The organism is Bradyrhizobium japonicum USDA 6, from assembly GCF_000284375.1.
In the GTDB taxonomy this organism is placed as follows: domain Bacteria; phylum Pseudomonadota; class Alphaproteobacteria; order Rhizobiales; family Xanthobacteraceae; genus Bradyrhizobium; species Bradyrhizobium japonicum.
Map to the genome: position 1 here is coordinate 9,000,796 of NC_017249.1, position 113,293 is coordinate 9,114,088.

The 113,293-nt window shown below is 63.9% G+C and carries 102 protein-coding genes and 3 pseudogenes (2 of these 105 running past the window's edge); 60 read left to right on the forward strand and 45 right to left on the reverse strand.

Going from position 1 to position 113,293, the window contains the following annotated elements:
- Positions 1-1,185, forward strand: partial view of an MFS transporter gene (locus BJ6T_RS41400; protein ID WP_014498491.1) — the 3' portion only. The gene continues 441 nt to the left of window position 1, outside the view; only the last 1,185 of its 1,626 coding nucleotides appear in the window; its start codon lies beyond the left edge, outside the window; the stop codon is at positions 1,183-1,185.
- A gap of 63 nt (positions 1,186-1,248) precedes the next feature.
- Here BJ6T_RS41400 and BJ6T_RS41405 read toward each other — a convergent pair whose 3' ends face one another.
- The 3 genes from BJ6T_RS41405 to BJ6T_RS47860 form a co-directional block, all read right to left on the reverse strand.
- Positions 1,249-1,722 carry a secondary thiamine-phosphate synthase enzyme YjbQ gene (locus BJ6T_RS41405; RefSeq protein ID WP_014498492.1) on the reverse strand — a complete coding sequence of 158 codons (474 nt, stop codon included), beginning with the start codon at positions 1,720-1,722 and terminating at the stop codon, positions 1,249-1,251.
- 160 nt (positions 1,723-1,882) lie between these two features.
- Complete coding sequence (locus BJ6T_RS41410; RefSeq protein WP_028170201.1) at positions 1,883-2,401, reverse strand: hypothetical protein; 519 nt, start codon at positions 2,399-2,401, stop codon at positions 1,883-1,885.
- Between the two features lie 41 nt (positions 2,402-2,442).
- Positions 2,443-2,685: a hypothetical protein gene (locus BJ6T_RS47860; protein WP_014498494.1), complete on the reverse strand. Its 243-nt coding sequence runs from the start codon at positions 2,683-2,685 to the stop codon at positions 2,443-2,445.
- A 75-nt stretch (positions 2,686-2,760) separates the two neighbouring features.
- Here BJ6T_RS47860 and BJ6T_RS41415 point away from each other — a divergent pair, with 75 nt between their 5' ends.
- The 5 genes from BJ6T_RS41415 to BJ6T_RS41435 all read left to right on the forward strand — a co-directional run bounded on the left by BJ6T_RS41415 (position 2,761) and on the right by BJ6T_RS41435 (position 5,405).
- Positions 2,761-3,135, forward strand: a complete 375-nt coding sequence (locus BJ6T_RS41415; protein WP_014498495.1) for an AtpZ/AtpI family protein — start codon at positions 2,761-2,763, stop codon at positions 3,133-3,135.
- Positions 3,136-3,247: 112 nt separating this feature from the next.
- Positions 3,248-3,997, forward strand: coding sequence for a F0F1 ATP synthase subunit A (locus BJ6T_RS41420; protein WP_014498496.1), 750 nt, complete (start codon positions 3,248-3,250; stop codon positions 3,995-3,997).
- Positions 3,998-4,050: 53 nt separating this feature from the next.
- Positions 4,051-4,281: a F0F1 ATP synthase subunit C gene (locus BJ6T_RS41425; protein ID WP_007599451.1), complete on the forward strand. Its 231-nt coding sequence runs from the start codon at positions 4,051-4,053 to the stop codon at positions 4,279-4,281.
- A gap of 66 nt (positions 4,282-4,347) precedes the next feature.
- On the forward strand, positions 4,348-4,914 hold the full coding sequence (locus tag BJ6T_RS41430; RefSeq protein ID WP_014498497.1) for a F0F1 ATP synthase subunit B: 567 nt from the start codon (positions 4,348-4,350) through the stop codon (positions 4,912-4,914).
- A 5-nt stretch (positions 4,915-4,919) separates the two neighbouring features.
- Positions 4,920-5,405 (forward strand): F0F1 ATP synthase subunit B family protein, encoded by a 486-nt coding sequence (locus tag BJ6T_RS41435; protein ID WP_014498498.1) that lies wholly within the window; start codon positions 4,920-4,922, stop codon positions 5,403-5,405.
- 263 nt (positions 5,406-5,668) lie between these two features.
- Here the strand turns inward: BJ6T_RS41435 and BJ6T_RS41440 are convergent, their stop codons facing one another.
- The 5 genes from BJ6T_RS41440 to BJ6T_RS41460 form a co-directional block, all read right to left on the reverse strand.
- A complete protein-coding gene (locus BJ6T_RS41440; protein WP_028170202.1) occupies positions 5,669-6,319 on the reverse strand; it encodes a hypothetical protein in 651 nt (216 codons plus the stop codon).
- Positions 6,320-6,438: 119 nt separating this feature from the next.
- Positions 6,439-7,026, reverse strand: coding sequence for a GNAT family N-acetyltransferase (locus tag BJ6T_RS41445; protein WP_014498500.1), 588 nt, complete (start codon positions 7,024-7,026; stop codon positions 6,439-6,441).
- Positions 7,027-7,065: 39 nt separating this feature from the next.
- Positions 7,066-8,355, reverse strand: coding sequence for a M16 family metallopeptidase (locus BJ6T_RS41450; protein WP_014498501.1), 1,290 nt, complete (start codon positions 8,353-8,355; stop codon positions 7,066-7,068).
- Positions 8,352-9,770 carry a threonine synthase gene (gene thrC, locus BJ6T_RS41455; RefSeq protein ID WP_014498502.1) on the reverse strand — a complete coding sequence of 473 codons (1,419 nt, stop codon included), beginning with the start codon at positions 9,768-9,770 and terminating at the stop codon, positions 8,352-8,354. The genes BJ6T_RS41450 and thrC overlap by 4 nt, the downstream gene beginning before the upstream one ends.
- Before the next feature lie 551 nt (positions 9,771-10,321).
- Positions 10,322-10,966, reverse strand: a complete 645-nt coding sequence (locus tag BJ6T_RS41460; protein ID WP_014498503.1) for a response regulator transcription factor — start codon at positions 10,964-10,966, stop codon at positions 10,322-10,324.
- Between the two features lie 86 nt (positions 10,967-11,052).
- On the opposite strand from BJ6T_RS41460, the gene BJ6T_RS41465 reads away from it, so the two are divergent.
- Positions 11,053-12,390, forward strand: coding sequence for a histidine kinase (locus BJ6T_RS41465; RefSeq protein ID WP_014498504.1), 1,338 nt, complete (start codon positions 11,053-11,055; stop codon positions 12,388-12,390).
- Here the strand turns inward: BJ6T_RS41465 and BJ6T_RS41470 are convergent.
- The 9 genes from BJ6T_RS41470 to coxB all read right to left on the reverse strand — a co-directional run bounded on the left by BJ6T_RS41470 (position 12,387) and on the right by coxB (position 19,576).
- The gene (locus BJ6T_RS41470) at positions 12,387-12,752 is read right to left on the reverse strand and encodes a nuclear transport factor 2 family protein (RefSeq protein WP_014498505.1); all 366 of its coding nucleotides are present in this window, start codon (positions 12,750-12,752) and stop codon (positions 12,387-12,389) included. The genes BJ6T_RS41465 and BJ6T_RS41470 overlap by 4 nt on opposite strands.
- A gap of 116 nt (positions 12,753-12,868) precedes the next feature.
- Positions 12,869-13,621, reverse strand: a complete 753-nt coding sequence (locus tag BJ6T_RS41475) for an SURF1 family protein (protein WP_014498506.1) — start codon at positions 13,619-13,621, stop codon at positions 12,869-12,871.
- Positions 13,618-14,019: a DUF983 domain-containing protein gene (locus BJ6T_RS41480; protein ID WP_014498507.1), complete on the reverse strand. Its 402-nt coding sequence runs from the start codon at positions 14,017-14,019 to the stop codon at positions 13,618-13,620. Before BJ6T_RS41480 ends, BJ6T_RS41475 begins: the two co-directional genes overlap by 4 nt.
- 199 nt (positions 14,020-14,218) lie before the next feature.
- Positions 14,219-15,115, reverse strand: coding sequence for a cytochrome c oxidase subunit 3 (locus tag BJ6T_RS41485; protein ID WP_014498508.1), 897 nt, complete (start codon positions 15,113-15,115; stop codon positions 14,219-14,221).
- An 80-nt stretch (positions 15,116-15,195) separates the two neighbouring features.
- The gene (locus BJ6T_RS41490; RefSeq protein ID WP_028160008.1) at positions 15,196-15,846 is read right to left on the reverse strand and encodes a cytochrome c oxidase assembly protein; all 651 of its coding nucleotides are present in this window, start codon (positions 15,844-15,846) and stop codon (positions 15,196-15,198) included.
- A 5-nt stretch (positions 15,847-15,851) separates the two neighbouring features.
- Positions 15,852-16,028: a cytochrome c oxidase system small membrane protein gene (locus BJ6T_RS41495; RefSeq protein ID WP_014498510.1), complete on the reverse strand. Its 177-nt coding sequence runs from the start codon at positions 16,026-16,028 to the stop codon at positions 15,852-15,854.
- Positions 16,025-16,969, reverse strand: coding sequence for a heme o synthase (locus tag BJ6T_RS41500; protein WP_014498511.1), 945 nt, complete (start codon positions 16,967-16,969; stop codon positions 16,025-16,027). Before BJ6T_RS41500 ends, BJ6T_RS41495 begins: the two co-directional genes overlap by 4 nt.
- A gap of 60 nt (positions 16,970-17,029) precedes the next feature.
- A complete protein-coding gene (gene ctaD, locus BJ6T_RS41505) occupies positions 17,030-18,646 on the reverse strand; it encodes a cytochrome c oxidase subunit I (RefSeq protein ID WP_014498512.1) in 1,617 nt (538 codons plus the stop codon).
- 87 nt (positions 18,647-18,733) lie between these two features.
- Positions 18,734-19,576: a cytochrome c oxidase subunit II gene (gene coxB / locus BJ6T_RS41510; protein ID WP_028170204.1), complete on the reverse strand. Its 843-nt coding sequence runs from the start codon at positions 19,574-19,576 to the stop codon at positions 18,734-18,736.
- Positions 19,577-20,022: 446 nt separating this feature from the next.
- Between coxB and BJ6T_RS41515 the strand changes: the two genes are divergently transcribed.
- From BJ6T_RS41515 to BJ6T_RS41535, 5 genes are all read left to right on the forward strand, one after another.
- Positions 20,023-20,568, forward strand: coding sequence for an invasion associated locus B family protein (locus BJ6T_RS41515; RefSeq protein WP_028170205.1), 546 nt, complete (start codon positions 20,023-20,025; stop codon positions 20,566-20,568).
- 120 nt (positions 20,569-20,688) lie between these two features.
- Positions 20,689-22,116 carry a metalloprotease TldD gene (tldD, locus tag BJ6T_RS41520; RefSeq protein ID WP_014498515.1) on the forward strand — a complete coding sequence of 476 codons (1,428 nt, stop codon included), beginning with the start codon at positions 20,689-20,691 and terminating at the stop codon, positions 22,114-22,116.
- The gene (gene lepB, locus BJ6T_RS41525) at positions 22,113-22,889 is read left to right on the forward strand and encodes a signal peptidase I (protein WP_014498516.1); all 777 of its coding nucleotides are present in this window, start codon (positions 22,113-22,115) and stop codon (positions 22,887-22,889) included. The genes tldD and lepB overlap by 4 nt, the downstream gene beginning before the upstream one ends.
- Positions 22,890-22,912: 23 nt before the next feature.
- Positions 22,913-23,254: an MmcQ/YjbR family DNA-binding protein gene (locus BJ6T_RS41530; protein ID WP_014498517.1), complete on the forward strand. Its 342-nt coding sequence runs from the start codon at positions 22,913-22,915 to the stop codon at positions 23,252-23,254.
- Positions 23,255-23,266: 12 nt separating this feature from the next.
- On the forward strand, positions 23,267-23,833 hold the full coding sequence (locus BJ6T_RS41535; RefSeq protein WP_028170206.1) for a nucleotidyltransferase family protein: 567 nt from the start codon (positions 23,267-23,269) through the stop codon (positions 23,831-23,833).
- Here the strand turns inward: BJ6T_RS41535 and BJ6T_RS41540 are convergent, their stop codons facing one another.
- On the reverse strand, positions 23,834-24,697 hold the full coding sequence (locus tag BJ6T_RS41540; protein ID WP_014498519.1) for a LysR family transcriptional regulator: 864 nt from the start codon (positions 24,695-24,697) through the stop codon (positions 23,834-23,836).
- Between the two features lie 98 nt (positions 24,698-24,795).
- Here BJ6T_RS41540 and BJ6T_RS41545 point away from each other — a divergent pair, with 98 nt between their 5' ends.
- A complete protein-coding gene (locus BJ6T_RS41545; RefSeq protein ID WP_014498520.1) occupies positions 24,796-25,707 on the forward strand; it encodes a DMT family transporter in 912 nt (303 codons plus the stop codon).
- A gap of 13 nt (positions 25,708-25,720) precedes the next feature.
- Positions 25,721-26,494 carry an MBL fold metallo-hydrolase gene (locus BJ6T_RS41550; protein ID WP_014498521.1) on the forward strand — a complete coding sequence of 258 codons (774 nt, stop codon included), beginning with the start codon at positions 25,721-25,723 and terminating at the stop codon, positions 26,492-26,494.
- 220 nt (positions 26,495-26,714) lie between these two features.
- On the opposite strand, the gene BJ6T_RS41555 is transcribed toward BJ6T_RS41550, so the two are convergent.
- The 4 genes from BJ6T_RS41555 to BJ6T_RS41575 form a co-directional block, all read right to left on the reverse strand.
- Positions 26,715-27,485, reverse strand: a complete 771-nt coding sequence (locus BJ6T_RS41555; RefSeq protein WP_014498522.1) for a TIGR02186 family protein — start codon at positions 27,483-27,485, stop codon at positions 26,715-26,717.
- Positions 27,482-28,399, reverse strand: a complete 918-nt coding sequence (locus tag BJ6T_RS41560) for a sulfite exporter TauE/SafE family protein (RefSeq protein WP_014498523.1) — start codon at positions 28,397-28,399, stop codon at positions 27,482-27,484. Before BJ6T_RS41560 ends, BJ6T_RS41555 begins: the two co-directional genes overlap by 4 nt.
- 1,051 nt (positions 28,400-29,450) lie before the next feature.
- Positions 29,451-30,581 (reverse strand): L,D-transpeptidase family protein, encoded by a 1,131-nt coding sequence (locus BJ6T_RS41570; RefSeq protein ID WP_014498524.1) that lies wholly within the window; start codon positions 30,579-30,581, stop codon positions 29,451-29,453.
- 255 nt (positions 30,582-30,836) lie between these two features.
- Entirely contained in the window at positions 30,837-34,301 is a 3,465-nt protein-coding gene (locus BJ6T_RS41575; protein ID WP_028170208.1) for a tetratricopeptide repeat protein, read from the reverse strand.
- Between the two features lie 319 nt (positions 34,302-34,620).
- Here BJ6T_RS41575 and BJ6T_RS42785 point away from each other — a divergent pair, with 319 nt between their 5' ends.
- A complete protein-coding gene (locus BJ6T_RS42785) occupies positions 34,621-35,370 on the forward strand; it encodes an outer membrane protein (protein WP_049824962.1) in 750 nt (249 codons plus the stop codon).
- 12 nt (positions 35,371-35,382) lie between these two features.
- Here the strand turns inward: BJ6T_RS42785 and BJ6T_RS41585 are convergent, their stop codons facing one another.
- Positions 35,383-35,973 (reverse strand): PadR family transcriptional regulator, encoded by a 591-nt coding sequence (locus tag BJ6T_RS41585; RefSeq protein WP_014498527.1) that lies wholly within the window; start codon positions 35,971-35,973, stop codon positions 35,383-35,385.
- 195 nt (positions 35,974-36,168) lie between these two features.
- Here BJ6T_RS41585 and BJ6T_RS41590 point away from each other — a divergent pair.
- The 4 genes and pseudogenes from BJ6T_RS41590 (at position 36,169) to BJ6T_RS41605 (ending at position 41,896) form a co-directional block, all read left to right on the forward strand.
- Positions 36,169-36,555: pseudogene (locus BJ6T_RS41590) on the forward strand (nuclear transport factor 2 family protein).
- Between the two features lie 40 nt (positions 36,556-36,595).
- Positions 36,596-38,386: an acyl-CoA dehydrogenase C-terminal domain-containing protein gene (locus BJ6T_RS41595; protein ID WP_014498529.1), complete on the forward strand. Its 1,791-nt coding sequence runs from the start codon at positions 36,596-36,598 to the stop codon at positions 38,384-38,386.
- 69 nt (positions 38,387-38,455) lie between these two features.
- Entirely contained in the window at positions 38,456-39,664 is a 1,209-nt protein-coding gene (locus tag BJ6T_RS41600) for an acetyl-CoA C-acetyltransferase (RefSeq protein ID WP_014498530.1), read from the forward strand.
- 18 nt (positions 39,665-39,682) lie between these two features.
- Entirely contained in the window at positions 39,683-41,896 is a 2,214-nt protein-coding gene (locus BJ6T_RS41605) for an FAD-dependent oxidoreductase (RefSeq protein ID WP_014498531.1), read from the forward strand.
- A 450-nt stretch (positions 41,897-42,346) separates the two neighbouring features.
- Here BJ6T_RS41605 and BJ6T_RS41610 read toward each other — a convergent pair whose 3' ends face one another.
- From BJ6T_RS41610 to gstA, 3 genes are all read right to left on the reverse strand, one after another.
- Positions 42,347-42,655, reverse strand: a complete 309-nt coding sequence (locus BJ6T_RS41610; RefSeq protein ID WP_014498532.1) for a hypothetical protein — start codon at positions 42,653-42,655, stop codon at positions 42,347-42,349.
- A 207-nt stretch (positions 42,656-42,862) separates the two neighbouring features.
- Positions 42,863-43,207 (reverse strand): hypothetical protein, encoded by a 345-nt coding sequence (locus BJ6T_RS41615; RefSeq protein ID WP_141379206.1) that lies wholly within the window; start codon positions 43,205-43,207, stop codon positions 42,863-42,865.
- 120 nt (positions 43,208-43,327) lie between these two features.
- Positions 43,328-43,933 (reverse strand): glutathione transferase GstA, encoded by a 606-nt coding sequence (gstA, locus tag BJ6T_RS41620; RefSeq protein WP_014498534.1) that lies wholly within the window; start codon positions 43,931-43,933, stop codon positions 43,328-43,330.
- A gap of 127 nt (positions 43,934-44,060) precedes the next feature.
- Between gstA and BJ6T_RS41625 the strand changes: the two genes are divergently transcribed.
- The 3 genes from BJ6T_RS41625 (at position 44,061) to BJ6T_RS41635 (ending at position 46,706) form a co-directional block, all read left to right on the forward strand.
- Positions 44,061-44,555, forward strand: a complete 495-nt coding sequence (locus BJ6T_RS41625; protein ID WP_014498535.1) for a MarR family winged helix-turn-helix transcriptional regulator — start codon at positions 44,061-44,063, stop codon at positions 44,553-44,555.
- 101 nt (positions 44,556-44,656) lie between these two features.
- Positions 44,657-46,027, forward strand: coding sequence for a glutamate--cysteine ligase (locus BJ6T_RS41630; protein ID WP_014498536.1), 1,371 nt, complete (start codon positions 44,657-44,659; stop codon positions 46,025-46,027).
- Positions 46,028-46,139: 112 nt separating this feature from the next.
- Positions 46,140-46,706, forward strand: coding sequence for a PAN domain-containing protein (locus BJ6T_RS41635; protein ID WP_014498537.1), 567 nt, complete (start codon positions 46,140-46,142; stop codon positions 46,704-46,706).
- A 27-nt stretch (positions 46,707-46,733) separates the two neighbouring features.
- Here BJ6T_RS41635 and BJ6T_RS41640 read toward each other — a convergent pair whose 3' ends face one another.
- Entirely contained in the window at positions 46,734-46,967 is a 234-nt protein-coding gene (locus tag BJ6T_RS41640) for a hypothetical protein (protein ID WP_014498538.1), read from the reverse strand.
- A gap of 206 nt (positions 46,968-47,173) precedes the next feature.
- Here BJ6T_RS41640 and BJ6T_RS41645 point away from each other — a divergent pair, with 206 nt between their 5' ends.
- Both BJ6T_RS41645 and BJ6T_RS41650 read left to right on the forward strand, forming a co-directional pair.
- Complete coding sequence (locus BJ6T_RS41645; protein ID WP_014498539.1) at positions 47,174-49,690, forward strand: glycogen/starch/alpha-glucan phosphorylase; 2,517 nt, start codon at positions 47,174-47,176, stop codon at positions 49,688-49,690.
- Between the two features lie 94 nt (positions 49,691-49,784).
- A complete protein-coding gene (locus BJ6T_RS41650; RefSeq protein ID WP_014498540.1) occupies positions 49,785-50,600 on the forward strand; it encodes an acyl-CoA thioesterase in 816 nt (271 codons plus the stop codon).
- Positions 50,601-50,723: 123 nt separating this feature from the next.
- Here BJ6T_RS41650 and BJ6T_RS41655 read toward each other — a convergent pair whose 3' ends face one another.
- From BJ6T_RS41655 to BJ6T_RS41665, 3 genes and pseudogenes are all read right to left on the reverse strand, one after another.
- Positions 50,724-52,340: a phosphoenolpyruvate carboxykinase gene (locus tag BJ6T_RS41655; protein ID WP_014498541.1), complete on the reverse strand. Its 1,617-nt coding sequence runs from the start codon at positions 52,338-52,340 to the stop codon at positions 50,724-50,726.
- 283 nt (positions 52,341-52,623) lie between these two features.
- A complete protein-coding gene (locus BJ6T_RS41660) occupies positions 52,624-55,215 on the reverse strand; it encodes a CHAT domain-containing tetratricopeptide repeat protein (protein ID WP_028170209.1) in 2,592 nt (863 codons plus the stop codon).
- 77 nt (positions 55,216-55,292) lie between these two features.
- Positions 55,293-56,021, reverse strand: a pseudogene (locus tag BJ6T_RS41665) (HugZ family pyridoxamine 5'-phosphate oxidase); the annotation flags it as partial.
- Positions 56,022-56,267: 246 nt separating this feature from the next.
- Between BJ6T_RS41665 and BJ6T_RS41670 the strand changes: the two are divergent.
- From BJ6T_RS41670 to BJ6T_RS41690, 5 genes are all read left to right on the forward strand, one after another.
- A complete protein-coding gene (locus BJ6T_RS41670; protein WP_008542552.1) occupies positions 56,268-56,969 on the forward strand; it encodes a response regulator transcription factor in 702 nt (233 codons plus the stop codon).
- Between the two features lie 117 nt (positions 56,970-57,086).
- The gene (locus BJ6T_RS41675; RefSeq protein WP_014498544.1) at positions 57,087-58,889 is read left to right on the forward strand and encodes a sensor histidine kinase; all 1,803 of its coding nucleotides are present in this window, start codon (positions 57,087-57,089) and stop codon (positions 58,887-58,889) included.
- Positions 58,886-59,410, forward strand: coding sequence for an HPr kinase/phosphorylase (locus BJ6T_RS41680; protein WP_014498545.1), 525 nt, complete (start codon positions 58,886-58,888; stop codon positions 59,408-59,410). The genes BJ6T_RS41675 and BJ6T_RS41680 overlap by 4 nt, the downstream gene beginning before the upstream one ends.
- Before the next feature lie 133 nt (positions 59,411-59,543).
- A complete protein-coding gene (locus tag BJ6T_RS41685) occupies positions 59,544-59,945 on the forward strand; it encodes a PTS sugar transporter subunit IIA (protein WP_007597752.1) in 402 nt (133 codons plus the stop codon).
- The gene (locus BJ6T_RS41690) at positions 59,942-60,259 is read left to right on the forward strand and encodes an HPr family phosphocarrier protein (RefSeq protein WP_014498546.1); all 318 of its coding nucleotides are present in this window, start codon (positions 59,942-59,944) and stop codon (positions 60,257-60,259) included. Before BJ6T_RS41685 ends, BJ6T_RS41690 begins: the two co-directional genes overlap by 4 nt.
- Before the next feature lie 7 nt (positions 60,260-60,266).
- Here the strand turns inward: BJ6T_RS41690 and BJ6T_RS41695 are convergent, their stop codons facing one another.
- Positions 60,267-61,892 (reverse strand): glycosyltransferase family 39 protein, encoded by a 1,626-nt coding sequence (locus BJ6T_RS41695; RefSeq protein ID WP_028170211.1) that lies wholly within the window; start codon positions 61,890-61,892, stop codon positions 60,267-60,269.
- A gap of 126 nt (positions 61,893-62,018) precedes the next feature.
- On the opposite strand from BJ6T_RS41695, the gene lepA reads away from it, so the two are divergent.
- Both lepA and BJ6T_RS41705 read left to right on the forward strand, forming a co-directional pair.
- Positions 62,019-63,830, forward strand: a complete 1,812-nt coding sequence (gene lepA / locus BJ6T_RS41700; protein ID WP_028160588.1) for a translation elongation factor 4 — start codon at positions 62,019-62,021, stop codon at positions 63,828-63,830.
- A gap of 520 nt (positions 63,831-64,350) precedes the next feature.
- On the forward strand, positions 64,351-65,250 hold the full coding sequence (locus tag BJ6T_RS41705) for an alpha/beta fold hydrolase (protein WP_014498549.1): 900 nt from the start codon (positions 64,351-64,353) through the stop codon (positions 65,248-65,250).
- Positions 65,251-65,485: 235 nt separating this feature from the next.
- Here BJ6T_RS41705 and BJ6T_RS41710 read toward each other — a convergent pair whose 3' ends face one another.
- On the reverse strand, positions 65,486-67,276 hold the full coding sequence (locus BJ6T_RS41710; protein WP_014498550.1) for an adenylate/guanylate cyclase domain-containing protein: 1,791 nt from the start codon (positions 67,274-67,276) through the stop codon (positions 65,486-65,488).
- A gap of 1,296 nt (positions 67,277-68,572) precedes the next feature.
- Here BJ6T_RS41710 and BJ6T_RS41725 point away from each other — a divergent pair.
- The 8 genes from BJ6T_RS41725 to BJ6T_RS41750 all read left to right on the forward strand — a co-directional run bounded on the left by BJ6T_RS41725 (position 68,573) and on the right by BJ6T_RS41750 (position 76,390).
- Positions 68,573-69,532 carry an ABC transporter substrate-binding protein gene (locus BJ6T_RS41725; RefSeq protein WP_014498552.1) on the forward strand — a complete coding sequence of 320 codons (960 nt, stop codon included), beginning with the start codon at positions 68,573-68,575 and terminating at the stop codon, positions 69,530-69,532.
- A 278-nt stretch (positions 69,533-69,810) separates the two neighbouring features.
- Positions 69,811-71,139: a H(+)/Cl(-) exchange transporter ClcA gene (gene clcA, locus BJ6T_RS41730; RefSeq protein WP_080593936.1), complete on the forward strand. Its 1,329-nt coding sequence runs from the start codon at positions 69,811-69,813 to the stop codon at positions 71,137-71,139.
- Between the two features lie 292 nt (positions 71,140-71,431).
- Complete coding sequence (locus BJ6T_RS47865) at positions 71,432-71,593, forward strand: hypothetical protein (protein WP_014498554.1); 162 nt, start codon at positions 71,432-71,434, stop codon at positions 71,591-71,593.
- Positions 71,594-71,780: 187 nt separating this feature from the next.
- On the forward strand, positions 71,781-71,933 hold the full coding sequence (locus BJ6T_RS47870) for a hypothetical protein (protein WP_155256738.1): 153 nt from the start codon (positions 71,781-71,783) through the stop codon (positions 71,931-71,933).
- Between the two features lie 117 nt (positions 71,934-72,050).
- Entirely contained in the window at positions 72,051-73,367 is a 1,317-nt protein-coding gene (locus tag BJ6T_RS41735; protein WP_014498555.1) for an ABC transporter substrate-binding protein, read from the forward strand.
- Between the two features lie 65 nt (positions 73,368-73,432).
- Positions 73,433-74,368 (forward strand): carbohydrate ABC transporter permease, encoded by a 936-nt coding sequence (locus BJ6T_RS41740; protein ID WP_014498556.1) that lies wholly within the window; start codon positions 73,433-73,435, stop codon positions 74,366-74,368.
- Positions 74,369-74,371: 3 nt separating this feature from the next.
- Positions 74,372-75,223 carry a carbohydrate ABC transporter permease gene (locus BJ6T_RS41745; RefSeq protein ID WP_014498557.1) on the forward strand — a complete coding sequence of 284 codons (852 nt, stop codon included), beginning with the start codon at positions 74,372-74,374 and terminating at the stop codon, positions 75,221-75,223.
- Positions 75,224-75,298: 75 nt separating this feature from the next.
- Positions 75,299-76,390 (forward strand): ABC transporter ATP-binding protein, encoded by a 1,092-nt coding sequence (locus BJ6T_RS41750; protein ID WP_014498558.1) that lies wholly within the window; start codon positions 75,299-75,301, stop codon positions 76,388-76,390.
- 173 nt (positions 76,391-76,563) lie between these two features.
- Here the strand turns inward: BJ6T_RS41750 and BJ6T_RS41755 are convergent, their stop codons facing one another.
- The 3 genes from BJ6T_RS41755 to BJ6T_RS41765 form a co-directional block, all read right to left on the reverse strand.
- On the reverse strand, positions 76,564-78,360 hold the full coding sequence (locus BJ6T_RS41755) for a flavin-containing monooxygenase (RefSeq protein WP_014498559.1): 1,797 nt from the start codon (positions 78,358-78,360) through the stop codon (positions 76,564-76,566).
- 252 nt (positions 78,361-78,612) lie between these two features.
- Positions 78,613-79,149, reverse strand: coding sequence for a hypothetical protein (locus tag BJ6T_RS41760; RefSeq protein ID WP_014498560.1), 537 nt, complete (start codon positions 79,147-79,149; stop codon positions 78,613-78,615).
- Positions 79,150-79,285: 136 nt separating this feature from the next.
- Complete coding sequence (locus tag BJ6T_RS41765) at positions 79,286-80,236, reverse strand: helix-turn-helix domain-containing protein (protein WP_014498561.1); 951 nt, start codon at positions 80,234-80,236, stop codon at positions 79,286-79,288.
- Positions 80,237-80,485: 249 nt separating this feature from the next.
- Between BJ6T_RS41765 and BJ6T_RS41770 the strand changes: the two genes are divergently transcribed.
- From BJ6T_RS41770 to BJ6T_RS41780, 3 genes are all read left to right on the forward strand, one after another.
- Positions 80,486-82,162: a winged helix-turn-helix domain-containing tetratricopeptide repeat protein gene (locus BJ6T_RS41770; protein WP_014498562.1), complete on the forward strand. Its 1,677-nt coding sequence runs from the start codon at positions 80,486-80,488 to the stop codon at positions 82,160-82,162.
- Between the two features lie 309 nt (positions 82,163-82,471).
- Positions 82,472-83,869 (forward strand): NAD(P)-binding protein, encoded by a 1,398-nt coding sequence (locus tag BJ6T_RS41775; protein WP_014498563.1) that lies wholly within the window; start codon positions 82,472-82,474, stop codon positions 83,867-83,869.
- A gap of 684 nt (positions 83,870-84,553) precedes the next feature.
- Complete coding sequence (locus BJ6T_RS41780; RefSeq protein ID WP_014498564.1) at positions 84,554-85,927, forward strand: 4Fe-4S dicluster domain-containing protein; 1,374 nt, start codon at positions 84,554-84,556, stop codon at positions 85,925-85,927.
- Between the two features lie 199 nt (positions 85,928-86,126).
- On the opposite strand, the gene BJ6T_RS41785 is transcribed toward BJ6T_RS41780, so the two are convergent.
- On the reverse strand, positions 86,127-86,543 hold the full coding sequence (locus BJ6T_RS41785; RefSeq protein ID WP_028170215.1) for an SRPBCC family protein: 417 nt from the start codon (positions 86,541-86,543) through the stop codon (positions 86,127-86,129).
- A gap of 299 nt (positions 86,544-86,842) precedes the next feature.
- Between BJ6T_RS41785 and BJ6T_RS46770 the strand changes: the two genes are divergently transcribed.
- Positions 86,843-87,052, forward strand: coding sequence for a hypothetical protein (locus BJ6T_RS46770; protein WP_014498566.1), 210 nt, complete (start codon positions 86,843-86,845; stop codon positions 87,050-87,052).
- A 129-nt stretch (positions 87,053-87,181) separates the two neighbouring features.
- Entirely contained in the window at positions 87,182-87,427 is a 246-nt protein-coding gene (locus BJ6T_RS41790; RefSeq protein ID WP_014498567.1) for a hypothetical protein, read from the forward strand.
- A 59-nt stretch (positions 87,428-87,486) separates the two neighbouring features.
- Here BJ6T_RS41790 and BJ6T_RS41795 read toward each other — a convergent pair whose 3' ends face one another.
- From BJ6T_RS41795 to BJ6T_RS41805, 3 genes are read right to left on the reverse strand one after another with little or no spacing between them, the layout of a single operon-like run.
- On the reverse strand, positions 87,487-88,503 hold the full coding sequence (locus BJ6T_RS41795) for a methyltransferase (protein ID WP_014498568.1): 1,017 nt from the start codon (positions 88,501-88,503) through the stop codon (positions 87,487-87,489).
- Between the two features lie 24 nt (positions 88,504-88,527).
- Complete coding sequence (locus BJ6T_RS41800) at positions 88,528-89,502, reverse strand: Bug family tripartite tricarboxylate transporter substrate binding protein (protein ID WP_014498569.1); 975 nt, start codon at positions 89,500-89,502, stop codon at positions 88,528-88,530.
- A gap of 46 nt (positions 89,503-89,548) precedes the next feature.
- Complete coding sequence (locus BJ6T_RS41805; protein ID WP_014498570.1) at positions 89,549-90,466, reverse strand: DUF1127 domain-containing protein; 918 nt, start codon at positions 90,464-90,466, stop codon at positions 89,549-89,551.
- Between the two features lie 204 nt (positions 90,467-90,670).
- Here BJ6T_RS41805 and BJ6T_RS41810 point away from each other — a divergent pair, with 204 nt between their 5' ends.
- The 5 genes from BJ6T_RS41810 (at position 90,671) to BJ6T_RS41830 (ending at position 96,625) form a co-directional block, all read left to right on the forward strand.
- Positions 90,671-92,257, forward strand: a complete 1,587-nt coding sequence (locus BJ6T_RS41810; protein ID WP_014498571.1) for a winged helix-turn-helix domain-containing tetratricopeptide repeat protein — start codon at positions 90,671-90,673, stop codon at positions 92,255-92,257.
- A gap of 111 nt (positions 92,258-92,368) precedes the next feature.
- Entirely contained in the window at positions 92,369-93,451 is a 1,083-nt protein-coding gene (locus BJ6T_RS49830) for a winged helix-turn-helix domain-containing protein (protein WP_014498572.1), read from the forward strand.
- A 176-nt stretch (positions 93,452-93,627) separates the two neighbouring features.
- Positions 93,628-94,848, forward strand: a complete 1,221-nt coding sequence (locus BJ6T_RS41820) for an MFS transporter (RefSeq protein ID WP_014498573.1) — start codon at positions 93,628-93,630, stop codon at positions 94,846-94,848.
- Between the two features lie 37 nt (positions 94,849-94,885).
- Complete coding sequence (locus BJ6T_RS41825) at positions 94,886-95,350, forward strand: GNAT family N-acetyltransferase (RefSeq protein ID WP_014498574.1); 465 nt, start codon at positions 94,886-94,888, stop codon at positions 95,348-95,350.
- 123 nt (positions 95,351-95,473) lie between these two features.
- Positions 95,474-96,625 (forward strand): acyl-CoA dehydrogenase family protein, encoded by a 1,152-nt coding sequence (locus BJ6T_RS41830; RefSeq protein WP_014498575.1) that lies wholly within the window; start codon positions 95,474-95,476, stop codon positions 96,623-96,625.
- Positions 96,626-96,834: 209 nt separating this feature from the next.
- Here the strand turns inward: BJ6T_RS41830 and BJ6T_RS41835 are convergent, their stop codons facing one another.
- Positions 96,835-98,994: a putative bifunctional diguanylate cyclase/phosphodiesterase gene (locus BJ6T_RS41835; protein WP_014498576.1), complete on the reverse strand. Its 2,160-nt coding sequence runs from the start codon at positions 98,992-98,994 to the stop codon at positions 96,835-96,837.
- Positions 98,995-99,461: 467 nt separating this feature from the next.
- Between BJ6T_RS41835 and mepA the strand changes: the two genes are divergently transcribed.
- The 5 genes from mepA (at position 99,462) to modC (ending at position 103,567) form a co-directional block, all read left to right on the forward strand.
- Positions 99,462-100,406 (forward strand): penicillin-insensitive murein endopeptidase, encoded by a 945-nt coding sequence (gene mepA / locus BJ6T_RS41840; RefSeq protein ID WP_014498577.1) that lies wholly within the window; start codon positions 99,462-99,464, stop codon positions 100,404-100,406.
- 314 nt (positions 100,407-100,720) lie between these two features.
- Positions 100,721-101,224 carry a hypothetical protein gene (locus tag BJ6T_RS41845; RefSeq protein WP_014498578.1) on the forward strand — a complete coding sequence of 168 codons (504 nt, stop codon included), beginning with the start codon at positions 100,721-100,723 and terminating at the stop codon, positions 101,222-101,224.
- A 190-nt stretch (positions 101,225-101,414) separates the two neighbouring features.
- On the forward strand, positions 101,415-102,200 hold the full coding sequence (gene modA / locus BJ6T_RS41850; protein ID WP_014498579.1) for a molybdate ABC transporter substrate-binding protein: 786 nt from the start codon (positions 101,415-101,417) through the stop codon (positions 102,198-102,200).
- 6 nt (positions 102,201-102,206) lie between these two features.
- On the forward strand, positions 102,207-102,902 hold the full coding sequence (gene modB / locus BJ6T_RS41855) for a molybdate ABC transporter permease subunit (protein WP_014498580.1): 696 nt from the start codon (positions 102,207-102,209) through the stop codon (positions 102,900-102,902).
- Positions 102,903-102,904: 2 nt separating this feature from the next.
- Positions 102,905-103,567, forward strand: a complete 663-nt coding sequence (gene modC, locus BJ6T_RS41860) for a molybdenum ABC transporter ATP-binding protein (protein WP_014498581.1) — start codon at positions 102,905-102,907, stop codon at positions 103,565-103,567.
- A gap of 43 nt (positions 103,568-103,610) precedes the next feature.
- Here the strand turns inward: modC and BJ6T_RS41865 are convergent, their stop codons facing one another.
- Positions 103,611-105,404, reverse strand: coding sequence for a potassium/proton antiporter (locus BJ6T_RS41865; RefSeq protein ID WP_014498582.1), 1,794 nt, complete (start codon positions 105,402-105,404; stop codon positions 103,611-103,613).
- Positions 105,405-105,614: 210 nt separating this feature from the next.
- On the opposite strand from BJ6T_RS41865, the gene BJ6T_RS41870 reads away from it, so the two are divergent.
- Both BJ6T_RS41870 and map read left to right on the forward strand, forming a co-directional pair.
- Entirely contained in the window at positions 105,615-106,931 is a 1,317-nt protein-coding gene (locus BJ6T_RS41870; RefSeq protein ID WP_014498583.1) for a mechanosensitive ion channel family protein, read from the forward strand.
- A gap of 107 nt (positions 106,932-107,038) precedes the next feature.
- Positions 107,039-107,857 (forward strand): type I methionyl aminopeptidase, encoded by an 819-nt coding sequence (map, locus tag BJ6T_RS41875; RefSeq protein ID WP_014498584.1) that lies wholly within the window; start codon positions 107,039-107,041, stop codon positions 107,855-107,857.
- Between the two features lie 73 nt (positions 107,858-107,930).
- On the opposite strand, the pseudogene BJ6T_RS46780 reads toward map, so the two are convergent.
- The 3 genes and pseudogenes from BJ6T_RS46780 to BJ6T_RS41890 all read right to left on the reverse strand — a co-directional run bounded on the left by BJ6T_RS46780 (position 107,931) and on the right by BJ6T_RS41890 (position 109,966).
- Positions 107,931-108,652 (reverse strand): annotated as a pseudogene (locus BJ6T_RS46780) (3-oxoacyl-ACP reductase family protein).
- 47 nt (positions 108,653-108,699) lie between these two features.
- A complete protein-coding gene (locus BJ6T_RS41885) occupies positions 108,700-109,266 on the reverse strand; it encodes a TetR/AcrR family transcriptional regulator (protein WP_014498587.1) in 567 nt (188 codons plus the stop codon).
- A 103-nt stretch (positions 109,267-109,369) separates the two neighbouring features.
- Positions 109,370-109,966: a bifunctional transcriptional activator/DNA repair enzyme AdaA gene (locus BJ6T_RS41890; protein WP_014498588.1), complete on the reverse strand. Its 597-nt coding sequence runs from the start codon at positions 109,964-109,966 to the stop codon at positions 109,370-109,372.
- Positions 109,967-110,099: 133 nt separating this feature from the next.
- On the opposite strand from BJ6T_RS41890, the gene BJ6T_RS41895 reads away from it, so the two are divergent.
- Complete coding sequence (locus BJ6T_RS41895; RefSeq protein WP_014498589.1) at positions 110,100-111,038, forward strand: DMT family transporter; 939 nt, start codon at positions 110,100-110,102, stop codon at positions 111,036-111,038.
- A 49-nt stretch (positions 111,039-111,087) separates the two neighbouring features.
- On the opposite strand, the gene BJ6T_RS41900 is transcribed toward BJ6T_RS41895, so the two are convergent.
- Positions 111,088-111,528 carry an antibiotic biosynthesis monooxygenase family protein gene (locus tag BJ6T_RS41900; RefSeq protein ID WP_141379341.1) on the reverse strand — a complete coding sequence of 147 codons (441 nt, stop codon included), beginning with the start codon at positions 111,526-111,528 and terminating at the stop codon, positions 111,088-111,090.
- A 416-nt stretch (positions 111,529-111,944) separates the two neighbouring features.
- Between BJ6T_RS41900 and BJ6T_RS41905 the strand changes: the two genes are divergently transcribed.
- From BJ6T_RS41905 to BJ6T_RS41915, 3 genes are all read left to right on the forward strand, one after another.
- Positions 111,945-112,331: a VOC family protein gene (locus BJ6T_RS41905; protein ID WP_014498591.1), complete on the forward strand. Its 387-nt coding sequence runs from the start codon at positions 111,945-111,947 to the stop codon at positions 112,329-112,331.
- A 100-nt stretch (positions 112,332-112,431) separates the two neighbouring features.
- Positions 112,432-113,043, forward strand: coding sequence for a JAB domain-containing protein (locus BJ6T_RS41910; protein WP_014498592.1), 612 nt, complete (start codon positions 112,432-112,434; stop codon positions 113,041-113,043).
- Between the two features lie 157 nt (positions 113,044-113,200).
- Positions 113,201-113,293, forward strand: the beginning of a protein-coding gene (locus BJ6T_RS41915) for a tyrosine-type recombinase/integrase (RefSeq protein ID WP_011090895.1). The gene runs 1,149 nt beyond the window's last position; only the first 93 of its 1,242 coding nucleotides appear in the window; it begins with the start codon at positions 113,201-113,203; its stop codon lies beyond the right edge, outside the window.

Consider the following 113,293-nt stretch of genomic DNA (forward strand, 5'->3'; position numbering starts at 1 on the left):
TCCTTCATTCAGACGACGGCGACGCTCGGCCTGTTCCTGTCGCTGCTGGTGATCCTGTTCACCCGCACCGCGACCGGCGAAGCCGACTTCGCGGCCTGGGGCTGGCGCATTCCGTTCCTGGTCTCGGTGCTGCTGCTCGGCATCTCGGTCTGGATCCGTCTCCGCCTCAACGAATCCCCGATCTTCCAGAAGATGAAGGACGAGGGGAAGAGCTCGAAGGCGCCGCTGACGGAAGCCTTCGGCAACTGGCAGAACGGCAAGCTCGTGCTGCTCGCGCTGCTCGGCGGCGTGATGGGCCAGGGCGTGGTCTGGTACACCGGCCAGTTCTACGCGCTGTTCTTCCTGCAATCGATCCTGAAGGTCGACGGCTACACCGCCAACCTGCTGATCGCATGGTCGCTGCTGCTCGGCACCGGCTTCTTCATCGTGTTCGGCGTGCTCTCCGACAAGATCGGCCGCAAGCCGATCATCCTCGGCGGCTGTCTGATCGCGGCGCTGACCTTCTTCCCGATCTTCAAGATGATCACCACCAACGCCAACCCGGCGCTGGAAAAGGCGATCGAGTCGGTCAAGGTCGACGTGGTGGCGGATCCCGCGGGCTGCGGCGACCTGTTCAACCCGGTCGGCACCCGCGTCTTCAGTGCGCCCTGCGACACCGCACGCGCCTACCTGTCGGGCGCGTCCGTCAGGTACTCGACCGTGCCCGGCCCGGCCGGCTCCGGCGTGAAGGTGGTGGTCAACGGCAAGGACGTTGCCTACGCCAACGCCAAGGACGGCAATCCGGCGCTGCTCGCCGCCGTGCAGGCAGCCGGCTATCCGAAGCCGGGCGATGCGGGCATCGTGAAGATGTCGCATCCGTTCGACATCTTCCGTCCGCAGGTGGCCGCGACCGTCGGGCTGCTGTTCATCCTGGTGATCTTCGTCACCATGGTGTACGGCCCGATCGCCGCGATGCTGGTCGAACTGTTCCCGACCCGCATCCGCTACACCTCGATGTCGCTGCCCTACCACATCGGTAACGGCTGGTTCGGCGGCCTGCTGCCCGCGACCGCCTTCGCCATCGTGGCTTCCACAGGCGATATCTATGCGGGTCTCTGGTATCCGGTCATCTTCGCATCGATTACCGTCGTGATCGGCTTCTTCTTCCTGCCCGAGACCAAGGACGTCGACATCAAGGCGACCTGATCGACAGCACCGATCGACAATACGAACCGGCCGCGGTCTCCGCGGCCGGTTTTGTTTTGGGGCCTAATGATTGCTGCCGATGAATTGCAGCACCACTTCGCGCCGGTGCGGGCGGGCGCGATGCTCGATCAGGTAGATTGCCTGCCAGGTGCCGAGCGCGAGCTTGCCGTTCAGGACCGGGACCTGAAGCGAAGTCTGCGTCAGCATGGTCTTGACGTGCGCCGGCATGTCGTCCGGTCCCTCGGTGTCATGCGTCCAGCCGGCGTTCTCAGGCGCGAGCCGCGACAGTGCCGTGGAGAGATCGACGAGCACGGACGGATCGGCGTTCTCCTGGATCGTCAGCGAGGCCGAGGTGTGCCGGATGAACAGCGTCAGCGCGCCATCGCGCGCCTGAACCTCATTGATGAACTTCGCGGTTTCGCTGGTGAGATCGGTGAAGCCGCGGCCGGGCGTCTGCACGGTCAGCAGTGACGATGCGACGGTGGTGGCTTGCACCGACGATGGCGCCGAGCGCGTGACGGATTTGCCTGATGTCATAAGAGGTCTCGATTGATCGAACACTGCCGTCGGGTGGGCAAAGGCGCGTTGCGACGCGCCCACGTCTTCTTACGTCACGGTGGAAACATGGTGGGCACGGCGTAGGAACGCCTTTGCCCACCCTACGGCAGCTCAACGCATGGATAGCGCGAACGGGTCCTCAAATCTTCCCCGAGACATCCTTCTGCACGCGGTTGGCCATGTCGATCAGCCGGCGCCAGGCCTTTTCAAGGAACGACATCACCCGATCGACATCCTGGTCGCTCGGCAGCGGAATCTCAATCTTGCGGTCCCCCTCGGCGACCTTTGGCTCCTTCTTGAGCGGATCGGATTTCGGCAGCGCCTCGTCGATCTTGCCGGACACGGTCGGCCCCGCCGCGATCTGCCCCTTCAGCTTCTCGACCTCGGCCTGGAGCCGGCCGATCTCGGCGTCGAGCGCAGTGCGTTCGTCGGGCACCGCGTAACAGGCCCAGCCGGCGCCGTTCCTGCTGCAGGTCGATACCGTGCCGGTGCGCGTGTCGAGCCGCAGCACGCCTTCGGGGATGGGCGTCATGCTGTAGCGGCCGTTTTCGCTGTCGGGCGCGGACTGTGCGGCAACCAGGCCGCCGCCGATGGTCATCACCGCAGCGAATACCGCCGCCGCAAGCCAAGATGCTGTGGATGAATTTGATGGTCTCATCGCGCTCTCCGCCATGGCGCTTCTGCGGCTTCTCTTCAATTCTACACCCCGGCAAGGCAATCCGCCGCCCAAAACGCGCCACCGATATCAACGATCGCAGCAATCCCTTTGATCCCGCCGGCAGGACGAAATGGTGGTCGCATTCGCCGATCATGAAGAGAGCTGCTGCGGTGCGGCGTCACGCTGTGTGCAGTGTTGCCGCGCGCGCCAATATCATCAAGTAAATCAGATAGATAATAGAACGCGACGCAATCGTGACTTGGCTTGACTTGATTATGGGCCATCAGTATGGTCCGCGCGGCTTTTGAGGGTGGCGGGCGTAATTTCCATTCAGCCGCGGCGTTTCGGGTCTTCGTTGCATGACACAGGGCACGGGACACGGCGAGAATGGGGATCGCGATAAATCGTCCGAGGAAGCTGCGCTTTCCGAACGGCTCGGGAATCTTGATCAGCGGTTGTCCGAATTCCGGGACCGACGAACCAAGACCGAGCAACCCGCAGGTAACGGTGAAGACAGAGCGGCCAGAGCTTCGGCGATGGCGCTTGGTTTCCGGTTATCCTCCGAGTTGGTCGCCGGTGTCGCTGTCGGAGCGGGGATTGGCTGGGGTTTCGACCGCTTGCTGTCGACGTCGCCTTTCGGATTTATCGTGTTCCTGCTGCTGGGCTTCGTGGCCGGCGTGGTGAATGTGGTGAGAACGGCAGGCGCGGGTCAAAACAGGCGCGGTGGTTCTTAAGCGGTCCGCACCAACAGAGGAATGATCGTGCCGGCCATGCCGGTACGGGCCGGCCCGGCCGGCAGACCGAGACCCGCCGGCATTGCCCGGCAGACCAAGAGATGCCGCGCTGATGAAAATCGACCCGATCCACCAGTTCAACATCGAGCCTCTCTTCACGATCGGCCATATCGGCAGTCACACGATCGCCTTCACCAATTCATCGCTCTACATGCTGGTGGCGGTCGCGATCATCTCGATCCTGATGCTCGCCAGCGGCACGCAGCTGGTTCCCGGGCGCCTCCAGTCGGTCGCCGAAATCTCCTACGAGTTCGTGGCGTCGACCATCCGCTCGACCGCCGGCGCGGAAGGCATGAAGTTCTTCCCGCTGATCTTCTCGCTGTTCATGTTCATCTGCGTTTCGAACCTGGTCGGCATCATCCCCTACACCTTCACGATCTCGAGCCATCTGATCGTGACGGCGGCGCTCGCGCTCCTGGTCTTCTTCACCGTGCTGATCTACGGCGTCGCCAAGAACGGCCTGAAATTCTTCTCGATCTTCGTGCCCCATGGCGTCCCCGGCTACATCCTGCCGCTGGTGATGTTCATCGAGATCCTGTCGTTCTTCCTGCGGCCAGTCTCCCACAGCGTCCGTCTGTTCGCCAACATGCTGGCCGGCCACATCGCGCTGAAGGTGTTCGCGGGCTTCGTCGCCATGCTCGGCTTCTCGCTCGGCGCCCTCGGCTGGGTCGGCGGCGTGCTGCCGCTGGCGCTCACGGTCGCACTGTACGCCCTCGAGATCCTGGTCGCGTTCCTGCAAGCCTATGTGTTTGCGATCCTGACCTGCATCTACCTCAACGACGCCATTCATCCGGGACACTGAGCGGTCCGGGGAATTTCCACCCAAAACCCAATCTTTCTTCCAAGGAGTCTAAAATGGATCCGGCAGCAGCAAAACTTATCGGCGCGGGCATCGCGTGCATCGGCATGGGCGGCGCGGGCGTCGGCGTGGGCGTGATCTTCGGCAACTACCTCGCCGCCGCCGTTCGCAACCCCTCGGCCGCTCAGGGCCAGTTCGGCAACCTGATCTTCGGCTTCGCCGTGACCGAAGCGCTCGGCATTTTCTCGCTGCTGATCGCGCTGCTGCTGCTGTTCGTTCCGCTCTGAGGACGACGTTTTTCGCGCCGTTCCATTCCATTGGGACGGCGCGTGTGACTGCAACAGGAGAACTCCGTGGCTGAAAGTCATGGCGGCGCAAAAGGTCCGGCGGCGGGCGCTCACACCGAGGCTGACGGTGGTCACCACGGTGGCGGTTTTCCGCCGTTCGAGAGCAGCAACTACGCTTCACAGCTGGTGTCGCTCGCGATCTTCTTCGTCCTGCTTTACGTGATCGTGTCCAAGCTCGCTCTGCCGCGCGTCGGCGGTGCGATCGAGGCGCGTCAGAACAAGATCGAGGGTGACCTCGCCGAAGCGCAGAAGCTGAAGGACCAGTCCGACGCGGCGCTGAAGGCCTATGAAACCGAGCTCGCTTCGGCGCGCGCGCGGGCACAGGCGATCGGCAACGAATCCCGCGACAAGGCGAATGCGCAGGCGGAAGCCGAGCGCAAGGCGCTGGAAGAACAATTGGCGGCCAAGCTCGCCGGGGCGGAGAAGACCATCGCCTCGACCCGCGCCACCGCCATGAGCAACGTCCGCGGTATCGCGGCCGATGCGGCAGGCCAGATCGTGCAGCAGCTCGCCGGCGTCGCTCCTGACGCCGCGTCGGTCAATGCCGCGGTCGATGCGTCCTTGAAGGGTTAGTCGATATGTTCTTCGATCCTGAAACCTGGGTCGCCATCGCCTTCGTGATCCTGATGGTCGTGTTCGGCTATCTCGGCGTGTTCAAGTCGGCGATGACCGCTCTGGATCATCGCGCGGCCCGTATCAAGGCCGAGCTCGACGACGCGACACGCCTCAAGCAGGAAGCTGCCAAGGTGCTGGCCGACTACAAGGCGCGCAGTGCCACGGCCGAGCGCGAGGCTGCCGACATCATCGCCAACGCCAAGTCCGAAGCCGAGCGCATCGCGACCGAAGCCAAGGCGAAGATGGAAGACTTCGTCGCCCGCCGCACCAAGACCGCGGAGAGCAAGATCGCGCTCGCCGAGGCCCAGGCGCTGGCCGATGTCCGCGCCGCAGCCGCGGAAGCCGCCGTCCAGGCCGCCTCCACGATCCTGTCGCAGTCGGTCAAGGGCCAGATCGCCGACGACCTGCTCGCCAAGGGCATCAACGAGGTTCGGCAGAAGCTGAACTGAGGGTTTTGCCTTCACCAGTCAAAAAGCCGGCGCGTGAGCGCCGGCTTTTTTGTTTGACGGTGTCTGTAGCCAGAAATTGGATGTCATCACCCGCGAAAGCGGGTGATCCAGTATTCCAGAGACAGCAATCGCATACGGAGAAGCCGCGGCGTACTGGATGCCCCGCCTGCCGCCTTCGCTAAATCTTCGGCGGCCCTGCACTGTCAGTCCCGGCGAAGCCTTGGCGTAGCCGGGTCGCGGGGCATGACAGCGGAGCCCGAAGCCTACTTCTTCTTCCTTGCCTTCGGCTCGGGCGAGAGCGCCTGCGGGTCGAAGCCGACATAGAAGATGTAGGAATCGGCGACCTTGGCCGAAGGCATCGGATAGACCAGATCCTCGGCGACGAAGGTGAAGGGCACGCTGCCGCCCTCCGACATCTCGACCGTGGTCCGGTAGGCCTTCGAGGCGATCACCTTCTCACCGACGCCGCCCTGCACCACGGCGATGCGCAAGGGCACCTCGACGGTCGCGGGCGCACCGGCGGGACCTGCGATCACCCGCCCCTGGATGCCGATGCGGGCCGTGATGCCCTCGGCACTGCGGGCGCATTCGCGCGCCATCTTGGTGATCGTGGCCTGGAAGCGGATCTCATTGCCGACGGCCGGCTTGCCGGCGGCGCCGACCGCGTAGGTCGAGGCCCCGGCGCGCACCGTGACCTGCGGGCAATCGACCTCGTCCTCGGCCGGCTGGCCGGGCGCAGGCGGCGGCTTGGGCTGGGCCGCCTCGTCGGACTTGCCGCCGAACAGGCTCTTGAAGCGGTCGGTGAGCGACTGGGCCGCCACCGGCGAGACCGAGGCGAGCGCGACCGACAGCGCCAGCGCGATCCCCGTCCCCCGCCGCAACGCATTCCGCGATGACCGAAGCTCCCTCACCATCAACGCCGATACTCCATGACAATTCTCCGGCCGATCGCCGGCCCGGCCAGCGGTTTATATCGTCAAAATCGGCGAACCCAAGGCGACGCGACGAGACTTTGGTTACATGAATGGAGGGGTCAGCCGCGGAAATCCTCGTGCAGCAGGCCGAACAGCAGGTGGTCCTGCCAGACCCCGTTGATGCAGAGATAGCGGCGCGCCAGGCCCTCGCGGGAGAAGCCGCACTTCTCCAGCACCCGGATCGACGGCGCATTGGTGGGAATGCAGGCGGCCTCGACCCGGTGCAGATTGAGCTCGCCGAACAGCGTCGGCAGCAGCACCCGGAGCGCCGCCGTCATGTAGCCGCGATGGGCATGAGGCTTGCCGACCCAGTAGCCGATGGTGCCGGCCTGGACGATGCCGCGGCGGACATTGGCGAGCGTGATGCCGCCGACCATGGCGCCGTCGAGCTCACGGAAAATCAGGAAGGGATAGGAGCGGTCCGCGGCGATGTCCTCGGAATAGCGCCGCAGGCGGCGGCGGAAGCCGGACCGGGTCAGGTCGTCCGACGGCCAGATCGGCTCCCAGGGCGTGAGATAGTCGCGGCTGGACTCGCGCAAATGCGCCCACTGTATGAAGTCCGACATCTGCGGCGCGCGCAGCAACAGGCCGTTGCCGCGCGGCGCGAGGGCGGCGGGTCCACTGGACGGCAGGCGAAACAGGGCCATGGTGATGCTTCCCGGGGCAGATCAGCCCGTGCGCCGCTCCTAATGCAGCCGCGCCTTGGCACGTGCCCGGGTCAATCCTTCCGCAAAAGACACCGCCGTGTCCAGACCCCTGCCACTGCCTAATGCGACAACTGCAGGGCGGCTCCGCGAAAGCAGCGCACGCGCGGCATCCCGGGTCGATTCGACGCTGACGGCGTCGATCCGGGCCACCAGTTCCTCGACCGTCTGCGGCCGGCCGTAGGCCAGCACATGCCGGGCCAGCTGCTCGGCGCGGGACGAGCAGCTCTCCAGCGCCATCAAGAGGCCCGCCTTCATCTGCGCCTTGGCCCGCGCGATCTCGGCCTCGGTCAGCGTCTCCACCGAATCATTCATGATGTCGACCACGACCTCCATCATCTCCGGCGCGTCGGCCGGATCGGTGCCGGTGTAGAGGCCGAAGAAGCCCGTGTCGGTATAGGGCGCGTGGAACGAGTAGATGGAGTAGCAGAGGCCGCGCTTCTCGCGCACCTCCTGGAACAGCCGTGACGACATCCCGCCGCCGAGGACGTTGGTGAAGACCTGTAGCGAGAACAACGACAGATCGCTCTGCGGCACGCCTTCCAGCGCCAGCGTCAGATGCGCCTGCTCGAGTTCGCGATGCACCACCTTGGCGCCGCCCTTGCCGAACTGGGCGGCTTGCGGCTTCGGACCCGGCGTCCCTTCGAAACTCGCAAAGCGCTTCTCGACCTCGGCGACGACCTGCTTGTGATTGACCGCACCGGCTGCCGCCACCACCATGTCGGGGCCGCGATAATGCGTCGACAGATAACCGCGCAGCATGTCGCGGGTGAAGGCGCGCAAGGTCTTGGCGGTGCCGAGCAGCGAGCGGCCCATCGGCTGGTCGGGATAGCAGAGCTCGTTGAGATGCTCGAACACGACGTCGTCGGGCGTGTCCTGCGCGGCACCGATCTCCTGCACGATGACGTTCTTCTCGCGCTCGAGCTCGTCGGGCTCGAAAGCGGGATTGGCGAGGATGTCGGCGAGCACGTCGAGCGCGAGCGGCACGTCGGCCTTCAGCACCCGCGCATAATAGGACGTGGTCTCGGTCGAGGTGCCGGCATTGAGGTCGCCGCCGACCGCCTCGATCTCCTCGACGATCTCGCGCGAGGAGCGCTTGGTCGTACCCTTGAACGCCATGTGCTCAAGCAGATGCGAGATGCCGTGCTCGTTCGGCTTCTCGTCACGACCGCCGACACCGGCCCAGACGCCGAGCGCCGCGGTCTCGAGATGGGGCATCTCGTCGGTGACGACGGTCAGGCCGGAGGCAAGCTTGGACATCTCGACACTCATCCGGCAACTCCCTGTTTTGCGGCCCGGCTGACCGACAGCACGAACCGCTCGACCTCGGCCTGATCGTTCTTCATCACCTTCATGTGTTCGGATTTGGTCATGAGACCGTCGAGCCAGGCGGGCAATTGCGGCCGCTGGCCGCAGGCTGCCTCGACCGCATCGGGGAATTTGGCCGGATGGGCGGTGGAGAGCACGATGCTCGGCACCGTCGTGTCGGTGGTGTCGCGGTCGGCGACCGCGAGCGCGACCGCGGTATGGGGATCGACCAGCTCACCCGCCTCGCGCCAGGCGGCGCGGATCGCTGCCGCGGTTTCGGTCTCGTCGGCGCGGCCGGCGTCGAATTCTTCACGGATTGCGGCCAGCATCGCGTCAGGCAACACGAAGCGCCCCGACTGCTTCAGCGAGTCCATCAGACGGCGCACGCCGGCCGCATCGCGCCGGCCGGCCTCGAACAGCAGCCGCTCGAAATTCGAGGAGATCTGGATGTCCATCGATGGCGACGCGGTGGCATGCACCTCGCGCACCTCGTAGATCCCGGTCTTGAGCGTGCGCGCCAGGATGTCGTTGACGTTGGCGGCGATGCGCAGCGTGCGCACCGGCAGCCCCATGCGCTTGGCGACATAACCGGCAAAGATGTCGCCGAAATTTCCGGTCGGCACGACGAAATCCACCGTGCGCGCCGGCGCACCGGCGGCGACGGCGGAGGTGAAGTAGTAGACCACCTGGGCGACGATGCGCGCCCAGTTGATGGAGTTGACGCCGGAGAGCGAGGTCGCATCGCGGAAGCGATGGTTGTTGAACATCCCCTTCACGAGCGCCTGGCAGTCGTCGAAATTGCCCTCGATGGCGAGCGCATGGACGTTGGCCGCGCCTGTGGTCGTCATCATCCGCTGCTGCACTTCGGAGATGCGGCCGTGCGGGAACAGCACGATGAGATCGACATTCTCCAGGCCCGCGAACGCGTCGACCGCGGCGCCACCGGTGTCGCCGGAGGTCGCGACCACGATGGTGGTGCGCTGGCCGCGCTTGGCGAGCACGTGGTCCATCAGCCGCGAGATCAGCTGCATCGCCACGTCCTTGAAGGCGAGCGTCGGGCCGTGGAACAGCTCCAGCACGAATTGATGCGGCGTCATCTGGCGCAGCGGCACCACCGCCGGATGGCGGAAGGTTGCATAGGCTTCGTTCGCCATGCGGCCGAGCTCGGCATCCGAAATCTCGCCGCCGGCGAACGGACGGATCACGTCGACCGCGACCTCCCAATAGGGGCGGCCGAAGAAGCCAGCGATGGCCTCGGTCGAGAGCTGCGGCCAGGTCACCGGCACATACAGGCCGCCGTCACGGGCAAGCCCGGTCAGCATCACGTCGCAGAAGCCGAGTTCTGGGGCCTCGCCCCGGGTCGAGATATAGCGAGTCAAACTGCCCTCCAAAGGCCGGCCGGCCTTGAGCCAGATCCATAAGCCTTTGATTTCATGAAACTACTTGTTAACGGCCAGAGGCGTTGTGCCACCATAAAGTGTTTTGCGGCATCGGGAAACCGCTTCCCGTCCGTGCCCCGCTCAACGAAAAAGGGCTGCGGCGATGCCGCAGCCCTTCTCTTGGAAGGTCTGTCGTTGATTTGTGCAGACCGGTTTGCCTCCTGCGGGTTGCCGACCCGCCAAAACTGTCGGCCAAGTTTTCGGCGCCCGTCACGAAATCGTCAAGAGCCAAAACGGCGGGGGCAAGAAAATGTTCCTATTTTTCCCGGAACGGTTCGAGCTTCGCAAAGGCATCCCGGCGCGCGCTCGCGCGCCACTGCCGCTTTTTCCCGAAATTTTGGGTGTTTCAGGAACGAATATCAGTCCGGCCCATTGTGTCGGCGGATGGTGTCGGCGCGGTCCAAGCATTGCCCGGCTACGCGCCGAGACCCGATCCGCCCGGCCGGACCGGCTGCATCCTGGAGCAGCCGGTTCGGTGCCGGGCCCGGGCATCAGCTCATCCCGATTTCCACCGCGATCCTGATCAGGTCGGAATGGTTCTTGGCGCCGAGCTTCTGCTTCAGCAGGGACGTGGTGTTGGCCACCGTCTTGTAGGAGATGCCGAGCGCCTCGGCGACCTCGACGATCTTGTCGCCACGGCCGAGCAGGCGGAGAATCTCGAGCTCCCGCGGCGTCATCTGCGAGGCCGGATTGGCCTTGATCGCCGCACCGGAGAACGTGACCGCCTCCGCGAGCTGCGGCGAGATGAAATTGTCGCCGGCGACCACCTTGCGAACCGCCTTGAGCAGAATCCGGGGATCGTCGCCCTTGGAGACATACCCCTGCGCACCAAGCTCAACCGCCCGCACCACGAAGGCCGGATCGTCGTTCATGCTGAACATGATGATCTTGGCATCCGGGTCGTCCTTGCGGATCCGCCGCATCAGCTCGAAGCCGGAGACGTCGGGCAGGCTGATGTCGATGACGGTGACGTCGGGCCGCTTGCTGATATAGGCGCGATGCCCGGATTTGGCGTCGGTCGCCTCGTCGATACGGATCGAGTGGTCGGACGCGAAAAGGGTGCGGCATCCTGACAGCACCACGGGATGGTCGTCGACGATCAGAACTCGGGTCGCCGGTTTGGCGGTATCTTGCATCGCGCGCTCTCTCGTTTTTCGACTCATAGACCGGCGGGAACAAATGGAAAGAGCAAATCCCGTCAATGCGCGTTAGAATTGACCTAATGTGGCAGCGGCTCTCATTCAGAACACAATTGTTTCTCCCGCTCGGCTTGAGCTTCCTTGCCGCGCTGGTCATGGGCGGCGTGCTGCTCCAGACCTTCGCGACGGGGCAGCTTGCCGACGAGAATGAGCCGGGCCGGCGCTCGACCCGGACCGTCGCCGAGGCGCTCAACAACAGCCTGAGGGCCTCGAACGACCCGCGGAAGATACTCGATGCATTTGTCCATTCTTTGGACAGCTCCTCGGATATTCAATTCCGTTCAGTGGAAGCGGGTCCCACGCCCCCTCCAAAGGACAGCCTGCGTGATCTGCATGGCGTGCCGCATTGGTTCGTGGACCTGATCGCCATCCCGGAGATGGACGCGGCATCTCCCGTCATCATCGACGGCAGGCGCGTCGGCGACATCGTGTTCATGCCGGATCTGTCAGCCGATCTGTTCGAGAAATGGGTCGGCTTCCTGGCACTGACGAGCCTCATCGCCGTGCTGATGATCCTGACCGGGATCATTGCCTATCTCTTTGCGGGATCGGCGCTGCGTCCCCTGCAAGATCTCGGCGCGGGCCTCACGCGAATCCGGCGCGGCGACTATGCAACGCCTATCCCGGTCGCAGGACCGCAGGAGATCCGTCAGAGCTGCGAGGAAGCTAATGCGCTGGCGATGACGCTCGCGCAATTGAGTCAGGATAATCGCGACCTGCTGCACCGCCTGGTGTCGCTCCAGGACGACGAGCGGCGCGATCTCGCGCGCGAGCTGCACGACGAGCTCGGACCGCTGCTGTTCGGCATCCGCGCCGGCACGATCGCGCTGAGCGAGGCTTCGCCGGCGGGAAATCTCGGCAACCGGGCGCAGGAGGTGATGCGATCGGTCGAGGCGCTCCAGCAGACCAACCGCCGCATCCTCGACCGGCTGCGGCCACTCTACATCGAGGAATTGGGGCTCGAGACCAGCGTGCAGACGCTGCTCCAGAACTTTCGCAGACAGGCGCCGCATATCGGCCTGACGGCCGCGATCGATCCGGGTCTGAACGAGATCGACCGACCGCTGGCCCAGACCGTCTATCGCCTGATCCAGGAGGCGCTGACCAACGTGCTGCGCCACGCCGGGGCGAACAATGCCCATGTGCTGGCGACCATGGCCGGCGAGGTGCTCACGATTGAGATCTCCGACGACGGCGGCGGCTTTCCCGCCGACAACGTCTTCGGCCGCGGCCTGACGGGCATGCACGAGCGCGTGCGCGCGCTCAGCGGATCGCTGTCACTGCTGCGCGCGGACGAGCGCACCTATGTGCGCTGCCGCCTGCCGGTCGGAGCGGCGCGGGACGAGCCTGCGGCCGGCTAGCACGCACCATCGGCATGCGGGGACTGCTCCGCCGGCTCGCACAGGGTGCTGTAGATCTTGCCTTCGGGACTGAAGCGAAACGAGGCGTGGATACGCAGCGAGCCCGCGACGGAATATTCGAGATCGATGCCATGCGGCACCGGACTGATCTCCTCCAGGCCGAAGCCTGCCGACGAGAAGGTGCTGAGCCGCGGTCCCCAATAGGTTTCGAGCTCGCGCCGTCCGCGATAATGCCGCTCGCCGTTGCACATGCATTCGACCCGGGCGTCGTCCGCATAGAGATCGAGTAGCGTCGCGAGATCGCCCTTCCGGCAGGCGTCCACCCAGTCGACGACAATTCCCATCTGGTCGAAATCGCTCACACCAAAATCCTGTCTGCCGCGAAAATTTGCGTGCGGCTTAGGACCACCCTCGTGAATATGTCCTGAATAATAAACCCCGGGCGATACCGGGCTCCCTCCGGGAACCTACGGAAATTTCAGGCCGGGCGCCGTCCCCTCGCCCAGACGCCGAATGCGATCAGCACCGCGCCGGCGAGCGCGAACCAGGTGATGGCGTATTGCAGATGATCGTCCTTCAGATGCACGTCGAGCGGACCGGGACGCGGAATGCCGTTCTCGGGCACCGGCCGCTCCAGGTCGATGTAGAACGGCGCGACCGTGCCCCAGCCGAGCGCCCGGGACATGGCGAGATGATCGCGCGTGAACCACAGCCGTTTGTCACGCTCAGCGTCAGGCATCAGCACGCTGGCTGTTTCGGGGAAACGGACGTAGCCGGTCAACATCGCCGGCTTGTTGGTAATGAGCCCCGCGACCGCCCGATCCTGCAGGGCGCGGTCCTGTTGGGTGTTCGGCACGAAGCCCGCGTTGACCGCGACCATATCGCCGCCAGGCAGCCGTGCGGGAAGGAAAGCCCAGGTGCCGGGGCCAGAGATGTCGGAGCGGATGGCGGAGCCGGAACTGTAGACCATCGCATCCAGACGGGACTCGTAGGTCGCCGTAAATGTGACCCGGCGGAATTCGTCCCGCTCCGGCGTCAGCGTGCTCCATTGCGACGGCGGCGGCAACGCAACAGGTGCCGCCGCGAGACGCTCGGTCAATGCGGCGATCAACTGATGTTTCGCGACGCGGCGCTGCAATTGCCAGACGCCGAGCGCGACCAAGACGGCGGCCAGGAAAAGCGTGAACAGCGCGAAGCCGGCCACGCGGGGCTTGCGCGCGGACTCGTTCATTTCGCGCGGTCGACCAGCCGGCCCGGCGCCGCCTTGTGGTGGAATTGCAGCGCGATCAGCAGCGACTTCATCGCGCGCAACGGCAACAGCGTGGTCGCGAGGATCAGCGGCAGCCACAGCACCGCATGCAGCCAGTACGGCGGCTGGTATTTGACTTCGACGATCAGCGCGCACGCAACGACGATCCCGCCGGCCAGCATGATGATGAAGATCGCAGGACCGTCGCCGGTGTCGATGAAGGCGTAGTCGAGGCCGCAGCGGTCGCAGCTGGGCGCGAGCGTCAGGAAGCCCGCATAGAGCTTGCCCTGGCCGCAGCGCGGGCACTTGCAGGCAAGGCCGCGCAGCGCGCTTTGCAGGACGGTCGTCTCGGGCTCGGATGGGCCGGCGGTATCGTTCATGATGACGGACTCTAGAGCATTATCGGTTCTGATTGAATCAGAACTGAAGCTCCAGATTCTTGTTTTGACGCGTTTTCTTCACGCGAACCGGCGTCCATTTCGCTCAAAACGCTCTATCACGGTTTCCGCCAGAGCTTCCGGCGGCCCAAAAGCGAAAGGGCGGCCCTGCGGCCGCCCCTTCTGATCGGTCCAATGCGGCTCAGTGCGCGCCGTGGGCCATGGTCTCGGCGCCGTGTCCCCACACATAGATGCAGAGGAACAGGAACAGCCAGACCACGTCGACGAAGTGCCAGTACCAGGCGGCAAACTCGAAGCCGAGATGCTGTGTCGGCGTGAAGTGGCCGGCATAGGCGCGGAACAGGCAGACCAGCAGGAAGATGGTGCCGACCAGCACATGGAAACCGTGGAAGCCGGTCGCCATGAAGAAGGTCGCGCCATAGACGTTGCCGCCGAACGAGAACGCCGCGTGGCTGTACTCATAGGCCTGCACGCAGGTGAAGAGCGCGCCGAGCACGACGGTGAGGATCAGGCCGTATTTCAGGCCCTTGCGATCGTTCTCGAGCAACGCGTGGTGCGCCCAGGTCACGGTGGTGCCTGATGTCAGCAGGATCAGCGTGTTCAGGAGCGGCAGATGCCAGGGATCGAAGGTCTCGATGCCATGCGGCGGCCAGGTGCCGGGCACGGAGCAAGCGCCAGCCGCGGTGCCGAGACCGCAGCCGAACACGGCGTCGCGCGTGGCGTGGACGGCGTCGGCCGGGAACAGCGCCGCGTTGAAATAGGCCCAGAACCAGGCGACGAAGAACATCACCTCGGAGGCGATGAACAGGATCATGCCGTAGCGGTGATGCAGCTGCACGACGCGGGTGTGATCGCCCTTGTACTGGGCTTCCTTGATCACATCGGCCCACCAGCTCGCCATGGTGTAGATCACGCCGATGGTGCCGGCACCGAAGATGATCGGCGCGGCCGAGAACATGTGGTGCATCCAGGTGATCGCACCGACCGCCATGACGAAGGCCGAGATGGAGCCGACGACGGGCCACGGGGAGGGATCGACCAGGTGGTAGTCGTGATGCTTGGTGTGCGCCGTTGCCATTTGCGGTCTCTCTCCTCAATCCCGTGCCTGTCCGGCACTTATCCCCTTGTGTCCAACCCCCCGCGACGTGCGCCCGGCGGTCAGAGATTTCCCTTGCGTTTGTCGTCCTCGCCCGACGCCAGCGGCTTCACCACGGGATCGCGCACCGGATAGAACGTGTAGGACAACGTGATCGTGTTCAGCCCGTCGTTCTCGTGATCGTCGGCGATCGACGGATCGACGTAGAACACGACCGGCATCTCGCGCTTCTCGCCGGGCGCCATGGTCTGTTCGGTGAAGCAGAAGCAGTTGATCTTCTGGAAGTAGGAGCCGACCGTCAGGGGCGCGACGTTGTAGGCCGCCTGGCCTGCAGTGGTGCGCGCGGCCTGGTTGGTCACGGTGTAGAAGACGGTCACGACCTGGCCGATATTGACCTCGATCTCGCTCTGCTCCGGCTCGAACTTCCAGGGCAGGCCGGGCGCGACGTTTGAATCGAAGCGCACCGCGATCTTGCGCGCGATCGGACCGGTGGCGGGCGCGGACGTCGCGACCTGCGTCGTGCCGTTGAAGCCGGTGGCGCGGCAGAACCAGTTGTAGAACGGCACCGCCGCGTAGGAGGCACCGACCATCAGCGCCACCACGCCGCCGCAGATCGAGGCGACCAGCACGTCGCGGCCAAGACCCCTGGAAGGCCCACGGCCCTGCCTGGCTGTCCGGCTCTGATCCCGCGATATGGTGGGCTCTCGATCCATGTTTCCTACATCGGCCGGACGAGGACTGCCGGTCCCTTGACGATGGTGACGGCGAAGAACAGCACCACGAGCACGCCGAGCGCGAGAGCGATCGCGATCGAGCGCTGGCGGCGGCTCTTCTTCTGCGCCTCCGTGAGGACGATTCCATTCATCTCAGGTTTGTCGGCCATTCCAGCGATCATGCGCCCCCTACCATCGGAGCAAGTGCCCGGAACACGACCTCGGCCAGCAGGGTCGCAAACAGCGCGAACAGATAAAGGATGGAAAAGGCAAACAGCTTGCGGGTCGCGCGCAGCGATTGGCTGCGCTCGCGGCGCACATAGACGTTGATCGCGAGCACAAGCATGCCGGCGCCGAGGATCAGCGAGACGATGCCGTAGATGGCGTCGAAATAGCCGAGCGCCCACGGGGCGGCGGCGACCGCGATCAGCACGATGGTGTAGAGCAGGATCTGAAGCCGCGTCGCGTCAGGACCGGCGACGTTGGGCAGCATCGGAATGCCGGCACGCGCGTAGTCGTCGGAGCGGAACAGCGCCAGCGCCCAGAAGTGCGGCGGGGTCCAGAAGAAGATGATGGCGAACAGCAGCAGCGGCTCGACGTCGACGGTGCCCGTGACCGCGGCCCACGCCACCACCGGCGGCAGCGCGCCGGCGGCGCCGCCGATCACGATGTTCTGCGCGGTCCGGCGCTTCAGGATCATCGTGTAGATCACGACGTAGAAGAAGATGGTGAAGGCGAGCAGCGCGCCCGCGATCCAGTTGACGAGGATGCCGAGCGTCATCACCGAGAAGAAGGCGAGCGTCATGCCGAACGCCATCGCCTCGGGACGGGTGATGCGGCCGCGCGGAATCGGCCGGTTTGCCGTGCGCGACATCTTGGCGTCGATATCGCCTTCGAGCGCCATGTTAAGCGCTCCGGAAGCGCCGGCACCGACCGCGATGCAGAGCAGCGAGGTGATGGCCAGCACCGGATGGAAATGCCCGGGCGCCATCGCCAGTCCGACCAGCGCGGTGAAGATCACCAGCGACATCACCCGCGGCTTGAGCAGCGCAATGTAGTCGCCCACCTCCGCTTCGGAGATGCGGGGATCGATGTCGATGGCGTGGTGGTCGAGGACGGACACTAGTTTGACTCGCTTCGTTATAGAGCCGCGGCGCCCGTCACGGGCGCCGCGAGCGGTGGCTTACTGCACGCGGGGCAGCACTTCGAACTGATGGAAGGGCGGCGGCGAAGGCAGCGTCCATTCCAGCGTGGTCGCACCTGCACCCCACGGATTGTCGCCGGCCGGCACCTTCTTCATGAAGGCGTCGAGCACGCAGTAGAGGAAGATCAGCACCCCGAAGCCGGAGATGTAGGAACCGATCGAGGAAACCAGGTTCCAGCCCGCGAACGCGTCGGGATAATCGACGTAGCGGCGGGGCATGCCCGACAGGCCGAGGAAGTGCTGCGGGAAGAACACGAGGTTCACACCGATGAAGGTGACCCAGAAGTGCGCCTTCGCCAGCGTCTCGTTGTACATGTAGCCCGACATCTTCGGGAACCAGTAGTACCAGCCGGCGAAGATCGCGAACACCGCACCGAGCGACAGCACGTAGTGGAAGTGCGCGACGACATAATAGGTCTCCTGGAGCACGCGGTCGACGCCCGCGTTCGCCAGCACGACGCCGGTGACGCCACCGACCGTGAACAGGAAGATGAAGCCCACCGCCCAGATCATCGGGGCGCGGAATTCGATCGAGCCGCCCCACATCGTGGCGATCCACGAGAAGATCTTCACGCCGGTTGGAACGGCGATGACCATCGTCGCGGCGACGAAATAGGCCTGCGTCGCCGAGGACATGCCGACCGTGTACATGTGGTGCGCCCACACCACGAAGCCGATGCCGCCGATCGCGACCATGGCGTAGGCCATGCCGAGATAGCCGAACACGGGCTTGCGCGAGAAGGTGGAGATGATCTGGCTGACCATGCCGAAGCCGGGCAGGATCAGGATGTACACCTCGGGGTGACCGAAGAACCAGAACAGATGCTGGAACAGCACGGGGTCGCCGCCACCGTCAGGCGCGAAGAACGTCGTGTGGAAGTTGCGGTCGGTGAGCAGCATGGTGATCGCACCGGCGAGCACCGGCAGCGACAACAGCAGCAGGAACACCGTCACGAGGATCGACCACACGAACAGCGGCATCTTGTGCAGGGTCATGCCCGGCGCGCGCATGTTGAAGATCGTGGTGATGAAGTTGATGGCGCCGAGAATCGACGAGGCGCCTGCCAGATGGAGCGACAGGATCGCGAAGTCGACGGCCGGACCCGGGTGACCCGAGCTCGACAGCGGCACGTACATGGTCCAGCCGGCGCCGACGCCGTTGGCACCCGGCTCGCCCTCGACGAAGGTCGACATCAGCAGCAGCGCGAACGAGGCCGGCAGCAGCCAAAACGAGATGTTGTTCATGCGCGGGAACGCCATGTCCGGCGCGCCGATCATCAGCGGCACGAACCAGTTGCCGAAGCCGCCGATCATCGCGGGCATGACCATGAAGAAGATCATGATCAGGCCGTGCGAGGTCACGAACACATTGTAGGTGTGCGTCTCGTGGAAGATCTGCACGCCCGGATACATCAGCTCGGCACGGATCGCGATCGACATCGCGGCGCCGATGACGCCGGCGATTACCGCGAAGATCAGGTACATCGTGCCGATGTCCTTGTGATTGGTCGAATAGACGTAGCGACGCCATCCGGTCGGATGGGCGTGCTCGTGGTCATGCGCGTGATCGCCGTGTGCCGCTGCGCTCGTTGCCATTTTCAAATCCTGCCTTGCGTCCCGTTCGGACCTCTGAAGGTCCCGCCCTTTATGTCGCTTTCAGTCCCTCGAGCCTCGACCCGGCGCTTACTGCGTCGGGCCGGCCGCGGAGGCGAAAGTGCTGGTGCCGCCGCTCGCAAATTTCTTCTTCGCCGTCTCGACCCAGGAGGCGAATTCCTGGTCCTCCACCACGCGAATCGCGATCGGCATGAAGGCGTGGTCCTTGCCGCAGAGCTCCGAGCATTGGCCATAGAACATGCCGGTCTTGGTGGCCTTGAACCAGGTCTCGTTCAGCCGCCCCGGAATGGCGTCGATCTTGACGCCGAAAGCCGGCAGCGCGAAGGCGTGGATGACGTCTGCGCCGGTAACCTGGACACGAACCACCTTGTTCACCGGCACGACCATCTCATTGTCGACACCGAGCAGCCGGGGCTGCTTGTCCTGGGCCATCAGCGAGTCGAACTCGAACTTGCCGTTATCCGGATAGGCATAGGACCAATACCACTGCTTGCCGGTCGCCTTGATGGTGATATCCGCCTTCGGCACATCGAGCTCAAGGAACAGCAGGCGGAACGACGGCACCGAGATACCGACCAGGATCAGCACCGGAATGAGCGTCCACGCCACCTCGATCAGCGTGTTGTGGGTGGTCCGCGACGGCACCGGATTGGCCTTCGCGTTGAACTTCATGACCACGATCACCAGCAACGCCAGAACGAAAAGCGTGATCAGCGTGATCAGCACGAACAGGAAGTTGTGGAACCAGACGATGTTGTCCATCACCGGGGAGGCGGATTGCTGAAGCGTCCACTCCCACGGCGCCGGCTGCCCGAGCTCGGCGGCGAATGTCGCACCGCCCGTCGCCAGCGTCAGACCCGCCACGGCCAATCCCAGCAAGTGTCGGCCGACCCGGCCCATCGACATCCTCATGCCGTCGCGCTCCCCTTACGAAATCACCCCAAGTGCGTTCCCCTATTTTTGGGAAACGCTTATTCGATCCGCCCGTCTGACAAACCGCCGCGCAAGAATACCTCTAAGAGGAATCAGGGCCAGATCGTGAGAACGCCGAAATCAAGCCTCTCAAACCATAATTCTTGATCTATCGCAATGCAGTCTTGAGCCCCGTCTGTCAGCCATCACCCGCAAGATATTTCCTAGTAACATCAGAGAAAAATACCGTTTCCCGGGATGCCGCGGCTTGACAGCGGAATTGCCCGCGGTAGGCACTTGCAGACAGCCGCGCAGGAACCTGATTCGTGCGGGCGATGGCGGTGTGGGCGGCGCGGAATTTGCTTGCGAATCGCCTTCAAGACGCCGTCATTCCCGTATCAGTCCGCCAGGCGCGAGCGACCCAGGCGAACAGAGGGACCGACCCGATGGGGTTTTCGAGAGGCATGACAAGGCGGGCTAAAAGGCAGGCGAGCGGCCTCACGATGCTGGCTGCCCTCCTGGCCGCGGTCGTCGTCATGGCGCTGCCGGGCCTCGCCCATGCGCAGGGCGCGGTGCGCTCCGTCCATGGCGACTGGCAGATCCGCTGCGACACCCCGCCGGGCGCCCAGACCGAGCAATGCGCCCTGATCCAGAGCGTGGTGGCCGAAGACCGCTCCAATGCCGGCCTCACCGTGATCGTGCTCAAGACCGCCGACCAGAAGAGCCGGTTGATGCGGGTGGTGGCACCGCTCGGTGTGCTGCTGCCCTCCGGCCTCGGGCTGAAGCTCGACAACCAGGACGTCGGCCGCGCCGGCTTCGTCCGCTGCCTGCCCAATGGCTGCGTCGCCGAGGTCGTCATGGACGACAAGCTGCTCGGCCAGCTCCGCACCGCCAAGACCGCGACCTTCATCATCTTCGAGACCCCGGAAGAAGGCATCGGCTTCCCGCTCAGCCTGAACGGGCTCGGCGAGGGCTATGACAAGCTGCCGTAGAGCGGCAGGCGCGTCCGCGCGCCGCGAATCCTATCGTTTCGTAATGTGGCACCTGGCACCCTCGCGGAACCGCCGGGAAACCATTATCTTGCCCTAGATCTACCGATAATGGACGCACCCATGACCAATCCAGCCACCACCTCCCTGCTCGACCGCGCCAATCTCGACCGCGACCAGGTCCGCAACGAGGTCGCACGCGGGCTTGCCGGTGCCGACGACGGCGAATTGTTCCTGGAATACAGCCAGACCGAAGCGCTGATGTTCGACAATGGGCGGCTGAAGCAGGCGACCTATGACACCTCGCAGGGCTTTGGCCTGCGCGCCGTCAAGGACGACGCGGTCGGCTATGCTCATTCCTCCGACGTGTCGCTGCCGGCGCTGATTCGCGCCGCCGACGCGGTCGCTGCGGTGCGCGGCGGCTATTCGGGCAGCTTTGCGGCCCCGCCGGCGCATACCAACGTGCGGCTTTATAGTGACGACAATCCGCTGGATGCGCCGGGCTTCGAGACCAAGGTGAAGCTGCTCGCCGAGATCGACGCCTATCTGCGCGACAAGGATCCGCGGGTGCGGCAGGTCAGCGTCAGCCTGGGGGCGACCTGGCAGGTCGTCGAGATCCTGCGGCCCGACGGCGAAAGCTATCGCGACATCCGTCCGCTGGTGCGCGTCAATGTCTCCGTCGTCGCCGGTCAGGGCGACCGCCAGGAGAGCGGCAGCAAGGGTTATGGCGGCCGCGCCGGCTATGCCGAATTCATCGAGACAAAGTCCTGGCGCGATGCCGCCGACGGCGCGTTGCGCGAAGCCCTGGTCAATCTGGAATCGATCCCCGCCCCCGCCGGCGAGATGGACGTCGTGCTTGGGGCCGGCTGGCCCGGCGTGATGCTGCATGAGGCGGTCGGCCACGGCCTCGAAGGCGATTTCAACCGCAAGAAGACGTCGGCCTTTGCCGGCCTGATGGGCCAGCAGGTCGCGGCCAAGGGCGTCACCGTGGTCGACGACGGCACCATTGCCTCGCGCCGCGGCTCGCTGTCGATCGACGACGAGGGCACGCCGACCAACCGCACCGTGCTGATCGAGGACGGCATCCTCGTCGGCTACATGCAGGACCGCCAGAACGCGCGCCTGATGAACATGAAGCCGACCGGCAACGGCCGCCGCCAGGGCTACGCTCATGTGCCGATGCCGCGCATGACCAACACCTACATGCTCGCGGGCGACCGCGACCCGGCCGAGATCCTCGCGTCCGTGAAGAACGGCGTCTTCGCCGCGAATTTCGGCGGCGGCCAGGTCGACATCACCTCGGGCAAATACGTGTTCCAGTGCACCGAGGCCTACAAGATCGAGAACGGCAAGATCGGCGCGCCGCTGAAGGGCGCCATGCTGATCGGCAACGGACCGACCGATTTGCACCGCATCCGCATGATCGGCAACGATCTCGCGCTGGACACCGGCATCGGCACGTGCGGCAAGAACGGTCAGGGCGTGCCCGTCGGCGTCGGCCAGCCGTCGCTTCTGATGGAACGTATTACTGTAGGTGGAACGGGCGCATGAGCGTTGAGAAGGTAACTGTCCCCGCCAAGCGGAAGAGCGGCGGCTGGGCTGGTCAGCTGATGCAGCTCGCCGGCATCGTCGCCGCCGTGTTCATCGCCAAGGGCGCGCTCGCCGAGCCGTTCTACGTGCCGTCGGGTTCGATGGAGCCGACGCTCCTGATCGGCGATGCGCTGCTCGCCTCGAAATTCCCCTATGGCTACGGCACCTCGTCGCTGCCGATCCAGATCAACCTGCCCGAAAGCGGCCGCGTCTTCGCGGAAACGCCGAAGCAAGGCGACGTCGTCGTATTTCGCTGGCCCGGCGATCGGTCGCAGGCCTGGGTCAAGCGCGTCGTGGGCCTGCCCGGCGACCGCATCCAGATGCGGCAGGGCCAGCTCTTCATCAACGACCGTCCCGCCGAGCTGAAGCCTGATGGTGTCGGCGCCGCCGAGGACGACAATGGCGGCAGCGAGCCGGCCTACCGCTATATCGAGACCCTGCCGAACGGCGTGTCGCATCTGATCTTCAAGATGCGCGACAACGGCCCGCTCGACAACACGCCGGAAGTGACGGTGCCGCCCGGCCACCTCTTCGTGCTCGGCGACAACCGCGACAATTCCGCGGACAGCCGCGTGCCCTTGCGCTCCGGCGGCGTCGGCCTGCTGCCGATCGACAATCTGGTCGGACGCGCGGATGCCGTGCTCGGCTCCTGGGACCTCGGCATGCGCGGCCAGCCGGTGTGGACCTGGCTCTCCGGCTTCCGGCTCGCGCGGTTCTTCACCGCCGTGCACTGAGCCGGTCCCAAGGTCTTGATCAAATGACCTTCGACGACGTCAGAAAATTTGCGCTGACGTGGCCGGAGGTCGAGGACGGCACCTCCTACGGCACGCCCGCGCTGAAAGTGCGCAAGAAGATGCTGGTGCGTCTGAAGGAGGACGGCGACAGTCTCGTGATGCCTGACGTCCCCATCGACGAGCGCACCATGCTGGTCGAGAGCCCGCCAGGGATCTTCTATTTCACCGATCACTATGCCGACTATCCAATCGTGCTGATCCGCCTGTCCAGGGCGAAGCGCGCGATGGTCGAGCCGTTCCTGCGGCGGCGCTGGCGCGGCCTTGCCTCGAAAGCAGCGCGCGCCGCATTCGATGCCGGCGCGTGAGCGATGGCCGCGATGGATCGCGACCGCTTCCTCGCGCTGGCGCTGAAGAACCCGGTCAACGTTGCGATCATCGACGAGCTCGCCTCGCTCGCACTGCCCGATGCGTTGCTGGTGTCGGGATGTCTGGTGCAGACGGCGTGGAACGTGCTCACCGGCCGAGCGGTCGATCACGGCATCGCCGATTACGACGTGTTCTATTTCGACCCTGACACGTCATGGGAAGCGGAGGATGCGGTAATCCGCATGCTGCAAGCGCGGCTCGGACACCTCGGCGTGAAGATCGAGATCCGAAACCAGGCGCGCGTGCACCTGTGGTACCCCGGCAAGCACGGCCTGCCCTACCCGCCCCTGACCTGCTCGACAGACGGCATCGACCGCTTCCTCACGCAGAACACGCAAGTTGGGGTGAGACGCGCCAGCGGCGGATTTGAGGTCTACGCACCGCACGGCTTCGACGACATCGCGGGGCTGGTCGCGCGGCCCAACCCGGGGGCGAATTTCTCAGCAGCGAGTTACGCGGTGAAGGCCGCGCGATGGAAGGCGCTGTGGCCGGAGCTCACCGTGATTGCGGCGGAGTGATCACGCCGCCTTCGCCTGCACATTCTCGCAGAACTCCGCGAGCCGGTCCGCAAGCCGCAGCGTTGCCGGGCTGGCGCCGGGCGAGGCCATCAGCGCCACTTCGGTCCGGTTGATCGGCTCAAAACCGTCCTTCGCCGTCAGCACGCGGTGGTCGGACTGGATCGACATCTCCGACAGGATGCTGAGGCCCATGCCGGCGGCAACCGCCGCCTGGATGCCGGCGAGACTCGATGACGAGTAGGACATGTGCCAGGCGCGGCCCGCGCTCTCCAGCGCGTGGATGGCGCCGGCGCGGTAGAGGCAGCCAGTCGGGAATCCGATCAGCGGCACCGACGACACATTGACGTCGACCGGATGGCTCTTGCTGGTGACCCAGTGCACCCGCTCCGGCCACACCGCGATGGCACCCTTCGCGCCGGCCTCGCGCTTGAACAGCGCCAGGTCGAGCTCGCCGCGTTCGAGGTCGCGGGACAGGTTCTTGCTCTGGTCGGCGCGCACATCGAGCCGAAGGCCCGGATGCGAGCGCGAGAACGCACCCAGCAACTTTGCGAGACGATAGGCCGCAAAATCCTCGGGGATGCCGAGCCGGATCGCGCCTTCGCTGTCGGGCTCGCGCAGCACGTCGCGCGCCTCCTCGGCGAGCGTGAGCAGCCGGCGCGCATAGGACAGCAGCCGCTCGCCGGCCTCAGTGGGGCGCACGTCCTTGCCGTCGCGATGCAAGAGCACCTGACCGACGTCTTCCTCGAGCCGCTTGATCTGCTGGCTCACGGTCGACTGCGTGCGGTGGACGCGCTCGCCGGCGCGGGTGAAGCCGCCGGCCTCGACCACCGAGACGAAGCTGCGCAGGAGCTCCAGGTCGAGCATGACCGCCTCCATTCGAAAATCCACTGATCTGAAGTTAATCATTTAATTTCCAAATAGCAAGCCATCTCCCTAGATCGAGGGCTCAGGAGAATGCCCCCATGTCCCTCGCCACCTCGCTTCCCGCAGCCCCCAGCCGCTTCAACACGCTGCCGCTCGCCATCGGACTGTTTTGCCTGCTCTGGAGCTATGCCTTCGTCGCCGGCAAGATCGGCGTCACCCATTGCCCGCCGCTGATCCTGCTCGCCGCGCGCTTCTCGCTTGCCGGCATTTTGATCCTCGGCGCCACGCTGATCCGCGGTGATGGTTGGTCATTGTCCTGGCGCGATGCCGCGATCTTCGCCGTGCTCGGCATCGCCAACAACGCGCTCTATCTCGGGCTCGGCTATACCGGCCTGCAATCGGTCTCCGCCGGCCTCGGCGGCCTGATCGTATCGGCCAATCCGGTGTTCACGGCGGCGCTCGCCGCGTTGCTGCTTGGCGAAGGCATGACCTGGCGCAAGGCAGGCGGTCTCCTGCTCGGCATCATCGGCGTGACCCTGATCGTCTGGCATCGCCTGTCGGTCGGCACCGACTCCCTGCACGGCATCGTCTTCACCCTGGCCTCGCTCGCCTCCATCGTCGCCGGCACGATTCTGTTCAAGCTGCTCGCGCCGAGGGGAAGTCTGTGGATCGGCAACGGCGTGCAGAACCTCGCCGCCGGCATCGTGCTGACGCCGGTCGCGTTCACCTTTGCCGACGTCGGCGCAATCGATTTCACCCCGGGCCTGGTCGGCGCCTTCGCGTTCCTTGTGCTCGGCGGCTCGATCCTCGCCTACTGGCTCTGGTTTCATCTCCTGAAAGTGTGTGGCGCGACGGCTGCGAGTGCCTATCATTTCCTCATGCCTCCGCTCGGCATGCTGTTCGCCTACATCGTGCTCGGCGAGCATGTCGAGGCCCGCGACCTGCTCGGCATCATCCCGGTCGCGCTCGGCATTTACCTGGTGACGCGCCCCGCAAAGCCCGTCGCGTAAGAGGAGCTTTCTCATGCCCATTTCCATCACCCTGATCGGCGGCCCTACCGCGCTGATCGAGATCGACGGCTTTCGCCTGCTCACCGATCCAACCTTCGATGCGCCGGGCGCCTATCAGCTGCCGCATGTGACGCTGGAAAAGACGATCGGGCCGGCCGTGAGGGCCGACGCGATCGGCCCGATCGATGCCGTCCTGCTCAGCCACGACCAGCACTCCGACAATCTCGACAATTCCGGCCGCGCGTATCTCAAACACGCAAAGCGCGTGCTGACGACCGAGGCCGGCGCAAAACGACTGGGCGGCCATGTCGAGGGCCTCGCGCCCTGGGCGACCTCGCATCTGAAGGACCGTGACGGCAACACGCTGACGATCACCGCGACGCCCGCGCGCCACGGCCCGGCCGGCATCGAGCCGCTGTCGGGCGACGTGATCGGCTTCGTGGTGTCCTCGAGCCGGACGGATACGAGCGACGTCTACATCAGCGGCGACACCACCTGGTTCGACGGTGTCGCCGAGGTCGCGCGCCGTTTCAAATGCGGCGTGGTGCTGCCATTCGCGGGCGCGGCGCAAACGCGCGGGCCGTTCCATCTCACCATGGACACCAACGACACCATCGAGACGGCGCGCGCCTTTCCACATGCGATGATCGTGCCGGTGCACACCGAAGGCTGGGCGCATTTCCGCCAGAACAGCGAGGATCTGCGCAAGACCTTTGATGTGCTCGGCTTCGGGACCCGGTTGCGATTGCTGGTGCCGGGCGTGCCGACGGTGGTTGAGGCGCCGTGAGCCTCAGCTGTCATGCCCCGGCTTGCCGCCTTCGCTAAAGCTTCGGCGGCCGAGCACCCCTGTGGCCCCGGCGTAGCCTTGGCGGAGCCGGGACCGGGGCATCCAGTACGCCGCGGCGGCGAGAGCGAGCTATTCGACGAAGGCCTCTGGAATACTGGATCGCCCGGTCGAGTCGGGCGATGACGGGAGGAGAGAGAGGTGCTCCTCGCAATGACGGACGCTAATCCTTCCGAAACACGATCGACGCCATCCACCCCGTCATCAGGGCCATCGCGGCCGTAGCGAGACCGTAGATCAGCCCGTGCTGCCGCGCGCTCGTCGCGACGAACTGCTCGAAGCCCACCTTGACGATCTCGAACGCGGTCTCGGTCTTGGTGACCAACGCGCCGTTGGCGAACAGCTTGATTTCCACCTCATAGGTGCCGATCGGCACCTCCTCCGGCAGTGGAATGCCGGTGCGGAACAGCGTCGGTGTCAGGAACGTCACTGCGCTCGGGTCCTCGCGATAGAGACCTTTCTGGGTTCGCAGGCGGATGAAGGCCGAGCGGAACGCATCGTTCGGCACCACGTCGGCATAGTCGCCGCTGACCCGTTGGGTCAGCAGCACGTTGTTGAGCCCGATCTGCTGCCGCCGCGCGATCTCGGGCGAGGTGATGATATCGAACGGGCGGTTGGCGAACAGCGCGAGATAGCTCGGCACCGCCAGGAACTGCCGGTAGTCGGTGTTGATCCAGATTCCGAAGGTGCGCTCCTTGCGCCGCGTCACCATGTCGGCGCGCGGGCCCATCACGGTGACGACGAGGTCGTAGCTCTTGCGGTCCGCAGGCGTGGAGGCGTCCTTCTCGACCGAGCCGAACAGCACCAGTTCTTCGCCGGAATAGTTCGGCGTCACGGTGACGCGATGGTTGGAGACCGACACGATCAGTCGCTCGGCACGCGCGGCTGAGCCGAGCAGCAGGACGAGAATGACTGCGAGAGCTGCGCGCATCATCCGCTCACTCCCAATTCGCGGATGGTAAAGAGATCCTCGGGCCGGATCACCAGCTCGATGGCGAAGCGGACGCCGACCGAAAGGATCAGCAGGCCCAGCAACAGCCGCAGCTGTTCACCGCGGATCTTCTGGCCGGCGCGGGCGCCGAACTGCGCGCCGGTGACGCCGCCGACCATCAGGATCAGCGCCAGCACCGCGTCGACGAGGTGATTGGTCACCGCATGCAGCAAGGTCGCGATCAGCATCGTGACCAGCGTCAGAACCATTGAGGTCCCGATCACCGTCGAGGTCGGCACCCGCAGCAGGTAGATCATGATCGGCACCAGGATGAAGCCGCCGCCGATGCCCATGATGGCGCCGATGAAGCCGATCACGATGCCGACGATGACGACCGGAATGACCGAGAGGTAGATCTTCGAGCGCTTGAACCGCATTTTCAGCGGCAGGCCGTGGATCCAGCTGTGCGTGCGCCGTGGCGGCACCGCGCCGCGACGGGTCCGCATCAGGGCGCGCAGGCCCTCGGAGAACATCAGGCTGCCGACGGTGGTGAGCAGCACCACGTAGGACAGCGCGATCATCAGATCGAGCTGGCCGAGCGCGCGAAGCTGCGTGAAGGTCCACACCCCGAGCGCCGTGCCGGTGACGCCGCCGCATAGCAGCACGCTCGCCAGTGCCGGGTCGATCGCACGCCGCCGCCAATAAGAGAGCGCGCCGGAAAAGGAGGAAGCCGCGATGTGGCTCGCAACAGAAGCGACCGCGACCGCCGGCGTGATCCCGATGAAGATCAGGAGCGGCGTCATCAGGAAGCCGCCGCCGATCCCGAACATGCCGGAGACGAAGCCGACCGCCGCACCCATCGCCAACACCAGGAAGATGTTGACCGGCAGATCGGCGATCGGGAGATAGAGCTGCATCGAAGGACCACACTCCGGCGAAATGGATCGATTGCGCGGGAATGCTCGCCGGACGGTCGGAACGATTGCCGCGCCCCTCAATAGCGGAATTCGCGGGGGCGCGGATCAGAAATCTTGACGCGTGGTGAACGAGCGAAGCAGGATCAGACCGCTGTTTCACTGCGAGCCTGGGATTTCGCCACTTGCTCCGCTGTCATGCCCCGGCTTGACCGGGGCATCCAGTACGCCGCAGCCTCTCCCCATCAAACCGGCGTCTCTAGAATACTGGGTCGCCCGGTCCCGGCTCCGCCAAGGCTACGCCGAGGCCCACACGAGCGCTCGGCACGCCGAAGCTTCAGCCGAAGGCGGCAAGCCGGGCGACGACAAGAGCAAAGTACGTACTAGGGCGCGTACTCATAGAGGTCGGATTAGCAGCGCAAAGCGGAAGTCTGCCATCTTGAACGTGATCGGCGGCTTGTGACCCAGGCGAACTATTCCGGCCGCGATGCAGATGTTATGGGATGCGGGATGTCACCCCTTTTGTGCATGCTCGCCATTGCTCTCCTCGGCATTGCCGGATGGGGTTTCATGAACGTGATGGCGGAGCTCGCTAAGTCACATCCCTACGAGCCGTTGGACACCGTTTCTCGTAGGTTCGAGGTCGATGCTTTCATCTGGAGTCCTCGTGCTCCGCTGGCGCTGCGGAAGCAATATATCGCTACGCAAGCTTGCGTCGTCCCTGCGTTTCTCTGTTTGGCCGCGGTTGTGTGGATGAACGAGCCACGTCCCAATGTCCGCGCATTGGGAACTGTTGCCTTTTGCACCATTTCGTTTTTCGCAGCCACGCTTTTGGCTTGGAAGGCCCTTCGGCGAGGGGAATGAAGCTCTGGGAGACAGCTAGACCGCTTCTGGCCCATCAGCGAAGTGGCGACACCCCTCACTGAGGTCAGCTTGGTGGGGCGTAGCGGACGAGATTTGCTCACGCTTATTCAGACCTTGAGAAAGCATTGGCGAGGTCTGGCAGTGACCCGGTAGCTGACTCTGGATGCAAGCCTGAAGTAGACCAGGCGCTCTAGCACCCGTCGTCTCCTTCCACGACGGTCGACAGGAAGCTGGAACGAGTCAGATCACATGCAATCGGTTTCGAGAACGAGGTGCCAAACCATCTACTCGTCAACGAACCATCGTTGGTGACCCAGGGGATTGGCGGCAGTTGCGGCAGATAAGATGCATACGGCATCACTTTCGCAAGCGTCACTCTGACCAGATACTTTGCTAGAAAAGCCTCGTTCATTCCGCCGTCCAGTCCGCTATAGATCGGGGCTGCCGGCACGTTGTCATTGAGCAATCGCGTGAATTCGAGTTCGTCGGTACGTTGCTTCTCAAGCGCCCGCCGCGCAATTTTGGAATCCACGACAAACGCGGGGCATTTATCGGTGGGACTGAACACGAGAGGATACGGCGAATTTGGTGGAGCTTGCGCATCGAACACATAGCGTCGATTGCACACGTCCACCTTGGGTTCGAGATGCGTCGTCTCGAAGTGATCGTTGCCGACTTTGAGCATTTTCCAGAAGGAGAGGTTCGGGCTATTTCGATGCTGCGCCAGGTTTGCCGGCGTCAGGCGGAATGGATATGCCTGGACCTGAAAGGACGGTCGGCCGCCGAGGGAGTCCCGCGCTAGCGAATAGATCTCGCTTATCTGTTCGTCGGTCATGGCATAGCAACCGCTCGATGAGCAGTCGCCATGGATCATGAGCAAGCTGCCGTCGCGATTGTTTGCCTTGTCGAAGCTGTTGGGAAAGCCGACGTTGATCGCGAGATGGTAATCGGAGTTGGGATTCATCAGCTCGGGAGTAATCGTATAGAACCCCTCTGGAGCCTGACGGTCACCCTCCTTCCGTTTCGGCCCGAGATCCCCCGACCACCGACAGATCGGGTACACCTTGAGGATTTTGAAGAGGCCGGTGGCGTCCTGTTTCCAGACTTCGAGCTCCGCCTCTTGCTTGAAGACGCGCACAAGGATAGGCGAGTATTTTGGCATCTTCTTTTGTCGGAGCAGCGAGAGCAACTCGGGTGGTAGCTCCTTTGTAGCCTTGGCCGGCAAGCGGTTGCTGTTTTCGCCAAGGCAGGTGGCCGGCGACAACGCCGCGAAAAAAGCTGCAGTCAGCACAAGCGCACGGAGTGCCGTGGCGCCGATCATGACCTTTCCGCGGACGTGGAATCTGCTCATTTGGGTAGCGTGTAGTCAGTGGGTTCGTAAGGCAAGCCCAGATGGCCGCAGTCGCCGGAGAAGTTCGAGCTCATCGTTGGCCTTGGGGATGCCAAGACGCTCGGTCTCGTCGCTTCTGGCCCGTCTCGGAGCTAGGGTGGGGTGCGCCAACGCGCCGCTATCAGAGGCAGAGCGGACCTCACGCGAAGTGCAGCGCAGGTTTATGAGCACACGCCCTAAAACTGTTTAATGCGCGGCGGAGGCCGAGCGCTTGGTCGCGACCGGCTTCGGCGCGGGCTTTGCGTTTGCCTGCGGCGCGCTGTCCCAGCCGCCGTTCGGGGCGGGAACGTTGACGGCGTCGTCGGGCTGCGGCTCGGCGCTGAACGTCTGGATCGCGAGCTTGGCGGCGGCGAGCGACTGCGGATCGAGCCGCTTGGCGACGTCGTCGCGCTTGCCCGACGCATCCGCGTCACCCTGGGCGGCCGCGAGGGTGAACCATTTGTAGGATTCGGCGAGGTTCTGCTCCACGCCGATGCCGCGGGCATAGAGGATGCCGAGGTTGAACTGGCTGTCGGCGACGCCGCGATCGGCGGCCTTGCGGAACCACTGCGCCGCGCTCTTGTAATTGGCGCCGCGCCCGCCGCCGTCGGCGTCGAGCACCGCGAGATTGTGCATCGCCTTGGCGTTGCCGCGCTCGGCGGCCTGCGTGTAGTAGCGGCGGGCGATGTCGGCGTCCCTCTTCACCCCGAGGCCCTTCTCGTAGAGCGTGCCGAGGCGGAAGGTCGCGGGCACCACGCCGGCCTGCGCCGCGCGGTCGTACCATTTGGCGGCTTCATCGTAGTTCGCAGCGACGCCCTTGCCCTCGGCAAAGCGCACGCCGATCTCGTAGGCCGCGGTCGCATCGCCCTTCATCGCGGCGGTGCGCAGCACCGGACCGCCGATGCCGTCAGGGAGCTTCTCGCTCGGCGGCACCTGGATCATGCCAAGCTTCGCGCGGCTCGCGCCCGACAGCGCGCCGGTGACGTCGTTGCTCGCCGCAGGCGGCGGTGGCGTCGCGGGGACCGGCGGGATTTCGACCGAAGCCGAGCTGCCCGCCCCTGCCACGGGAGCCGGCGCGGGATTGTTCAGCGACTGCTTCCCGATCGGCGTCGGCGAGGTCATCGACGGCGTGACCTGCTCGGGCGTGGCGGGCTTGGTCTCGACCGGCGCCGGAGGAGCCTGCGGCGCGGGCGCGCTCGACGAATTCTCCATCGCCTGCGGTGACGGCGGCGCGCTGCCGCCATCGAGCAGGTTCATCGCCATCTTGAAGGTGCCGAGCACGATCACGACCACGCTGGCACCGACCAGCAGCGAGCGGATCTTCGAGGTGATGGTCGAGCCGCCTTCCTGGCTCTTGTCCTTGGTGCGGCCTGCGATGGCCGCCTTGGCGGCTGCCTTTGCACTTGCCTTGGCACCGCGAGCCGGCTTTTCCGGCTGCGCGGCGGCCGCCTGCGCGGCGCGGCGCGCGGCCGCTATGAAGCTCGACGACGACACCGGCTCTTTCGGCGCGGCGGGGATTTCGCTGATCGCGCTTTCGGACGCGGCAATGCGCTCCGAGGGCGTGGCGACGCGGCCGCCCGGCCGTGTGCCCGGTTCGAGCGGATGGTCCGGCGGCAATTCCGGTGCGAGCGCGGCGCGCGTGGGCACCGTGTGCGGCTCGAGGATCTCGCTGATCGCACGCGGCGGAACGGGCGGTGCCGTTGGCACCGGCGGCGGCGCGGCCGGTGCGGCGGCATGGAATTCGCGCGGCGCGGCGACGAAGGCGCCCTGTGGCGGCTGTTGCGCGGCGGCCGGGTTCTGCAGCTCCGGCTTCGGATCGTATTTCGGCTGCTGCGGCTCGCGCGCGACAGGCGCGGGCTCCATGGGCGCGGCCATCGGCATCGACATGGACGTCGAACTGGGCATCGGCTGCGGAGCGGGTGCCGGCGGCGCCGTGCGCACCGCGCGCAGATCACCCTCGATCATCGAGAGGCGATCGACGACATGGCCGAGCGCGCTGTGCACGGCCTCGAGCGAATCCTGGGTGCTGCGGTTGGTCTCGGCCTGGCTGAAGCGGATGTCGGAGAGCTCGCGCTTGACCAGATCGACCATGCCGGAATCGGCAGACGGTGCCGAATTGCGGCTCTCGGCGAGGGCGGAATAGGTCGCCTGCTGCCGCTCCAGATGCCGCAGGATGTCGTGCAGCCCGTCCTCGACGCGGCTCAAGTTGCCGTTGCGCGGATCGGAGGCGGCTTCGATCCGCTCCAGCAGATACGAGACCCGCTGTTCGAGATGCGCAAAGGTCGACGCGGAATCGTTGCCAACCTGCATGCGGTCGAAACGGTCCGACAGCGCGCGGATCGCGGCTTCGAGATGCTCGCTGCTCTCGGACGGCTGCGGCCGCTCGCGCGTTTCCAGCGCGGCGGTGAGCGCCGCGATGCGCTGCTCCAGCACGGCAAAGCTGTCGCTGGGGCCGGACGAGCGGGTGACCTGGTCGACCTTGGACGACAGCAGCTGCACGTCTTCGGAAAGACGCGCCAGGGCTTCGTTGGAGGCGACGTTGGAGACGATGCCGCGCAGCGCCGAGATCGCGCCTTCGAGCTGGCGCACCGTCGACGGATCGTCATTGGCGCGCAGGATCAGATCGAGCTTGGCGCCGAGATTGCGGATCGCCTCGTCATAGCCGGTGAGCTGCTCGGCCGGCGTCAGCGTGCGCAGTACCTGCTTGATCTCGGACAGCGCGTGCTCGATGCCCGACAGGACCTGGCCATCCGTCCCCGACGAACGGGTCTCGTCGATGCGACGGTGCAGCGAGCGGATCTCGTTCTCGATCGATTCGATCGCGCGGCGCGGCATCGCCTCGGTGATGGCGTGGCGGATCTCGGCAAGCTCGCCGCGGAAAGCGTTGATCGCCTGCTCGGTGTTGTCAGGGCGCTGGAGCGACTCGATCTGGCTCGTGATCTTGAGCAAATGGCGCTCGAGCGACGAGAAATCCGGCCCCGGCTGCGGGGGCGGCGGTGCATAGGCAGGCGCGGGCGGCGCCATCGGGGGCGCGAAAGGAGCTGCCGTCGGTGCAATCGACGGCGCGGCGCGCGGCGGCATCTGCCGCGGCGCAAAGCCGTCGAGCTCGCTCTGCCGTGCCGTGATCTCGGCGACGGCAACGTCGAACGACGCGGGGCTCAAGGGCGGTGAGTTGCGATAGACCTGGGCTGCGGCACGCTCGACCGCATCGGCCTGGCGCTGGCGCGTTTCGACGGGTGCCGGCCGCGGCGGCTGAGGCTGCTGCGGCTTCGAGATCTGCGACAGCCGCGCATCGAGCCGCGAGATCGCGTCGTTGAGCTGGCGCGCGACGCCCTGCTCGCGCGAGACGTCTGGCCGCGACGCGTCGGGCCGCGGCGCGGGCTTTGAAATCCGTTCGATCTGCTGGGTGATCGCGTCGAGCCGCTGATGGATGTCGGCGACGTCGCGGCTCTCCTGGCTCGGCATCTGTTGCGGGCGCTGATCCTGACGCTGCTCTTGACGCTGCTCTTGGCGTTGATCGTAAGGTCCGCGAAAGTTCGGCGGGGCCGTCTCGCCGAGCGTGGAGTTCAGCCAATCGTTGAGTGACATGCCGGCGCGACGCGCAGCAGCTTCGGCCCGCTCCCTGACGGATGGATCGATGCCGTCAACACTCCACGATACGCGCGAATTCATGACTCTGTCCGGTTCCGACTCCGGCGCCCCACCCGGCGCCTCCAGCCTCCCCACGCGTGCCGGTTGCAAAGACAATCGGATTTGGCGCGGGTCGTCTGCCTCGAAAACCGACTTTTTCCTGTTACGGTAAATAACGGGTTAAGGAACGCGTTGCCGGTGTCTTAAAGTTGGGCGTCGGGAACCCGATTGCCGCCGTTGGCCCCGCTCCGAAGCCGCGCCCCGACAAAGATTTCGCCACGCGCCCGATCCGCACGTCTCAAGGGATAGAGAGCGGCCCGATCCACGGGCGGGTTCTTGCCTGACTGGATTGTGGGCTGACATGAAAAGGTTGCTCGTGGCCGCGATGGCGGCCGGACTGGCATCGCATGCCGTTGCCGCCGATGCCCCGGCGGCAGCGCCTGCGGTGAAGGCAGCGGCGCCCGCGGGATACAATTGGACCAGCTGCTATGTCGGCATCCAGGGCGGCGGCAACTGGGGCAAGAGCGAGCATGTCCGGCGCGCCGGCGACGTCTCCGGGCCGACGATCACAGGGACTTTCAATCTCAGCGGCGCGGCCGTCGCGGGCGGTGTCTTCGGCTGCGATTTCCAGATCGAAAAGACCGTACTCGGCTTCGAGAACGACGCGTCATGGACCAACCAGCACGGCAAGGTGCAGGATCTGCCGCCCTTCAACGTCGGGGTGACGAGCGGCACGCGGGAAAAATGGATCGATATGTTCCGCGGCCGTGTCGGTTACGCGCTCGATCAGTTCCTGATCTATGGCACGGCCGGTATCGCCTTCGCCGGCACCGAGGTCACCGTGTCCAACCGGGTGGTGCAGGTCACCAGCTCCCAGACCCGCACCGGCCTGGCGGCCGGGCTCGGTGGCGAATGGGCGGCCTATGTCGATACCTGGGGCGCCGTGACCCTCAAGCTCGAATATGTGCACGTCGATTTTGGCAGCAAACGATATGTCGATCCGCCGATCAGCGGCGCCGTCACCCGCGACGTCAGGCTGACGGACGACATCGTCCGCACCGGCGTCAATGTCCGGTTCAACTGGGATAGGCTGGTCGTCACCAAGTACTAGGGCTGCGCAGGCTCAGCCCTTCCCCTCGCGCTTGCCGTCGTCCAGCGGCACGACGGTGCCCTTGCCGCTCATCGCCGATAGGGCCTGGAGCGCCTCCTCGCAGAAATCGGCCACCATCTGCTCGTGGCGGGCACCGAGCTGAAGCAGCAGCAGATTGCCGAGGTCGAGCACGCCCGACGCCGAGCCCTCCGGAAATCGCTTCTTGAGGATCCGCTCGTAATTCTCGTGCCGGTCGCGGTGGTGCTCCAGCCGGGCCATCAGATCGGTGCGCATGGGCTCGATGTCGATGCTGTCGAGCGCGTGCAGCCGCACCAGCAGGTCGTCCTTGATCGAGGGCGGTGTGCTCGGCCGCGCGGCCCAGTGCCGCAGCGCTGTTCGGCCCTCGGGAGTCAGCGTATAAATCAGTTTGTTTGGCTTTCCTGACTGCACGACCTCGCGGCCCTGGATGAAGCCGCGGTCGCGCAGCTTGGAGAGCTCGCGGTAGATCTGCTGGTGGTCGGCTTTCCAGAAGAAGCCGATCGAGGAATCGAATGTCTTGGCGAGCTCGTAGCCCGTCATCGGACGTTCCGTCAGGCATGCGAGGATTGCGTCGCCGAGCGCCATGGCACCAGCTCCCTTTCGAGGTCCCGACCAATTGACTTGACTTTATGCGCATCGGTGCATATGCGTCAATGTGCATATGAGACGGGCTTCAGACCCGCCCTTATCGGCCATTGCGCTACTGTGCATGGGGTTGTTTTCGCGTTTTTGCCAAGGCCTTTGACCAAGAAGGCCTTTGATCAAGGGAGGCACCTGAGAATGACCGGCCTCGATTCCTGGTACGCCTTTATGAAGTCCCACGACCGCGCCGCGCTCTAGGACCTGCTCCATCCCGATGCCGTGTTCGAAAGCCCCGTGGTGCATTCGCCGCAGCGCGGACGCGACATCACCTTCAAATATCTCGCCAGTGCCGAGAAGGTGCTCGGCGGTCCCGGCTTCACCTATGTCGGCGAGTGGAAAAGCGCCAACGGCGCCGTTCTCGAATTCAAGAATGTCATCGACGGCATCGAGATCAACGGTGTCGACATCATCACCTTCGATGCCGAGGGACGCATCACCCATTTCAAGGTGATGGTGCGTCCGCTCAAGGCGATCAACATGCTGCACCGCCTGATGGCGGAGCAGTTGGCCGCCGCTCAATCATAAGCCAACATCATCACTTCAGACCGCCTGCCGGGAGACCACCATGCCGATCTACAAAGCCCCCGTCGAAGACGTGAACTTCCTGCTCAACGACGTCTTCCAGATCGATCGCTACGACAACCTCGCCGGCTTCTCCGATGCGTCGAGCGACGTGCGCGAAGCCATTCTCGGCGAAGCCGCGAAGCTTGCGGAAGAAGTGCTGCAGCCGCTCAACCGCGTCGGCGATCTCGAAGGCTGCAAGCGCGCCGATGACGGCAGTGTCACCACGCCGAAGGGCTTCAAGGACGCTTTCAAGCAAGTGGCGGAGGGCGGCTGGCTTGGCCTGTCGGCACCAACCGAGTTCGGCGGCCAGGGCCTGCCGGTGACGCTGAGCCAGGCGGTCAACGAATTCCAGATCTCCGCCAACATGGCATTCTCGATGTATGGCGGCCTCACCATGGGCGCGACCGCGGCGCTGATCGTGCACGGCTCGCCCGAGCAGAAGCAGACCTACGTGCCGAAGATGGTGGCGGGCGAGTGGACCGGCACCATGAACCTGACCGAGCCGCATTGCGGCACCGATCTCGGCATGCTCCGCACCAAGGCGGTCCGCCAGCCCGACGGCAGCTTCAAGATCACGGGCACGAAGATCTTCATCTCGGCCGGTGAGCATGACCTCGCCCCCAACATCATCCACCTCGTGCTCGCCCGCATCGAGGGCGCACCGGCCGGCATCAAGGGCGTGTCGCTGTTCGTGGTGCCGAAATTCCTGGTCAATGCCGATGGTTCGGTCGGCGCACGCAACGGCGTGGTATGTGGCTCGATCGAGCACAAGATGGGCATTCACGGCAATTCCACCTGCGTGATGAACTACGACAGCGCCACCGGCTGGCTGATCGGCGAAGAGAACAAGGGCATGCAGGGCATGTTCGTGATGATGAACGAGGCCCGCCTCGGCGTCGCCGTTCAAGGTCTCGCGCAGTCCGAGGTCGCCTATCAGAACGCGGTCGCCTATGCCCGCGAGCGCATCCAGGGCCGCTCGCTGACAGGCGCCAAGGCGCCGGACAAGCAGGCCGACCCGATCATCGTGCATCCCGACGTGCGCCGCACGCTGCTCTCGATTCGCGCCTTCAACGAGGCCGCGCGCGCCTTCGTGATGTGGACCGCGCTGAAGAGCGACGTCGCCCATCGTTCCGAGGACCCGAAGGACCGGCAGGCCGCCGACGACCACATGGGCCTGATGACGCCAGTGCTGAAGGGCTTCCTCACCGATTACGGCTTTGCCAACGCGGTGCAGGCGCAGCAGATGTATGGCGGCCACGGCTATATCGCCGAGCAGGGCATGGAGCAGTTCGTGCGCGATGCCCGCATCGCCATGATCTATGAAGGCGCCAACGGCATCCAGGCGCTCGACCTCGTCGGCCGCAAGCTGCCGCGCGACGGCGGCCGCGCCATCATGGCCTTCTTCGGCGAGGTCATGGCCTTCGCCAAGGAGAACGGCGGCGACGAGGCGCTAAAACCCTTCATCGCGCCGCTCTCGGCCTCGCTCGGCCATCTCCAGCAGGCCACGACCTGGCTGATGCAGAACGCGATGGCGAAGCCGGACAATGCGGGTGCTGCCGCAACCGATTACCTGCATCTCTTCGGCTTCGTCGCGCTCGGCTACATGTGGGCGAAGATGGCCAAGGTGACGCAGGCGAAGATTGCCGCGAGCGGAGCGACGCCCTATCTCTCGACCAAGCTCGTCACCGGCCGCTTCTTCATGGAGCGCATGCTGCCGGAGACCGCCGCCAATCTCGCGCGCATCCAGGCCGGCTGCGCCACCATCATGGAACTGCCGGCGGAAGCTTTCTGAGGCTTCCCGCTTCGCCAATGATCCGACCGCGCCGCGGTCGTAACCAATAGCTGCAATCAGGAGGCTCCCATGGCAGATGCCTATATCTACGACCACGTCCGAACCCCGCGCGGCCGCGGCAAGGCAGACGGCGCGCTGCACGAGGTGACGGCGCTCGCGCTCGCCACCGTGCCGCTGAAGGCGCTGAAGGACCGCAACAACCTGCCCGAAGATTCCGTCGACGACGTCGTGCTTGGCGTGGTCGACCCCGTCGGCGAAGCCGGCTCCGACATCGCGCGCTTCGCCGCGCTCAAGGCCGGCCTCGGTGAAGCCGTCCCCGGCGTGCAGATCAGCCGCTTCTGTGCTTCCGGCCTCGACGCCGTGAATTTTGCCGCAGCCCAGGTGATGAGCGGCCAGCATGAGCTGGTGATCGGTGGCGGCGCCGAATCGATGAGCCGCGTCGGCATCGGCGCCTCCGGTGGCGCCTGGCCGATGGACCCCTCGATGGCGGTGCCGGCCTACTTCATGCCGCAGGGCGTCTCGGCCGATCTGATCGCCACGAAGTACGGCTTCTCGCGCGACGACGTCGACGCCTATGCGGTGCAGAGCCAGCAGCGCGCCGGCACGGCCTGGGATGAGGGCCGGTTCAACAAGTCCATCGTGCCCGTGAAGGACATCAACGGCCTCACCATCCTCGCCAAGGACGAGCACATGCGTCCCTCGACGACGATGCAGTCGCTGGCGCAGCTGCAGCCGTCGTTCACGATGATGGCGCAGATGGGCGGCTTCGACGGAGTCGCGGTGCAGTCGCACCCGGAAATCGAGCGCGTCAATTACGTGCACCACGCCGGCAACTCGTCGGGCATCGTCGACGGCGCCGGCGCCGTGCTGCTCGGCAGCAAGGAAGCAGGCAGCAAGTACGGCCTGAAGCCGCGCGCAAAGATCCGCGCCTTCGCGAACGTCGGCTCCGAGCCGGCGATGATGCTGACCGGTCCGGTCGACGTCACCGAGAAGCTGTTCGCGCGTTCGGGCATGAAGAAGTCGGACATCGACCTGTTCGAGCTCAACGAAGCCTTTGCCTCGGTGGTGCTGCGCTACATCCAGGCCTTCGACATCGACAACGCCAAGATCAACGTCAATGGCGGCGCGATCGCGCTCGGCCATCCGCTTGGCGCGACCGGCGCGATGATCCTCGGCACCGTGCTCGACGAGCTCGAGCGCACCAACAAGTCCACTGCCCTCGTCACGCTGTGCATCGGCGGCGGCATGGGCACCGCGACCATCATCGAGCGCGTCTAAGGATAGGGAGCAACCAACATGGCTTACAAGAACTTCAAGGTTGAGACCGATTCCGACGGCATCGCGCTCGTCACCTGGGACATCCCGGGCCGTTCGATGAACGTGCTAGACGAGACCTCGACCAGCGAGCTCGATGCGATCGTCAAGGAGACCACGGCCGACGCCGCCGTGAAGGGCGTCGTCATCACCTCCGCCAAGGAGGCGTTCTGCGCCGGCGCCGATTTGTCGATGCTCGAGGGCATGAACCAGGCCTACGCCAAGGTCTTGAAGGAGCAGGACGAGACCGCCGCGAACCAGATGCTGTTCGACCAGAGCCGGCGCTTCTCGCAGGTGCTGCGCTCGATCGAGACCTCCGGCAAGCCGTGGGCGGCCGCGATCAACGGCCTCGCACTCGGCGGCGGTTTCGAGATCACGCTGTGCTGCCACTATCGCGTGGCGGCGGAAAATCCCAAGACGCGCCTCGGCCTGCCCGAGGTCAAGGTCGGCCTGTTCCCCGGCGCCGGCGGCACGCAGCGCGTGCCGCGCCTGGTGCCGCCGCAGGACGCGATGACGATCCTGCTCAAGGGCGATCCGGTCACGGTCGAGAAGGCCAAGGCGCTGAACCTCATTCACGCGATCGTCCCTGCGGCAGATCTCGTCAAGGCAGCGAAGGACTGGATCAAGGGCGGCGGCAAGGCCGTCGCGCCCTGGGACGAGAAGGGCTTCAAGCTGCCGGGCGGTCCGGTGTTCTCCAAGGCCGGCATGATGATGTTCCCGGCCGGCAACGCGATCTATCGCCGCGAGACCTACGACAATTATCCGGCCGCGCGCGCGATCATGAGCTGCGTCTATGAAGGCCTGCAGCTGCCGATCGATGCGGCGCTGCGCGTCGAGTCGCGCTACTTCACCTCGGTGCTGCGTTCGAAGGAAGCAGCCGCGATGATCCGCAGCCTGTTCCTGTCGATGCAGGAGCTCAACAAGGGTGCGCGCCGTCCGAAGGACGTAGCCCCGACCAAGGTGAAGAAGATCGCCGTGATCGGCGCCGGCTTCATGGGTGCGAGCGTCGGCTACGTCTCGGCCCGTGCCGGCCTCGACGTCGTCCTGATCGACCGCGACCAAGAGAGCGCCGACAAGGGCAAGGCGCATGCGCAGAAGGTGATCGAGGAGCAGATCAAGAAGGGCCGCGCCAAGCCGGGTGATGCCGAAGCGCTGCTCGCGCGCATTACGCCGACTGCGGACTATGCGGCACTGAAGGACGTCGACCTCGTCATCGAGGCCGTGTTCGAGGATCGCAAGGTCAAGGCTGAGACGTTTGCCAAGGCGCAGGAATATCTGAAGCCGGACGTGATCTTCGCGTCGAACACCTCGACGCTGCCGATCACCTCGCTGGCCGAGGGTTTCAAGGAACAGGGCAAGTTCGTCGGTATCCACTTCTTCTCGCCGGTCGAGAAGATGATGCTGGTCGAGATCATCAAAGGCAAGAACACCGGCGACGTCGCGCTCGCGACCGCGCTCGACTACGTCCGGCAGATCGGCAAGACGCCGATCGTCGTCAACGACAGCCGCGGCTTCTTCGCCAATCGCTGCGTTGGCCGCTACGTCGCCGAAGGCAACGAGATGTTCCTGGAGGGCGTGCCGCCGGCGATGATCGAGAACTGCGCCAAGATGGCCGGCATGCCGGTCGGTCCGCTCTCGCTCTCAGACGAAGTCGCACTCGACCTCGGCCTCAAGATCATGAAGGCGACGGAAGCCGATCTCGGCCCGAACGCCATCAACCCCGATCAGAAGAAGCTGATGGTGGAGATGGTCGAGAACCAGGGCCGTCTCGGCCGCAAGAACAGCAAGGGCTTCTACGACTACCCCGAGAAGGGCAAGGGTCAGAAGAGCCTGTGGCCAGGGCTGTCAGCGCTGCAGCCGAAGCAGCTCGACCCTGACACGCTCGACATCGAGGAGCTGAAGCAGCGCTTCCTGGTGGTGCAGGCTGTGGAAGCCGCGCGCACGGTCGAGGACCACGTCATCACCGACCCGCGCGAGGCGGATGTCGGCTCGATCCTCGGCTTCGGCTTCGCGCCGTTCACCGGCGGCACGCTGTCCTACATCGACTTCATGGGCACGAAGAAATTCGTCGAGCTCTGCCACAAGCTGGAGGCGAAGTACGGCTCGCGTTTCACCCCGCCGAAGCTTCTCGAGGAGATGGCCGCGAAGGGAGAAACCTTCTACGGCCGCTTCGCGCCGAAGAAGGCCGCGGCCTGATCACCCAAGATCATTTGAGAACAAGGGGCCGGATCGTCGATCCGGCCTTTTTGTTTGGGGAGACGTCATCACGGGTGCGTCAGATTTGTTCCCGGCTTGTGGAACCAGTCACAGAATTCGCGTAGGAACCGTGTCAGAGTCCCCGCTGCCGCAGTGTCGCGCTATTGTCATAGGCACGTCAAAGCGGCGCCGTTCTTTTGCTCGGCCCTGGCACTAGTCTTGCTCAGGGTCAGGGCCACGAACCCGGTCGGGACACTTGCCGAGCCATCGGCAGGTTGAAGACGAAATAAGAAAGTATCCTTGATGAACTCTTTGGTGCTGCGGAAGACCGCGCTCGGTCGCGATCTCACCGCAAAATATGCTGTTGGACCCGCCACTCGCCGCCTCTCGCCGCAACGGAAGCCGGCGCGCCTGCGCCGCAAGGGGCCGATGCTTTGGGCCGCCTTGGCGTTACTTGTGCTGGCGGCGGATTTTATGCTGGCTTCCCTCGCCTGGCTCGCCGTCGACTTCGTCATGGGCTGAGACCCCTCGCGCGTGCAGCAGGTAGGCCGCCGCGAAGTAGGCGAGCTGGCAGACGGCAAGACAGATGGCAATGACGGTGACACCCGCCATCATGCCGAATTCGTAAGCGCGAAGAATGATCGCCGAGAAAACTGCGATCGCCGGCGCAATCAATATCAGCGCCCAGATCCTGAAAACATAACCGGTCGCTATTCCCACCAATGCACTTGCGACGATCAGGACCAAGGCAATCGTCAACTTCAACTCCGATGAAAGTACAAATAATCCTCTAACAATTCCGCCAAGCTCGCGCGCTTTACGGGTACTGACAAGACAGCACTACTTACATTCGGCGAACAGTAGTTCATAAGTCTAATGATAGGTACGATGATCCGGCGAGATGGGTTCGCGCCCACCCCGCTCGGGGCGGAATGAGAAGGGGCCGGATCGACGATCCGACCCGTTCTATTTGCGGTCTCCGAACGGCGAGAACGCCCGCCCCGAGACCGCATCGTCGGCAAGACTCGCTCGCCAGCTGCCTTCATCGCCGCGGCCAATGCGGACCTCGAAGCGCCAACCATTCTGGTTGGTGAAGGCGATGTCCGTTCCGCCCTGCTTCCTGGCGTAGCTGCACGGATATTCGGTCGGCCGATCGGGAAAGACGATTCTTCCTTCCTTGCTCTCGAACACGGCCGAGGTGACCTGCGGATGGATCATGAAGATGCAATTGCGCTGCGGCAGGTCCGGCGTCGACAAACCAAGCATCGCGAGCGGCGCGCCCGCGGCAGTCATAAGGACGATCATGTTCATGGCGGCGGCTGTCTCTTGGAGGTGCTCCGCGATTTCGACGTGGCCGCCGATCGAATGGTTCACAATGAAAAAGGCCGGATCGTCGATCCGGCCTTTCGCATGTTGCATCGTGCGATGCGCTTACTTCGCCTGCGCAAGGCCTTCCTTCTTCAGCGCCTCCTGCACCTGCGGCCGCGCTGCGACGCGAGCCTTGTAGGCGGTCAGGTTCGGCATGGCCGAGAGGTCGAACTTCATCCGGTCGCCCCAGGTCAGCATCGTGAAGAGATAGCCGTCGGCCACCGTGAACTGCTTTCCCATGAGGTAGTCGCGGCCGGCGAGCTGGCTGTCGATGTATGTCAGCTTGCCCATGACGCGGTCCTTGAAGAAGGCATCGTTCAGCGCCGGCGCGAAAAGGGGTCCGAAGCTCTTGTGCACCTCCGAGGTGAGGAAGTTCAGCCATTCGAGCAGCTTGCAGCGCTCAGAGCTGCCGTGAGCCGGCGCCAGCGCCTTGGCCGAAGCCTGGTCGGCGATCATCTGGACAATGACCGGGCCTTCGGTCACGATCTCGCCGCTGTCGAGGCCCAGCGCAGGGACCTGGCCCTTCGGGTTCAGCTTCAGATAATCCTCACCATTTTCGAGCTTCTTGGCCCGGATATCGACCTTGACCAGCTCATAGGGCAGGCCGGCTTCCAGGAGCGCGATGTGGGGGGACAGAGAGCAGGCGCCGGGCGAGTAATAGAGTTTCATGGAATTTCCTTCTCTTGACGCTTGGTTGGGCCGAAGGAACGCCTACATGCATCTGCATCCAATAGTCAAGATTGATGCAGGTGCATCGAGTGGGGTAAGAGACGGGACGACGAGCTTGAGCGGGACCATGAAACGCAAACCATCGACCGAGGCAACTTCGGCCTGGATCCGCCTGATGCGGGTGCAGAGCCGCGTGCTCGATTGCGTCGAGCAGGACTTGAAGAAGGCGGGCTTCCCGCCGCTGGCCTGGTACGACGCGCTGCTCGAATTGTCGCGGGCGCCCTCGGGTGAGCTGCGGCCGGTGGAACTCGAGCGGCAAATGCTGATCCCGCAATACTCCACCTCGCGCCTGATCGACCGCCTCGTCGACGAGGGGCTCGCCTCCCGGCGCGAATGCAAGATCGACAAGCGCGGCCAGTTCGTGGAGATCACGGAAGCCGGCCGCGAGTTGCAGAAGCGGATGTGGGGCGCCTATTCGGCCGCAATCGAAAAGTATGTCGGCTCGAAACTGTCCGATGCGGATGCCGTCAAGCTCAGCGGTCTGCTCGACCGTCTCGGCTGCTCGTGCGGCGAGATGAAACTGCCGCCCGTCCACGTCAACGAAACCACGCCGTCGCGATGATCGTGCGGCACACCAGCTCGTCCGTGCACCCCCTGGGTTCACGGACCACCCCGTCACCCGCGCGCCTTCGATCGAAGCGCCCTTTTTGATTAGAGTTTGATATGGCGCGAGACCAGATCGATATGACGCCGCTGCAGTCGCGCGACGAGCTCGTCGCGTGGTTCGAGGCCGGCTGCAAGGACCCGTCCGAATTCCGTATGGGCACCGAGCACGAGAAGACGCCGTTCACGCTCGAAGGCCACCGTCCGGTGCCTTACGAGGGCGCGCGGGGCATCGGCGCGCTGCTCGAAGGCATGAAGCTCCTGCTCGGCTGGGAGCCGATCATGGAGAAGGGCAACATCATCGGCCTCTACGACGTCACCGGCGGCGGCGCGATCTCGCTCGAGCCCGGCGGACAGTTCGAGCTCTCCGGCGCGCCGGTCGAGAACGTGCATCAGACCCAGAGCGAGCTGATGGCGCATCTGGCGCAGGTGCGCGAGATTGCGACCCCGCTCGGCATCGGCTTCCTCGGGCTCGGCATGACGCCGTCCTGGTCGCGCGCCGACATCCCGGTGATGCCCAAGGGCCGCTACAAGATCATGACCAATTACATGCCGAAGGTCGGCCAATACGGCCTCGACATGATGTACCGGACCTGCACGGTGCAGACCAATCTCGACTTCTCCTCCGAAGCCGACATGGTCAAGAAGCTGCGCGTCTCGCTCGCGCTGCAGCCGGTCGCGACCGCGCTGTTTGCCAATTCGCCGTTCACCGAGGGCAAGCCGAACGGCTTCCTGTCGTTCCGCTCCGAGATCTGGCGCGACACCGACAATGCGCGCTCGGGCATGATGCCGTGGGCATTCGAGGACGGCATGGGTTTCGAGCGCTATGTCGACTACGCGCTCGACGTGCCCATGTATTTCGTCAAGCGCGACGAGGATTACATCGACGTCTCGGGCTCCTCGTTCCGCGCCTTCTTCGACGGCCGCAACAACAATCTGCCCGGAGAACGTCCGACACTGTCGGACTGGGCCAATCATCTTTCGACGATCTTCCCGGAGGTGCGCCTCAAGCGCTATCTCGAGATGCGCGGCTCCGATGGTGGCCCGTGGGGCCGCCTGCCGGCGCTGTCGGCGTTCTGGGCCGGGCTGCTCTACGACGATGTGTCGCTCGATGCCGCATGGGACCTCGTGAAGCACTGGACCGCGCATGAGCGCCAGGCCCTGCGCGACGACGTGCCGCGGTTCGGCTTCAAGGCGCGGATCAAGGACCGCTATCTGTTCGAGGTCGCCAAGGAATGCCTCGTTCTGGCCCATGCAGGCCTGCGCCGCCGCGGCCGGATCGACCAGCTCGGCCGCGACGAAACCCGGCATCTGGAGCCGCTCGATCGCATCATCGATTCCGGCCGGACCCCGGCCGAGGAGATGTTGGAGAAGTTCAACGGCGCCTGGAACGGCTCCGTGGAACCGGCCTACGCGGAATACGCGTTCTAGGCCAGAGGCCGACGACCAGGACCTGAGCCGTTCATCGCCCATACAGGTTTGCGGCGATCAAATGACCGGCTGAAAAAACCTGAGCGCCGTCAATAACTCGAAAGCTGTTCCGATGGGGAAGGGCCGCCTGCGTGGGGCCGTCATGGCAAACGTCGTGGCCTGCGCCACGTTGCTTTTGCTCGTGTTTGCGAGCGTGCCTGCGCGCGCCCAGACCGCGTTCGACCGGCCCGGCGGTGACTATTTCAGCTCGCCGGTGACGTCAGGTGACCCCGAGGATTGTGCGCTGCTCTGCGAGCGCGACCGCCGCTGCCGCTCCTGGAGCTTCAGCTATCCCGACGTCGAAGGCGGCTCGGCGGTGTGCTGGCTCAAGAACACGGTGCCGCCGCGCGTCCCGGGCAGCTGCTGCATCTCCGGCGTGCGTGGCGCCGGCGTGATCGAGCCGCGGATCGAAGGCGTTGAAACGTCGATCGACCGCCCCGGCGGCGACTTGCGCAATTTCGAGATCAAGGACGGCGAAGGCGAAGAGGCCTGCAAGGCCGCCTGCATCGCCGACAACAAGTGCCGCGCCTTCACCTATTCCCGTCCCGGCTACACCGGACGTGAAGCGCGCTGCTTCCTGAAAAAGGAAATCAAGCCGCCGCGCCGCAAGGCGGGCTTCACGTCGGGCGTGGTCCGATAGCGCGCGGCGAATTCAGCGACCCGCTCCTCAATTCGCCGCCGACACCAGCCTGTCCCCGCACGCATTCGCGTAGAACTTGCCGCCGCATTGGCGCTTGATGGCAGCGCAACGCACTGCGGGAGACGCATTTTCCGGAACGCTGAAGCCGCAGCTCTGGCCGTCGGCACCGCGGCCCGTCTTGCCGGCGGCAAAGGCGGCACTGGAGGCAGTGATGCAGACGACGAGCAAGGCCGCGGCGGCGATTTCGATCAGCAGTCTCATGGGGCGTTTCCTCCACACTGATGGCTGAATCTGCCCCCAATCTAGCACCGAATCGGCAGCTCTCCGTACGCTTCCGGGCTCCCAAATCGGCCCGTTCCTTGCATAAATTTACGCCAGCGCAGTGCACGGCCGCGCCAGCGATGGTTCCGGTGCAGGGGCAAGACGCGTAGAGTTAGTGGTGTTCTCGCGACCAGGAAGTGACGGCCTTGCAAGATCAATCGTTCCAGCCAAGTTTGCCGGCCTCCGGCCAGCCCATCGACGAACTCGCGCTGGCTGACGTCAAGGGCGCGATCCTGGCGAAGCTGCGCCTTGCCATCGGCAAGGATGCGGGCATGGCGACCAAGCACGACTGGTACCAGGCCGCAGCGCTCGCGCTGCGCGACCGCATCGTGCATCGCTGGCTCACGGCCGAGAAGCACAGCTACGATGCGGGACGCAAGCGCGTCTATTATCTCTCGCTCGAATTCCTGATCGGCCGTCTCTTCACCGACGCGCTGAACAACATGGGGCTGCTCAAGATCTTCGAGGTCGCGCTCGGCGATCTCGGCGTATCGCTGCCTGAGCTCCGCAAATGCGAGCCGGATGCCGCGCTCGGCAATGGCGGCCTGGGGCGGCTCGCCGCCTGCTTCATGGAGAGCATGGCCACACTCTCGATCCCCGCGATCGGCTACGGCATCCGCTACGATTACGGCCTGTTCCGCCAGATCATCAATCAGGGCTGGCAGCAGGAATATCCGGACGAATGGCTGAGCTTCGGCAATCCCTGGGAATTGCAGCGGCCCGAGGTGATCTATCACGTCCATTTCGGCGGTGGCATCGAGCATGTCGACGACAAGGGCCGCGACCGCGCGATCTGGCATCCGGCCGAGACCGTGCAGGCGATCGCCTATGACACCCCGATCGTCGGCTGGCGCGGCCAGCACGTCAACGCGCTCCGCCTGTGGTCGGCACGCTCGCCCGATCCGTTGAAGCTCGACGCCTTCAACAAGGGCGACTATGTCAGCGCCAGCGCCGAGCAGTCGCGCGCGGAAGCGATCTGCAAATTCCTTTATCCGAACGACGAAAGCCCGGCGGGCCGCGAGCTGCGGCTGCGCCAGGAGTATTTCTTCGTCTCCGCCTCGCTGCAGGACCTGGTCAATCGGCACCTGACCTCGGACGGCCAGCTTCGCAGCCTCGCGATGAAGGTCGCGGTCCAGCTCAACGACACGCATCCGAGCCTCGCCGTCACCGAGCTGATGCGCATCCTGGTCGACCTGCACAATTTCCGCTGGGACGAGGCCTGGAAGATCACGGTCGCAACGCTGTCCTACACCAACCACACGCTGTTGCCCGAGGCGCTGGAGACCTGGCCGGTCGAGCTGTTCGAGCGGCTGTTGCCGCGCCATCTCGAGATCATCTACCGCATCAACGTGCAGCATCTCGCGCTGGCCGAAGCGCGCGCGCCGGGCGACATCGATTTCCGCGCCTCGGTCTCGCTGATCGACGAGAGGAGCGGACGCCGTGTGCGCATGGGCCAGCTCGCCTTCGTCGGCTCGCACCGCATCAACGGCGTCTCGGCGATGCATTCGGACCTGATGCGCGAGACCGTGTTCCACGATCTCAACCATCTCTATCCCGGCCGCATCACCAACAAGACCAACGGCATCACCTTCCGCCGCTGGCTGATGCTGGCGAACCCAAAGCTGACCGACCTCTTGCGCGAGACCTGCGGCGAAGCCGTGCTCGACGATCCGACACAGCTCTCGCTGATCGAAGCCCGCGCCAGCGACGTCGAATTCCAGAAGAAGTTCCGCAGCGTCAAGCTTCACAACAAGACCGCGCTGGCGCGCCTGATCGGCGAGCGGCTCGGCATCAAGGTCGATCCGACCGCGCTGTTCGACGTGCAGATCAAGCGCATTCACGAATACAAGCGCCAGCTCCTCAACATCATCGAGACGGTGGCGCTGTACCAGGCGATGAAGGACGATCCCAACGGCAACTGGGTGCCGCGGGTCAAGATCTTCGCCGGCAAGGCGGCGGCGAGCTACCGATACGCAAAACTGATCATCAAGCTGGTCAACGACGTCGCGGAGGTCGTCAACAACGATCCCTCGATCGGCGGCAAGCTCAAGGTCGTCTTCCTGCCGGACTACAATGTCAGCCTTGCGGAGGTGATCATTCCCGCGGCCGACCTGTCCGAGCAGATCTCGACCGCCGGCATGGAGGCCTCCGGCACCGGCAACATGAAGCTGTCACTGAACGGCGCCCTCACCATCGGCACGCTCGACGGCGCCAATATCGAGATCCGCGACCATGTCGGCGCGGAGAACATCGCGATCTTCGGCATGGAGGCCGGCGACGTGATGATCCGCCGCAAGCAGGGGCTGGATGCCTCCGACGTGATCCGCAATTCGCCAAAGCTCCAGCGCGCCATCAATGCGATCGGCACCGGCGAGTTCTCGCCCGGCGATCCCGGCCGCTTCGAATCCATCGCGCACGCGCTTCGCTATCTCGACCACTACATGGTCAGCGCCGATTTCGATTCCTATTACGAAGCGCAGCGCAGCGTCGACGCGCGCTGGCAGGTGGCGCCGGCCTGGACGCGCGCCTCCATCCTCAATGTCGCGCGCATGGCATGGTTCTCCTCGGACCGCACCATCCGCGAATATGCCGAGGAGATCTGGAACGTGCCGGTCAATCCGACCACGCCGCTGCTGCCGGATCTGCGCGACGTCGCAGGCTGATTTTCCACGACGCGAAATCGACTATCCCAGAGGTAATTGCACAAGCCGGCGGCGGACGTGGTATGACGTCCGTCATTGAAAGCCGGATCAGACAATGCACGCCAAGCTTCCGCATCCCTTCGACGACGCCACCCGCATCAGCGCCGGCGACTCCAGCTGGCAGGGACACACCAGCGACGATTACTGGGCCTTTGTCGGCCCGTTCGGCGGCGCCACGGCCGCGACCATCCTGCGTGCGCTGATCGACCATCCGCAGCGCGCCGGCGATCCTCTGGCGCTGACCGTCAATTACTGCGCGCCGATCGCGAAGGGGCCGTTCGATCTCGACGTGCGGCTGGTGAAGGCCAATCGCTCCAGCCAACATTGGAGCGTCGAACTGTCGCAGGGCGGCGGCGAGGTCGCGACGCTCGCCACCGCCGTGTTCGCCGAGCGCCGGCCGTCCTGGGAGCACAGGGTGGCGCAATATCCGGACGCGAAGCCGTTCGAGCAGACGCTGCCCTTCCCGAAAATCGCGGCGTCCTGGGCCAACCAGTATGAATTCCGCTTCGTCGAGGGCGAGATGCGGATCGGCCCACCGCAGACCGAGCTCGCTGGCACCTATTCCAAGCTCTGGATCGGCGACCGCACGCCGCGCAAGCTCGACATGCTGTCGCTGATGTCGATGTCGGACGCCTTCTTCGGCCGCATCTTCCACGCGCGGCGCGAGTTGGTGCCGTTCGGCACGGTGTCGCTGACGACGTATTTTCACACCGACAGCGAAGAGCTCGCCGCCGAGGACATCACGCGCGTGCTCGCGACGGCCGATTCGAAGATCATGCACAAGAGCTATGCCGATCAGAACGCCGAGCTGTGGTCGCCGAACGGCAGGCTGCTCGCGACCACCACACAGATTGCGTATTTCAAGGCCTGATATCTCGCTCCGGTGTCGTCCCCGCCTTCGGGGACGACACCGAGTGTGAGGTTCGCGCTACTCGCCACAAACAAAAAGGGCGGCCTCGCGGCCGCCCTTTTGCATTTCGAATGATGCGAGAGATTACTCCGCCGCGAGCTTCACGTCCGGCGCGGCCGCGCGGACTTCGGCGTCGACCTGGGCTTCGAACTTGGCAAAGTTCTTCTGGAACATGCCGACCAGCGCGCGGGCGGTCTTGTCGAACTCGTCCTTGTCCTTCCAGGTGTTCACCGGGTTCAGGATCTCGGCCGGCACGCCCGGCAGCGCGGTCGGGACCGCAAAGCCGAAATATTTGTCAGTGCGGAATTCGACGTTGCGAAGCGAGCCGTCGAGCGCGGCGGTAAGCAGCGCGCGCGTCACCTTGATCGGCATGCGCGAGCCGGTGCCATACTTGCCGCCGGTCCAGCCGGTGTTGACCAGCCAGCAATCGACATTGTGCTGGGCGATGAGGTCGCGCAGCATGTTGCCATAGACGCTCGGGTCGAGCGGCAGGAAGGGCGAACCGAAGCAGGTGGAGAATTCCGGCTGCGGCTCGTTGCCGAGACCGCGCTCGGTGCCGGCGACCTTGGCGGTGTAGCCGGACAGGAAGTGATACATCGCCTGCGCCGGCGAGAGCTTTGCGATCGGCGGCAGCACGCCGAAGGCGTCGGCGGCGAGCATCACCACGTTCTTCGGCTGCGGCGCGCGGCCGGTGCGCGAAGCGTTCGGGATGAAGTCGAGCGGGTACGCGGAGCGCGTGTTCTCGGTCTTGGAGCCGTCGTCGAAATCGACGATTCGGGTGTCCTCGTCGAGCACGCAGTTCTCGAGCACCGCGCCGAAGCGCGTCGACGCCGCGTAGATCTCCGGCTCGGCTTCCTGCGAGAGCTTGATGCACTTGGCGTAGCAGCCGCCCTCGAAGTTGAAGACGCCGTTCGGGCCCCAGCCATGCTCGTCGTCGCCGATCAGCGTGCGGTTCGGATCGGCCGACAGCGTGGTCTTGCCGGTGCCTGACAGCCCGAAGAAGATCGCGGTGTCGCCATTGGCGCCGACATTGGCCGAGCAGTGCATCGGCATCACGCCACGCTCGGGCAGATAGTAGTTCAGCGTGGTGAAGACCGACTTCTTCATCTCGCCGGCATAATAAGACCCGCCGATCAGGACGATCTTGCGGGCGAAATCGATCGCGACGACGTTCTCCGACTTGCAGCCGTGGCGCTTGGGATCGGCGCGGAAGCTCGGCATGTCGATGATGGTCAGCTCCGGCGTGAAGCTCGGCAGTTCGACCGCCTCGGGGCGAATCAGCAGAGTGCGGATGAACAGCGAGTGCCAGGCGAGCTCGGTGAACACGCGGGTCTTGATCCGGTAGGCCGGATCGGCGCCGCCATAGAGGTCCTGCGCGAACAGGCTCTTGCCTTCAGCGTGCTTGAGGAAGTCCTGGTAGAGCGTCTCGAACTGTTCGGCGGTGATCGACTGGTTGCCCGCCCACCACATCTTCTTGTCGGTGGTGGCGTCACGCACCGTGAACTTGTCCTTCGGGCTGCGACCGGTGAACTCGCCGGTGTCGGCGCAAAGCGAGCCGTCCGCCGACAGCACCGCCTCGCCCGCGGAAAGCGAGTATTGATAGAGTTGCGGCGCGCCGAGGTTCCAGTGAACCTGTTTGAGATTCTTTAAGCCGAACTTGTCGGCACCGAAGGCACCGTTGCGCACGCCCGTCTCTTGCACGAAAAATCCTCCTAGAACCCGCGACACTCAGCGCGACCAAGCTTTGGCGCCATCGCGGTCACCGTGAATTACAGGCCGTCCGGCCTCGGTTGAACGACGTAATAATGGTGAACGCTGGCGTTGCCAAGCCGATCCCGCAGGATTTGGTTTATTCAAGGACCGCGCCAAACGTCGCGCATGTCAGCCCTGTGCGGGTGCATCAAAAAATCACGAATGATCGCGCAACCAAATGCGCAATTCGGCGTTTCCTGTGGTTATTGCGACGCACAATCGCAGGACCGCCCTATCGTACCTCGCCTTGGCCGATGAGCGCGAACGGCCCCCACATCGCGGGATAGGCGTTGCGCGGTGACGAGGTGTCATCGACGTACGTCAACATCGCGCGGCGCAAGGCTTCGGCACGGCCGATTTTTGGTTCGTTCTTGAGCAGTTCGAAAGTCGACGTGGTCAAGCGGGTGGCAGCTTCCGAATCCACCGCCCAATGCGAGACCAGCAGCGCGCGTGCACCCGCGTAGAAGAACGAGCGCGCCAGTCCCGACAGGGCCTCGGCACCGGGCTTGTCGCCGGCGATGGTGTTGCAGGCCGACAGCACGACCCAATCCGCGTTGAGCTTGAGCTGAGCGACTTCACTTGCCGTGAGCAAGCCGTCATCCAGCTCCGTCGGCCGATCGGGAATCGAGAGCGCAAGCGAGGGCTCGCCCAATCCCTTGACATCGCCGGCGACGAGACCGTGGGTGGCAAAGTAGATGATGCTGTATTGAGCAAGCGCTGCACGCTTCAGCGTCGTTTCGCTGGCATCGCGGCCGAGATGGATGTCGGCTTCAGCTGCGCCGACATCCTTTGCCACCGCGTTCAACTCGTCCGCGGTATCCGGCAGTTGCGGCAGCGCCTGCGCAAGCCGCGCGCGATCGACGCCGGCACCGCGCCAAAAATCGCTATAGGCAATTGTTGCAATGTTGCGTGCAGCGACCTTGCCGCTTGCCGCTCGACGATCGGCCGGCCCTTCCAGCGCAGGATTGAACACGGGATCGCCAAAGCCGGTCATCGGCTTCACGCCCTGCTCCCGACGTGCGACGGCACGCAGCGATTTCAGGCTGACCACCGAGGGCAGCACCGACACCGCCTGACGCCGTAACAGCCATGCGGCGCTACGATAGCCTTCGAGCGTGTCCGGGATCGCAGCTTGCGGCGTCTCTGTGACGAGCAGATGAAACGGCAACGCCGTCAGCGCAGCCGACGGCACCACCAGCAGGTTGCGCTTGTCCTTCGTCAGCGCTTCGACCGGGCCGAGCAGCGCGACATAGAGCTCGTTGGCGAGCCCGAGATCGAACAAGCCTGATTTGCCGGAGGCATCGCGCGCCTTGCCGACATCGAGCCCCTTGCGGAAGGCAGTCACCTTCTGCGTCAGCGCGTCCGCGCCGAGCGGAATCTCCTTCCAGTCGACGCCTTCGCGCGTGATCGCGACGGCATAGCTTTGCTTGTCGACGACGGAGTACAGCACCATCGCTTCGTCGGGTGACAGCAAAGGCTGGATATCCTTGACCGCCAGCGGCAGGGGATTGGAGAGCGACGCGTACTCGGGGAACTCGACCGCGAGCGTCTTCTGCAGGCCCGTGCGCTCGTTCGCTATCGCCGCGATCCGCACCCGGCTGCGCTGCTCGGCCGCGACGTCGCGCTGGGCCGATTGCTTCGACACCGCGTCGATGATCGCCTTGTCGAGCGCCTCGGACTCGGCCGCAAGATCCTGGTCCCGGCGCACCAGCTCGGCCAGCCGGTCGCTGCCGGCGGCAAGGCGCACGGCCAGCTTGTTCACGGCGGATGCGGCGGAGGATTGCGTGCCGCGCTGGATCGCGGCGAGCGCCTCGTCCAGCGCCTTGTCGTCAGCCAGCAGATGTTGCTGTCGCGCGGCGAACAGAACCGGCAGCACGACGCGCAGCTGCGCGCGATTGGTCGCAAGCGTCTTTTCCGCGAGCGGCAGCGCGTCGGCGTTCCGCCCGGAGACGTAGAGGAAATAAGCGAGATTGCTGGTCGAGGTCGTAACGTCCGGATGATCGGGACCGAGCGCACGTTCGCGGATCGACAGCGCACGGCGATAGAGCGGCTCCGCATCAGCATAGCGCCGCTGGTGCTCGTAGAGACCGGCGAGATTGTTCAGCGAGCGCGCGACGTCGGGATGGTCCGGTCCCAGCACCTTTTCGCGGATCGCGAGCGAGCGCCTGATCGGCGCCTCGGCCTCCGCATCGCGGTTGAGGTCGCGGTCGAGCTGGCCGAGATTGTTCAGGAGCGTCGCGACCGCCGGATGCTCGGGACCACCGGCCTTCTGGTAGATCGCGAGCGCGCGTTGAAACAACGGCTCGGCTTCGGCCTGACGCTGCTGCTTCACATAGTATGTGGCGAGATTGTTGAGGGACTGACCAACGTCGGGATGCTCGCGCGACAGCGCCTTCTCGCGAACGGCGAGCGCACGCTTGAACAGCGGCTCGGCCTCTGCAAAGCGGCTCTGCCGCTGATAGAGCGCGGCGAGGTTGTTCAGCACCGGTGCGATCTCGACGCTGTCGAGACCGGTCCCCTTCTCCATCAGTGCGATGGCACGCTTGTAGAGCGGCTCGGCCTGGTCGTCGTGGCCCTGGTCGGCGTAGATCTGCGCGAGGTTGCTGAGCGCGCCCGCGAGATCACGATTGTTGGTGGTCTTCTCGAGAGACGCCACCATGGCCTGCGCCAGCGGCAGCGCCTCCGAATATTTGCCGGCGCTTCGGAGTGCGTTGATCCGTGCGCTCTCCGCGGCGAGACCTTTCTGGGCAAAGCAGGGCGTGGCAAGCGATGCGGTGATCGCGAGCGCCAAACCCGCAACCAGCGTCAAACGACGGCGTATCATGAACCCTCTCGCTGCCGACTTCGAACCATTACGGTCTTGGGTCGCAGCGATGGGGGCAGCGTTCAAATCGTTGCGCGCTAGTCCACCTTCGCGCGCGCTTCGCCAGCAAGGCGGACCAGCATCTTGCGCAGCGCCGTGCCGTCAGTCACCCGCTCCGGGAAGTCCAGCCGCAGCGCAGTCTGGCCATCCTGCATGTCGAGGCCCTCGGGGTCGCAGCCGGTGCAGCGCCAGTCGCCCTCCGCCGCGCCGAGGAGTTTTGTTGCATAGAGGCCCATGGCGTCGCGGTGGTCGGCATTCATGTGCGCGACCGCCCCCTCCTCCGCCGCCAGCAGATCCTCGGCACCGGTAAGGTCCGTCAGGAACTGTTCGGGCTTGAGATCGACGATGCGGCCGAAGCCGGCGACCAGATGGGTTCCCGTGGGCCGGATTCTGAAGAACGAGAAATCCTTAAACGAAACAAACGCTTCGGCGGACGGATGGGCATTGAGATACCGCCGCTGGAGCAGATCCTTGTCGGCATCGGCCTGTTCCGCCCGGCCGGACAGCATGATTCGGGCGCCTTCCAGCGGATCGCCGGCCACGCGTTCGTCCAGCATCAGGGAGACCCGGTGATCCGCCAGGATGTTCCTGGTGTGCACGGCCAGGCCCGAGATCAGCAGGATCGGCGAGCCGTCGGGGTGGCTCGCCAGATTGACCAGGGAGCAGTATGGAGCGCCGCTGCCGGCCATCAGCGTTGCCAGCGCCCCCTGGCGCGAGCGCCTGAGCAGCGATTTGGCGAGCTTTCCGGGGTCGAAATCGGGGTCGGGTGCATCGGCTTTCTCGGGTCAGGTGGTTGCAAGAGAGGTCTTTTTTCGGGTAAACGGGGGTCAGGTTATGGGTCGAAACGCGGCGAATCTGCCGCGCTTCGTGGAACTTGGTCACACTTCAGCCCAGCTTGCATTGCTCGGTGACAAGGTTCGACCGCCGACTTCGGCACCCATGTATGCGGCGCATCAGTGGATTGCTCGCCGTTTCAAGCCACGACCCAAACGGAAAGCAGAAAGCAGAGGCTCATGCCCACAATCGCTTTGGTCGACGATGACCGCAACATTCTCACATCCGTCTCGATCGCGCTGGAGGCGGAAGGCTACCGCATCATGACTTACACCGACGGCGCCTCCGCGCTCGACGGTTTCCGCACCACCCAGCCCGATCTTGCCATCCTCGACATCAAGATGCCGCGCATGGACGGCATGGAGACGCTGCGCCGTCTCAGGCAGAAATCCGACCTGCCGGTGATCTTCCTGACCTCCAAGGACGAAGAGATCGACGAACTGTTCGGCCTCAAGATGGGCGCCGACGACTTCATCCGCAAACCGTTCTCGCAGCGCCTGCTGGTCGAGCGCGTCAAGGCCGTGCTGCGCCGCTCGGCGCCGAAGGACCCGACCGTCGCGCCGAAGGAGAACGATGCCAAGGCGCTCGACCGCGGCCTGCTACGCATGGACCCCGAACGGCACACCTGCACCTGGAAGAACGAGCCGGTGACGCTGACCGTCACCGAATTCCTGATCCTCCAGGCGCTGGCGACCCGGCCCGGCGTGGTGAAGAGCCGCAACGCGCTGATGGACGCCGCCTATGACGACCAGGTCTATGTCGACGACCGCACCATCGACAGCCACATCAAGCGGCTGCGCAAGAAGTTCAAGGTGGTCGACAACGAGTTCGAAATGATCGAGACGCTCTACGGCGTCGGCTACCGCTTCAAGGAAGCCTGAGGGGCACGCGCCTTCACGAAAGACTGAGAGCATCGCTGGTCCTCGTTCCATCGGGACCGGGATGGCTCTAGGATGCGGGGACCCTTCGCACGAGATGTCCTAACGCGGGCGTAAGCATTGCTTGACCGAACGCAGCCTGACGAGAACCAGAACGCCGGGGATGTCGCGCCCGACGGCGTTCTTGAGCACGTCGCCGACGACAAGCCGGCCGCGCAAGGCTGGCGGCCGCTGTCCTGGCTGACCCGCGCCGGTCAGTATTTCTTCGCGCTCTCCTTCTCGAGCCTGACCCGCCGCATCGTCTCGCTCAACCTCGCCGGCCTCGTCGCGCTGGTCGCGAGCATTCTCTATCTCTCGCAGTTCCGCGCCGGCCTGATCGACGCGCGTGCGCAGAGCCTACTGGTGCAGGCCGAGATCATCGCCGGTGCCATCGGAGCGTCGGCGACCGTGCAGACCAACGCGATCACGGTCGATCCTGACCGCCTGCTCGATCTGAAACTCGGCGACAGCTACGGTGAATCCGACGATTATTCGGCGCTGAACTTCCCGATCAGCCCGGAGCGCGTCGCACCCGTGCTGCGCACGCTGATCTCGCCGACCAAGACCCGGGCGCGGATATTCGATCCCAACGGGACAGTGCTGCTCGACAGCCGCGACCTCGAGAACGTGCTGATCTTCCCGTTGCCGCCGCCATCGCAGAAGCCCGGCGTGATCGAGCGCGGCCTGACCTCGATACGGCTCTGGATCAACCGCGGTGACCTGCCGCTGTATCGCGAGCTTGGGCGCGAGAACGGCAATGGCTACGCGGAAGTGAGCGACGCGCTCCAGGGCCAGAAGCGTTCGATGGTGCGGGTCAATTCGCGCGGCGAGGTGATCGTCTCCGTCGCAGTCCCCGTGCTGCGCTCGCGCGCCATCCACGGCGCCCTGATGCTGTCGACGCAGGGTGACGACATCGACCAGATGGTCACCGCCGAGCGCCTGGCGATCCTGAAGGTCGGCGGCGTCGCTGCCGCGGTCATGATCATGCTGTCGCTGCTGCTCGCCAGCACGATCGCAGGCCCGGTGCGCCGGCTCGCCGACAGCGCCGAGCGCGTCCGCCGCCGCATCAAGGCCCGCATCGAGATTCCGGACTTCACCCGGCGCCGCGACGAAATCGGCCACCTTTCCGGCGCGCTGCGCGACATGACCAGCGCGCTCTACAGCCGCATCGAGGCGATCGAGATGTTCGCCGCCGATGTCGCGCATGAACTGAAGAACCCGCTGACCTCGCTGCGCTCCGCGGTCGAGACGCTGCCGCTGGCGCGCAACGAGACCAGCCGCGCGCGCCTGCTCGAGGTGATCGAGCATGACGTCAAGCGGCTCGACCGCCTCATCTCCGACATCTCCGACGCCAGCCGCCTCGACGCCGAATTGCAGCGCCAGGATGCGGTCCGGGTCGATCTCCGCCGTCTGCTGACGACGCTGGTATCCGTCGCCAATGAAACCAAGCTCGGCCATGACGTCGCGGTCGAAACGCGCTTCGAGGGCCGCGGCGCGAACGACACGTTCTCCGTGACCGGCCACGATTCGCGGCTCGGGCAGGTGGTCTCCAACCTGCTCTCCAACGCGCAGTCGTTCTCCGAGCCCGGCAGCAAGGTGCGTCTCACCTGCCGCCGCGTCCGCTCCGAGATCGAGATCGTGGTCGACGACGACGGTCCCGGCATCCGCGACGACGCGCTGGAGCGCATCTTCGAGCGCTTCTACACCGACCGTCCGCACCAGGGCTTTGGCCAGAACTCCGGCCTCGGCCTGTCGATCTCCAAGCAGATCGTCGATGCCCATGGCGGACGCATCTGGGCCGAGAACCGCCCGGGCCCGGCGGACGAGGACGGAGCGCCTACGGTTACGGGCGCGCGTTTCGTGGTGAGGCTGCCGGCGCTATGAGCGACGGCGGCCCCAGCGTTCACGCCTCCGCCGTCAAGGTCGGGACTCTGGCGGTGCTGATCCGCGGACCCTCAGGCTCCGGCAAGTCGCGCCTTGCCTTTGATTTGATCATGGCGGGACGCGCCGGCGTGGTCGAAAGGGCCGTTCTGGTCGGCGATGACCGTGTCCATCTGGCGACAGTCGGCGAGGAAATTGAAGTCCGCCCCGCGCCGCTGCTGGCCGGCCTGATCGAGATCCGGGGACTGGGAATCCGCCGCTGCGACTTCGTGGAGCATGCGACCGTCGGCCTCGTGGTCGATCTGGACGCCGACGATGCGGAACGCCTGCCTGCGGCGGAATCGCTGAAAACAAGCATTTTCGGTGTCGAAATACCGCGAATCCCCGTCGGGCGCGACTATTCGCCCCTCCCTTTGGTTGTTGCGGCCTTGACCACTACCAAGAGTTCATCTTCCGTTAACCCTTCAGGCGATTGTTTGAAGGGAAATGGTAACCATATGAACCCCACTATCGCGACCGAATAGACCGGCGCACCTCCCCTCATCCATCCGTCTAGATTCAGGGAGATACGCAACATCCCCTCTTGCGCGGGGGCTCTGGATGGTCAAAGTGGCGCGTTCGTGCGGTGCACCAAAAGCGCCCGCGAGGAGTTTTCCGATGATTGGTCTAGTACTTGTGACCCACGGGCGCCTTGCCGACGAATTCAAGGCAGCGCTTGAGCATGTCATGGGCCCACAAAAGCAAATCGAAGCGATCACGATCGGTGCAGAAGATGATTCCGATCTCTGCCGAAGCGACATCATCGAGGCGGTCAACCGCGTCGATTCCGGCGACGGCGTCGCGATCCTCACCGACATGTTCGGCGGCACGCCGTCCAACCTTGCAATATCCTGCATGAGCCGGCCGAAGGTCGAAGTGCTCGCGGGAATCAACCTTCCCATGCTGGTGAAGCTTGCCAAGGTGCGCGAGGAGCGTCCGCTGCCCGACGCGATCGCGATGGCCCAGGAAGCGGGCCGCAAATACGTCACCATTGCCAGCCGCGTGCTCGCCGGCAAATGAGCGACGACGCGCCGCAAGCCGGGACCGGCGTGCCCGCGGGCGCGATCTCTAAGGAGCTCCTGATCATCAACAAGCGCGGCCTGCATGCGCGGGCCTCCGCGAAGTTCGTCCAGGCGGTGGAGCGCTTCGACGCGCAGGTTTGGGTGACGCGCGGCGGCGAGACCGTCGGCGGCACCTCGATCATGGGCCTGATGATGCTGGCCGCGGGTCCCGGCACGACGATCACGGTCGCCGCCGCCGGCACCGAAGCGGAAGCCGCGCTCGCGGCAATCACCGAGCTCGTTGAAAGCAAGTTCAACGAGGAAGGGATTTAATCCTCGCTCACTTCGCCGGCGGCGCGATGTAGATATTCCAGCTCATCGCCGGGCCGGCCTTGCCGTGGGTGAAGCGGCGCGTCGTCATCACGATGCGCTCGGCGTTCGGCGCGATCTCCGAGACCCATTTCTCGAACGCCGGCAGGCGGCCATCGGTCGGATCGAACACGCCGATGAAGCCATACTTCCTGGCGTCCTCGCGCGACGTCAGCCCGGAATCCCAGGCCTCTAACGGCATCAACGCGGCCGGATGATCGGGGCTGTAGAACACCAGCGGCTGGATCTGTTCCATCGTGCCGGCAACGACGGCCCAGCGCGAGCCGAAGCGGGTGTGCCAGGCCTGGGTCAATTCGCGCGCGAGCTCCGAGCGCGCGCCGTAGATCTGTGCGTTGCCGGCATTGGCCGCCATCTCGCGCGCGGCGATCCAGGGCGAGGCTGCGAGCGTCGCGACGCTGAGCACGAGCCAGATCGCGGCGATATTGAACAGGGCCGCGCTCTGCACCCGCAGCGCCGGAATCGCGACCAGCGCCAAGGGCACCAGGAAGAACAGCGAGATGCCCCAATCGGTCTTCATGTAGATGCTGAAGGCCAGCGCGCCGAGCGGCGGGCCGACCGCGACGATGATCTGGATGATCCAGACGTTCCGCGCCTGCGAGACATTGACGCCGGGATTGGCGCCGCGCCCCCAGGCGCGCGTGACGATGCGTAACGGTGCGCGCAGCAGCAGCGTGAACCAATGCGGCACCAGCGCCATTGCGAGCGCGGCCAGCGCCACCGGCAGCGCCAGCAGCGCCAAATTATGCAGGGCGTAGCCCGCCACGAGCTGATGGACCTGGCGGCTGTCATCGAGGCTGTAGGTATCGCCGGCATAGGTCAGCGGCACGAAATGCACGCCCGCAAGCCAGACGAAATGCGGGATCATCGCCACCACCATCGTCGCGATCGCCACCCACGGCGCCGGCGACAGCAGGAATCGCAGCCGGTCGGGATGGATCAGCGCAGCAAGGCCGATGGCGCCGATCATGGTCAGCACCCAATATTTGGTCATCAGCGCCAGCGCGCCGGCGAGCCCGAGCCAGATGCCGGACTGCCAGGTCCGTTTCTCGAAGGCGTTGAGATAAGCGAGCACCAGCAGCGGCAGCGTGACGAGCTGGAGCAGGTCGGCGTTGTACTTGAAGCCCTTGAAATTGAAGATCGGGTAGAGCGCGATCATCACCACGACCAGGAACGCGCGCCGCGCGTCCACGACGCGCAATGCAAGCAGCCAGCAGATCACCATGCCGACGCCGACGGTCGCCATCGCCAGCGCATAGGTCGCCCAGTCCGCCGCCGGGAACACCCTGAACCAGAGGCCCGCGACCCAGCCCGACAGCGGCGGGTGCTTGCCGTAGCCCCACAGGAATTGCTGGCCCCAGCCATAGGCCTCTGCGACGTCCATGTGAACGTCCTGCGCTGCCTTGAGATTGATCAGGATGAAGGTCCAGATCACCGCATGCAGGATGGCGAGCTGGATCACCAGCCAGAGCCGCGCTTCGGGCCGGATCGCGCAGGCAACCAGCCAGGCCCGGAAGCGGTTAAAGCTCACCCGGGCTTTTGCGCGTGTTCGGGCGGAGGGGATCGAGGTCGTGGACATGAGCCTGGACATGGGCCGTTGCGTAGCGCGTTTTGGGGCCTCGTGGAATCAGCTTGGCGTGAAGAAAGGCCCTGAAAATACAGCAATATGGTTGCCGCACGGGGATGTGAGTGGTATCCCGCGCCCATGACGACCGTCCCCATTTCCAACATCCGCAATTTCTCCATCGTCGCCCATATCGACCATGGCAAGTCGACGCTGGCCGACCGGCTGATCCAGATGACCGGTGGCCTCACCGACCGCGAAATGGCGGGCAAGGAGCAGGTGCTCGATTCCATGGACATCGAGCGCGAGCGCGGCATCACCATCAAGGCGCAGACGGTCCGCCTCGCCTACCGCGCCAAGGACGGCAAGGACTACATCTTCAACCTGATGGACACGCCCGGCCATGTCGACTTCGCCTACGAAGTCTCGCGGTCGCTGGCGGCCTGCGAGGGTTCCCTGCTGGTGGTCGATGCCAGCCAGGGCGTCGAAGCGCAGACGCTTGCCAACGTCTACCAGGCGCTCGACAACAACCACGAGATCGTCCCGGTCCTGAACAAAGTCGACCTTCCCGCGGCCGAACCCGAGAAGATCAAGCAGCAGATCGAGGACGTCATCGGCATCGATGCCTCCGACGCCGTGATGATCTCGGCCAAGACCGGCCTCGGCGTCCCCGACGTGCTGGAAGCCATTGTCACCCGCCTGCCGCCGCCGAAGGGCGACCGCGACGCGACCTTGAAGGCGCTGCTGGTCGACAGCTGGTACGACGTCTATCTCGGCGTGGTCGTGCTGATCCGCGTCGTCGACGGCGTCATGAAGAAGAACCAGCGCATCCGCATGATGGGCACAGGCGCGGCCTATGACGTCGAGCGCGTCGGCTTCTTCACCCCGAAGATGGAGCAGGTCGACGAGCTCGGCCCCGGCGAGATCGGCTTCATCACCGCGGCGATCAAGGAAGTCGCCGACACCCGCGTCGGCGACACCATCACCGACGACAGGAAGCCGGTCACCGAAATGCTGCCGGGCTTCAAGCCGGCGATCCCGGTGGTGTTCTGCGGCCTGTTCCCGGCCGACGCCAATGACTTCGAAACGCTGCGCGGGGCGATGGGCAAGTTGCGCCTCAACGACGCGAGCTTCTCCTACGAGATGGAAACCTCGGCTGCGCTGGGCTTCGGCTTCCGCTGCGGCTTCCTCGGGCTGTTGCACCTCGAGATCATCCAGGAGCGGCTGTCGCGCGAGTTCGACCTCAACCTGATCGCGACCGCGCCAAGCGTGATCTACAAGATGCACCTGACCGACGGCCAGGAGATCTCGATCCACAATCCCGTCGACATGCCCGACGTGGTCAAGATCGCCGATATCGAGGAGCCCTGGATCGAGGCCACCATCCTCACTCCCGACGAATATCTCGGCAGCGTGTTGAAACTGTGCCAGGACCGCCGCGGCGCGCAGAAGGAGCTGACCTATGTCGGCTCGCGCGCCATGGTGAAGTACGACCTGCCGCTCAACGAAGTCGTGTTCGACTTCTACGACCGCCTGAAATCGGTCTCCAAGGGCTACGCCTCGTTCGACTATCACCTGACCGACTACAAGGTGGCCGATCTCGTCAAGATGCAGATCCTGGTCAACAACGAGCCGGTCGACGCGCTGTCGATGCTGGTGCATCGCACCCGCGCGGAGGGGCGCGGCCGCGCCATGGTCGAGAAGATGAAGGAGCTGATCCCGCCGCACATGTTCCAGATCCCGATCCAGGCGGCGATCGGCGGCAAGGTGATCGCCCGCGAGACGGTGCGCGCGCTGCGCAAGGACGTCACCGCGAAGTGCTACGGCGGCGACATCACGCGTAAGCGGAAACTTCTGGAGAAGCAGAAGGAAGGCAAGAAGAAGATGCGGCAGTTCGGCAAGGTCGACATCCCGCAGGAAGCCTTCATTGCCGCCCTGAAGGTCGATAGCTGAGGCGAATGCTCAGGCCGCTCCGGACCTGACTGGATTGGGGCCCGGCCCGACATGTCGGAGGCCGGCAAAACAAAATTCGCGAAAACAACCCCATGCACAGTAGCCGGGCCCTTGTCGGCATTGGGCTTTTTCGATTTTACGAAATCGATTTGACCCGTCGGGCAAAACACCGGCAGAATGTCATCATGGCAGCGGGTGTGCAGCAGGCGTCCATCAGGACGCACCATCTCGACTGCCAACCGATTGGCAACCTCTGAATTCGATATCCAGGCGCCACGCCGGTGACGGCTTGCGTCGGCTACTGGCGCGTCAACCTACCTGCCAAGCACTGCTCCTCGAAGACCGCTTTTGACCCGTGGCGGGGATGCAGGCAGAGCTTACCGTCATAGTGGGCTTCGTTGGGGTCCTGCTCGCTCTGAATGTAAACCTTAGGTGCATTGATAGGTGCAACGCAACGTCGCATAGCAGAGATTACACCGCTGGGATATTCTGGTTTGCCTCGACACGCAGGGAGGCCACCATGCACTTCGGAATCAGAGCCCTGATCGCCGGCCTCGTTCTCTGTCCTTGGCATTTGACCACAGCCATCGGAGCTGACGTCAAACAGGTAAGCGCCAACGGCGCGCAATTTGCCTATATCGAGGCTGGGCAAGGCGATCCCGTTGTTTTGGTGCACGGCGGACTTCAGGATTATCGCTTTTGGAATGCGCATCTTCCCGTGTTCGCGAAAAGCTACCGTGCCATCGCCTATAGCCGGCAGAACCATTTTCCGAACGCAACGAGTGGGGACGGTCTGCCTGATGCGGCGGCAGACGTTCACGGTGAGGATTTGGCCGCCATCCTGGCAGGGCTCGGCGTGAAACGAGCTCACATAGTTGCTCACTCGGCCGGCGCACATGCCGCGCTGTTCTTTGCCTTCAATCATCCTGAGATGGTGCAAACGCTGATCATCAATGAACCCCCGGCTACAGGCTTGCTCGCCGGAACACCCGGAGGCGCGGAGGTCTTGAACGAATGGAACGTTCGATTTGCGTCCACACGGGAGGCATTCCGAAAGGGCGAGATCGATGCCGGGCTGCGGCTCTTCGCCGAAGCCGTCGGCGGGCCCGGCACCTACGACAGGCGGCCCGAGAGTGATCGCAAGATGATGTCCGACAATGCGCTGTCTTCTGTCGCGGACGTGATAGCCACCCGCCCGCGTCCGGTGTTCACCTGTGACATGGCAAAGCGCATCTCGGCGCCGACGCTTGTGACAAATGGTGAGCGCACTCCGGAGTTCTTCCAACGCATCGTGGACGAACTGGAACGATGCCTGCCTCAACGAACTCGAGTTAAAATTCCCGGCTCATCTCACACCGTTCCGGGAGAGGCCCCTAACGCCTACGACGAGGTCGTACTGGCCTTCATCGCGAGCCACTAGCAAGGTGCGGCTGCTCGTTTGCTCACTGAGGATTCTTAGTCTCTGGTAACCGCGCGCTCCACTTCTCTCTTCCGCCCTCGCCGGTATCCACGGGCGATGAAGTGATTGAATCAAGCAGCGCGACTTCCGCTTCTGGCCTGTGTGAGACATCGCGGTGCAGTCTGACGATTTCACAGGGGTAAACCGGAAGAGAGCGGCACGCGGCCATAGTGACGCGATTGACCCAAAGGCGACGTCACTGCTCCGGCACCCCAGCCAAGCTCAGCCCCTCATACAAGTGAGCGCGTCCGGCGAGGTAGATCGGGTTGTCGCTTGGCAGGTGGGAGCGAACGCGGCGTATGGAGAAACTTGGATTGAGGGCAAGTGCCGCCCGCGACGCGCGTTTAGCTTCATCGATCGCACCGAGCCGTGCCAACGCAGCGGCCAACCAAAAATGCGCGAGCGGATGATTTCGATTGGCCTCAATGCTACGGCGTAAGCAAACTGCAGCCTCTCCGTACGCGCCAAGGTGAAACTTGGCCATCCCGACGATCATCAGCCAAATATAGGAACGCGTATCGCGAGGAGACAAACGAAGAGCCTCCTGCACATCGGCCTCCGTCTCCCCTGCACGGCCAATGTACACCTTGGCGAGGCCGATCCAAGCGTGAGCATGGGCCAAATTGCGATCCAGCACCAGGGCCCGTTCGCATTCAGCAATACCCTCAGGTACGCGATTCGTAAGAACCTGGACGACGCCCAATCGCAAGTGCGCCAACGCATGCTGAGGGGCCAGCGACAAAACCTCATTAATAGTCGCCTCAGCCAACGCAAGACGCGGAGCTGGGTCGTCAGTTAACAATGCGGCCGCCGCTGCTTCATCCAGACCTGCGCGGGCGACCAGCGCGTCGATGCAGCCCGGGTCTAACGCCAGAGCTCCTTCGAAAAAGCCGCGCGCCTGCGTCAGGTGCTCTGGCGCAGTCCCTCTGTTCGCGATGGCGACGCCCTGGAAATAAAGATCCATCGCGTCTGGATCTACGGAGCGTTGGGCTCGCCGCGCCTCTGCCGCAATGAGCTCAGCATTTAGCGCACCGGCCAACCGAGCAACGATCTCGTCCTGCATATCGAACAGATCAGCAAGAGGTTTATCAAACCGTTCGGCCCAAAGGTGACTGCCACTTTCGCTGTCGACAAGCTGAGCATTGACCCGAAGCCGATTGCCACTTCGCTGGACAGATCCTTCAAGCACGTAGCGCACGTTCAATTCGCGCCCAATTCTTTTTAAGTCGATCGTTGCACCTTTGTACGTGAATGCGGTGTGTCGGCCGATTACAAATGCGCCGGATATGCGCGACATGTCTGTGGTTAAGGCCTCTGTGACCCCGTCCACAAAATACTCTTGCTCCGGACCACCACCGAGACTGGCAAAAGGCAGCACAACAATGGAAAGACGAGGTGGAGAGGATGAAGGCCGGAGCGCCCGCTGTGCCCACGACGATGTGCTCAGGTCGTCCCAGATTACAGCGTAGGACCGCACAGCGCGATCAATGTTCTTGAGAGGTCGCTCGCCCAGATCGATGAAGTCGACCCCAACTTTGCCGCGGACATAATCGTACGCAGAAGACGAGATACAGATGCCGCCGGGTTGCGCCAAGCTCTCAAGCCGCGCTGCGATGTTGACGCCATCTCCGAAGATGTCATGCGGCTCAACAATTACATCACTAATGTTGATACCAACCCGGAAAGCAATGCGCCGTTCTTCAACGTCATTAGAGGTCAGCTCCTTGACGCGGCTCTGGAACAGCACCGCAGCTCGAACCGCTTCGACGGCGCTCGGAAACTCGGCCAAGAACCCGTCGCCGGTATTCTTGACAATCCGGCCGCTGTGGTCGGTGATTGCTGGATCAACAGCCTCTGCCAATAGCGCTGTCAGTTTGGTGTGCGTCGCCTCTTCGTCATGATGCATGAGCCTCGAATAACCAGCAACGTCGGCGGCCAATATAGCCGCCAACCTGCGCTCGACCCGCCCTAGCCGCTCCTGCGCCATGGTCCGCGATCCGTTTTGAATGCCATTGTACGACGGATCAGATGGAATTCCCAGCCGGACCGATGTCGCCTATTGGCCCATCAGCGAAGTGGCGACACCTTTCATTGAGGTCCGCTTGGTGGGGTAGAGCGGACTGACTTTGCTCACTCTGAGTTCTTCGCATTTTGACCCCAAGCAGACTACCAAGCCCTGTTCATCGAGCGCGCGCTTGTTTCAGAAGGCCTAGCGCCAGGATGAGAAAGACCGGGACGATAACTACAAAGGAAAGAAACGCCGTCATGCTTTTATGCCAAAACAAAAAGCACGTTGCTGCGGCGATGATGGTTATCGATAGGGTCGAGCCAACCAAAGCCAAGGTCCGTTTCGTACGCTTCATAGAGGCCCCAAATACGAAGACACGTGTCAATCGCACTAACAAGCCCTAACGCCAGCCCAATTGCCAGTGCCACAAAGTCCACTCATGGGCGGCGGTCAGGACGGCGCCTGTTGATCCATTGCGGTCTTACAGCGTCAATGTTTATGCGGATTAATAGCGTCACTTCGAGAGCTTCGAGGGGGCGCGGCTGTCTCAGTTGCCGAGCCCACGGCGCACAGCAACAAGCCAGTACGCGCAGCCTGCAACGAGGCCGGCTAACACGTATGACCATATCGTGGTGTCTGGCCATGGAGTGATCAGGCGTTGGCCGAGCCAACCGATTGCCGCGCCGCATACTGCGAATACTGCGACAGACCGCACATGCAGGACTCTGGTTATCCAAATGACAGCAGCGGCAGGAATGGCCGACATCATGGTGATGAAAACCAGATGTACAAGCGCGACAAAGATGCCCGTCGCCAAGCCGGCGGGAGTAAGTCCAATCGGATGAAAAACTCCCGCGATCAGGCCAACGACAAAAAGGGTCAACGTCGCCCCACAACAGCCCGCGAGCCACCCTTTCAAAGCCCGTGTGAGAAATAGGTCGTTCATCGATTTGCAGTGAGTCCAAACGCAGAAGGATCGGGCAGGTTTGAACCGTTAAACTAGCATAGCCGCCCTAAGGATGTTTCAACCAGCTCTTTCAACGTTGAGTATTTCGAGTGCGGCTTCGGCTTTGGCCCATAGCCGACCAATCGCGACATGCTGCCCGATGGCAGCTTCTGGCCCTTTGCTGACATACCAGGGCCGTTGGCGCGGTGTCGGCTTTTGCCCCGATGCCGCCCGCGCCACGCGCCGCATGTGCAACGCAGCACCTTGCCAACGCAGCGAGCGCGACGACGAAAACGTGATACTCTTTTCCGCCAGGCCACGAGGATCGAATGAAGCGGCGGGAGTTCATTTTCCTAGTCATGGGGGCAGCGATCGGTTGCCCCATCATGGCCATGGCGCAGCAATCCAAGACCGTCCGGGTGGGCATGCTCAACCCAAGCTTTGCTGTCCAAAAGCCTTTAGATGCCTTCCGAAAGCAATTAGGCGACCTCGGCTATATTGAGGGCAAGAACCTCATCATCGACTATAGGACAGCGGAAGGACATTTCGAGCGCTTGCCTCAACTCGTAAAGGAACTCGTCGCGCTCCGACCCGATGTTCTGGTTGCGATTGCGACCCCGGCTATCGCTGCGGCCCAGCGAGCCACATCCACGATACCCATCGTGATGTCGCCTTCAACGGACCCGATTGGTTCCGGGTTCATCAAGAGCTTTGCACATCCGGGAGGCAATATAACCGGCGTGGCCAATATGTACGGCGACGTAATGGGCAAGTCAGTGGAAACGCTACACGAGCTACTGCCTGCCGCGAAAACGGTTGCCGTACTGATGTCGCTGAATACTACCCATCCTACGCAATACGAGCTAGCGCGAGCCGCGCTTCAATCTTTCGGAACGTCGGTTTTCCCAGTCGTCGCCCCTACACCGGACGACTTGCCTGATGCCTTTCACAAGATGACAGATGCACACTGTGACGCTCTGTTTGTTCTTGCCGACCCATTCCGACCGACAATCGCTTCTCTAGCGGCAAGTTCGAGAATTCCCGCGGTGTATCAATATAGAGAATTCGTGGATGCCGGTGGTTTAGCTAGCTATGGTGCAAACAACGTCGGAATGTTCAAGATGGCAGCCCGATACGTGGACAGAATTCTCAAGGGTGCAAGTCCTTCCGAAACACCAGTTGAGCAACCCACCAAGTTCGAACTGATAGTCAATCTGAAAACTGCAAAAGCACTCGGCCTCACCGTGCCGCCCTCGATACTCGCCCGCGCCGACGAGGTGATCGAGTAACCGGTAACCTGCAATCGTGCACATCGTTTTTGGTGCAATGCATGAGCCCGGAAGCGGCCCCTGACGAACCAATCGCGGCATGGTGCGCGATGGCTGCTTTTGACGCCCAAAGCGGGCCTCGGTTCGGCGCACCTTCGTTGGGACGCGTGGTAAGGTCCCCAGCATGTCGGCCGGAGGGGCGGTTCTTCGATCAAGTTGGAAGTATTCTTCTCGGGACATTCGCCGGTGATTTTGGCAAAGATTGTCCCCTGCGAAGGCCTCGGGATCATCGACCAGCCGTGGACCATAACCCTGACGACGACCGGCAAGTCGCAGACGAACGTCGCAGCCTGTTGGGGCTCGCGGCGATGGCTCTCATCGTGGGAGCCGCGACCGGATGCGTTGGGGCAATCTTCCGGCTTTTGCTCGCGCATGCCGATCATCTGCGCGATGCGATGATCGCGTGGGCCCATGGCCACGCAGTCTGGGGGTTCTTGACTGTCGTCGGCGCGTGCGCTGTCGCGACCCTGGTTGCCGCGTGGATGGTGCGGGAATTCTCGCCACACGCTTCGGGCAGCGGCATTCCGCATGTCGAAGCCGTTCTGCGCGAAGAGATCCGACCGGCGCCGTTTGGCCTGGTGCCGGTGAAATTCTTCGGCGGAATACTGGCGATCGGCTCCGGGCTGGCGCTGGGCCGTGAGGGGCCGACCGTCCAGATGGGCGCCGGTATCGCGGTTCTCGCTGCGCGCGCCTGCCGGCTCTGCTGGGCGGACTCGCGAGTGCTTCTGGCGGCCGGCGCCGGTGCCGGCCTTGCAACGGCCTTCAATGCGCCGATTGCCGGGCTCGTGTTCGTGCTGGAGGAACTAGTGCAGAAGTTCGAGCACCGTGTCGCCGTCGCCGCCCTTGCAGCGCTGGCGACGGCGATCCCGGTCGCAAGGTTGCTTCTCGGTGACGCGCCCGACTTTCACATCGGGCCGCTGAGCTATCCCGGCGCCGAATCCGCCCCGCTCTTTCTAACTCTGGGTGGCATCGCGGGACTGCTGGCTGTCGCATACAATCGCACCCTGCTTGCGACCATCGCAGTTCGCGACCGGTTTGCAGGGCTACCGATCGAGCTCCGCGCCGGACTGATTGGCGCAAGCGTCGGCATGTTGGCCTGGTTCGCGCCCGAACTGGTCGGTGGCGGAGATCAGATCACGCAGCGGGCGCTGATCGGCCACGAGAGTGTGGGAGTCCTGGTGTTCGCATTCCTGATCCGATTCGGACTCGGCGCTCTCTCATACGCGGCTGGCACGCCCGGCGGGCTGTTCGCACCCTTGCTCGTGCTCGGAGCCCAATCAGGGCTGCTGTTCGGGATGGCTTGCCACCTTGCATTCCCGGCGCTCTCCATCCAGCCGGAAGCATTTGCATTGGTGGGCATGGCCGCTCTCTTCACCGGCATTGTGCGCGCGCCGGTGACCGGCATCGTTCTCGTCGCCGAAATGACCGGTAACGTGACGATGCTGCTGCCGATGCTGGGCGCCTGCTTCATGGCGATGCTGCTGCCCATGCTGCTGGGCAATGCGCCGATTTACGATTCCCTGCGTGAGCATACGCTGCGCCTGGAGCGGAAAATCAGACAGAGGTGAGATCGATGCCATCCACCCCGACTATGCCGATGCGTGCAACGTTTTAGGCGTCCGACTTCCCCAATCGGAAATTCTGTTCTTGAGCCGTGACGGCCTACGTCAGCTTCTGGCCGGCCTGCCGGGCGCTTCTCCTCGAAGACCGCCTTTGACCCTGGCTGTGTGAAAACGCTACCGTTTTTACACCGCCAAGACCCTATGCGGACAAGCGGCTTGTAGAACTAACGATGTCCGAACCGCGCCACGACCATCTCAGACTTCGTATCCGGCCACGGGTATCTGGAGGAGCAACAATATGAAGCAACACATCTTCGAGGAACTGGCCACCAGCTCGACCGATTGGAATGCCTCGGTCATCATGGGCCACATGGCTGTGGGCGGTTTCGTCGTCGCCTCAGATGAAGCGTCTTACGTGACAGGTTCGATACTGTTGGTCGCCGGCCAGTTCACGAGGTGAGACCATGGCCGCCGCGTCAAAGCTAGCACTTGATTTCCTGCTGCGACGGGCGACAATGACGTCGCGCCAGCTTCCGGTACCGAACTTTATATAAGACGGGGAAAACCCGCTTGGCTGCGGCCATACCGTCGCTGCGCGGGAGGGATCGTTATGACGGTAGGGTTCAAGCGCTGGCTGCAGCGCCGACATGATCCAGGCCGCCGGTCGTATCGCCGTTACGATTGGGTGCGATGCAATCGCGCCGCTGCACCGCGAAGAACCCACCCTGGTTGGCGGCGAACTCGCCACCCCGGTGCTGCAAGCGGAACACCACCAAATGATCATCGAGCCGATGCATTGAGCAGGCATCAACGCGCGCAAGCGTTGAAGCACGGAGGCGCGATAGACTGAAAGAGACTCCAAGCCGGCGCAAGACTGGCCGTAGAGCATCAACTCGGACACATCGAGGGAGGGATGCATGACGACAGTAACCCGACGTAACGTCCTCAAGGGCGGTACCGCGCTTGCGGGCGGCATGGCCGGAATCCTGACGGTTGGCAGGGCGCCCGCCTATGCGCAAGCCGCCACGGTGCACTGGCTGCGCTGGACCGACTTCGTTCCGGCGTCAGATCAGCTGCTGCGCAACGAAATCGCCAAGGAGTGCGAGAAAGCGCTCGGCATAAAGCTCAATATCGAGACCATCAACGCCAACGACATCCAGGCCCGTGTCACCTCGGCGATCCAGTCCGGGTCCGGCCCCGACATCGTCTGCGTCCTCAACAATTGGGGGCAACTTTACGGCGAAAGCGTCGTAGACGTCAGCGACATCGCGGAAGCACTCGGCAAGAGCCAGGGCGGCTTCTACGAAACATCCCGCGCTGTCGCCAATGACGGCAAGAAGTGGATCGCAGTGCCGTGGTCCATCGTCGGCTTGCAGATCGCGTACCGAAAGTCCTGGTTTGCCGAGATCGGCTACACGGACGGAAAATTCCCCCAGACGTGGGAGGAGTATCGCGAGGCCGGCAAGAAGCTGAAGGCAAAGGGACGGCCAATCGGCCAAACGCTGGGTCACACCTTCGGCGATGCGCCCGCCTTCGCCTACCCCTACCTGTGGTCCTGGGGCGGCAAGGAGGTCGAGGCAGACGGCAAGACGATTGCGCTGAATAGCCCGGCAACCGTCGAGTCGGTTAAATTCATGGTGGCCTTCTGGAAGGACGCCCACGACGAAGGCGGGCTCGCCTGGGACGATTCCAACAACAACCGCGCTTTTCTGTCCGGGACATGCAGCGCCACGCTCAATGGCGCCTCGATCTACATCGAGACCCTGCGCAAGCCGGATACCTACAAGACGGAGGCCGGCGGGCCGCTGAAGGACGACATCCTGCATGCCGCGCTGCCCAAGGGCCCCGGCGGGCAATTCAGCTATCACGTCCCGTTCTCGAACCTCCTGATGGGTTATTCAAAGAACCAGGATGCGGCGAAGAAATTCCTTGGCTGGATTCACTCCAAGGACGTCTACGACAAATGGTTCGTTTCCCAGAAGGGCTTCTCGGTCGGCCCGACCACGGATTGGGAAAAGCACAAGCTATGGGGCGACGACCCGATCATGCTGCCCTACAAGCAAGCCGCGCGCACAGGGCGCTTCGCTGGCTACGAGGGACCTTCTACCCGCAGGGCAGCCGAAGTCGTGACCAAGTACGTCATCGTTGATATGTACGCAAAGGCCGTCCAAGGCATGCCCCCCGAGGATGCCGTGAAATGGGCAGAGGCTGAGCTCAGGAAGGTCTACGTCTGAGGATAAGCCGCCCTCCTCCCATTTTTCGAGGGGCAGCGGAATCTTCCGGCCGACGAGGATCGAACATGGCGATAAGCGCGGTTTCCGACACCACGCTCCGCGAGGCGCCCCCTCCCCGGCGACAGCGCTTGCTCGAGGACGAGCGCTGGCTGGCGTTCGTGCTGCTGGTGCCGACCATCGTACTGCTCGGCATGTTCATCGCCTATCCCTTCATGCGAGGGATATTGCTGTCGGTCACCAGCTCGCGCGTCGGTATTCCCGGCGACTTCGTCGGCCTCGCCAACTTCTACAAGATCTTCAACGACGGGATCTTTCGCACCGCCGTCTACAATACCTTCCTCTATACGGGCGTGACTACCGTCTTCAAGCTGGCGCTAGGGCTATGGCTGGCCATGCTGCTCAATCGTAATTTCCGCGGCAAGGCTTTTACCCGTGCTTTCATCCTGCTGCCGTTCATCATTCCGACCGTGCTCTCGACTTTCGCCTGGAAGTGGATGTTCGACCCGACGTTCAGTGTTCTCAATTGGCTCCTCTACCATTTCGGCTTGATCACCGGTCGGATCAATTGGCTGGGCGATCCCGACCTCGCCATGATCTCGATTATCATCGTCAACATCTGGCGCGGGGTGCCGTTCTTCGCCATCAGCCTGCTCGCCGGCCTGCAGACCATCAGTCCCGAACTCAACGAGGCCGCCGCCATCGACGGCGCCAAGCCGTGGCAGCGGTTCTGGCACATCACCTGGCCGCTGCTATTGCCCGTGACCATGGTCGTGATGCTGTTCTCGGTGATTCAGACCTTCGCCGACTTCCAGATTGTCTATGTGATGACGGGCGGCGGGCCGGCCAACGCAACGCACCTGTTCGCCACCTACGCCTATCAGATCGGCGTCGGCACAGGCCTCCTGAGCGAGGGCGCCGCGATCTCGCTCGCAATGTTTCCGGTCCTGTTTCTGATCGTCGTCCTCCAGCTTCTCTACATCCGCCGCGTGGAGGTCCGCTGAGCCATGATCGAAGGCGCAAGGTGGCGAAAGTGGGTGTTCTTCTACGTCCCTATGGCGTTGTTCCTGCTTTTCCTGCTGTTCCCGTTTTACTGGATGGTGATCACTTCGGTGCGGCCGGACGGCGAGCTTTACCGCCCCTGGAATTCGAGCAACTACAATCCGTTCTGGACCTGGAAACCGACCTGGGACCATGTCAGGTATCTGTTCGAGGAGACGCTGTTCGCATCGTGGCTGTGGAACACGACGTTCATCGCGCTTGCATCAACCGCCATCTCGCTCGTGTGCGGCGTGTTCGCCGGCTATGCCCTGTCGCGGCTGAACTTTCCATTTGCCGGCAGCCTGGGCACCGCCATCTTCATTACCTATCTCGTGCCTCAGACGCTGCTGTTCATTCCGCTGGCAGAGATCATACGCAACTATCGGCTCGGTGACACGCCTTGGTCACTGATCCTGACCTATCCGACCTTTCTGATTCCGTTCTGCACCTGGATCATGATGGGCTACTTCAAGGCGGTACCGAAGGAGCTCGAGGAATGCGCGCGCATTGACGGCGCCTCGCGCTGGCAGGCGATGCTCTACATCGTCATCCCGGTGGCGATCCCGGGCATCCTCTCGGCCGGCATCTTCGCTTTCACGCTGTCGTGGAATGAGTTCATCTACGCGCTCGTCTTCCTGTCCTCGCCTGAGCAGAAGACCGTGCCGGTCGGCGTCACGTCGGAGCTGATCCGCGGCGATGTATTCTACTGGGGGCCGCTGATGGCTGGGGCCCTGCTTGGATCTATACCGGTTGCTATCGCCTATTCGTTCTTCGTCGAGCACTACGTCGCGGGATTGACCGGATCAGTGAAGGGCTGACAGCACCGCGGATCGCAGGGATTCGAAAGCGCGCATAGCGACAGCGCATAATCCGCTGGAGGCAGGTGGAAGCGAATGGGCCAGGTCGTCCTCAAGGGGATCAACAAGTTCTTTGACAACGTGCACGCTGTCAAAGACGTCAATCTGCAGATCCGCGACAAGGAATTCATGGTGTTCGTCGGCCCCTCCGGCTGTGGCAAGACGACGACGCTCAGGATGATCGCCGGGCTCGAAGCGATCAGTTCCGGCGATATCTCCATCGACGGCAACGTGGTCAATGAATTGGCGCCCATGGACCGTGACATCGCCATGGTGTTCCAGAATTACGCTCTGTACCCGCACATGACCGTGTACGACAACATGGCGTTCGGCCTGAAGATGCGCAAATTCGAAAAGCCCGAGATTGACAAGCGCGTACTGGAGGCGGCTGACATCCTCGGCATCGGCGAATTGCTCACGCGCAGGCCACGCCAGCTCTCAGGCGGCCAGCGCCAGCGCGTGGCGTTGGGCCGCGCTATCGTGCGCCACCCCCGCGTGTTCCTGTTCGACGAGCCGCTGTCGAACCTCGATGCCAAGCTGCGGGTGCAGATGCGCGTTGAACTGAAGAAGCTGCATCTGCGCCTCGGGACCACAGCCATTTACGTTACCCACGATCAGGTCGAGGCCATGACGCTGGGCGACCGGGTCGTCGTCATGAAGGACGGCGTAGTGCAGCAAGTGGGGGAACCGCTCGAGCTGTACAATCAGCCCGCCAACAAGTTCGTCGCCGGCTTCATCGGCTCCCCAGCCATGAATTTCGCGGCCGTTACGGTGACCGAGGCGAACGGATCGCTGATTGCCGAGAACTCCGGCCTCCGCATCAAGCTGCCGGACGAGACCGCGCAGCGGCTGCGCGGTTGTACCGGACGCAAGGTCATGCTCGGCGTCCGGCCGGAGGACCTCACCGTGGCGGGTAGCTTTGATCTCGGCCACCCATGCTTCGATGCTGTGATTGAGGTGGTCGAGCAACTCGGCTCGGAAATCCTGCTCGATATGAAGGTCGGCGAGAGTATCATGGTGGCGAGCGTCGAGCCGACCGCGAGGGTGAAGGTGGGCGACAAGCTGCGCGTTGCCATGCGGCCTTCCAGGCTTCATGTTTTCGACGCGCAGACCGAGGCGGCCATCTAACGCCGCCAGTTGGCCAATGCCACTGGCGAGGGGAATTCGATCAGAACGCTGACATGGCGGATCAAGTCAGCAATGTCGGCTTACGAGACAAGGCGGAAATTGTGCCGGCGAGTGCGGACCCGGAAATAGCATGGGGCTCGCAATCCGCGAGCCCCGCTGCGCACTCGGCGATTTCAGGCCTTGTGATGAACAGTCTGCAGGCCGTAGACCGGCGTTGGGATGCTCTCGTAGCGCGCCTTCAACTGCAGGGAAAGGAATTGCGAGTAATGTCGCGACTGATGCAGGTTGCCGCCGTGGAACCATAGGCCTTCCTGCTGCGTCGGCTTCCACATGTTGCGCTGCTCACCTTCCCATGGGCCGGGGTCCTTTGTCGTATTCGAGCCGAGGCCCCAGACCTTGCCGACTTTGTCGGCCATTTCCGAACTCACGAGATCGGCGACAAAACCGTTCATCGAGCTGTAGCCGGTGGCATAGACGATCACGTCCGCTGGCAATTCCTTGCCGTTGTCGAGCCTGACGCCGTTGGGCGTGATTTCCTCGACCTGTCCAGCGAACAGTTTGATTTTGCCGTCAATGATAAGCTGCGAGGCGCCGACGTCGATGTAATAGCCCGAGCCGCGGCGCAGATATTTCATGAATAGCCCGGAATCGTCGTCACCGAAGTCGAGCCTGAACCCGGCCTTCTCCAGTCCGGCATAGAAAGCGGCGTCATCCTGGCGGATCTTGTCGTAGACCGGCTTCTGAAACTGATTCAATATCCGGTAGGGCAGTGAAGCGAAGATCAGATCGGCTTTTGCCGTCGTCATTCCGCCGCGGACGGCGCGTTCGGAATAGAGATCGCCGATACTCTCCATCAGCGAATCCGAGCGCACAATGTGCGTCGTTGAGCGCTGCACCATCGTTACGTCGACGCCGGCCTCGTATAGCGCAGCGCAGATGTCATGAGCCGAATTGTTCGAGCCGATCACCACCACCTTCTTGCCTTTGTACCCGCCGGAGCCGGGATGGCGTGAGGAGTGGTGTTGCTCGCCCTTAAACGAGTCCATGCCTTTGATTTTCGGCATGTTGGGCTTGGCTGACATGCCGGTCGCGAACACAAGCTGCCTGGGCCGCAGGGTAATCTCCTTGCCATCGCGTTCGACGATGACGGTCCATTCCTTCCTGGTGTCGTCCCAACTTGCGCGTTTGGCCGTGGTGTTCGACCAGTAGTTCAGCTCCATGACCCTGGTGTACATTTCCAGCCAATCGCCGATTTTGTCCTTGGGCGAGAACACAGGCCAGTTCTTGGGGAAATCGATGTAGGGTAAGTGATCGTACCAGACGGGGTCGTGCAGGCAGAGCGACTTGTAGCGGTTGCGCCAGGAATCGCCGGCGCGTGCGTTCTTTTCGACGATGATCGTCGGCACACCGAGCTGGCGCAGCCGCGCCCCGAGCGCAATGCCGCCCTGCCCGCCGCCGATGACAAGCACGTAGGGCTGGGTCTTGAAGCCGAGTTGCTCGACTTCCTCGTCACGCAGTTCCTTCCAGGTCTTGGCGCCGGGATTGACGCCGTGCCTGGCGCCGAGCGGTCGGCTGAAGCCAGCCTTTTCCTCATGGGCCTTCAGTTCGGCCATGGTCGTCAAGAGCGTCCAGATCTGACCATTCTGCAGGCGGATGAGTCCATATCCGCGCGCGACCTCGGTCTCGAACGTGATCCAAGATTCGGTCACGCCGCCGGCCTCGGTTGGCGTTTCACCCTCGGCGATTTTCCAGTTGCGCGGCTTCACATGCGCGAGGCAGTGCGCGAGCATGTCGCGGACCTGATCGCGGCCTTCCATGGTCTTGATGTTCCAGGTGAAGGCAACGAGGTCGCGCCAGTAGCATTCCTGAGCGAACATTCCTACGGCGGCGTCGAGATCGCCGGCCGCAAGCGCAGCTTCAAACTCGTCGAGGAAAACCTGAACGCGCGCACTAAGCGTGGTGTCGAGCATCACTTCCTCCCGGATGTTGTTTGCAATTTTTCTACGCAGGCAGCGTAACCTTACCCCAACCATCGCGGGAATCCAGACTCGCGCGGCAGGGTTCCCGGTCGGCTTCAGCGCGCGCGGTCTAACGATTTCCGTTCACAGGGGCAGACCGGAAGGGAGCGGCACGCGGCCATAGTGACGCGATTGACCCGAAGGTGACATGCGGCGAGCTTCAACTTCGGGACGTCAACCCTATTGGCCGATCGTAGTTCGAGATTACTGAACCTGCTTCAAGTAGGCTTCAACCTCGCGCAGGTCGTTAAGCGGAGGAAATGACAGGAGAGCCTGAGACGGACTGCACCACGGATAAGGAAGCGAAGATAGCCAGCGCATTACGCCATCGAGTTCGGCGCCCGACAAGACTTTCATAACTTCAATGGTGATCACGAGCCTGACCACTTTTCCGTGCCCATTGAAATGCCAGTCGTAACGTCCGCATCCAACGCGCAGCGGTTGCCCACTGGCCTTAGCGGACATCCCCACCAACCAATGGCACTGAAAGCGCGCTCGGTCAGTCTCGGAAGGCTGCGATAGGCAGAACGTGTAGATGTTCTCGTATTCGACACCAAAACGACGCACCAAAATTTCTTCCACGGCGTTCAAGCCGGAAGCCGTGTTGGGGAACGAAATGGCGTCGGTCTTGACCACCATTTCGAGTGCAATGTCTTCAGAAAACGCCTGCCTCATCAAGAACGGTCGGTTGCCGTCCTTGGCCAAGATGTAGGTTCTTACTGCTTCAGCAGGTGTGGGCATGGTGCCTCAGGCTAGCACACTCAGCCTACGAACGGGAATGTCGGTTCTGGACCCGTAGCAGTCATGGGACCTTCTTGCCCGCCTGCATCCGGGAGCCTTTCTCGCAACGATGCTATTCCCCGCATGGGCGATGCCGTCAACGTGCACGCCGTCGCCAATTGCTCGGGGTCTCGCCGGTCAGCTTCCTGAAGGCAGCGGCGAACGCGGTCTGGGAAGCATAGCCAAGCGCGACTGCGACCGAGATGACCGACGCGTCGGTGTCGCGCAGCATGTTTTTGGCCTCATCGAGCCGGCGCTGACGCAGCCAGGCATGCGGCGACAGCCCGGTACTTTTCTTGAAAGCGCGGCAGAAGTGGAAGCGCGACAGACCGGCATCCGAGGCGAGCGCGGCGAGGGAGACGTCCGCATCGTTGTCCGGACGCAGGCGTTCGATGGCGCGGTTGAGCACCTTCGGCGAAAGACCACCCATGGTCGGCCGGATCGTGGTTGGCGAGCCGGTGTGCGCTGCCAGGAGACGCGCGGCCGGAAGGCTTGTCAGTTGATGCCTGAATAGCGTATCCGGAGCCTCGTTGCCCTCCAGGACATCTGCCGCGGCCAAGAGCAATTGGGATGTAACGGGGTCGGGATGCGCCGTTCGCTCCGGAGGATTGACCGGTCCGGCGGTGTCGGCTTCTTCGGCCACGCGCTCGAGCGTCGCGTGCGGAAGATAGAACTCAACGACGTCAACGGATTCTGGAATGTCCCATCGGGAGCTTGATCCTTTCGGAATGATTATCACAGCCCCGGGACGGAACGTTCCGGTCGCAACTGATCGTCCCGACCGCCGTTCCACGCGCTGGACCGAGCCGTTGTAAGCCATGATGACGTGGTGGGTTTTGGGCCCGCAGACGTCGTGCGCTCGTTCATATTTCCGGTGGGCGATCGCGGCACCGGAGGTATCCAAAGCCATGCGAAATGCCGTGGCCCCGAGCACCCGCGCTATTTCCGCACCGGCGTGAGGGCGCTCGGCGTTGGCCGGAGTGACTTGGCACGCCTCAGGCGCAACTGACGCGTCCTTCAAAGAATCGCGCACGATATGCTTGTTCATGAACGTATCCTCGCATTGGAGAGACGATGCAGATGGCGGGAGAAATGCCGTGGTCCGGAGCGGCCAGATTTGTTGCTTTGATTGCGAAGCCCAGTGCGCGTCGCGTGCGGGTCGGGCCAACCATTTCTCGAACCGGGCTTGTTCCCGAAAGGTGAGAAGATGTGTTACTGTTTCGCGCCGAAAAAACCTTGCAGTCGGCCTGAATTGCGATTGAGTTTTCCTTGGCTTCTTGTCCAAGGAGGATCAGAAGTGCCGTTTCTATTCGAAGATTATTGCCTCGATGCTAACCGGCGCGAGCTCAGGCGAGGCTCCGAGCTCATCCCCATTGGACCGAAGGTGTTCGATCTGCTGCTCTTCCTGGTGCAGAACCGGGAACAGGTCGTGACAAGGGACGATCTTCTGAAGGCGGTGTGGGAGGGACGGATCGTGTCCGAATCCACGCTGACCAGCCACGTCAATGCCGTGCGCAAGGCAATCGGGGATACCGGCAAAGAGCAACGCCTGATCCGGACGGTTTCTCGCAGAGGCCTCCGATTTGTTGGCAAGATCATCGAGGAAGAGATGCCCGCGCGAGCCTTGGTCACAGACCCAGGTACGGATCTTGGCGTTCAACATGTAAAGAACATTCAGGAGCCAATCAGGGCCTTTGAGGTCGATGCGCCGACTGAAACGCGAGAGGCTGCGCCAGTTTTTGCTGCCGGGGCCGAGAGTCCGCCTCCGCTGCCGGACAGGCCTTCCATTGCAGTGCTTCCGTTCCAGAATATGTCTGGCGATGTCGAACAGGAATACTTTGCCGATGGAATGGCCGAAGACATCATCACGGCGCTGTCTCGTTTCAAGGCGCCATTTGTCATCGCCCGAAACTCCAGCTTCACCTACAAGGCGCGGGCCGTCGACGTGAAGCAGGTGGGGCGCGAGCTTGGGGTGCGCTACGTGTTGGAAGGGAGCGTTCGCAAGGCGGCAAGCCGAGTGCGCATTACGGGACAACTCGTCGACACCGCCACTGGAGCACATATTTGGGCCGATCGATTTGATGGCGAGCTCGGCGACATCTTCGATTTGCAGGACCAGGTGACTGAGAGCGTTGTCGGGGCGATCGCGCCTGCGGTGGAAAAAGCTGAGATCGAGCGCGCCAAACGCAAGCCGACCGCTAGTCTCGACGCTTATGCCCTCTATTTGCGCGGTCTGGCCCGGCTTCATCAGTTTGGTAACCGGCAAGCGAACGACGAGGCATTGCGTCTGTTCACCCGCGCGATAGAGCTCGACCCGGAATTTGCCACTGCCTACGGTCGTGCAGCCTCTTGCTACCTCTCCGCCAGGATCAATGGCTGGATTCCAGACACGGCGAACGCGATTGCCGAAGTGAAGAAGCTCACCCAACGGGCGGTTGAGTTGGGCAAGGATGACGCGATCGCGCTCTGCGCTGGCGGAAACGCCTTAGCGTTCGTTGTTGGGGATGTCGGGGTGGGCGCCGGCTTGGTCGATCGCGCGCTTGCGCTCAATTCCAATTTGGCTGAGGCATGGCATTTCGGCGGCTGGGTAAAGATCTGGCTCGGCGAGCCGGAATCCGCAATCGAACGGTTTGCTCGTGCCATTCGCCTGAGCCCGCTTGACCCGTGGCTGATGGGGATGCGAGCTGGAAATGCGTACGCACATTTCTTTTTGGACCGCTATGCCGAAGCGGCATCATGGGCGGCGATGGCATTGCAGTGCAGTCCGGACTATCGACCTGGATTACGTATCGCCGCCGCAAGCAACGCAATGGCCGGTCGGCTGGAGCAAGCACACAAGGCCGTGGCTCGGCTGCGAGAACTGAGCCCCACGCTGCGCCTTTCCAATCTCAAAGATGTGCTTGGCCCTTATCGACGTGCTGAGGACGTTGCGCGATACGAAGAAGGATTGCGGCAAGCAGGGCTGCCCGAATGACCATCTCGGCCAAGACACTCGCCTTGGCAACGAAGTAGTCGAATAAGCGCAACTTCTGCTGCTGGCCCGTCAGCGAAGGGGCGACACCTTTCATTGAGGTCCGCTTGGTGGGGTAGAGCGAACTGACTTTGCTCACTCCGAGTTCTTCGCATTTGACGCTTAGCTGATCTCGGGCGGCCGCTGTTTGGCCTAAGCGAAAGCCGCTCTGCGTGGTAGATAGACGCTGGTGTTCAAGGAAAAGGAAGCAACTCTGCGCGCTACGTGGCTAGTGAGCCCAGCGGTTCGTCACGATATGTGGGAGGCGGAGCAATGCCGAAGAGTGTCATTGAGGCTGATTATGTCGTAATCGGCGCTGGCGTTGCCGGTATGGCTTTCACCGACACGCTGCTACACCACGGCGCGTCCACGGTAGCGATCATAGACGCCGGTCACGGGCCAGGCGGTCACTGGAACCATTCCTATCCCTTCGTCAGACTTCACCTGCCTTCACGCCACTATGGCGTGGAATCCCGCGTGCTGGGGAACAACTCGATCGTTCGCGGAGGCCCAAATGATGGCCTCTCGTCCATGGCATCCGGGCCCGAGATCGTTTCGTATTATCGGGATATCATGGACCACGTGTTCCTACCTACCGGTCGGGTCGCCTACTTTCCGATGACGCGGTTCGACTGGCGTGCGCACGCCACTTCCTTGGTCACCGGAGAACGGCGTGCGGTCAAAGCACGCAAGAAACTTGTCGATGCGACATATGCCGCGGTTGAAGTGCCAAGCCTGCAAAAGCGCAAGTTTCAAACAGACGAAGGGGTGCGGTGTATCCCAGTAAACGATCTTGTCAGGATTTCCGGCGAAACGCATTGCTATTGCATCATCGGTGCGGGGAAGACCGGCGTCGACGCGTGCCTTTGGCTTCTCGAGAATGGCGCCGATCCAGACAGCATCAGGTGGATCGTCCCCCGCGATGCCTGGTGGATCAACAGATCGAAGGTTCAGTTCACCCAGGATTTCTTCGAGACGTCTTTTACGTACGTAGCGGATCTGTTGGAAGCAATTGGTGAAGCAGCGTCGATCAATGATCTTTTCCTGCAATTCGAGCGGCGTGACTTATGGCTTCGTCTTGATCGCTCGATCACTCCGACGATGTTCCATGGCGCGACGATGTCGAAGGGTGAATTGGACAAATTGCGATTGATCAAGGACGTCGTGCGAAGGGGGCACGTTCAGGTCATTCATCGAGACCGTATCGTCCTTGAAGAGGGGACAATCTCCGCAAATGATGACTGGTTATACGTGGATTGTACTGCTGCCGGTATCCCTCCGCGTAAAGCGAAGGTGATATTCGAGCCGGAAAAGATCACTTTACAATGGGTGAAATGGGGGAGATCGGCTCTTAGCGCCGCAGTGCTCGGATATGTCGAGGCGACCATTGATGGCGACGATCTCAAGAATGACCTTTGTCAGCCAATTTCACCGCCGCGAACTCCCGCTGACTGGGTGGGCACGTTCATAACGACCGCGCGAAACGAGAAACGCTGGTCGTCTCAGCAAAATCTGACCAAATGGGCGCGGTCGTTACGACTTGATGTATCAGCCAGCCTCGCTTCAGAGGTCATGCCGGATGATGCAGGGCGCATGGCTATATTACAGCGCGTAAGGAAAGCCAGCCAAACGGCCGTGGTTAGCGCAACGCGTCTCCTCGCTGATCTGTAATCACTCTAAGTTCTGGCAGGCTATCGTTGTACGCGGAAACTGCGCACCAACCTGCGGGCCAGCCGCAATATTCCGCAGGTGAAGTATGCCGTTTTGCCCGTTCACCTTGGGCGGCTTACAGGCAGAGATGCTGCGGCACATGAGTCCGATTCCGGCCCGTGTGAGACATGCCGGTGCAGTCTGACGATTTCCGTTCACAGGGGTAGACCGGAAGAGATCGGCACACGGCCATAGTGACGCGGAAGTCGGCCGGCCGGGTTTTCTCAAGCGCGCGCCCGTCACAGCGTAACCGCAAGCAGCATATAGGCAGCACAAGTCCACAGCGACTGCCAATTGTCCGGCCCTTCGCTGAGCGCCGCATAGATGGCCGCCCGCCGGTACCTACTTGACCTGTCAAAGCTGGTGCCAGATCGTTCCGTGCCGCGAGAGTCGCGTCAACATCCAACGAGAGCCTTAAGGGCTACCGCAGCGCGGGTGGAAATAATCTTCCCCATCTCCCGAGATGGCCTTCGGGGGCCGGCAGCAGAGCGGCCTTGCTCTGACGGTCGCCGTGCCGGCTGACGAACGTCACCTGTTGGCCCCCCATTGCGGCCTGCTCGTGTACAGTTCGCTAATTGTGGGTTAGGTTCGGGCGCTGTCGTATGCCGCACGTAGCTGATCCTCCAGCAGGCCTGGGAGTTGGTCATGCAGCCGATGAACGAGGTCCCCTTCGAGACGTCCCTGGCTGAATATGCCGAAGACATGCTCGACGCCTGTACGCGATGCGGGAAATGCGTCGAGGCCTGTCCGAGTGTCGAGCCGGCCGGCATCTCGCGGACGACAAAGTCCGAAGACATCATCGGCGGCATTCTCGAGTTAGTCCGTACCGGCAACGGCCCGGAAGCGTCGCGCAAATGGGCGCAATCTTGCATGCGGAGCGGGGCATGCATCAAGGCGTGCAGCTATGGCGTCAATCCGCGTTTCCTGCTGAGCATGGCGCGGCTTGGCATCGCGAAGTCGGACAATGAGCTTGCCGAACGGCGCCGCCGGGGTGTCGAGAAGTACCGCGACGGCAGTCGTGGTGTGAACATGCTTTCGCGCCTGCAACTCGATGCGGACGCGCTCGAACGACTGGGTCAGAGATCGGCGTCGGTCGCCACGCCCGTTGAGGCGCCGGATTTCGTGTTTTACACCGGCTGCAATGTGCTCAAGACGCCGCACATCGCATTGCTTGCCCTCGATATCATGGACGCGCTCGGCGTCAGTTACCAAGTGATGGGCGGGCCGAGCCATTGCTGCGGCATTCTCCAGCTCAAGTCTGGCGACGCAGAGATGGCCGGTCGTATGGGATCGAGTACGATGGAAAAGCTGTCGCACTCGAACTCGGGGCAGGTGATCTCCTGGTGCCCGTCGTGCTACGTCCAGTACACGGAGACCATCCTGCCAACGGTGGAGCGACAGCACGGGTCGCGCCCGTTCGAGATGAGCCCATTCATGCGCTTTCTCGGCGACCGGCTGGCGCAGCTCAAGCCGTACCTTCAGCGCAGGGTCGAAATGCGGGTCGCGCTGCACAAGCATCCCGGCGTGGCCGGCGTCGTGGAAGCCGCCGCTGAGATCTTGACGGCGGTACCCGGTATCGAACTCGTCGATCTGAACCAGCCGGCGGTGGGTTTGCAAAGCGTGGATGTCGGCGTGCTTCCAAAGTACAAGCGCGAATTGCAACTTATGGAGCTCGAGGCGGCGCGCGATGCAGGTGTCGATGCACTGGTCGCGGTCTATCATTCCGATCATCGCGAACTGTGCGCGCACGAGCGCGACTGGCCATTCCGTATCGTAAATATCCTTGAAGTGGTTGGCGAAAGCATGGGCCTGCATCGGCACGATCGCTACAAGGAGCTCAAGATCATGCAGGACGCCGACCAGATCGTCGCCGACTGCAGCGACCTGATCGCAAAGCACTCGCTTGATCCCGGCAATGCGCGTGACGTGGTGATGAAGGTGTTGCTTGGCGACCAGCCGCTTCCCCTGAGGCGTGGCGCGCCCCCGGAGGCGTGCGCGGGGGGCGTGGCGCCGTCGTAGCAGTTTGACGTCACCTGTTGGCCCACCGCGCCGGTGAACCCAATGCAGCGGCATGTCCGGAGCCCGGCGCAAACCGGAGGTCGCCGGCAGAGGGTATCACCCGAAGCCGGCTATTCCTCGATTGTTCAGTTTCCGTCAGGTGCTCCGCGCGGAAAGCCGACAGCGCTCGTCAGGGACATCTCCTGCCCCCCGCACGGCTTCACGACGTCTTCTGCTTCGCCTGCACGTGTCGTGCGAAATTGTCGAGGATGGCCTGCCAGCCGCCCTGCTGCTGCTCAACCGAGTGTGTCGGTTCGCCATCGAAGACGACGCGGACGACGACGCCCTTCGCCCCGGGCACGAACTCGACTTCGGCCTTGCGATCGCCGAATGAATATTCGATCAGCTTGTGTTCGACGATCGTCGTGTAGGTCCCGGCGAAGTCAAAGCCCATGCTGCCGTCCTTGGCTTCCATGCGCGACGAGAAGAGCCCGCCTTCCCGCAGGTCGACCGTAGCCTTGGTCGTATGCCAGTCGTCGGACGCGGCGTTCCACGCCATGATGTCAGCCGGTGTCGTATAGGCACGCCAGACCTGATCGATGGGGGCTGCGACGGTGGTTTCGACGGTGATCCTCATGAACATAAGCTCCTGGTTCGATTTTCTAGGTGACGGCATCACTTACGTGTGCGGGGTCGATCCAAGGACGATCGAGACTGGTCCTTCCCGACAGGGTCGAGCCGTCAAAGCGTTGAAAACACAAAAATGTCAAAACGTCTGTTGGCCACCCACCCGCGGCAGCGAACAAACTGGGGATGAGGGTCACATTTGTTCGATGCGGCTCGTGGCCGTTGAACCCGACCCGGGCTCGGCGACACTATCTCCCTGCGTCCTGAACGGCCCCGCCCATCCGTGGGCGATACGGGGGAATATCTGTCATGCGAAAGCGAAACTGGCGATTGATTGCCGTAGGCTCAGTGCTGCTGGTGCTCGCCGTCCTGTTCTTCCTCTCGATGCGGGACATGACGCCGTGGTCCAATGATCCTGCCGCCCTGATGCGCACGGTCGGAGAGGTCTCGGGCGCCGTCGGCGGCATCAGCCTCGTCATGATCGTCTTCGGTCTGATCGGCAGGAAAGCGCCGGCCTGACCAACGTCGTTCCGGAAGGCCGGACCACGGCGGCATCACGCCTGCGCGATGACAGGGAATAGCAGGTCTCCGATGCAAATCTGAATGTCTGAACCGCACATGCAGGGCGGGATGCATTTGGAGACACCTATGATCACCTCAAAGATGCTGATTGTGGTCACGATCGTATCGACGATGGGCGCAGCTTCGGCGCAACCTTTCCACCCGTCGCTGCCTGGAAAGGAAACGACCACCAGGCCCTGGACGGCGCCGGTCGGTCACCGCCAGCCGCACGCCTCCGACGTGCCCTCGGCAAGTCTGGGATCGCTGGATTTCCTCGACCAGGAGGATGCCGACGTCGATCGCAAGATCTCCGGCGTCTGCCGGGGCTGCTGATCGAACCTGCGCCAAGGCCAGATGGGATGAGACTCGACTGGCGGCCCAACGGACCGCAGTCAGTGTCCGACCTTTCGGAATTCGATCAGGCTGAACGAGCCGACACCGCTGGTGCCGACGAAGGCGAAGCCGGCCAGGACGCCGAGCCTGCGGTACTCGGCTTCCGTCCGCTCGCGGCCGCCAGGTCCCCGCAGCATATTGAGGTCGCTCATGGTGCAGGAGCGGTCCTGGGTCTCGGTCGTCGCGGGCTCCGGCATGATCCGTTCGATCACGATCAACTTTCCGCTGGCCGGCAGCGCGTCCCGGCAGTTGCGCAGAATCACCTCGCAACGATCGTCTCTCCAATTGTGCAGGATGCTCTTCATCAGGATCGTGTCGGCACCGCACGGGACCTTCTCGAAGAAGCTGCCCGCGACGAACCGGCCGCGATTGGCGATGCCAAGCCGGTCAAAATGCGCCCGCGCTCCCGGCTCGCAACGCGCCAGGTCGAAGGCGATGCCCTCAAGATGCGGGTTGTGCTGGAGCACGCCGCCGATCAATTCGCCGGTGCCCCCGCCAAGGTCCATGACGACGCGCGCGGTCGCGAAATCGTGCGCCGCGACGATCCTTGGAACGATGCTCCGCGTCAGGCTGACCATCGCGGCATTGAAGCGGCGGGTGAATTCCGGGGCATTGCTCGTCGCGGCATAGCGATCGTCGCCATCGCCGCGCAGCTCACCCGCGCTCTTGCCGGAGCGAACCGAATCGACCAGCCCGATCCAGGATTGCGCGAGTATCTCGCCCTCGAAGAGAACCCAGTCCTTGAAGGAGGGGTCGGCGCTCTCGTCGAGCTGCCGGCCGAGCTCGGTCATGGCAAACCGGTCGCGGTCGGCCTGCCTGCACAGGCCAAGTGTCGTCAGGCCAACGAGCAATCGGCGCAGCGCACTTTCATCGGCAGACACCAGCCGGGCGAGCTCGGCCACCGATCTCGCCTCATCGCCGATGGCCTCGGCGAGATTGAGCTTCGCCGCCGCATAGATCACCGCGGTGATGCGATGCGACTGCACGAGATCATGCACGGATGCCGGCCCACTCATGTGTTGCCTCCTGTCAATGCCGCTTCAATCGGTCGGGACGAACCCCGTTGCCTGCACGATCGCCTTCCACCGGTCGGATTCGGATGCGATCAGCAGGGCGAAGTCTTCCATGGCGATCGCGTCGGGCTCGACGGCCAGCTTGGCCATGCCGGCCTTGACCTCGTCGGTGCGCAAGGCCGCCTGGATCGCGGTGTTGAGCTTATCGACGATCGGCGCCGGCGTCTTGGCCGGAACGAAGAACGCAAACCATGTGAGGTCCTCGAGCGACGGATATCCGGCCTCCCGCACCGTCGGCACCGCCGGAACAAACGGACTGCGGCGCGGTCCGGTGGTCGCCAGCGCGCGAAGATCTCCGGACTGGACGAGCCCGAGCGAGCTGCCGATCGGCATGACGGTCGCGGCAATCACGCCCTTGGCCAGATCCTGAATCGCACCGCCGCCCTGATAGGGCACGTGAAGAAAATCGAAGCCGGCGGTGCGGCCCAGCATCGCACCGAGAAAATGCAGCGAGGTTCCGGCGCCCGGCGAACCAAAGGTGGCGTGCTTCGGATTGGCGCGGCACCAGGCCACGAAATCCGCCAGTGTCTTGACGTCGGCAGGCACCATCGGGCCGACCGTCAGCAATGTCGGAGTCGAGGCTACGGTCGACACCGGCGTGAAATCCCGCGGATGGTATCTCAGCGTCTTGTAGACGTGCGGAAAGAACATCATGAAGCCGAGCGGCGAGAACAGCATGGCCGATCCGTCGGCGTCGGCGTTCTTCACCGCCTCCACCGCGATGCGCCCGGCCGCGCCCGGACGGGTCTCGACCACAATGGTTTCGGCATAGCCGCTCATCTGGCCGGCCACGAGCCGCGCCAAACCATCCTGCAGCCCGGGCGTGAAGCCCGTCAGGATATGCGCGGTTCTCGCGATCGGCTGTGCGAGCGCCCGCGGTGAAATATGCGTAGCGGCGAACGCGGCAGCGGCCGCCGACAACACATCACGACGCGTGATCATCACCCGTTTCCCTGATCGAGCCCAGCCCCAATGAGATCGCGGCATGCTACCTGGCCATCGCTGCGGCCTCGGGAGCCACGGACGGACCGGGCCGCACGAACACAAAACGGGATATCGCAGATATCTGCGCGTCCTGACGGCCATCCTGGCCGATCAGGATGAGGCCTGCTCCGCCATTAGCCACCGTCAGGACGACCGCGTCACCCGCCCACGTCCCGATAGGCTCCATCCCGATGGTGAGAAACTCGCCGATCGGCTGGTCCAAATACTGGAGTCTCAGCTGCGGCGCGATTTCGGCGGGCGCCAGAGCAAGACCGAGCTGTTGTGCACGCGCATAGATTTCCCGCAGTGAAGCCTCGCCTTGAAAGCCGAGCTCGGCAACCGACACGGCAACAAGCTCAACCTCCGCCTTCTTGCGGCTGAGAGTAAAGGCCGGTCGAGCGAGTATCTCATCGGCCGCGTTTCCGACGCCGCATCCCATTGCACTCATCGCGCTGCGCAGGGCGAAAGTATCCGTGAATGTTCCTATCCGAATCGTCTTCCACACCGAGACATCCGCAACGGAGCTGATCGGAATCTCCGACCTGGGAGCCGGCGGATCGACCTTGACCGCCAGCTGTCTCCGCAAAACATCCTGCGCCGTGCATTGAGCCTCGGTGCGATCTACGGAAATCAAGCTGAACAGGTTGACGAGCAACCAGATCGCAAGCGCACTACCAATGCGCCAGGGTGCCGGACGATCGGGCCTTGCGCGGCCTTGCTGCAAGGCAATGTAGTCAATCTCGGCGCGCGTCGCGCCGATATCCAGCAACTCCCGATCGCTGAGGGCACAGAGAGCGGTTTGTACCTTCAGCCGTCTTCGGCGCTTCTGCCATGCGCTCCAGACCCGCAGGAAAAGGCTGGTCACTTGCTGCACGGGTGTGGCAGTCCGTCGCACCTGCGCAACGCCGTTGATGGTACTCATCGGCGATATCCCTTGTCGGTATCCCTTGTCGGTATCCCTTGTCGGTATCCCTTGTCGGTATCCCTTGGCGATACCTCTACCGATGGCAGGATGTCAGGACTTCGCCGGGCACGCTTGACGTGCAGCTTACATTTTCCTGACCGGCGCCTTACTTTACGCCCTAGCAGGTGCAGAGGCGGCTTCATCCACGACGGGAGTGGCAACTTGCGCTATCTCTTCGATGAATACGTGCTCGACACGGATCGGCGCGAGCTGCATCGCGGGGCCGATGCTGTTTCCGTTGCGCCACAGGTCTTCGACATTCTCGACTACTTGATCGGCAACAGGGAGCGTGTCGTCAGCAAGGACGACCTCATGAACGCGATCTGGAAGGGGCGCATCGTATCGGAGGCCGCGCTTGCGACCCGCATGAATGGCGTCCGCACGGCGGTCGGCGATTGCGGGGAAGCGCAGCGCCTGATCAAGACGATCCCGCGCAAGGGCTTCCGTTTCGTCGGAGCCGTTCGGGAAGTACGGGAGCCGAATCCTTCAACCGTCCCTCACCTGTCAGAGGCGAGAGCAGCGGCCCTCCCGCTACCGGATAAGCCCTCGATTGCCGTACTCCCTTTCGTCAGCCTCAGCTCCGATCCCGAACAGGAGTATTTCGCAGATGGCATCGTGGAGGAAATCACGATGGCCCTGGCTCATTTTCGCTGGCTGTTCGTGATCGCACGCAATTCGAGCTTTGCGTATAAGGGCCGGGTCGTTGACGTCAAGCAGGTCGGCCGCGAGCTTGGTGTCCGCTATGTCCTCGAAGGCAGCGTGCGCAAGGCCGGAAATCGCATTCGAATCGCGGGACAGCTGATCGATGCCGAAACTGGAACGCATCTCTGGGCAGACCGCTTTGAGGGCCCGATTGAAGACATGTTCGATCTGCAGGACAGTCTGACGTCCAGTGTCATAGGCGCAATCGCCCCGAAGCTGCAACGCGAGGAGATCAAGCGGGCAAGGCGGAAGCCGCCCGAAAATCTGGATGCGTATGATCATTATCTGCGCGGGCTGGCGAAATCCCGTTGGTCCAACAACGCAAACACCGAGGCGCTGCAGCTCTTTTGCAAGGCGACCGAACTCGACCCTCGGCTGGCTTGTGGCTATGCCATGGCCGCCTGGTGCTATGCCCGGCGCAAGGCGAACGGCTGGATCAGCGATCCGGCAAAGGAAATTGCGGAAGCCACCCGGCTGGCCCGGAAGGCCGTAGAACTGGGGACAAATGATCCGGTTGCGCTGTCCGTAGGTGGATATGCACTCGCCTTCATAGGCCATGAGTTCGACGACGCGGCTGCTTTCGTGGATCGAGCTTTGGCTGAAAACCCAAACTTCGCGCAAGCCTGGGCCACCAGTGCCTGGTTGAGGGTTTGGCGGGGAGAGCCGGATCTCGCCCTCGAGCACGCCGCACATGCCGTGAGACTTAGCCCGCTCGATCCGCCCATGTACTACGACGCGCAGGGGGCCATGGCGTATGCGCATTTTCTGGCGGGCCGCTATGACGCGGCGGCATCATGCGCCGAGAGCGCATTGCGTGGTCAAACGAGTTTCCTGCTCGTGACCTGCATGTCCGCAGCCAGCAACGCACTCGCCGGGCGGCATGACCAAGCGCAACGATCCCTCCTGCAAGCCCTTGAATGCAATCCGGATCTTCGTGCCAATCTCGGGAATCTGGCGCCGTTTCGCCGGGCAGATGACTTCGCGATCTTCGAGAAGGCTCTCTGCGCAGCGGGCCTTCCGGAAAAGCACGGCTCCGCTACCCCCTGACGGGGTGGACCGATGTTGGCGGCTTACATTTTCGCGACCGAAGGCTTATTGTCCACGGATAATTGCTCCCGCGCCCTCGGAGGTGAGAGGGCAGACTTGGAGAATGGTGCCATGCGCTATTTCTTCGAGGACTGTGCGTTGGACACCGAGCGGCGCGAATTGCGGCGCGGGCTCGATGTGGTGCCCACGACACCCCAGGTTCTCGATCTGCTCGAACATCTGATCCGCAGCAGAGATCGCGTCGTCAGCAAGGACGATCTCGTCAACGCGATCTGGAATGGCCGGATCGTATCCGATGCGGCGCTGACGACGCGGCTGAACGCCGTCCGGCGCGCGATCGGTGACTCCGGTCAGCAACAACGTCTTATCAAGACATTTCCACGCAAGGGCTTTCGTTTCGTGGGCGCCGTGCACGATGAGAATCGGCGACCAGGAATCACGGCAGCAGTTGCGGTCCCGGTTACCTATGCGCACGCTGTTGGCGAACGGCGATCCGCCGGCTGGCTGGAGGACCTCAGGGGCCGTCTGAAGCTCGTCGGCAGCGTGCTGGCGTCGGTCGCCGCCATCGGCGCAATTGCCGGTGGCGTCGCCGGATACTGGAATGCCTGGAAGACGGTCCGTACCGACGCACAACGGGAAGCTCAAAACATCCAGGCACAGCCGACAGTCAGGCCCGAGATCGCGCCTCGCCTCTCTCTCGTCGTGTTGCCCTTCGCCAGCCTCAACGACGGTCCGGCGCAGGACTCCTTTGCCGACTTGATCTCGACAGGCTTGACGACCGACCTCGCGCGAACGCCCGCCACTCTCGTTGTTGGACGCGACACCGCCTTGACCTACAAGAAGAAGGTGATCGATTTGCAGCAGCTCGGGACGGATCTCCGCGTCCGCTGGGCCGTGCGGGGCGCGGTGAAACGCAACGGAGACCAGGTGCGGGTCAACGTATCACTGACCGACCTCCAGACCGCCCGCGACATCTGGTCGGATCGGTTCGACGGCGACCTCGCAAACCTGGCCGTCTTGCAGGATACCATCGCGGCGCGGCTTCTCTGCGTCGCACACTTGCACCTCCGACAATATGAAGAAGCCCTCCAACAGTGCAGCCGCTCCCTGAATATGACCGGCACGGATTTCCAGGCTTACATCAGTCTGATCTCGGCTTACGGGAACGAAACTGCGGCACAAGACACATCCTAAGTCGACGTTACAGCGGCCCATCGCATTGCTGATTTGTGCTCACGCTCGCTCAAATCATGCCCTGCTGCCGTTGACGGCGAGGAAGCGCGCATTGCGAGTAACCTTGCCCTCCGCTGGCAGATAGGCCACCATCCCCGCGCGCACCATCAACAAGACCAAAAGCGCAGGGGAAACGCATGAGCAAGCCGTCAGGATTCGACTATGGCTGGGTCGTTGTCGCCGCGGGAGCGCTGATGACCTGCGTCGGCTTCGGCACGATGCTGTCGCTTGCGGTCTTCCTGCAGCCGATCTCCGAAGCGATGGGCTGGTCGCGCGCCGGCGTGTCGGCGGCGGCGACGCTGGATTTCCTCTGCATGGGCGTTGCCGCGTTCTTCTGGGGCACGCTGTCGGACCGGTTCGGCACCCGCATCGTGGTGCTTGCCGGAAGCCTGCTGCTGGGCCTCGGTCTCGTCACCGCGAGCCAGGCGACCAGCCTGTGGCAATTCCAGCTGTTCTTCGGCGTGCTGATCGGCGTCGCTGCCGGCAGCTTCTACGCGCCGATGATGGCGCTCGCGAGCGCTTGGATCGAGAAGAACCGCAGCCTGGCAGTCGCGCTGGTCTCCGCCGGCATGGGCGTGTCGCCGGTGACGATCGCGCCGACCGCAAGCTGGCTGATCACGGCCTATGACTGGCGCACCGCGATGCTGGTGATCGGCTGTGCGGCGTGGGCGCTGCTGATCCCGGCCTGCTTCCTGGTACGGCCGGCGCCGCAGGCGGCTGGCCCGGCAAGCACCGACGCGGCCCCGGAGATCGAGCTGACCGCAGCACAGGCGCTGCGCACGCCGCAATTCATCGCGCTCGCGGCCGCGCATTTCGCCTGCTGCGCGGCGCATTCCGGCCCGATCTTCCACATGGTGTCCTATGCGATGGTGTGCGGCATCGCCCCGCTCACGGCGGTGACGGTCTACAGCGTCGCCGGCATCTCCGGGCTCGGCGGACGCCTGCTGCTCGGCGCGGCCGCCGATCGCATCGGCGCCAAGCCCGTGCTGGTCGGCGGCCTGTTCGTGCAGGCGATGTGCATCGCGACCTACCTCGCGGTAGCCCAGCTCGGCGAATTCTACGCGCTCTCGGTCGTATTCGGTCTCGCCTATGGCGGGGTGATGCCGCTCTATGCGGTGCTGGTCCGCGAGTACTTCGGCGTGCGCATCATGGGCACCGTGTTCGGCGCGGTGTCGGCCTTTGCCAGCCTCGGTATGGCGCTGGGTCCCTGGGCCGGTGGGCTCGTGTTCGACAATTTCCAGCGCTACACATGGCTGCATGCCGGCTCCTTCGCGATCGGGCTCGCCGCCGTCGCGGTGGCGCTGAGCTTTCCGACCAAACGCAAGCAATCGCTCGACCTTGGCCGCGCCGCGGCCTGACGAGGCAAGGTGTGACTTCTGAGCGAGTGGAGCGACCATGGAATGCACGATCCGGTCTGCGCGCGAGGATGACGCCGGCGAGATAAGCGAGGTCATTTTGCGGGCGCTGCGCGAGACAAATGCCAAGGATTATACGGACGAGATCATCGCACGGGTCGAACGCAGCTTCAGTCCAGACGCCGTGCGGGAGCTGATCGGTAGACGCACCGTTTTCGTCGCCACCATCGGCCACCGCGTGGTTGGAACGGCAAGCCTTGACGGAAGCGTGGTCCGGACGGTCTTCGTGGCTCCCGACGTCCAGGCCCAGGGCATCGGCAAGCTGCTGATGGCCGAGATCGAGCGTACGGCGCGCGAGCGGAACACCGCTTCGCTGACCGTTCCCTCTTCGGTCACCGCTGAGACTTTTTACGCACGGCTTGGATTCACTGCCGTGCGCGACAGTTATCATGGCGACGAACGCACGATCATCATGGAGCGATCGTTGGACAACGCGTCGCCATAGTGACGTAGCCCGGATGGAGCGAAGCGCAATCCGGGTTCAACATTGCGGTTTCCAAAGTCTCCGGATTTCGCTTCGCTCCATCCGGGCTACAAGAGACGGCAAAATGGGCGAGGAGACGCTGACATGAACGCAACTCCCGGAGTTGGTCTCGTCGAACGTGCCCGCGCCATCGCGCCACTGATTGCGCGCGAGGCGGACGAAATCGAGCGCTCCCGTCGGCTGACGCCGGCTGTCGTCTCGGCGCTGATCGAGAACGGGCTCTATCGCGCGCTGCTGCCGCAGAGTCTCGGCGGTGCCGAGGCCCCCATCGACATCTTCATGCAGATGCTGGAGGAGATCGCGAAGGCGGATGCCTCGACCGCATGGTGTCTCGGCCAATGCAGCGTCTGCGCCATGATCGCGGCTTCGCTCGATCACGACACCGCGCACAAGATATTCAACGAAGGCCCCGGCATCCTCGCCTGGGGCGCGATCGCGCATGGGGCGCGTGCGACCGAGGGCGGCTATCGCGTCACGGCGCGCTGGGATTTTGCCTCGGGCTCGCGACAGGCGAGCTGGCTGGGGGCGCATGTGCGCATCGTTGATGCCGAGGGCACGCCACGCAATAACGCCGATGGCTCGCCGGAGGTGCGCACCATCCTGTTTCCGGTCGCGAGCGCGGTGCTGCATGACGTCTGGCAGGCGATCGGGCTCGCCGGCACCGGTACGGATGCCTATGAAGTGAGCGACCTCTTCATCCCCGAGCGCTTCACCGCGTTCCGCGACGTGCCGTCCGCACTGCGCGAGACGGGTCCGCTCTACAGGATCGGCACCGGCTCGACCTTCAGCCTCGGCTTTGCCGCGGTGTCGCTGGGCGTCGCGCGCGCGACGCTGGATGCCGCGATCGCCTTGTCGCGGGCAAAGCACCAGTCGCTGGCAGCGAGCGCGATGCGCGACAACCAGGCGGTCCTGGGCCTGATCGGCCGCACCGAGGGCGACTTACGCGCTGCGCGCGCCTATCTCTATGCGACGGCGAATGCGATGTGGCGCGACCTCTGCGCGACCGGCGAGTTCAGCGCGGCACATCGCAGCGCGGTGCGGCTCGCTGCGACCTGGACCATCCATCAATCGGCCAAGGTGGTCGACGCCGCCTATCACATGGCCGGCGCGACCGCGGTATTCCGCAGCAATCCGTTCGAACGGCGGTTCCGTGACATGCACGCGATCACGCAGCAGATCCAGGCGCGGGATACGCATTATGAGGATGTGGGGAAGGCGATCTTGGCGGGCAACTGACGCGGAGCGCCGGCGCGCTCCCTCGCCCCGCCCTTCGCGGGGCCGCGACGAGCTTCGCTCGCGCTGAGAGGGTTGGGGTGAGGGGCCACTCTCCACACGTGCGATCGTCGTGGGACCTGTACCCCCTCACCCGGATCGCACCGGACGATGCTTCGCATCGCCGAGACGATCCGACCTCTCCCCGCAAGCGGGGAGAGGTGAAACGCCGGTCACGCCACCAGCGCGGTCTCACCGTCCATGCCGCGCTGGGCGGCGAGCAGGCTGATGATCTCGGCATTGGGCCGGGCCTTGCTGAACAGAAAGCCTTGGCCCTCGTCGCAGCCCTCGGCGCGGAGGCAGCTCAGCTCGGCTTCGGTCTCGACGCCCTCGGCGGTGATGGTGACGCCAAGGCCTTTGCCGAGGCTGACGATGGAACGGATGATCGCCTGGGCCTCGCGATTGGCGCCGAGATCGCGCACGAAGGACTGGTCGATCTTGATCTTGTCGAACGGGAAGCTGCGCAGATAGCTGAGGCTGGAATAGCCGGTGCCGAAATCATCCATCGAGATGCGGACGCCGAGCGCGCGCAGCGCATGCAGCGTCGCCAGCACCTGCGCGCTCTTCTCCAGCAGCAGCGTCTCGGTGATCTCGAGCTCGAGCCGCCGCGCCGGCAGGCCGGAAAGTTTCAGCGCGTCCGTCACCACCGAGAGCAGATTGCCGCTGCGGAACTGGAGCGGCGACAGATTGACGGCGACGCGCACATCGTCGGGCCAGGTTGCGGCGTCCAGGCACGCCCGGCGCAGCATCAGGCCGCCGAGCGGATTGATCAGCCCGGTTTCCTCGGCGACCGGAATGAACTCGGCCGGCGAGACCATGCCGCGCTCGGCGTGCGGCCAGCGGACCAGCGCCTCGAAGCCGGTGATGCGGCCGCTCTGGAGGTCGATCAGCGGCTGGTAATAAGGGCGCAGCACGTCGTTCTGGATCGCGTCGCGCAGCTCGACCTCGATCTTGCGCCGGCTCTGCGCCTTGGCGTCGAGCGCGGCCTCGAAGAACGCAAAGGTGCCGCGGGCATCGGCCTTGGCGCGCGACAGCGCCATGTCGGCGCTCTTGAGCAGTTTTTCGGAATCATCGCCGTCGCCGGGCGCCATCGCGATGCCGATGGAGGCGCCGATCACCACGGAATGGCCGTCGAGCAGGTAGGGATCGGCGATGGCTTCCTGCAGGCGCTTGGCCAGCATCACCGCGTCCTCGGGACGCGTCAGCCCGCTCTGCACGATCGCGAACTCGTCGGAGTTCAGCCGCGCCAGCGCGTCCTCCTCGCGCAAGGTCGAGCGCAGCCGCTTGGCGACGCCGCGCAGCAGCTTGTCGCCGACCGCGTGTCCCAGCGTGTCGTTGACCGCCTTGAAATTGTCCAGCCCCAGCATCAGCAGCGCGACCTTGTCGGAGCTGCGCCGCATATGCAGCAGCATCTCGTCCACCTGCTGGCGCAGAAGATTGCGGTTCGGCAGGCCGGTCAGCCCGTCATGCTGGGCCATGAAGGCGAGCCGCGCCTCGGCGCGCTTGCGTTCGGTGATGTCCATCAGTGCGAGCAGCACCGCGGGCCGATCGGCATAGGTCAATTCGCGGGAATAGATCGCAAGGTCGATCAGCGCGCCGTTGGCCTTGACGTGCTTCCAGGTGCGTGCGGCCTGCTCCTCGCTGGAGCGATCGGTGGTCCAGGGCGGCTCGCTGTCGAAAGCCTGCAACGAGCGGATCTTCAGCTTCTCGAACTCGGCACGGCTATAGCCGTAATGGGAAATCGCGGCGTCGTTGACGCCGAGGATGCGCTCGTCATCGAGCGCACAGACGATCATGGGGACGGGATTGCCGTCGAACAGCAGGCGGAACGAGGCCTCGCGCTGCTTCAACTCGGTGATGTCGACGCGCAGGCCGACCACGCCGCCGTCGTCGGTGAGCCGCTCGTCGATCAGGATGACGCGGCCGTCCGCGAGCATCTGCTCGTGGCGCGCGCCGGGCTGATAGAGCTTTTGCAGCCGCTCGGCGATCCACTCGTCCTCGTGGCCGGCAGCCTCGGGATAGTCGCCACGCGCGACGCCGATGCGCAGCGTGTCCTCGAGGCGCGCGCCTTCCTCGAACAGATCGGCGGTCTTGCTGTAGATCTCGGCGTATTTCCTGTTCCAGAGCACGTAACGGCCCTCGGCATCGAGAAACACGATGCCCTGCGGCAGGAGGTCGATGGCCTGGCGCAGGCGCTCATGGGATTTGCGGGCCTCGGCAATCGCCGCCTCCGCCTCGGCGCGGCTGCGCAGGAGTTCGTCGCGTTCGGAAACGGGCCGAGGCGCGCGCGCGAAGCGCGGCTTGCGCGGCTGTCGGCCAGCCCGGGCGCGCACGCCTCCCTTTCGCTTTGTTGTTTTTCGAGACCCCAAACTCAACTCTTTACGTCCCAATCGCGCCCAGTGGCCGCAAGTTTTGGGGCAAGTGTCTGAAAAAAAGTAATCTTGGGCCGCTGGTCGGTCGGTCGCACGGTCTGGTGGCCGCAGCAAAGCAGCCCTTATTGCCGCTTTGCGCGGCGCGGCAGCGCCGCCGGGCGCGCCAAGCCCATCACATCGTCGTCATCGGAGAACGCGATGACGCAAAATTGCGCGCTGCCTTGAATCATTTCCGAGATCGCGCGCCAATGCATGCAGAAGGCCGTGAGCACGCATTCCACGCACGAATTTTGGTCAATGCACGAGAGGGTTATCGCACCGTTAAAAATTGGGCGGCCGCGCGCAGGGAACTGCGACTTTCGGACAATATTTCGGCCGAAGGACTGTTTCTTAACCCTGACGCCGCGTTGCGCTATAAGGATGACAGCATGAGTCCCCGCCGCCTCGCCCCTCTCCTGCTTGTCATGACGTTCCTGACCGCCGGCGCCGCGCTGGCCCAGGACAAGGGCAGCGTCAACCCAAAGCCGCTGCCGCCGCTCGCCAATCCAAACGATCCCAGCATCGGCGCCAAGGAGCTGTTCGCGCGAAAGCTACTGCCGTCGAAGGGAACGGCTCATGTCATCGGCTCCTACAGCAAGGGCTGTATCGGCGGCGCCATGCAGATGCCGCTCAACGGCGACAATTGGCAGGTGATGCGGCTGTCGCGTAACCGCAATTACGGCCATCCCGACATGATCGCGCTGATCAAGCGGCTCGCGGCCAGAGCGCACAAGGACGCGGGATGGCCGGGCATTCTGGTCGGCGACATCGGCCAGCCGCGCGGCGGGCCGGCACTGTCGGGCCATGCCAGCCATCAAATTGGCCTGGATGCCGACATCTGGCTGACGCCGATGCCGGACCGTCGTTTGGCGCGCGAGGAGCGCGAGGACATGTCGGCGGTGATGATGGTGCGCGAGGACCGGCTCGACATCGACCCCAAGGTGTTCACGCCTGGCCACGTGCTGGTGCTGCGCGACGCGGCGCAGGAGCCGGCGGTGCAGCGCATCTTCGTCAATCCCGCGATCAAGAAGGCGCTGTGCCGCGAGGCCAAGGGCGACCGCTCGTGGCTGTGGAAGATCCGGCCCTGGTGGGGCCACGACTATCACTTCCACATCCGCATGCGCTGCCCGGCGGGCTCGAGCGAATGCGAAGGCCAGTCGTCGCAATCCGAGGACGAAGGCTGCAAGCCGTCGGACCTCGCCTACTGGTTCAGTGACGACGTGCTGCATCCGAAGCCCCCGCCGGAGCCGCCGAAGCCAAAGCCGCCGATGACGCTGGCGCAGATGCCGGCAGCTTGCAAAGTCGTGCTGCACGCGGCGGATGCGAAGCCGTAGGGCAAGCTGCCGCCGCACGACCGCTGTCGTCCCCGGCGAAGCGAACCCGGGACCCATAGCCACAGGAGTGGTTGTGGCGCGAGCCGGCAACTCCGAATCGTCGTCAAATTCCTGCCTGTGGCTATGGATCCCGGGCTCGCGCTACGCGCGCCCCGGGATGACGAACTAGTTGGTTGGTTCGCGCCGCCCAAATGCGCTAGGATCGCCTTGCCGCGCGGCCGTAAGCCCGCGGCATCCCGGGATGCGCACCCCGCCGTTCGACAAGCCTGACCGCGAGCCCCGCGTCTTTCGCGTGGCCAACGATGAGATTTGACATGCGCGTCCTCACCTTCCTCGCTGCGCTTTCGCTCAGTGCGACCACCGCTCTCGCCGCCGAGGAGCCGAGCGGCTGCGACAAGTTCAAATGGCCGATCGAGCGTGAGCGCGCCGCGCTCACCGCGCCGGACCGCGCGAAGCTCGTCTCGGGGAGCGAGCAGGCGGCGTTGCCGTCGTCGGCCATCACGCTGGGGCTGGTTGCGCCCGCGGAGGCAAAGCTGCCGACGCCGCCGGAGCGGGCGCCGAAGGACGGCACCTTCGCGGGCTTCACCAGCATCAAGGCACCGAAGGCCGGGCTCTACACGGTCAGCCTGTCCTCCGGAGCCTGGGTCGACGTGGTCCAGGACGGGCATTTCCTCAAGCCCGTGGCCTTCAGCGGCGCGACCGATTGCGACGGCATCCGCAAGACCATGAAATACGAGCTGTCGGCGCAGCCCTTCGTGGTCCAGATCAGCGGCGCCAAGGACAATTCGCTGTCGATCGCGATCCTGCCGGTCCAATAAGTCGCTTGGTTGGACAAACGGCCGCCTTTGACCTGAGGGCTTAGCCTGCTATCTTCGCACCTGCGATATCCCCGCCGGCCGTAAGCCGTTGCGGGGACACGTGGAACAGCGCTTCCGCCCGTCGCACGGCCTGACCCACCCAACGCAGTTGCGCGTGCGATTTGCGCGCGAGCTCGCACGGAGCGCATCCATGATTCGTATTGCAGGACTTTTCACCGCTTTCGTCATCCTCGCGGGCGCGATCCTCTCGCCTGCCGCCGCCGAGGACAAGACCATAACCGTGTTCGCCGCCGCCTCGATGAAGAACGCGCTGGATGAGATCGACGCCGCCTATACCGCCAAGACCGGCGTCAAATTCAGCGTCAGTTATGCCGCGAGCTCGGTGCTCGCCAAGCAGATCGAGCAGGGCGCGCCGGCCGACGTGTTCGTCTCCGCCGACACCGACTGGATGGACTACGCCATCTCCAAGAAGACCATCAACGAACCGACCCGCGTCAATTTGCTCGGCAACAGCATCGTGCTGATCGCGCCGAAGGACTCCAAGATCGACAACGTCACGATCGCGCAGGGTTTTGACCTCGCCAAGCTCGCCGGCGACGGCAAGATCGCGACCGGCGACGTCAAGTCGGTGCCGGTCGGCAAATACGCCAAGGCGGCGCTGGAGAAGCTTGGCGCCTGGCAGGCCGCCGAGCCGAAATTCGCGATGGCCGAGAGCGTTCGCGCCGCGCTGACGCTGGTGGCCCGCGGCGAAGCCAATCTCGGCATCGTCTATTCCACCGACGCCAAGGTCGAGCCGGGCGTGAAGATCGTCGGCACCTTCCCGGCGGACTCGCATCCCGCGATCATCTATCCCGTCGCCGCGACCACGACCGCGAAGCCCGAGATCAACGACTATCTCGCCTTCCTGCGCTCGACCGCTGCCAAGACCATTCTTGAAAAATACGGCTTCAAGTTCCTGGTTAGCCCGACAACCTGATTTTTCGTGCTCGACATCTCTCCCGCCGAATGGACGGCGATCCTGCTCTCGCTCAGGGTCGCCGTCATCGCGACGCTGGTGGCAACCCCGTTCGGCATTGCGCTGGCATGGCTGCTCGCGCGCAAGGATTTTTGGGGCAAGTCGGTGCTCGATGCCGTCGTGCATCTGCCGCTGGTTCTTCCGCCTGTCGTCACCGGCTATCTGCTGCTGCTTACCTTCGGCCGCAAGGGACTCGTCGGTGGCTTCCTCGCCGACTACCTCGGCATCGTCTTCGCGTTCCGCTGGACCGGGGCGGCGCTCGCCTGCGGCGTGATGTCGTTTCCGCTATTGGTGCGCCCGATGCGGCTGTCGATAGAGGCGATCGACCGCCGGCTCGAGCAGGCGGCTGAGACGCTGGGCGCGGCGCCCTGGAAAGTGTTCTTCACGGTGACGCTACCGCTGGCGCTGCCCGGCGTGCTCGCCGGCATGGTGCTGGGCTTTGCCAAGGCGATCGGCGAGTTCGGCGCGACCATCACCTTCGTCTCCAACATTCCCGGCGAAACCCAGACGATTTCCTCGGCGATCTATTCGCTGATCCAGACGCCCGATGGCGACGCGGCCGCGGGGCGACTCGTGATCATCTCGATCGTGCTCGCGCTCGGCGCGCTGATCGCCGCCGAATGGTTCGCCCGCCGCGCCACACAGCGCCTGCACGGGAACTGACCATGCTGCGCGTCGACATCGAAAAGCAGCTCGGCGAATTCTCGCTCTCCGCAACCTTCACCAGCGAAGGCCGCGTCATCGGTCTGTTCGGCGCGTCGGGCGCCGGCAAGAGCTCGCTGGTCAACATGATCGCGGGCCTGCTGCGGCCCGACCGCGGCACTATCGTGATCGACGGCGAGACCGTCGACGACACCGCGGACGGCATTCATGTGCCGACCTGGCGCCGCCGCATCGGCTACGTGTTCCAGGACGCGCGGCTGTTTCCGCATCTCAACGTCGCGCAGAATCTCGACTACGGCCGGCGGATGAACGGCCTCACGCCCGATCCGGCCCAGCACAAGCGCATCATCGAGCTGCTCGACATCGGCGCGCTTCTTGATCGCCGTCCAGGAAAGCTCTCCGGCGGCGAACGCCAGCGCGTGGCGCTCGGGCGCGCGCTGCTGTCGAGGCCGCGCCTGCTGCTGCTCGACGAGCCGCTCGGGGCGCTCGACGAGGGCCGCAAGCTGGAGATCCTGCCCTATCTGGTGCGGCTGCGCGACGAGGCCAATGTCCCCATGGTCTATGTCAGCCACGACGTCGCCGAGCTGCGCCAGCTCGCGACGCAGATCGTGATGCTGAAGCAGGGGCGGGTGACGTCGTTCGGCGGGGTGAAGGTGTTGACGTAGCGGTTGTAGCCCACTCCCGTCATTGCGAGCGCAGAGCGCGGCGCTAAACCCCCGCCACCGACGTCCACAAATCCGCGAGCTTGCGCCGCAGCGCTTGCCGGCGCGTCAGCAGCGCGGGCGTTTCCTCGTCCTCCGGCAGGCGGAGGCCGACGACGTTGACGCGGCCGCCGGAGATGCTGCGCGCGACCAGCACGATCTCGTCCAGCGGCAGCTCGGCGCCCTCCTTCGGCGCGCGGTCGAGGTGGACGTCGAAATAGTCGGCGAGGGTCAGCTTGCCGTCATCCTCGCCGACTTTCACGCCGTAGATCTCGGCAAGCTCGGCCAGCGTGTGTTCGCCCGAGACCATGAAGTCGCCGAGCAAATGCGGATCCGGCGCCGAGCTCGGCTGCATGTCGACGAAGAAGCGGTCGAGCGACTCGGCCTTTTCCGGCGGGGCCAGCAGATAGATGTAGTCGCCAGGCGCGATCGGCTCGGCTTCCGTCGGGGTCAAGATGTTCTCGTTGCGGATCACCAGCGTCGGCTTGGACCAGGACGGGATCAGACCGCGGCGGAAGTACAGGCTCTTGGGCCGCACCGGATAGCCGACGAGCTGCTGCTCGAGCTGACCGGGCAGATCCAGCTCGACACGGCGCGGACCACGCTCGGCGCGCGGCAGCGCCACGTGCAGCTTGCGCGCAGCGGGCGCCAGCGTCCAGCCCTGCAGCAGGAGCGAGATGATGACGACGACGAAGGCGACGTCGAAATAGAGATAGGCCTTCGACAGGCCGACCAGCATCGGGATCGACGCCAGGAAGATCGCGACCGCGCCGCGCAGGCCGGTCCAGGCGATGAAGATCTTCTCGCGCCAGTTGAAGCGGAACGGCGCCAGGCACACGAACACCGCGACCGGCCGCGCGACCAGCATCAGGACGAATGCGACGGCGACCGCCGGCAACGCGCTGGCGCCGAGCCGGCTCGGCGAAACCAGCAGACCCAGCAGCACGAACATCACGATCTGCGCCAGCCAGGTCGCGGCATCCAGGAACGCCATCACGGAATTATGCGCGCGGGTCGGGCGGTTGCCGATGATGATGCCGGCGAGATAGACCGCGAGGAATCCGGAGGCGTGCATGATCTGCGAGCCGCCGAAGATCACGAGCGCGCCGGTGGTCACGAACGGCGCATGCAGGCCCTGCGGCAGCGCAACATGGTTGAGCGCGACGACGACGAGGCGTCCGCCGACCACGCCGACGACGGCGCCCAGCACCGCTTCCTGGATGAACTCCATCGCCACGTGGCCCGCGGAGCTCGATCCCAGCGAGATGTATTCGACCAGCATCAGGGTGAGGAAGATCGCGAAGGGATCGTTGGTGCCGGATTCGGCCTCCAGCGTCGCGCCGACGCGCGGGCGCAGACGCAGGCCCTGGGTGTGCACCAGCAGGAACACTGCCGCCGCGTCGGTCGAGGCCACGACGGCACCGACCAGCAGCGATTCCGTCCAGTTGAGGTCGAGCGCGTATTTGGCGAACGGCGCCGTGATCAGCGCGGTCAGAAGCACCCCGACGGTCGCGAGCACGACGGAGGGCGCGAGCACGGTGCGGATGCTGGCAAAGCGCGTCTTCAGGCCGCCGTCGAACAGGATCAGGGCGAGCGCCACCGAGCCGACCAGATAGGTGGTGCGGACGTCGTCGAACTGCAGCTGCCCGGGGCCGGAATCGCCCGCGAGCATGCCGATGGCGAGGAAGACGAGCAGCAGGGGCGCGCCGAAGCGCAGAGCAAGCAGGCTCGACAGGATACCGGCCATGACGAGGACGGCGCCGAGCAATATGGCGAGGCTGACAGAGTCGAGGGAAGCCATCCACCTTCCGGGTACAAATCGCTGGAATTGCATCCTTATCGTCGGCAGACTCCCACGCCAACCCATTTTCTCCCGCTCGCGGCAATCTGCCCGTATTTTGCGGCCTTAACGCGCTTCACTTGGCGGTGTATCGATGGCCCGGCGGCGCCCTTTGTGGGATTCGGCGGCGCCCTCGAATCAAATCCTCCCGCCTGCTTGCCAACGAGACCGATGGACATGGACCTCAAGGACTTCATGGAGTTCGTGCAGACCACCGCGCGCAGCGTCGGGGCGGAAATCTCCTCACCCTGGTTCTACCTGCAATTCGGCCTGATCCTGGCCGCGGCCGGCATCGCCTATGCCGCGGAAGCCGGGGTTCGCAACCGCGTCGACATGACGTCGCTGGCGATGCGCTGGCCGCTGCCGCTCCGGCACTTCGCCCGGGTGATGGTCTCCAGCGCCTCGACGGCGGTGTTCACCCTGATGGTGATCATCTCCCGCGTGGTGATGTATCACGCGACCTGGCCGAGCCGCAGCTATCTCCTGATGGTCGCCGCCAAGCTGGGCCTGGCCTGGCTTGCGATCCGGCTCGTGACCTCGGTGCTGCGCAACGCCTTCATCGTCAAGCTGGTGTCGATCACGGCGTGGTTCGTCGCGGCGCTGTCCATCATCGGACAGCTCGATGCCACGGTCGACCTGCTCGATTCCTTCGCGATCGTGCTGGGCGGCCTGCGGCTGACGCCGCTGCTGGTGATCAAGGCCGGCGCGCTGCTGCTGATCGCGCTCTGGGCCACCAACATCGCCAGCAATTTCGCCGAGAGCCGGATCAACTCGACCACCGATCTGACGCCATCGGTGCAGGTGCTGCTGGTCAAGATCATCCGCATCGGGCTGCTGGCCATCGCAATCGTGATCGCGCTCGGCGCGGTCGGCATCGATCTCTCGGCGCTCGCGGTGTTCTCCGGCGCAGTCGGCGTCGGCATCGGTATCGGCCTCCAGAAGATCGTCGCCAACTTCATCTCGGGCATCATCCTGCTCGCGGACAAGTCGGTAAAGCCGGGCGACCTCGTCACCATCGGCGACAACACCGGACGCATCAGCGCGATGAAGACGCGCTATATTTCCGTCGCCGCCGGCGACGGCCGCGAATTCCTGGTGCCGAACGAGGACCTGGTGACGCAGAAGGTCGTCAACTGGACCTATACCGACAAGAACACGCTGGTGAAGATCGCCTTCGGCACCAACTACGACGCCGACCCGCGGCTGGTTTGCAAGCTCGCCGCGGAGACCGCGGCCGCCCATCCCCGCGCGCAGAAGGGCAAGCCGCCCAACAGCATCCTGACCGAGTTCGCGGAAGCCGGGATGAAGTTCTCGCTGACCTTCTGGATCGCGGACCCCGACGGCATGGATGGCGTCAAGAGCGACGTGATGCTGGCGCTGTGGGAGGCCTTCAAGCGCGAGGGTATCCGGGTTCCCTATCCCGTCCGCGAGATTCGCGTCCGGGGCGGCGCCCTGCCGGTGGAAACCACCGTAGAAGTCCCGAATTAGGCCCTGTTTCGGGCGCAAGAGGCACGCCCGACTTGCATGAGGGCGCGTGATCATTAGATTATGGCCTTGAAATCAAGCCCTTCCGCCGACATCGAGACCAGCCCCGCATGAGCTACGTCGAAGCCTCCGATACCTCCCTGCGCAAGACCGGACAGATCAAGCTGCACGGGCCGAGCGCCTTTGCCGGCATGCACAAGGCGGGCGCGCTGGTGGCGAAGTGCCTCGACGAGCTCACCGACATCGTCGGACCCGGCGTGCCGACCGAGCGCATCGACCAGTTCGTCCGCGACTTCGCCTTCAGCCACGGCGCCTATCCGGCGACGCTGATGTATCGCGGCTACCGCTACTCGACCTGCACCTCGCTCAACCACGTGGTCTGCCACGGCATGCCGGGCGACCGTCCGTTGAAGGAAGGCGACATCGTCAACATCGACGTCACCTTCATCGTCGACGGCTGGTACGGCGATTCCAGCCGGATGTATGCGGTCGGCCCGATCGCGCGCAAGGCCGAGCGGCTGATCGAGGTGACGTATGAGGCGATGATGCGCGGCATCGCCGCGGTCAAGCCGGGCGCCACCACCGGCGATATCGGCCACGCCATCCAGAGCTTCGTCGAGCCGCAGGGCATGAGCGTGGTGCGCGATTTCTGCGGCCATGGCCTCGGGCGCATGTTCCACGACGAGCCGAACATCATCCATATCGGCCGGCCCGGCGAAGGCGTTCAGCTCAAGCCCGGCATGTTCTTCACCATCGAGCCCATGATCAATCTCGGCAAGCCGCACGTGAAGATCCTCTCCGACGGCTGGACCGCGGTGACCCGCGACCGCTCGCTGTCGGCGCAGTTCGAGCACTCCGTCGGCGTGACCGCGACGGGCGTCGAGATCTTCACGCTGTCGAAGCGGCACGGCGAGAAGCAGATCGGGTGATGGCTTGGCAGGACCGCGACGCGATCCTGCCATCCTGTTCGCCGACGACGATCCGTCGTCAGAGGCGGGCCTCTTACAGCACGTAGCCGCCATCGATGGTGAGACTGGCCCCGGTCATATAGCCGGATTCCGGGCCCGCGAGATATGACACCAGCGCGGCGATCTCGCCGGGCTCGCCGACCCGCTTCAACGGAACGATCTCTTTCAGCCGCGACACCATCGTGGCCGTCATGTCGGTCTCGGTCGGGCCCGGCTGGACGTTGTTGACCGTGATCCGGCGAGGCGCCAGGTCGAGCGCAACGCCGCGGACCATGGAGGCAACGGCCGCCTTGGTCATGGCATAGACGCTGCCTCCCGGCGTCCCTGTCCGGATCGCGGTGTTGCTCCCGATCGTGATGATGCGGCCGCCGTCACGCATCTGCCCGGCTGCCGCCTGGATGGCCAGAAAGACGCCGCGGATATTCACATCGAGAATGAGGTCGAGGTCTTCGAGGCTGAACTGCTCCACGGGACCGAGGCGGAGAATACCCGCGTTGACGACGACCGCATCAAGCCCCCAAGCCGGTCCACGGTCTCCGCGACGGCCGCGCGGATCGCGGCGGGATCGGCGCTATCGGCCTTGATCGCGACGGCCTTGCGGCCAGCGTTTTCGATCGCGGCCACGATTTCGCCGGCACTGTCCGGTCGCGACACGTAGGTCAGCGCGATATCGAACCCGTCCCGTGCGAGACGGACCGCGATCGCGGCGCCAATGCCGCGCGCCCCGCCAAACACCAATGCGACTTTGCTGCTCATTTGAGCTCTCCTTATTTTGAACGATCGTTCCAAATTTGACCAAAAAATTACACGAGGGCGCGCAAAACCATGGCTCCGAGCGCCCGCAATTGGCGCGGCCTGGCACCACCGCGCGCGGCGATGCGAATGCCGGCAACATTCGCCAGCAGAAACTCGGCTGCGTCGTCGGCGTCGAGATCCCGCGCCACGTCGCCGTCGGCCTGCGCTTCACGCAAGCGTTGCGAAACGGCGCCCTGGAGCGCGCGGCCTGACGCCGCATGGATGCTGGTGAGGTCATCCCGCGAGCGCCCGAACTCACTGATCGAGCCGATGCCCAGGCAAGCCTCGTTCGCGTCGCGAACGACGCGGTCGATCATCGCCCTGAGGCCGTCAATGGCGCGCGGCCGCCCCCGCAGCGCGGCAAGATGGGCTTCGACCTCGCTGGCCACGTAGCGGCGCACCGCTGCGCAGTAGAGTTGCCATTTGTCGCCAAACGTATCGTAGATGCTCTGGCGGCCGATCCCCATGGCGTCGACAAGCATCGGCGTCGAGGTCCCCTCGAAACCGTGCGCGCGAAACACACCGATCGCAGCATCGAGCGCCTCGTCCTGATCGAATTCCTTGGTCCTTGCCATGACACGACAATAGTTATTCTGGAACGAATAGTCAATTATCAAATGCAGCGGCATTGCTTGCGACACCACGGCAAGCAGATCGGGTGATGCCTGGCTCGGCGTCCTAGTGGCGGCGCCGGAATGACGACGGCGGCCGCTTGTAGGTCGCGCCAAATGCATCGTTGAATCTGCGAACGCTGCCGAAACCGGCGGCGAAGGCGATCTCCGCCAATGTCATGCTGGTCTGGTCGATCAGACGCTTGGCTTCCTGCACACGGCGGGTCGCGGCGATCTCGCTCGGGCTCGCGCCGGCGTGGCGCATGAACAGGCGGAGCAGATGGCGCGGCCCGACTCCCAGGACTTCCGCAAGGTCCTTCGTCGACGCGCGATCCAGGAATCCGTCATTGATCAGGCGCATCCCGCGCGCGACGGTGGTGGCCGTTCCCATCCAGGCCGGCGATCCCGGCGCGGTTTCCGGCCGGCAGCGCAGGCATGGGCGAAATCCGGCGCGCTCGGCGGCAGCGGCGGTCGCATAAAAGGTGACGTTCTCGGAGCGAGCGGGGCGAACCGGACAGACCGGCCGGCAATAGATGCGCGTCGAGCGAACGCCGGAGAAGAACAGCCCGTCGAACGCGCGTGCCCGCGCCAGCCGCGCCCGATCGCAGGTCTCCCAATCGAGATGCGGCGGCAGCGTCTGCCGATGTGCCGAGCCTGTTGCCATGGCGGAAGAATAGTTTCAACGCAGCCCGCCGAGTAGCTGGAATCGGACTCGATCGGGCGATGAGGTCCGAATTCGGCCAGCCTGCATCACCGCGCCGGATCATGGTCCCGGTCCATCCCGGAGCAGATTCGCAATGCACACGCAGGCGCAACCAACGACGTCAGGACAAACCACGCTCACGTTAGAGATCGGGCTTCTGCTGCTGCTCTCACTGATCTGGGGCAGCTCGTTCACGCTGATCAAGGTCGCAATCCCGACAATCCCGCCATGCACGATGGTCGCCGCGCGCGTGACGATCGCGGCCATTCTCCTGATCGCGATCGCGCGCGCTCAGGGGCACACTCTTCCCGGTCGAGGACCGGTGTGGCCGGCTTTCTTCGTGCAGGGGCTGCTGCAAAGCGCGCTGCCGTTTACCCTGATCAGTTGGGGCGAGCTGCATATCGCAAGCGGTCTCGCCGGCGTGCTCAATGCGACCCCGCCGATGTTCGTGCTCGCGATCGCGATGATGACCGGACGCGGGCGGCAGGCGATCAGCACCCGGAAGATCATCGGCGTCGCGCTCGGTCTTGCGGGCGTCGCCGTCACGATCGGCGTCGATGCGCTGTCCTCCTTGGGCACGACGGCCCCGCTGGCGCAGGCCGCCGTGCTCGGCGCAAGCCTCTGCTACGCGCTCGCACCGATATGGGGGCAGCGGTTCTCCGGCTTTCCCGCCACCGTCACGGCGGCCGGCGCCATGAGCTGTGCCGCGATCCTCATGGTCCCTGCCGCACTCGTCCTCGAGCAACCCTGGACGCTGGCACCGACTTCGCAGGCGGTCGTGGCCGTCGTCGGCCTCGCGGTGGTCTGCACTGCGCTCGCGATGGTGATCTATTTCCGCTTGATCCGCACGCTCGGCCCACTCGGCACGACCAGCGGCAGCTATCTGCGCGCCGGCTTCGCGGTGGCGCTCGGCACGGCATGGCTCGGCGAACGCTTCACCTGGTCGGCCCTTACAGGCATGGCGCTCATTCTCGCCGGGGTCGTCGCCATCACGATACCCCTGCCGGCGCGGCGCCGTGGCCTCGAACCGTAAGAGCGCTCGCGGGACGATCTTTTGGACCGCCCCGCACCGCCGTTACCGATCAGGCGTGATTGACCTCGACGACCTCGCACAGGATCGTCTCGGCCTTCGACAGCGCCGCAAGGCGCTGGATGTACGGCGCAAATCTCGGATCCTTGCGAAAATTCTCGATGTCCCCTGCGCTTGCCCATTGCGAGTAGTTGATCGCGCGCCGGCCCTCCTTGCTGGCGTGGACGCTGGACGAGATGAACCCGGGCTGCTTGCTGAAGAAGGTCTCGGTGCCTTCCTTCAGGAGTTGCACCAGCTTTTGCTGGTTGTCCGGCTCGACCGTGAAAACGTTGACGAGGGTCGCAATGTCGCTGCCGGTGCGAATGGTCGCTTCCATCTTCGAGCTCCTGGTCTGGCTGTGAGATGGCGCCGCTTGCGCGGCGAGCAAGGCGCCGGCTCCGAGGCCGGTGGCAACGAAGGCACGACGCGACGGCTCAGGTCTGGTCCGGGACATTGATATTCTCCAGTTGCGGAAGATCGGCTGGCCACGCGACCGGCCGACAGCGCTGAGACGAACGAGGCAGGAGAACGAAGACAGCTGGTGTGAATTTTTTTCCGACGGCTCATTCGCCCCGACCGTGGACGGCGCCGGGACTCCGGGCCGGCAACATCCTGACCGGCTCCCGGCGTTGCCGATGCGCGCGAACCCTGCTACCCAGAGCACGCCGAAAAAGGCATGGCCGGATTGGTAAGCCCGGCCTGTTCCTGACTTGCTAGGAATTCTGCCACCGTCTCCACGGTAGGACCCACGGCCGGACAGAGTGACGCGATCGTCACGCTGCTCGGCGGGTCATGTCATCGTGTCATCTCGGCCGCCGCTCAGTGTGGAATCTCGCTCCGTCCGTTCCTTTACCTGAACGGAGACCACCTATGCGACTGCAACATCTCAACCTCGTGACCTCGGACGTCACCGCGCTTGCCGCCTTCTTCGAGCGCTTCTTCGGCTTTGCACCTTATGCCTCGCGCGGCGAGGCCCTCGTCGTCCTGCGCAACAAGGAGGATTTCATCCTGACCGTGATGCGCGGCAAGACAGGCGAGCCGGCCGACTACCCCACCAATTTCCATATCGGCTTCTACTACGACGAGGCAGAAGAGGTGGAAGCCAAGCACGCCGAGCTGAAGGCCGCAGGCGTAAACCCGAGCAGGATCGCCTCCATGGATCGTGGCGGCGGCGCCCGCGTCCCGCACTTCTATGTCACCGCGCCGGGCCATGTCCTGGTCGAGGTCTGCACCCCGCCGGGCGGGCTTTCGCCGTAGGCAGACGACGAGGCCCCGGCGGCCGCGCCAATGAGCGAGCCGCCGGCGGTCGGACACTTCCCGGTTGCAAAACGCGCGCCGTACTGCATGGTTATGCCCGATGCCCGCCAGGACAGACCACGACAAGAGCAGGCCCGAGGATGCGCCGCACTATCACGGCCATCGCGAGCGGCTGCGCGAGCGCTTCTACAGCGCCGGCGCGGATGCGCTCAGCGATTACGAGCTGCTGGAGATGGCGCTGTTTCCGGCGCTGCCGCGGCGCGACACCAAACCGCTGGCAAAGGCGCTGATCAGGATTTTCGGATCATTCGCCGAGGTGGTGCACGCGCCGGTCGCGCGGCTGCGCGAGGTCGACGGCATCGGCGAAGGCGCGATCCACCAGCTCAAGCTGATCGCGGCGGCAACGCACCGCGTCGCCAAGGGCGAGGTCAACAGCCGCAACGCGCTGTCGTCCTGGAACGAAGTGATCGACTATTGCCGCTCCAGCATGGCCTTTGCCGACAAGGAGCAATTCCGCCTGCTCTTCCTCGACAAGCGCAACCAGCTGATCGCCGACGAAGTGCAGCAGACCGGCACCGTCGATCACACCCCGGTCTATCCGCGCGAGGTCATCAAGCGCGCGCTGGAGCTGTCGGCGACCGCGCTGATCCTGGTGCACAACCACCCCACTACCCACCCTATGATCACGTTGGATCACGTTCAATACCGATGAATCATCAACGATATATCCGATTTTTTCTTCATTGCACACAGGGGGCGGCTATGGCAAATTGGGAGCGGTAAGAGGGGTTGAAAGCGGCTTTCCGATCCCAGCAAACGATCCCCGTTTCTCCTCGACCGATCCCAGTTGCGGCACAGGAGGAAACGCCATGCCAAGCCTGACCGACACCGCGATCCGACATGCGTTGAAGCGGGTGGAGCTAAGTCAGAAACAGGAAAATCTCGCCGACGGTGAAGGGCGC

Coding starts and splice junctions, on each gene's coding strand:
- BJ6T_RS41535 (WP_028170206.1), top strand. CDS start 23,267: ATGGATCGCGACCGCTTCCTCGCGCTGGCGCTGAAGAACCCGGTCAAC.
- BJ6T_RS46770 (WP_014498566.1), top strand. CDS start 86,843: ATGCGAAAGCGAAACTGGCGATTGATTGCCGTAGGCTCAGTGCTGCTG.
- BJ6T_RS41515 (WP_028170205.1), top strand. CDS start 20,023: ATGGGGTTTTCGAGAGGCATGACAAGGCGGGCTAAAAGGCAGGCGAGC.
- map (WP_014498584.1), top strand. CDS start 107,039: ATGAGCTACGTCGAAGCCTCCGATACCTCCCTGCGCAAGACCGGACAG.
- BJ6T_RS41725 (WP_014498552.1), top strand. CDS start 68,573: ATGAAGCGGCGGGAGTTCATTTTCCTAGTCATGGGGGCAGCGATCGGT.
- modC (WP_014498581.1), top strand. CDS start 102,905: ATGCTGCGCGTCGACATCGAAAAGCAGCTCGGCGAATTCTCGCTCTCC.
- BJ6T_RS41670 (WP_008542552.1), top strand. CDS start 56,268: ATGCCCACAATCGCTTTGGTCGACGATGACCGCAACATTCTCACATCC.
- BJ6T_RS41740 (WP_014498556.1), top strand. CDS start 73,433: ATGGCGATAAGCGCGGTTTCCGACACCACGCTCCGCGAGGCGCCCCCT.
- BJ6T_RS41480 (WP_014498507.1), bottom strand. CDS start 14,019: ATGAACGATACCGCCGGCCCATCCGAGCCCGAGACGACCGTCCTGCAA.
- BJ6T_RS41485 (WP_014498508.1), bottom strand. CDS start 15,115: ATGGCAACGGCGCACACCAAGCATCACGACTACCACCTGGTCGATCCC.
- BJ6T_RS41830 (WP_014498575.1), top strand. CDS start 95,474: ATGAACGCAACTCCCGGAGTTGGTCTCGTCGAACGTGCCCGCGCCATC.
- BJ6T_RS41865 (WP_014498582.1), bottom strand. CDS start 105,404: ATGGCTTCCCTCGACTCTGTCAGCCTCGCCATATTGCTCGGCGCCGTC.
- BJ6T_RS41475 (WP_014498506.1), bottom strand. CDS start 13,621: ATGAACGAGTCCGCGCGCAAGCCCCGCGTGGCCGGCTTCGCGCTGTTC.
- ctaD (WP_014498512.1), bottom strand. CDS start 18,646: ATGGCAACGAGCGCAGCGGCACACGGCGATCACGCGCATGACCACGAG.
- BJ6T_RS41435 (WP_014498498.1), top strand. CDS start 4,920: ATGTTCTTCGATCCTGAAACCTGGGTCGCCATCGCCTTCGTGATCCTG.
- BJ6T_RS41490 (WP_028160008.1), bottom strand. CDS start 15,846: ATGGATCGAGAGCCCACCATATCGCGGGATCAGAGCCGGACAGCCAGG.
- BJ6T_RS41755 (WP_014498559.1), bottom strand. CDS start 78,360: ATGCTCGACACCACGCTTAGTGCGCGCGTTCAGGTTTTCCTCGACGAG.
- BJ6T_RS41885 (WP_014498587.1), bottom strand. CDS start 109,266: ATGGCAAGGACCAAGGAATTCGATCAGGACGAGGCGCTCGATGCTGCG.
- modA (WP_014498579.1), top strand. CDS start 101,415: ATGATTCGTATTGCAGGACTTTTCACCGCTTTCGTCATCCTCGCGGGC.
- BJ6T_RS41705 (WP_014498549.1), top strand. CDS start 64,351: ATGCACTTCGGAATCAGAGCCCTGATCGCCGGCCTCGTTCTCTGTCCT.
- BJ6T_RS41575 (WP_028170208.1), bottom strand. CDS start 34,301: ATGAATTCGCGCGTATCGTGGAGTGTTGACGGCATCGATCCATCCGTC.
- mepA (WP_014498577.1), top strand. CDS start 99,462: ATGAGTCCCCGCCGCCTCGCCCCTCTCCTGCTTGTCATGACGTTCCTG.
- BJ6T_RS47865 (WP_014498554.1), top strand. CDS start 71,432: ATGAAGCAACACATCTTCGAGGAACTGGCCACCAGCTCGACCGATTGG.
- BJ6T_RS41690 (WP_014498546.1), top strand. CDS start 59,942: ATGAGCGACGACGCGCCGCAAGCCGGGACCGGCGTGCCCGCGGGCGCG.
- BJ6T_RS41410 (WP_028170201.1), bottom strand. CDS start 2,401: ATGAGACCATCAAATTCATCCACAGCATCTTGGCTTGCGGCGGCGGTA.
- BJ6T_RS41800 (WP_014498569.1), bottom strand. CDS start 89,502: ATGATCACGCGTCGTGATGTGTTGTCGGCGGCCGCTGCCGCGTTCGCC.
- BJ6T_RS41460 (WP_014498503.1), bottom strand. CDS start 10,966: ATGCAAGATACCGCCAAACCGGCGACCCGAGTTCTGATCGTCGACGAC.
- BJ6T_RS41635 (WP_014498537.1), top strand. CDS start 46,140: ATGGGGAAGGGCCGCCTGCGTGGGGCCGTCATGGCAAACGTCGTGGCC.
- BJ6T_RS41785 (WP_028170215.1), bottom strand. CDS start 86,543: ATGAGGATCACCGTCGAAACCACCGTCGCAGCCCCCATCGATCAGGTC.
- BJ6T_RS41495 (WP_014498510.1), bottom strand. CDS start 16,028: ATGATCGCTGGAATGGCCGACAAACCTGAGATGAATGGAATCGTCCTC.
- BJ6T_RS41870 (WP_014498583.1), top strand. CDS start 105,615: ATGGACATGGACCTCAAGGACTTCATGGAGTTCGTGCAGACCACCGCG.
- BJ6T_RS41795 (WP_014498568.1), bottom strand. CDS start 88,503: ATGAGTGGGCCGGCATCCGTGCATGATCTCGTGCAGTCGCATCGCATC.
- BJ6T_RS41775 (WP_014498563.1), top strand. CDS start 82,472: ATGCCGAAGAGTGTCATTGAGGCTGATTATGTCGTAATCGGCGCTGGC.
- BJ6T_RS41780 (WP_014498564.1), top strand. CDS start 84,554: ATGCAGCCGATGAACGAGGTCCCCTTCGAGACGTCCCTGGCTGAATAT.
- BJ6T_RS41790 (WP_014498567.1), top strand. CDS start 87,182: ATGATCACCTCAAAGATGCTGATTGTGGTCACGATCGTATCGACGATG.
- BJ6T_RS41605 (WP_014498531.1), top strand. CDS start 39,683: ATGGCTTACAAGAACTTCAAGGTTGAGACCGATTCCGACGGCATCGCG.
- BJ6T_RS41585 (WP_014498527.1), bottom strand. CDS start 35,973: ATGGCGCTCGGCGACGCAATCCTCGCATGCCTGACGGAACGTCCGATG.
- tldD (WP_014498515.1), top strand. CDS start 20,689: ATGACCAATCCAGCCACCACCTCCCTGCTCGACCGCGCCAATCTCGAC.
- BJ6T_RS41600 (WP_014498530.1), top strand. CDS start 38,456: ATGGCAGATGCCTATATCTACGACCACGTCCGAACCCCGCGCGGCCGC.
- coxB (WP_028170204.1), bottom strand. CDS start 19,576: ATGAGGATGTCGATGGGCCGGGTCGGCCGACACTTGCTGGGATTGGCC.
- BJ6T_RS41625 (WP_014498535.1), top strand. CDS start 44,061: ATGAAACGCAAACCATCGACCGAGGCAACTTCGGCCTGGATCCGCCTG.
- BJ6T_RS41745 (WP_014498557.1), top strand. CDS start 74,372: ATGATCGAAGGCGCAAGGTGGCGAAAGTGGGTGTTCTTCTACGTCCCT.
- BJ6T_RS41710 (WP_014498550.1), bottom strand. CDS start 67,276: ATGGCGCAGGAGCGGCTAGGGCGGGTCGAGCGCAGGTTGGCGGCTATA.
- BJ6T_RS47860 (WP_014498494.1), bottom strand. CDS start 2,685: ATGGCCCATAATCAAGTCAAGCCAAGTCACGATTGCGTCGCGTTCTAT.
- BJ6T_RS41820 (WP_014498573.1), top strand. CDS start 93,628: ATGAGCAAGCCGTCAGGATTCGACTATGGCTGGGTCGTTGTCGCCGCG.
- BJ6T_RS41465 (WP_014498504.1), top strand. CDS start 11,053: ATGTGGCAGCGGCTCTCATTCAGAACACAATTGTTTCTCCCGCTCGGC.
- BJ6T_RS41445 (WP_014498500.1), bottom strand. CDS start 7,026: ATGGCCCTGTTTCGCCTGCCGTCCAGTGGACCCGCCGCCCTCGCGCCG.
- BJ6T_RS41555 (WP_014498522.1), bottom strand. CDS start 27,485: ATGATGCGCGCAGCTCTCGCAGTCATTCTCGTCCTGCTGCTCGGCTCA.
- BJ6T_RS41845 (WP_014498578.1), top strand. CDS start 100,721: ATGCGCGTCCTCACCTTCCTCGCTGCGCTTTCGCTCAGTGCGACCACC.
- BJ6T_RS41530 (WP_014498517.1), top strand. CDS start 22,913: ATGACCTTCGACGACGTCAGAAAATTTGCGCTGACGTGGCCGGAGGTC.
- BJ6T_RS41630 (WP_014498536.1), top strand. CDS start 44,657: ATGGCGCGAGACCAGATCGATATGACGCCGCTGCAGTCGCGCGACGAG.
- BJ6T_RS41425 (WP_007599451.1), top strand. CDS start 4,051: ATGGATCCGGCAGCAGCAAAACTTATCGGCGCGGGCATCGCGTGCATC.
- BJ6T_RS41650 (WP_014498540.1), top strand. CDS start 49,785: ATGCACGCCAAGCTTCCGCATCCCTTCGACGACGCCACCCGCATCAGC.
- BJ6T_RS41900 (WP_141379341.1), bottom strand. CDS start 111,528: ATGTCCCGGACCAGACCTGAGCCGTCGCGTCGTGCCTTCGTTGCCACC.
- BJ6T_RS41695 (WP_028170211.1), bottom strand. CDS start 61,892: ATGTCCACGACCTCGATCCCCTCCGCCCGAACACGCGCAAAAGCCCGG.
- BJ6T_RS41545 (WP_014498520.1), top strand. CDS start 24,796: ATGTCCCTCGCCACCTCGCTTCCCGCAGCCCCCAGCCGCTTCAACACG.
- BJ6T_RS41805 (WP_014498570.1), bottom strand. CDS start 90,466: ATGAGTACCATCAACGGCGTTGCGCAGGTGCGACGGACTGCCACACCC.
- BJ6T_RS47870 (WP_155256738.1), top strand. CDS start 71,781: ATGATCCAGGCCGCCGGTCGTATCGCCGTTACGATTGGGTGCGATGCA.
- BJ6T_RS41415 (WP_014498495.1), top strand. CDS start 2,761: ATGACACAGGGCACGGGACACGGCGAGAATGGGGATCGCGATAAATCG.
- BJ6T_RS41685 (WP_007597752.1), top strand. CDS start 59,544: ATGATTGGTCTAGTACTTGTGACCCACGGGCGCCTTGCCGACGAATTC.
- BJ6T_RS41750 (WP_014498558.1), top strand. CDS start 75,299: ATGGGCCAGGTCGTCCTCAAGGGGATCAACAAGTTCTTTGACAACGTG.
- lepB (WP_014498516.1), top strand. CDS start 22,113: ATGAGCGTTGAGAAGGTAACTGTCCCCGCCAAGCGGAAGAGCGGCGGC.
- BJ6T_RS41440 (WP_028170202.1), bottom strand. CDS start 6,319: ATGGTGAGGGAGCTTCGGTCATCGCGGAATGCGTTGCGGCGGGGGACG.
- BJ6T_RS41595 (WP_014498529.1), top strand. CDS start 36,596: ATGCCGATCTACAAAGCCCCCGTCGAAGACGTGAACTTCCTGCTCAAC.
- BJ6T_RS41660 (WP_028170209.1), bottom strand. CDS start 55,215: ATGATACGCCGTCGTTTGACGCTGGTTGCGGGTTTGGCGCTCGCGATC.
- BJ6T_RS41560 (WP_014498523.1), bottom strand. CDS start 28,399: ATGCAGCTCTATCTCCCGATCGCCGATCTGCCGGTCAACATCTTCCTG.
- BJ6T_RS41905 (WP_014498591.1), top strand. CDS start 111,945: ATGCGACTGCAACATCTCAACCTCGTGACCTCGGACGTCACCGCGCTT.
- BJ6T_RS41890 (WP_014498588.1), bottom strand. CDS start 109,966: ATGGCAACAGGCTCGGCACATCGGCAGACGCTGCCGCCGCATCTCGAT.
- BJ6T_RS49830 (WP_014498572.1), top strand. CDS start 92,369: ATGCGCTATTTCTTCGAGGACTGTGCGTTGGACACCGAGCGGCGCGAA.
- BJ6T_RS41615 (WP_141379206.1), bottom strand. CDS start 43,207: ATGAACATGATCGTCCTTATGACTGCCGCGGGCGCGCCGCTCGCGATG.
- BJ6T_RS41640 (WP_014498538.1), bottom strand. CDS start 46,967: ATGAGACTGCTGATCGAAATCGCCGCCGCGGCCTTGCTCGTCGTCTGC.
- BJ6T_RS42785 (WP_049824962.1), top strand. CDS start 34,621: ATGAAAAGGTTGCTCGTGGCCGCGATGGCGGCCGGACTGGCATCGCAT.
- BJ6T_RS41760 (WP_014498560.1), bottom strand. CDS start 79,149: ATGCCCACACCTGCTGAAGCAGTAAGAACCTACATCTTGGCCAAGGAC.
- BJ6T_RS41570 (WP_014498524.1), bottom strand. CDS start 30,581: ATGATCGGCGCCACGGCACTCCGTGCGCTTGTGCTGACTGCAGCTTTT.
- BJ6T_RS41405 (WP_014498492.1), bottom strand. CDS start 1,722: ATGACATCAGGCAAATCCGTCACGCGCTCGGCGCCATCGTCGGTGCAA.
- lepA (WP_028160588.1), top strand. CDS start 62,019: ATGACGACCGTCCCCATTTCCAACATCCGCAATTTCTCCATCGTCGCC.
- BJ6T_RS41420 (WP_014498496.1), top strand. CDS start 3,248: ATGAAAATCGACCCGATCCACCAGTTCAACATCGAGCCTCTCTTCACG.
- BJ6T_RS41825 (WP_014498574.1), top strand. CDS start 94,886: ATGGAATGCACGATCCGGTCTGCGCGCGAGGATGACGCCGGCGAGATA.
- gstA (WP_014498534.1), bottom strand. CDS start 43,933: ATGAAACTCTATTACTCGCCCGGCGCCTGCTCTCTGTCCCCCCACATC.
- BJ6T_RS41550 (WP_014498521.1), top strand. CDS start 25,721: ATGCCCATTTCCATCACCCTGATCGGCGGCCCTACCGCGCTGATCGAG.
- BJ6T_RS41895 (WP_014498589.1), top strand. CDS start 110,100: ATGCACACGCAGGCGCAACCAACGACGTCAGGACAAACCACGCTCACG.
- BJ6T_RS41910 (WP_014498592.1), top strand. CDS start 112,432: ATGCCCGCCAGGACAGACCACGACAAGAGCAGGCCCGAGGATGCGCCG.
- BJ6T_RS41735 (WP_014498555.1), top strand. CDS start 72,051: ATGACGACAGTAACCCGACGTAACGTCCTCAAGGGCGGTACCGCGCTT.
- BJ6T_RS41765 (WP_014498561.1), bottom strand. CDS start 80,236: ATGAACAAGCATATCGTGCGCGATTCTTTGAAGGACGCGTCAGTTGCG.
- BJ6T_RS41450 (WP_014498501.1), bottom strand. CDS start 8,355: ATGAGTGTCGAGATGTCCAAGCTTGCCTCCGGCCTGACCGTCGTCACC.
- BJ6T_RS41680 (WP_014498545.1), top strand. CDS start 58,886: ATGAGCGACGGCGGCCCCAGCGTTCACGCCTCCGCCGTCAAGGTCGGG.
- BJ6T_RS41540 (WP_014498519.1), bottom strand. CDS start 24,697: ATGCTCGACCTGGAGCTCCTGCGCAGCTTCGTCTCGGTGGTCGAGGCC.